The following is a 111,008-nucleotide window of genomic DNA, read 5'->3' as shown; positions in this document are numbered from 1 at the left end:
GATTCATCATTGCGCTCCTGGGTCGCTCGATCAATTGGGCTTGGAGGCCGCTGCTGCCGGCTTGGCCGGGGCTGCCGCAGGCTTGGCTGCCGGCTTGGCAGCAGCGGGCTTGGCGGCCGGCTTGACCGCAGCGGGCGCCTCAACCTTACCCGAAACCACGGCCGAGGTGGCCGCAGGCGCAGCAGCTGCCGGGGGCGGCGCCACCAGGCGGCCGAACTTGGCCACGTCGTGCGCCACCCACTGGCCTTCGAAGAGGCGCAGGTTGAGCACGGCGTACTGACCATCGATCTTGATGGGCTCGCCCACGGGCTGGCCATTGAAGACCAGGCGGTGCTCGCCGGGCTCCAGATAGCCACGCGCCAGGTAGACGCGGCCGGGCAGCATGCGCCACATGCGGTCGTCGGCCTGCTCGGTGACGACCGACGCGGCCAGGCCCACCACGGCGCCAAACAGGCCGGCACGCTTTTGCAGCTCGTTCTGGACCGTGCCCTTGACGATGGCGCGGGTGATGCCGCGCAGCACCATGCCGGGCATCTCGTCGCTCAAGGCGCGGCGGGCCATCAGGTCCACATCGACCACCGGCTCCAGCTTGAAGTCGGCGCCGCCCAGGGTGAGGCCCGTGAGCAGCGGCTCCTTGGAGGGCTCGATCACGGGGTAGGAGATGCTGACCGAATTGAGGCGGCCGGAAATAGGCACCGGCACCGTGAAGGCCTTGGGCTTGCGCGCTGGCGAGGTGCCAGCCTCGACGATCAGCAGCACGTCGGTCTTGGCCTGGCGGCGCTTGTGGGTGAAGGAGGTGCGCTGGTCGAGGCCACGCAGGCCTTCTTCCAGCAGCGGCACTTCGGGGCGCAGCTCGATGGCCTTGCGGTAGCCCGGGGCGGCCAGGCCGTCTTCACCGAGCACTTCGTAGACGAAGCCGCTGAGGTAGTGGCTGAGCGCGTTCTGGTAGCCGTTCTTGAGCTTGAGCACGGCCGGGTCGTTCAGGGTCTCGACCGGGTAGCCGTTGAGCTCCTTGCCCTTGGCATCAGCGCCCTTCTCCTTGGCCTCGGCCTCGGCCTTGGCGGTTTCCTTGGCGCGGAACTCGGCGATCACGGCCTCGCGCTCGTGCGTGCGCTTGATCTCGACGCGGGCGTTGTCCAGGTCACCCAGCACCAGCCGGTTCAGGGCCAGACGCGTGGTCAGGAAGACCTTTTCGTAGTCTTGCCCCTCATAGGGCTTGAGCCGCTCGCTGATGGTGGCGGCGCCGAGGGTGCCCAGCAGCTTGTCGGGGCTGGTCTTGGCGGCTTCTTCCCATTCCTTGACCTTGACGTCGGCCAGGGTCAGGGCCTCGATGCTGTCGGCGTAGCGGCGGTTCAGTGCCAGCAGCTCGCCGCGCTCCAGGTTGTAGAGCAGGGCCTTCTTCTGGTCGTCAGAGGTGGCACTGGCTTCGTGCTGGGCCAGGGCGGCGGCAAAGCCACCGCCAGAGCGCGCAGCCTGCTGCACGTTTTCGGCGTGCTTGTCGTGGCTTTGTGTCGCCGCGCAGCCCGAGAGCAAAACGACGATGACTAGCGCCCCGAGCATGCGAAGGCGCGACATTGTTGTAGGCATGGATCCCCTCCTCAGGGCCGTGGCGGCAAAGGCGGGTCAATGTATCAGCGCGTCCGCAAAAAAGCCCCGGTGAAAATCACAAGCGAATCCCTAGCCCGAAGGGCGCTTTGCGTGAGCCTTTCGGGCGAATTTCATATCGTGCGAGCCACGGCGGGCGACGCGAGCGGGCGGCGACAGCAGCGTCAGCTCAGCTCAAGCTCAACTCACTCCAGCGCTGGCGCGCCAGGCCGAGCAGCAAGGCCGCGCCCGCCAGGGCGACCACGCCGGTGGCCAGCTGCACAGGCAGCCCAGGGTCGAAGAACTTGCGGACGTAGACGGCCAACAGGGCGAGCGCGATCCAGGGGGCGGCGCGGGTGAGGGGCTGACGCGGCAGCATGGCCCAGGCGGCGGTGAGCAGCACGGCGCTCATCACGAAGATGAGGGTGAAGAACAGGTCCACCACGCCGCGCGCCTTGCCAAAAGCCTCACCCCATTGGCTGAAGGGCAGCCAGGCCAGGCACAGCAGGGCCAGCACCCAGGCGGACCCGCGGGCGCGGCGCGCGGGGGCGTCGGCCGCTTCCTCGCCTTCGCGCGGGGGGCGGATCATGGGCAGCAGCAGCAGCAGCAGCAGGCCGACGGCGGCGTCGATGCCGAGGGTGACGGGATAGCCGAAGGCCTCGATGGTGATGCCTTGCCAGGTGGCACCAACGGCGATGGCCAGGTTGGACATGGCCATGTAGGCGGTGAACTGGGTGCCGGCCACCTTGGGGTTGGTGACGTCCATCATGATGGCGGCACGGGTGCCGTACATGAGGCCGTTGAAGACGTTGTAGACGAGGCTGGCGATCCACAGCAGCAGCGCAAACTCAGGCTGGCGGGCACCGGCTGGGCGCGGCATGACGTAGCCAAGTTGCTGCAGCTTCCAGGCGAGCCAGGCGGTGGGCAGGCTCATGAGGCAGAAGTAGACGAACAGGGTGCTGCGGCGGCCGAGCTTGTCGGACAGCCAGCCGCCCAGCACCATGCCGATGGCGGTGACGATGTTGCTCCAGAGCTCGAGCTGGGCGGTTTCGTTCTCGTCGAGCCCGAACTCGACGCTGAGGTTGGAGCGCAGCGCGAGCCCCAGGGCCATGGCGCCCATGGGCAGCAGGCAAAAGCCCACGCCGGCAAAGGCGCCACGGGTGCCCATGAAGGAGCGGAAGGATGTGACGGCGAACTCGCGCATCTCGCGCCCTGCCTGGCGCAGGCCGCCGCCGGAGGGCTCGGACTCCCCGGACGCACCCGCCTCGCCTGCCTCACCCGCAGCGCCCTGGATGCGCTGCACGGCGGACTCCTTCATCGGCAGCACGATGAAGAAGGTGATGAGCAGGATGGAGCCCGCCACGAAGAAGAAGCTGGACTGGAAGCCGGTATAGGCCGTCATGAAGAGGACGCCCGATCCCCCGATGGCTTGCCCGATGGCGGCGCCGGCAAACATCAGGCCGTTGGCCAGACCGCGCTCGTCCTCGTGCAGGGTGTTGCAGGCCAGGCTGTCGATGGCCACATCCTGAATCGCCCCGAAGGTGTTGTGCACGAAGAGCACGGCCGTGAAGAGCCCGAGCTGGGCCGGCAGATCGAACACCACCAGCACCGCCAGGGTGGCCGAGAGCAGCAGCTGCATGGCAATGATCCAGGCCCGGCGGTGGCCGAAGCGCTTGGACCGGAACACGTCCACAAAGGGCCCGAACGCCCACTTGAACGCCCAGGGCACGTAGAAGGAGCCGACGAAGGCGCCAATCTCGGCCGGGCCCACGCCCTGCTTGCGCAGGTAGTAGGCGATGGCGGTGATGGCGAAGCCGAGGGGGATGCCCTCGGTCACATAGAGGGCGAAGAAGGCGCCGAGGCGCCCGCGTCGGGAGGCAAGGAGATTTGGCAGCAGCATGGGGCGCGATTGTCAGGAGCGCCGCGCTGCCAGGCAGCCGGGTTTTGCCTCTCCCTCGATAGAGCTAGATCTCTACTTTGCTGCCCAGCTCGACGATGCGGTTGGTGGGCAGATGCAGGAAGTCGGCCGCTGCGGCCGCGTTGCGGTGCATGCCGGCGAAGAGCTTCTCGCGCCACAGCGCCATGCCGGCGCCGATGGTGGGGATGACGATGTCGCGGCTGAGGAAGTAGCTGGTCTCCATCTCTTCCAGCTGCACGCCATGGCTCTTGAGCTGGGCCAGGGCTTCGGGCACGTCGGGCTCGTTCTTGAAGCCGAAGTGCAGGGTCACCTGCCAGCAGTTGTGCCCCAGGGACTCGGCCTCGCAGCGCTTGTCAAAGCCGATCCAGGGCACCTCGTGGTGGCGCACGGTGACGAAGACGTTCTGCTCGTGCAGCACCTTGTTGTGCTTGAGGTTGTGCATCAGCGCATTGGGCGTGATGCCCAGCTCGGCCGACAGGAACACCGCCGTGCCCGCCACGCGCGTGGGCGGGCTGAGGAAGACCGCGTCGAGGAAGGAGGGCAGCTCGATGGCGTCCTCACGCAGCTTGTCGGACAGCATCTTGCGCCCCTGCCGCCAGGTGAGCATCAGCGTGAACATGCAGACGCCGATGAGCAGCGGGAACCAGCCGCCTGCGGCGATCTTGAGCAGGTTGGAGGCGAGGAAGGTGACGTCGATCAGGAAGAACAGCCCTGTGGCGGCCGCGCACAGCACCAGCGGGTACTTCCAGCCAAAGCGGATGACGAAGAAGGTCATCACCGTGGTGATGGTCATGTCGATGGTGACGGCCACCCCATAGGCACCGGCCAAGCGGCTGGCCGAGCCGAAGAAGCTGACGGCCACGACGACAAGCCCAAACAGCATCCAGTTGATGAAGGGGACGTAGATCTGGCCGGTGTCGCGCACGCTGGTGTGCAGGATGCGCATGCGCGGCAGGATGCCGAGCTGGATGGCCTGCTTGGTGACCGAGAAGGCCGCGGTGATGAGGGCCTGCGAGGCCACGATGGCCGCCGCCGTGGCGAGCAGGAAGAGCGGGATCTCGGCCCAGCTGGGCGCGAGGTGGAAAAAGGGGTTCTGGATGGCCTCGGGCTCTTGCAGCAGCATGGCGCCCTGCCCGAAGTAGTTGATGACCAGGGCCGGCATCACGACGCCGTACCAGGCGATGCGGATGGGCTTTTTGCCGAAGTGGCCGAGGTCGGCGTAGAGGGCCTCACCGCCGGTGACGACCAGCACCACCGCACCGAGGCCGACGAAGGCCACCCAGCCCTGGTGCAGGCAGAACTCGATCGCATGCAGCGGGTTCATGGCGGCCAGCACGCTGGGGTTCTCCAGCACGCGCGGCAGGCCCAGCAGGGCCAGCACCAGGAACCAGGCCAGCATCACGGGCCCGAAGGCCTTGCCGATGCCGCCGGTGCCAAAGCGCTGCACGGCAAACAGGCCGGCGATGACGATCAGGGTGAGGGGGAGGATGGCGTCGTGGTACTCGGGGGCATAGACGTCGATGCCCTCGACCGCGCCGAGCACCGTCATGGCCGGGGTGATGACGGCGTCGCCAAAGAAGATGGCGGTGCCAAAAAGGCCCACGGTCATCAGCACGCGGCGCAGCGCGGGTTGGCCCTTCACAGCGGTGGTGGCCAGGGCCAGCATGGCGATGAGGCCGCCTTCGCCGTTGTTGTCGGCCCGCAGGATCAAGAGCACGTACTTGATCGAGACGACGACGGTGATGGTCCAGAAGAGCAGGGACAGCACGCCGAGGATGTTCTCGGACGTGGCGGCGATGTGGCCGCCGTGGAAGACTTCTTTGAGGGCGTACAGCGGGCTGGTGCCGATGTCGCCATAGACCACCCCCAGGGCACCGAGGGTGAGACCCGCCAGCGCCGAAGGGCTGCGAGCCGCGTGGGAAGCACTCACGTGAGAAGGGCCGCAAGCAGGAGCGGCTCAATGTTCTAAAGGCGCCATTCTGCGCCCGAACCCCTAGCTTTGTGCAGCGCAACATTCCACGCAAACGTGGCTTGACCGGGGCCCGGGACGGGCTTAAAGAACGGCGTGGCGCGTCCAGCGTTGCGGGTGGCGCCTCAGGCGGTTTCGAGCGTCTCGGCCAGCGGGTCGGTGGCTTCCAGCTCGTAGGCGGCGGCCAGCAGCGCCAGGCGCGCCACCACGCCGTACATGTAGAAGCGGTTGGGCACGCTGGCGCCGGGCCGCTCGCCCAAGCGAGGCAGCTGCTGGGCCTCGGTAAAGGCCAGGGGCACGAAGCTGGAGCCGGGCACGTTGAGGCTTTCGTCCACGCCGCGCTGGGCATGCACACGGTAGTAGCCGCCCACCACATAGCGGTCCATGGTGTAGACCACGGGCTCGGCCACGGCGTCGTGCACGCGCTCGAAGGTGGGCACGCCCTCCTGCACCAGGAAGTCCCGGAACACCTCGCCCTGCTGGCCCGAGGACAGGCAGCCGCGGCAGCGCTCGTTGAGGCCGGCGATCTCCTTGGGGTCGCGCACGGTCATCACGCCGACATTGGTACCGACATCGCTCTTGAGCACGACGAAGGGCTTGTCCTGGATGCCGTAGTCCTTGTACTTGCGGCGCACCTTGGTGAGCTGGGCGTCGGCCTCGGCCTGCAACTGCTCCAGGCCCTGCGCGGCCGACATGTCCAGGCCGGTGACCAGGCTGGTGCTGGGGTGGATCAGCCAGGGGTCCATGCCCAGCAACTTGGCAAAGCGCTTGGCCAGTTCCTCGTAGGCCTCGAAGTGGCGGCTGCGGCGCCGCACCGTCCAGCCGGCGTGCAGCGGCGGCAGCAGGTATTGCTCGTTCAGGCCGCGCAGCACCGGCGGCACGCCAGCGGCCAGGTCGGTGTTGAGCAGGATGGTGCAGGGGTCAAAACCGCTTTGCAGCACCAGGCGGCCCTTGCGGCGCACCATGGGCTCCAGGGTCATCTCGCCGCCTTCGGGCAGGGTCAGCGTGGTGGCCGCCTTGACGCTGGGGTCGAAGGTGCCCAGCCGCACGTTGAGCCCAGCCTGGGTGAACACGCGGGCCAGCGTGGCCAGGTGGGCGAGCTTCAGGTTGCACAGCGGGGCGTCAGGAACCACGACGAGGTTGCGCGCCTCGGGGCAGACCTTCTCGATGGCCGCCATCGCCGCCTGCACGGCCTGCGGCAGCATCTGCGGGGTCAGCAAGTTGAAGGCGCTGGGGAAGAGGTTGGTGTCCACCGGCGCCAGCTTGAAGCCGGCGTTGCGCACGTCCACCGAGGCATAAAAGGGCGGCGTGTGCTCCATCCACTCCAGCCGGAACCAGCGCTCGGTGGCCGGCATGGACTCCAGCACCCGGGCTTCAAGTTCGTTGATGGGGCCGGTAAGTGCAGTGACGAGATGCGGGACCATGGCGAGGCGGGCTGAGGAGCAGGGCGAAGACAGATGGGGCCTGCATCATCCAACACAAGGCCCCGGGTCGTCTTGCACCCAGCTGCAAAGCCAAAAAGCGCCGGGACAAGGAAAAAAGCCGCCCCCGAAGGGGCGGCTTGCAGGCTCGAGGTGGGTCGTGTGCGCCGACCCTTGGTTCGATTTACTTGTCTTACTTGTGATAAGCAGTCTCGCCGTGCGAGCTGATATCGAGGCCCTCACGCTCCTCTTCCTCGGTGACACGCAGGCCGATGGTCATGTCCACCAGCTTGTAGGCGATGACCGAGACAATGCCCGACCACAAGATGGTGATACCGACGGCCTTGGCCTGGGTCAGGAACTGGGTGCCGATGGAGTAGGCGTCCGGGGCGATGGCGGCGGCGGTGACCCAGTCACCGACGGCGCTCGGGCCACCCAGGGCCGGGCTGTTGAACACGCCGGTCAGCAGGGCACCGATGATGCCGCCGATGCCGTGCACGCCGAACACGTCGAGCGAGTCGTCCGCGCCGAGCATCTTCTTCAGGCCCGACACACCCCACAGGCAGGCGAAGCCAGCCACGAAGCCGATCACCAGGCCACCGCCGATACCGACGTTGCCGGCAGCCGGCGTGATGGCCACCAAGCCAGCGACAGCACCCGAAGCAGCACCCAGCATCGAAGCCTTGCCCTTGAGCAGGGCTTCACCCACGCACCAGGCCAGCACGGCAGCGGCCGTGGCAGCGAAGGTGTTGATGAAGGCCAGGGCAGCGAAGCCGTTGGCTTCCAGCGCGGAGCCGGCGTTGAAGCCGAACCAGCCCACCCACAGCAGCGAGGCACCGACCATGGTCAGCGTCAGGCTGTGCGGGGTGAAGGCTTCACGGCCGTAGCCGATGCGCTTGCCCACCATGTAGGCACCCACCAGGCCAGCAACGGCGGCGTTGATGTGCACGACGGTACCGCCGGCAAAGTCCAGCGCACCCATCTGCCAGATGTAGCCAGCGGTGCTGTTGACCTTGTCCACCACGTCAGCCGAGGTGTAGGCATCCGGGCCGGCCCAGAACCAGACCATGTGCGCGATGGGCAGGTAGCTGAAGGTGAACCACAGGGCCAGGAAGGCGAGCACGGCCGAGAACTTCACGCGCTCGGCGAAGGCGCCGATGATCAGGCAGGCCGTGATGCCAGCGAAGGTGGCCTGGAAGGCAGCAAACACCATTTCAGGAATGACCACACCCTTGCTGAAGGTGGCGGCGTTCGAGAAGGTGCCAGCGACGTTGTCCCAGATGCCCTTCATGAAGAGGCGGTCCGTGCCACCGATGAAGGCATTGCCCTCGGTGAACGCGAGGCTGTAGCCGTACAGCACCCACAGCACCACGATCAGCGAGAAGCCGACCATCACCTGCATCAGCACCGACAGCATGTTCTTGCTGCGCACGAGGCCACCGTAGAAGAGAGCCAGGCCGGGGACGGTCATCAGGATGACGAGCAGGGTCGACAGCATCATCCAGGCGGTGTCGCCCTTGTTGGGCACCGGCGCGGGGGCCGAGGCGGCCTCAGCGGCAGGCGCTGCGACTGCAGCCACGGCCGAAGCCGCATCCGCCACGGCCGAGGCAGCGGCGCTGGCGGCATCCTGAGCCCACGCGGACGGTGCGAACACCGCCGCCGCCAGGGCAAGGCATGCGAGTAGTTTTTTCATCTTGGTTTCTCCAGCGGGTGCGTTGCTCAGAGGGCTTCGTTGCCGGTTTCGCCGGTGCGGATCCGGACGACCTGATCCAGCGGCGACACGAAAATCTTCCCGTCGCCGATCTTGCCGGTGCGAGCCGAGGACTCGATGGCCTCGATGACGCGGTCGACGACGTCGTCCGCCACAGCGGCTTCGATCTTGACCTTGGGCAGGAAGTCAACAACGTATTCGGCCCCCCGGTACAGCTCGGTGTGGCCCTTTTGGCGGCCGAAGCCCTTGACCTCGGTCACGGTCAGCCCCTGCACGCCGATGGCGCTGAGGGCCTCACGCACCTCGTCGAGCTTGAACGGCTTGATGACGGCGGTAATGAGTTTCATGTCACTGTTCCTCTGGCGATCAGAAGGTCTTCTTGAGGCCAACGACGAAGGTGGTCTTGGCCAGGTCCTTGCCAGCGCCGACGTAGGCGCCCTTCTTGGCATCGGTGCCGACGAGGGCACCACTCAGCACCAGGCCGGAGAAGTCCTTGGCCAGGGTGATCGAGTAGTCGGTGTAGGACACCGCGCTGTTGTGCTTGACGGTCTGGTGGCCGATGTGCGGGGCCAGGCTCAGGCCGTTGCCGAGGTCGAAGGTGGCCGTCACGTCCAGGTAGCCGCTGCCCTTGCTGTCGGCAAAGCCGAACAGGTTGGAGGTGCTGTGCGAGTACTTGGCGGTCACGACGCCGAAGGTCACGGCGCCATAGACCTCCAGCGTGTTGGCGCTGGGGTTGAGCTTGTTGCTGGGGTAGAGGTATTGCAGCAGGCCGACGTCCACCGTCACGCCCGGGGCGACTTCGGTCTTGTAGCCGCCGTAGACGTCGACTTCGAGGTTGCCGTCACCGCCGCCGTCCTTGACCCACTTGATCGTCGAGGCCCAGGTGCCGATGTAGAAGCCATTGGCTGCTGCGTAGTCGGCGCCACCTTGCAGGGCGGGCTTCAGGCGGCTCTGGGCAATGCCGCGGTAGCGGTACTCGGTCACGGCACCCAGGTTGAACGACAAAGGATCCGGGGCCTCGTCAGCCAGGGCAGGCAGCGCGGTGAAAGCGGCAGAGGCAGCCAGGAGGGCCAGCAGGGTCTTCTTCATCTAAATCTCCGATGACTAAAGGAAAGAGTGCGGAAAGGGGAAAGCGATGGACGAGGGTTTGCAGCTTCCATGCCAGCCCTGCGCACACCCCCAGCCCCTGGCAGCAGCCCCGGTAAGAATGCCCCGCCACGCACCAGTTCAGCCCATGCTGCAGCTTGGTGCGCACACTACTTTGGTGCATTTGCACCGGGATCGTCCAGTCCGGTGCCCTAGGAGTCTGCGCGGCAGAGATCCAGGCCCGCGCCAGGGCGAGTTGCGGGGCCAATCTAGGCGCCGGCGAGGCGTTGGATCGGCGCCAACAACGAGCCGGCAACGACGAGTGGCCCCGCAAATCGCCCCGGCCCGAAGGGTTGGACCCGGAAGGGGGGCGATTCGGCGTTGCACCGCTTGTCCGGGGGGCTACCCCGGACGGCGCGCTGCGCCTTGCCTCGCCCCCCTTCCGGGGCCAACGCGGACCTGGATCTCTGCCGCGCAGACTCCTAGCTTGCCCGGCTGTCGCGTCCGAGACGGGCTGGCTAGACTCGGCCCCCATGGGAGACACCGCTACTCCGCCGCCACCCGCCGCTGCCCCGGCACCCGCAGCGCACCCACGGCTCGATGTGCTGGCCGGCGCCGCCCTGGGCACCCTGCTCGGGCTGCTGGTGGGGCTGTCGGCCTCGCCGGTGGTCGGCTCGGTGGTGGGGGCGCTCACGGCCCTGCTGGCCGGGCTGTTCGGCCTGTCCGAGAAGCTGCCGCTGGGCCTGGGCGCCGGGGGCGCGCGGCGCATGGCGGGCTTTGGCATCGCCGCCACGCTGAGCCTGCTGGCCGGCCTGCACCTGCGCTCGCACCAGTGGCTGGCGCCCGACGTGAACGAGCTCAAACGCCAGATTGCCGAGGTCGGCGTCACCGACCCCGCCGAGCAGCGCCAGTTGCTCAAGTTCCTGCGCTTTGGCCTGCTGCCGGAGGGCGCCAAGGCCACGGCCGAGGCCGGCAAGGCCAGCGGCCCCGGCGCCTCGCTGCTCTATGCCGCCGAGGCGCCGGGCTTCTGCACCGAGCTGCGCCGCCTGCAAGCCGAGCGTGCGAGCGCCGCCGACCTGCTGGTCCATCTCGGTACCGGCAGCGACGCCGCCAAGCGTGCAGCAGCAAACATCCAGGCGCTGCCCGCGCCCGAGCGCGAGGCTGCGCTGCGCGTGGCACCGCTCTACCTCTGCGCCGCATGAAGCGCATCGGCGCTGCACTCGGCCTTGCCGCCGTGCTGCTGGGCGCCCAGGCCGCTGCGCCCAGCTATGAGCTGCGCCGCCAGGCCCTGGCCAGCCTCGTCAAGGTGCGCGCCACCGACTGCCCCGACGGCGACCGCGCCGCCAGCGGCTTTGTGCTGGAGCGCGGCGAGCGCATCGTCACCGCACACCACGCCGTTGGTGGCTGCCGCCAGGTGGTGGTGAGCTTTGAAGGGGCCGAGAAGGACAAGCTGCGCCCGGCGCGCATCGTGCGCGTGCACGCCGCCGGCGACCTGGCCTTGCTGGAAGTGGCGACAGCGCCCGCCGCCGCCCGCCCGCTGCGCATGGCCGCCACGGCGCCTGACCCTGACAGCGTCTTTGCCGGCCTGGGCTACGCGCTGAACATGCCCACCGCCAGCGACATCGAGGTGCGCTTTGCCGTGGGCGCCCGGCGCCTGCGCGACATCCTGCCGCCCGAGGCGGCCACCGAGCTCGTGCGCAACCGCAGCCGCATCGCCACCGACCGCGAGGTGCTGCGCTTCAACGTCGCGCTGCAGCCGGGCATGTCGGGCGGCCCCATCATCGACGCCAGTGGTGCCGTGATCGGCGTGGTGGCTGGGGGCCTCAAGGCGGGCGCCGCACCGGCCAGCTGGGGCTGGCCCAGCGAGAACGTGCGCCTGCTGCTGGCCTCCACCGAGCCGGTGGACCAGGTCGTCACCCCCGCCCGGACGCACTACACGCTGCAGGACTTCAACGCCGTCTCGGCCGCGCTGGCGGCCAACCGCAGCCTGCGCTGTGGCGACCTCGACTTTGTCGACACCGGCACCCGCAGCCTGGCCGAGCTGATGCGCGGCGCCGACGACTGGCCGCGCGTGCAGCACCTGATCAACATCTCGCGCGAGGACCCGGCCGTGCTGGCCAACGAGCGCTTCCAGGTCTGGCTGCACCGGGCCAGCGGGGCCACCGCCATCGTGCCGGCCGGCTACGCGCTGCGCGCCGAGGGGCGCGTCTGCGTCGCACGCTCGTCGCAAGGGCCGTTTGAGCAAGTAGTGTTTGGCACGCCCGCGCCGGGCCAGGTCTCGGTCTTTGCCGCCTCCAAGCAGTACGAAGAGCAGCTCGCGCTGGCGCGCCTGATGCCGTGGCAGTTCCTGCAGTTCGACGTGCAGCTCACCACCGCCGCCCTCAACCCCATCACCGGCCAGATGGAGCCGACCACACTGGGCCAGCCCACCGGCCTGATGTTTGCGCGCAAGGGCGTGATCATGCGGCGGCCCGAGGGCCTGGGGCATGCCTTCAGCACCCTCGTGGCGCGCAGCGACACCTTCCTCGGCGTCAGCACGCTCAACCGCGTGCAGCACCCGGGCCTCGCCAACTGCCCACTACCCGCCACGCCCAACGCCTATTGCGTGGCCGCCATGGCCCACCTGCGCGAGTGGACGCGCTTCGTGCTGGCCACCCAGCTCTCGACCTACCCGACCTACTGATGTCCCTCGCCATCGTCCACAGCCGCGCGCTGGACGGCCTTGCCGCCGCGCCCGTCACCGTCGAGGTCCACCTGGCCAATGGCCTGCCCAGCTTCACCGTTGTGGGCCTGGCCGACACCGAAGTGAAAGAGGCCCGCGAGCGCGTACGTGCCGCGCTGCAGAACAGCGGCCTCGGCTTCCCCCACAACCAGCGCATCACCGTCAATCTGGCACCGGCCGACCTGCCCAAAGAGGGTGGCCGGTTTGACTTGCCCATTGCGCTGGGCGTGCTGGCCGCCAATGGCCAGCTCGATGCGGCCGCACTCGCGCGCTTCGAGTGCGCGGGCGAGCTCTCGCTGGCGGGTGAGCTGCGCCCCGTGCGCGGCGCCCTGGCGATGGCGCTGGCCGTGCGGCGCGAGGCCGAGCCCCGCCCGCTGCTGTTGCCCGAAGCCAGTGCACTGGAGGCCGCCTTGGTGGACGGCCTCGACGTGCGCGCGGCCCGGCATCTGCTCGACGTCGTCGCTGCCCTGCAGCCGAACAGCGAGCAAGGCCTCACCCGCGCCGCCAGCCCGCCGCGCAGCACGCCGCCGCGCGGGCCTGACCTGGCCGACATCAAGGGCCAGCAAGCCCCCAAGCGCGCGCTCGAAATTGCCGCCGCCGGGGGCCACTCGCTCTTGATGGTGGGCCCGCCCGGCACCGGCAAGTCCATGCTCGCGCAGCGCCTGCCGGGCCTGCTGCCGCCGCTGGAGGACGACGAAGCCATCGCCGCCGCAGCGGTGCAAAGCCTGATCGGTGCCTTCTCGCCCGAGCGCTGGGGCGAGCGCCCGTACCGCGCGCCCCACCACACGGCCAGCAGCATCGCCCTCGTCGGCGGCGGCTCACCCCCGCGCCCGGGTGAGATCTCGCTGGCCCAGCATGGCGTGCTCTTCCTTGATGAACTCCCAGAGTTCCCGCGCACCGCCCTTGAGGCCTTGCGTGAGCCGCTAGAGACCGGCCGCATCCTCATCAGCCGCGCCGCGCGGCAGGCCGAGTTCCCGGCGCGCTTCCAGCTCGTGGCGGCCATGAACCCCTGCCCCTGCGGCCACTTGGGCAACCCGCTCAAGGCCTGCCGCTGCACGCCCGACCAAGTCAGCCGCTACCAAGGCAAGCTCAGTGGCCCCTTCCTGGACCGGCTCGACCTGTTGATCGAGGTGCCGGTGATCCCGCCCGCCGAGCTGCAAGCCCTGGCCCCCGGCGAGACCTCGGCCCAGGTGGCCGAGCGCGTGGCCGCCGCGCAGGTCCGCGCCCGCGCGCGGCAAGGCAAGCCCAATGCGCAGCTGGCCGCCCAGGAGCTGGCCGAGCACGCCACGCTCGACCCAGCCGCCCAGGCCCTGCTCACCCGCACGGCCGAAAAGCTCGGCTGGTCGGCGCGCAGTTTTCATCGCGTGCTGCGCGTGGCCCGCACGGTGGCGGACCTCGCCGGCATCGACGCCATCGGCCCGGCCCAGGTGGCCGAGGCCATCCAACTGCGGCGCGGCTTGCCCTCTGCCCATCAACACTGAGCCTCATGCACTTCGACCCTGCCCACACCATTGCCGACGAGGCTGCTTTGCGCGCCCTCTTCGAGCCCACGCACGACCTGGCGGTGAAGAAGTGCCAGGACCAGCTCAGCCCGCATGCACGCGAGTTCATTGCGCGTTCGCCCTTTCTGTGCATCGGCACCCAGAGCCGCGACGGCCGCGCCGATGTGAGCCCGCGTGGTGACTCGGTGGGCTTCGTCAAGGTGCTGGACGAGCGCACGCTCGCCATCCCCGACCGGCCGGGCAACAACCGGCTGGATACCCAGGTCAACATCCTGAGCAACCCGAACGTCGGCCTGCTCTTCATCGTGCCGGGCTTTGAGGACACGCTGCGCGTCAACGGCCAGGCCCGCCTCGTCACCGACCCGGCCTTGCTGCAAACCATGGCCGTGCAGGACCGAGTGCCCAAGCTCGCCATCGTGGTCACGGTGCAGGAAGTCTTCATGCACTGCGCCAAGGCCTTCAGGCGCTCGCGCCTGTGGGATGTGGCCAGCCAGCAGAACCGACGCGAGATGCCCTCGCTCGTCAAGATCATCCTCGACGAGACCACCGGCGCCCCGGCCGAGGACGAGATGCGCAAGCTGGACGAGGGCCTGGAAGAGGCCTACCGCAAGACCCTGTACTGAGCCCCTGGTGAGGGCTACATCACCGCGCCCAGCTGCCAGGGCACGAACTCGTTATGCCCCAGGTCGTTCTCCTCGCTGAGCGTGGCGCGGCCTGAGGCGGTGGCGAGCATCAGCTCGAAGAGCGCGCGGCCGGCCTCGGCCACGCTGCAGTCGCCATCATTGACGCCGCCGGCATTGAAGTCCATGTCGAGCGCCATGCGCTGGAAGATGGCCGTGTGGGTGGCGATCTTGAGCGAGGGCGTGGGCTTGCAGCCGTAGGTGGAGCCGCGGCCGGTGGTGAAGCAGATGAGGTTGGCGCCGCCCGCCACTTGGCCGGTGGCAGAGACGGGGTCGTAGCCCGGCGTGTCCATGAAGACGAGGCCCGGCGTGCTGGGTCGCTCGGCGTAGGCCAGCACCTCCATCAGCCCGGTCTGGCCGCCCTTGGCGACGGCGCCGAGCGACTTCTCCAAGATGGTGGTGATGCCGCCGGCCTTGTTGCCGGGCGAGGGGTTGTTGTTCATGTCGCCGCCGTGCTGGGCGGTGTAGGCCTCCCACCAGCGGATGCGCTCGCGCAGGCGCTCGGCCACGTCGGGGCGCGCGGCGCGGGCGGTGAGCAGGTGCTCGGCGCCGTAGATCTCGGGCGTCTCAGACAGGATGGCCGTGCCGCCTTGTTGCACCAGCAGGTCCACCGCTGCGCCGAGCGCGGGGTTGGCGCTGATGCCGGAGTAGCCGTCAGAGCCACCGCATTGCAGGCCGACGACGAGATGCCGCGCCGATACCGTCGAGCGCACATCACGCGCCGCCACGGCCAGCAGCTCGGCCACCTGCTCAATGCCTTGCTGGATGGCCTCGCGGGTGCCGCCAGCGTCCTGGATGCCGAGCACGCGCAGGCGTTCCGCCGGCAGGGGCAGGTCCTGCGCCAGGCCTTGCACCTGGTTGACCTCGCAGCCCAGGCCGATGACGAGCACGCCGCCCACATTGGGGTGGACGGCATAGCCGCGCAGCGTGCGCCGCAGCAGCTCAAAGCCCTCGCCACTGCTGGCCATGCCGCAGCCCGTGCCGTGGGTGACGGCGACCACGCCGTCCACACCCGGCCAGGCGGCCAATGCCGATCCGCCGTAGTGGCGCTCGATGGCCTTGCAGACCGTGGCCGAGCAGTTGACGCTGGAGAGCACGAGCACGTAGTTGCGCGTGCCCACCCGGCCATCGGCGCGCACATAGCCCTGGAACTGCGCCTGATGCTCAGCTGCTGCGGCTGGGCGGTAGTCGCGGCCATCGGTGTGGGCCAGCGCGAGCGGGCCGATGTCGAGGTTGTGCACGTGGACGTGCTCACCGGCCGCAATGTCGCGCGTGGCCTGGCCGATCACCTGGCCGTACTTGCGCACGTCTTGGCCGGCGGCGATGGCGCGCAGCGCGAGCTTGTGGCCGGCGGGCACGGCGTCGCGCGCCGTCAAGCCAGCCTCGCCCAGCTGGGCCCCGGCCGCCAGCGCCACACGCGCCACGGCCACGTCGTCATCGGGGTGCAGGCGCAACAGCAGGGCTTCAGTCGACATGGAACACCTCTTCCATCATGGCCCAGTGCTCACCCGGCGCACGGCTCTCCAAGGGCCGCTGGCAGGGGCTGCAAAAGGTCCACCAGCGGCGGGTTTCGGGGTCGGCGGCGATGGCGGCCATGTCGGCCTCGAAGTCGCTGCCGTGGTACTCCCAGCAGCCGAACAGCAAGCACTCGGGCTCACGCAGATAGATGCTGTAGTTGCGGATGTTGGAGGCCGCGAGCCGTGCCAGCACGCTGGGCCAAACGGCGGCGTGCAGTTGCTTGTACTCATTGATGCGGTCCGGCTCGATGCCGATGACCATGCCCATGCGTTTCATGTGGGGGCCTATTGGGTAGGGGGGTGCAGCGCCGCGCGCAACCAGGGTTGGGCCAAGCCAGGCAGACGGGCTTGCGCCTCGGCCACCACGGGCGCGAGGCGGCGCTGCTTCTTGACCGCGTGGTTCTGGGCGATGTCAGCCAGCCGGTGGGCGACGAAGGGGTTGAGCAAACGGCTGCGCAGCTCCACCAGGTAGTCGCGCGCAGCGGGGCCCTCGCCCAGAGCGTCGAAGACGGGCAGCACCTCGTCCTGCCAGACGCCTTGCAGCACGCGGTGCCAGGCCAGGTCGCGCATCGCGTCCAGCACGGTCATGCCCGGCGGCTGGCCGGCGCGCAGCCACAGCTCGGCAAGCAGGGTGTGGCCGAGGTTGAGCAGCCAGAGCTTGAGGCGCTCGAACTCCTGCAGCGCGTCGGTCACCACGATGGCCGGGTGGGTGCAGGGCAGCACCAGCCTGGGCTGGCGCTCGATGGCCCAGAGCGCATAGGGCTCGGCCACGGCGCCGGCGGGTGAGAGGGCCTCGGGCACGATGCGGTCCACCAGCGAGTTGGCCCACACGGGGTGGGCCAGCAGCCAGGCTTGGAACTCGGTGGGTAACTGCCACTGCTGGGCCAGTTGGCTGACGATGTCGCGCAGCGTGTCGCCATTGCGCGAGATCAGCTCGCAGGGCAGCAGGCTGAGCGGGGCCTCGGGCACGCGCTGCCAGCGCTCGTGTAGCAGCACCAGCAGCTTGGCCGGGAAGCCGCGTGGCGCAGCGGCCGCCGCCCCGAGCTGCGCGGCTGAGTCATCGTCAAAGCCCTGGTAGCCCGCGTCACCGGTGTTGGACAGCACCACTTGCACCGTGCCGCTGGCAAAGCCGGCGCGCAGCTGCGGCCAGTCGCGCGCGGTGCTCAGCGCCGCCTGCACGCTGGTCACACGCTGGCGCTCCTCCACCGGCTCGCCACCCCGCAAGCCGCGCACGATGACCTCATAGCCTTCGGCCAGCGCAGCGAGGCGCGCCGTGCTCGCGGGGCTGTCCGTCGTCTGCACGACGGTGATGCGCCCCAGGGCTTCGCCACGCGACAGCGCCTCGGACACGAACAGGTCGGCATGCGCCTGCAGGAAGCGGCTGGTGCCGAACTGCAGGATGGGCGTGTTCAGCATTCGATGAGCGCTTTGACGACGCCGCGTGCAGGGTCGAGCAGCTCGGCAAAGCGCGTGGGCACTTCGGCCAGGCTGAGCCGGTGCGTGGCCAGCGCGGCCACGGGCACCTGGCCGGCCTTCATCGCGGCGATGACGGTCTCGAAGTCTTCCGTGGTGGCATTGCGGCTGCCCAGCAGCGTGGTCTCGCGCTTGTGGAACTCGGGGTCGGCAAAGCTCATCTGCCCCTGCACCACCGACACCAGCACATAGCGCCCGCCATGGGCCACAAAACGCAGGCCGCGCTCCATGGCCTTGAGGTTGCCGGTGGCGTCGAACACGGCGTCAAAGAACTCGCCGTCGGTGAAGGCCGAGAGCTGGGCTTCGTCCGTCTCGCCGAGCTGAACCCCGAGCTCGGCGCCCAAGTGCTCGGTCGCCACCGCGAGCCGGTCGGCCCGGCCATCGAGGCCCACGACGCGCGCGCCGCGCAGGCGGGCAAACAGCATCACTGCGAGGCCAATGGGGCCCGCGCCGGTGACCAACACGCGCTCGCCGGCTGCGAGGCCCGCGCGCCGCACAGCATGGGCGCCGATGGCGAGGAATTCAAGCATCGCGGCCTGGTCGAGGCTGATGCCTTCGACCTTGTGCACAAAGCCTTCGGGCACGGCCAGGTACTCGGCAAAGCCGCCGTCGCGGTGCACGCCCAGCACCTGGATCTGGGTGCAGCAATTGGGCTTGCCCTTGCGGCAGGCGATGCAGCGGCCACAGGACAGGTAGGGCATCACATAGACCGTGTCGCCAGCCTTCAGGCCGCTCTCGGGCGCGGCTTCTTCGACGACGCCGGCCAGCTCGTGGCCCATCACGCGCGGGTAGCTGAGGAAGGGCTGGTTGCCGGTGAAGATGTGCAGGTCGGTGCCGCAGACGCCGACGCGGCGAATGCGCAGCAGCACCTCGCCGGCCTGGCGCTCGGGGCGGGGGCGTTCAAGCGCGACCAGGGCGCCGGGGGAGTCGCAGGAAACAGTCAGCATCAGAGGAGTCCGTAGGCCTGAGCGGCGTTGCCGCCGAAGACGGCCTCGACATCGGCCGCCGTGGGGGCGGGGTCGAGGCTTTCCAAAATGTCGTGGGCCAGTTGCCACCAGCCGGCGTAGTCGCCCGCGAGGCGCAGCACGGGCCAGTCGCTGCCCCAGAGCAGGCGCTGGGGGCCAAAGAACTGCCACAGCAACTGCACATAGGGGCGCAAGCTTGCGGCGTCGCAGCGCTCGCCGGCCTCGGTCAAGAGCCCCGAGAGCTTGCACTGCACCTGCGGCAGTGCGGCCAGCTGCGCCATGTCTTGCTGCCAGGGCTCGATCTCGCCACGCGCGATCAAGGGCTTGGCCGCGTGGTCGATGACGAGGCGAAGCATCGGGTGGCGGCGCGCAAAGCTCAGCAAGCCCGGCAGCTGGCGCGGCAGCACCAGGGCATCAAACACCAGGCCGTGGCGCACCATGGCCTCGGCGGCGGGCGCGGTGGCGGGGTCGGCAATCCAGTCGTCGTCGGGCAGGTCCTGCAGCATGGGGCGCAGGCCTTTGAGCTTGGGGTGCCGGGCCAGCTGCTCGATCTGCGCGGGCGCATCGGGCGCCTTGAAGTCCACCCAGCCCACCACGCCGCGCACCCAGGGCGTGGCGTCGGCCACGGCGAGCATCCAGTCGGTGTCGGCGCGCGTGGGCATGGACTGCACCAGCACGGTGGCGTCGATGCCAGCGGTGCGGCGCGCATCGTCCAGGTCTGCCGGGCCGAAGTCGCGGTAGATGGCGGCCAGCTCGGGCGGCGGCCAGGCGCCTTGGCGGTCAGCCAGGCGCCAGAAGTGCTGGTGGGCGTCGACCTTCATGCTCAGTAGAGAACCTGGCGCGCCTCAGGCGACTGCAGATTGGCCTTGTTGACCATCATCACGCCGGTGTCGCGGAACTTCGGGACCGGCTTGCGCTGCAGCACCTCGTTCACGGTCTGCACGCCGAGCTGGCCCATCTGGAAGGAGGACTGCACGGCGATGGCGTCGAGCGTGCCGTCCTTGACGAAGCGCTGCAGGTCTTCATTGCCATCAAAGCCGATGGCCACGACCTTGCCGGCGCGGCCGCTTTGCACCAGGGCGCGGCCCATGCCTACGGCGGTGGGCTCGTTGGCCCCGAAGATGCCTTTGAGGTCGCGGTGCGAGGCCAGCACGTCGGTGGTCTGGTTGAGCGCCGTGGCCATTTGCGACTGCGAGTAGAACGGCCCAACGATTTGCAGCTTGGAGTTGGCCTGCAGATAGGCCTTGAAGCCGCCCACGCGCCCGACCTCGGAGCCGGCGCCGGCCACGTAGGACATGATGGCCACCTTGCCCTCGCGGCCGATGCGCTCGATCAAGAGCTTGGCGCAGGCCTCGCCCGCCGCCTTGTTGTCGGTGGCGAGGAAGGACTGGTAGTAGGCCTTGCCGCTGTCGGCCACCTGCGAGTCGATCAGCACGACGGGGATGCGCGCCTCCCAGGCCTTCTTGATGGCGGGCACCAGGGCATCGGGGTCGGACGGCGCGAGCACGATGCCGGCCACCTTGCGGTTGACGGCGTTCTCGACGAGGTTGACCTGGTCGGCAATGGCCGACTCTGTCGCCGGGCCCGAGAAGGTCAGCGTGTGGCCCTTGATCTGCTTGATCGCTGCGTCGGCGCCCTTGTGGACGTTTTGCCAGAAGGTGGAGTTGGTGGTCTTGACGATGACGGCGATCTCGCCGGCCTGGGCGGCCATCGGCAACACGGCGATGGAGACAAGGGCCAAAGCCTGGCGCAGGAGAGCTTGCATGCGAGGTGCCTCTTTCGTGTTCAGCGGCGGTTGCGCAGTTGGTCGATCCAGACGGTGACGAGGATCACCAGCCCGATGATGATTTGCTGGGTGAAGGCGGAGACGCCGTTCATGTTCAGGCCGTTGCGCAGGATGCCGATCACGAAGGACCCGATCAGGGTGCCCGAGACCGAGCCCACGCCGCCACTGAGCGAGGTGCCCCCGATGACGGCAGCGGCGATGGCGTCCAGCTCGTACATCACGCCTTCGTTGGGCTGGGCGGTGACGAGGCGCGACATCAGCACGCAGCCCGTGAGGCCCGCCAGCGCGCCGGAAGCGATGTAGGCAAACATCACCACGCGCTTCACGTTCACACCCGAGAGCCGCGCGGCCTCCTGGTTGGAGCCCACGGCGGTCAGGTGCCGGCCCAGGGTCGTGCGGCGCAGCAGCACGCCGGCCACGATGGCCAGCAGCAGCATCAGGATCACCGGGTAGGGGATGCCGGGGAAGACCACGTCCGGGAAGCCCTGCTCGTCAATGCGCTCGATGCGCCACAGCGCGCCATTGCCCAGCACGCCAAAGGCTTCTCCGAGGCCCGAGATGGCGCGCGCATCGGTCAGCTGCAGCGCCACGCCGCGCGCCACGAGCATCATCCCCAGCGTGGCGATGAAGGGCGGCAGCTTGAGCCAGGTCACGCACAGGCCATTGACCGCGCCGCACAGCCCGCCCACCACGATGCCGATCAACATGGCCGGCGCCACCGGCACGCCGGCCTTGACCGACATGGCCGCCGCCACGCCCGACAGCGCCAGCACCGAGCCGACGGAGAGGTCGATGCCGCCGGTCAGGATCACCAACGTGGCGCCGATGCCGAGGTAGACGATGGACGTGACCTGGAGCGACACCGTCATCGCGTTGCCGACGGAGAAGAAGGCCTCGCTGGTCATCGAGAAGGCGACGACGAGCACGAGCAGCCCGGCGAGGGCGGCGAACTTCTGGATCAGGTCTTTTTGGCGGTCGGTCATGAAGCGTCTGCGGTTTCGGAGGCGGGCCGGGCCTGGGTCTGCCGGACCGAGGCGTGGCGCATGATTTCTTCCTGCGAGGTGGCGCGCGTGTCCAGCACGGCGGCAATCAGGCCCTCGCGGAACACGGCCACGCGGTCGGTGAGGCCGAGGATCTCGGGCAGGTCGGAGCTGATCAGGATCACGCCGCGCCCTTCGGCGGCGAGCTGGTCCATCAGCTCATAGATGGCGTGCTTGGCGCCCACGTCGATGCCGCGCGTCGGCTCGTCAAAGATGATGACGCGCGCCTCGCGCAGCAGCCATTTGGCAATCACCACCTTCTGCTGGTTGCCGCCCGAGAGCAGGCGCACCGTTTGCGCGGTGGACGGGGTGCGGATGCCCAGGCGCTGCACATAGTCCTGCGCGGCGGCTTCCTCGCGCTGGAAGTCGATGAAGCCGAGCGCGTTCGACATCCGGCCCATGCTGGCCAGGCTGATGTTGTGGGCCACGCTCATGCTCACGGCCAGGCCCTGGCCCTTGCGGTCCTCGGACACATAGGCCAGGCCCTCGCGGATGGCGTCGATGGGCGAGCCGATGCGCAAAGCGCGGCCTTGCAGCTCGATCTGGCCGGCCTCCATCGGGTCGGCCCCAAACAGCGCGCGGGCCAGCTCGGTGCGGCCGGCGCCGATCAGGCCCGCAAAGCCGAGGATCTCGCCGCGCCGCAGCTCGAAGTCCACCGGCCCCGTGCCGCCGCGCCGCACCAGGCCCTGCACGCGCAGCAGCAGCTCGGGGGTGGGCTGGCGGGTGGCGGCGGGGTAGTGCTCATCCAGCGCGCGGCCCACCATGGCGCTGACGATGTCGTCGATCGAGGTTTCGGCAAAAGGCTTGGACCAGATCCACTGCCCGTCGCGCAGCACGGTGACGCGGTCGGCGATCTGCGCCAGCTCGTCGAGCCGGTGCGAGATGTAGACGATGCCCACGCCGCTGCGCTTGAGGTCCTGGATCACGGCCAGCAGGCGCGCGGCGTCGGCCTCGCCGAGCGAGGAGGTCGGCTCGTCCATGATCAGCAGCTGGGCGTTCATGGACAGCGCCTTGGCGATCTCGACCAGCTGCTGCTGGGCGATGGGCAGACTGCCCAGCGGCGCGTCGGGGTCGATGGCCACGCCCAGCCGGCTCAGGCTGGCGGCGGCACCGGCGCGCTGCTGCGCGCGGTCGATGAAGAAGCCGCGCCGGGGCTCGCGGCCCAGAAAGATGTTCTCGGCCACCGTCAAATGGGGCACCAGGTTCAGCTCCTGGTGAATCATCACGATGCCCAGGGCCTGGGCCTGCGCCAGGCCCGCCGGGCCTCCGAGCTGCACCGGCTGGCCCTCGAAGCGGATCTCGCCCTCGTCCGGCGTGTAGACCCCGCTCAGGATCTTCATCAGCGTGGACTTGCCGGCGCCGTTCTCGCCGCACAGCGCATGCACCTCGCCGGCCGCCAGGCTGAGGTTGACGCCCGAGAGCGCCACCACGTTGGCAAAGCGCTTGGTCAGCCCTGCCACGCTCAGCAAGGGCGGCGCATCGGGGGGGGCGGAGGAATGCACGGACAGCCGATTGGTCAAACCACTTTGGTCATGCCACTGTGCCAGTTTTGCCATTTGGTCCGACCAGTGCTTACCCCTATCGCTCAATCACCCCTAAATCACCGCGTGACTGCCAGAATTTTTAGGCCCACCGCTCCGGTCAGGCCAAATTGGTCTGGCCAATTCACCACTTGCGCATGTCCCAACCCGCTCGCTCCCACGATCACCGGCGCCCCTACCAGCAGGTTGCCGACCGCATCCGCACGCTGATCGAGGCGGCCGCCTTCACCGCCGGCACGCGGCTGCCGCCCGAGCGCGAGCTGGCGCAGCAGCTGGGCGTGTCGCGGCCCTCGCTGCGCGAGGCGCTGATTGCGCTGGAGATTGACCGCCGCATCGAGATCCGCGGCGGCTCGGGCGTCTATGTGTGCGAGCCTGCAGCCGCCAGCAGCGACCGCTCGACCCCCGCGCTGGGCGAGAGCCCGGCCGAGCTGATGCAGGCCCGCGCCGCGCTGGAAGGCGCCGTCATCACCCTGGCGGCGGCGCGCGTCACCAAGGCGGGCCTGCAGCGCATCGAGGATGCCCTGCAAGCCATGCGCGCCGACGTGCAGCAAGGCCGCGCCCCGGTGCAGGCCGACCGGCGCTTCCACCTCGCCATTGCTGAGATGAGCGGCAATATGGTGCTGGTGGACCTGGTGGGCGCGCTGTTTGACGGCCGGCACAGCCCGCTGTCCAGCCTGATGAGCGACCGCGCCGAATCGCCCTATAGCTGGGGCGCCGCCGTGGCCGAGCACGAAGCCGTGCTGCGCGCGCTGGAGGCCCGCGACCCGCTGGCCGCCGCCGCCGCGATGAGCAGCCACCTGCATGCCTCGCACGGCCGCTGGTTGGCCGAGCCCCTGCCTGGAAGTGAAGCCCCATGACCCGATTCATTGCCTGCCTGGCCCTGCTCGCCTCGCTCGTCTCACTCAGCGCACAGGCCGCCGACATCCCCTACGCCACGCTGCAGCGCATCGAGCCCGGCGACACGCCCGAGCTCATCGCCGAGAAAGCCGCCAAGGTGCTGCCGCGTCCGCACCAGGTGGACTGGATGCGGCTGGAGCGCACCTTCTTCCTGCACTTCGGCGTGAACACCTTCAACGAGGTGGAGTGGGGCAGCGGGCGCGAGGAGCCGGCGCTCTTCAACCCGAGCAGCCTCGATGCCCGGCAGTGGCTGCGCGCCGTCAAGCTGCTGGACGGCAAGATGCTGGTGCTGGTGGCCAAGCACCACGACGGCTTCTCGATGTGGCCCACGCGGTACACCGGCCACTCCAGCGCGGCCAGCCCGTGGCGCGGTGGCAAGGGTGACCTGGTGCGCGAGGTGTCCACGGCCGCGCGCGAGGCGGGCGTCAAGTTCGCGGTCTACCTGTCACCGGCTGACCTGTACCAGCTCAAGACCAACCCCAAGAACCCCACGCCCTACTACGGCAACGGCAGCCCCAAGCGGCCCACCACCATCCCCACCGACCCGGCGCACTTCAGCACCGACCCGAGCCGCAGCCGCGCGCCCACGCCGGGCTTTGGCAGCTACCGCTACGAGGTGGACGACTACAACCGCTACTTCCTCAACCAGCTCTACGAGCTGCTGACCGAGTACGGCCCCATCCATGAGGTCTGGTTCGACGGCGCCAACCCCGACCCCAGCGTCGAGCAAACCTACGACTACGCCGCCTGGTACGACCTGATCCGCCACCTGCAACCGCAGGCCGTCATCATGGGCAAGGGCCCCGACGTGCGCTGGGTGGGCACCGAGAGCGGCTATGGCCGCACCACGGAGTGGAGCGTGATCCCGCTGCCCACGCCGCCCGAACAGTTCAACTGGCCCGACTGGCAGGGCGCCGACCTCGGCTCGCGCGCGCAGCTCAAGGCCGGCTCCTACCTCTGGTGGTACCCGGCTGAGACCAATGTGACCATGCTCGGCAACGGCCAGTGGTTCTGGGCCCGCACCAAGCGGCCGCGCCCGGTGCCGCAGTTGGTGGACATCTTTTTCTCCAGCATCGGTCGCAACGGCAATCTGATCCTCAACCTCTCGCCCGACCAGCGCGGCCTGGTGCCCGACGACCAGATGGCCGCCCTGGCGCAGATGGGCGAGATCATCCGCAAGACCTTCAAGACCAACCTCGCGGCGGGCGCCCGCGTCAGCAGCGATCACGCAGCGGCAGGCCATGCGGCGGCAGCGGCAGTGGACGGCAAGCTGGCCACCTGGTGGGAGGCCGCGCCCGGCAAAGCTGGCGGCACGCTGACCCTGCAGCTGCGCGGCACGCAGACCTTCGACGTCATCTCCCTGCAAGAGGCCGTGGCCCAGCGCGGCCAGCGCATCGAGCGCTTTGCGCTGGAAGCCTGGGGCCCGGGTGGCTGGGCGCCGGTGCCCAAGCTCCTGCTTGATGAGACCACCACCGTGGGCCAGCGCCGCCTGATCCGGCTGAGCCACCCCCTCACCACCGACCGCCTGCGCGTGCGCATCGAGGCCGCGCGCTTGGCGCCCACGCTGGCCGAGGTCGCGCTCTACCGCCAGTCGCTGGACCTGATGCCGCCGGTGATTGCCGACCGCGACACCGAGGGCCGTGTGGCGATCACCCACTCGGCTGGCGGGGCCCTGGTCTACACGCTCGACGGCAGCACGCCCACGCTGCAATCCACCCGCTACAGCAGCCCCTTGAGCCTGCCCACCAGCGGCATCGTCAAAGCCGCGCGGGTGCAGGCTGATGGTCGGCTCGGCGAGGTCGGCACGCGCAACTTCATCGGCCTCTCGCCCCGCGGCTGGAAGGTCGTCGAGGTGGACAGCGAGGAGGTCACCCAAGGCGACAACGCCGCCCGCCTCGCCATCGACGGCGACCCCAATACGCACTGGCACACGCGCTGGAGTGCCGACCTCAAGCCGCCCCACCACGTCACCATCGACATGGGTCAGCTGCACCGCATCGCCGGCTTCGTCTTCCTGCCGCGCCAGGACGGCTTGCTCAACGGCACCGCCGACCGCTACCGCTTCGAAACTAGCGAGGACGGCAAAGCTTGGGCTGTGCAGGTGGACGGCGGCACTTTTGCCAATGTGCGCAACAACCCCGACCAACAGGAAGTGCGCTTCGCCCCGATCACAGCGCGCTACTTCCGCTACACCGTACTCACTGAGGTCTGGGGCAATGGCTGGGCCAGTGCGGCCGAGCTCTCCGTCATCCCCGCTGCTCCATGAAAACACACGCCCTGCTTGCCCAGCTGCTGCTGGCCGTCACGTGTCTGCAAAGCGCCCAGGCCGAGCCTGCCGACAACCGCCCTGACTGGCCCGGCGCCGGCCAGCTCTTCGTGGGCACCAACTACCAGCCCTACGACCGCACGCGCGAGCAGATTGAGCGCGACATCGCCCGCATGAAGGACGCAGGCATGAAGGTCGTGCGCTTTGGCGACCTGGCCTGGGATGCCTTCGAGCCGCAGGAGGGCCGCTTCGACTTCGCGCTGACCGACTGGCTCATGGACCGCATGCAGGCCGCCGGCCTCAAGGTGCTGCTCGACATTCCCGGCCAGCCGGCTCCGGTGTGGATGCACCACCGCTACCCCGGCGTGAGCATCGTCACCCAGCAAGGCACCCGGCTCGACCCGGCCGAGCGCTACATGGACAACGTGGCCGACCCCGACTACCGGCGCCTGGTGCACCGCCTGGCCGAGCGCATGCTGCAGCGCTATGCCAAGCACCCGGCCCTGTTTGCCGTGGGCTACAACAACGAGGCCGGCAATGGCATGGTGTCCTACTCAGAGGCCGACCGGCTGCGCTTCATCGCCTGGCTCAAGCGCAAGTACGGCAGCCTCGACGCGCTCAACACCGCCTGGGCCACTCAGCGCTGGTCACGCCGCATCAATGCCTGGGACGAGGTGCGCCTGCCCTACATCGACGGCCCCGGCCCCTACGAGCGCTACCTGGACATGCGGCGCTTCTGGTCCGACGCCACCATCGCCGTGCTGCGCGACCTGGACGCCGTGCGCCGCCGCTTCGCGCCCGACAAGCCCGCCATCTCCAACCTCTGGGACAGCGCCTGGCGCAAGGGCTTTGACATGCTCGCCACCTACCGCGATTACGTGAGCTACGGCGCGATGGGCTTCTACCCGGGCGAGCCGCTCGGGGCGGCGTTTGAGGCCACCATGATGCGGGCCGGCATGACGGCGCCGATCTGGTTCAACGAGTTCACCGCCGGCGGCCCCGGCTACTACGGCACGCGCGGCCGCTCGCGCATGTGGGCGCACTTCGGCCTGCTGCTGGGTGCGCAAGCCGTGCTGCCCTGGACCTGGCACAGCCACCACGGCGGTGAGGAGCAAGCCCTCTTCGGCCTCATCGACCACGACGACCGCCCGTCCTGGAAGCTGGCCGAGTTCGCCACCATCGCACGCGATTTCGCGCAGCTAGAGAAGCTCGGCTTCCCGCGCCTGCAGCAGCCCCAAGTGGCCATCGCCTACGCGTTTGACAACATCATCGCCACCAACCTGCCCAAGGAGGGCATGTCCAACACCGTGCGGCCCTATGTGAACCCCGGCTACATGAAGCAGGCGCATGCGGCCTACGAGCCGCTGTTCAAGGGCAATGTCGATGTGGCGGTGATCCACCTCGGGGCCGAGGACCTGTCGCGCTACAAGCTCGTCATCGTGCCCGGCATGTACCTGCTCGACGAGACCAGCCGCAAGCGGCTGCGCGCCTTTGTCGAAGCCGGCGGTACTGTTGTGATGACCGCCCAATCCGCCAAGGTGGACGACCACAACCAGTGGTTCCACACTCCACTGCCAGGTGGGCTGACCGATGTGTTTGGTCTGCGCACCAATGAGTTCTTTGGCGCGGGCGACTTGCAGATGCGCCTGGAGAACGGCGAGGTCGCCAAGGCTGCTGGCGCCGCCAGCGTCGAGGTGCTGGAGCCGGCCACGGCCGAGGTGCTGGCGCGCTTTGTCAACGTCGAGGGCCAGCCGCCGGCGCTGACGGTCAACCGCTTCGGCAAGGGCCGCGCGATCTACCTCGCCACCGTGGCCCAGGCCCCGCTGCTGGCGCCGCTTTACGAGCGCCTGATCAGCGAGCTGAACATCGAGACCGGGCCGCGCACGCCCGAGGGCGTCTCAGCCCGCACCGTGCAACGCCGCCGCTACTACGTCAACACCACGGCCGAGCCCAAGGACGTGCCCATCGATGGCACCCAGCGCGGGCTGCTGAGTGGCCAGACCTGGACCGGCACGCTCAAGCTGCCGGGCTTTGGGGCGGAGCTGCTGCAAAGTCAATGACGCACTGACTCACATCAACCTGAGTTCACCGTCACGCACCACCACGTGGTCACCCGCGCGCAGGCCCGGGTTGGTGGTGCGCTCGAAGCGGCGCTGGCGGCCCGTGGCGTCGGCCACGCGGACGACCCAGACCGTGGTGGCGCGCTCGCGCTTCTCGATCTCGTGGCCGGCATAGCCACCGGCCACGGCACCGCCCACGGTGGCCAGCTTCTTGCCGTCGCCCTTGCCGACGGCGCTGCCGAGCAAGCCGCCCACCACCGCACCACCCACGGCGCCCAGGCCACTGGCCTGGCCGGCCTGGCGCTCGGCGTGCACGTCCAGCACCACCGCACAGCCCTCGCACTGCAAGGCCTCGATGCGTGAGCCTGCAGCGGGCTGGGCGCTGGCCTGCACGCCGCTGGCACGGGCGTCGTGCGGCGGGGGCTCGGCATTGGTCTGCGAGTGACCCAGCGCATAGGCCCCGCCCAGCAAGGCAATGACCACGGCCGCCGCCGCGACAGATTGGGTGGAACGTTGAAGCAGGAAGCGGGGCACAGACATGAGCAAACTCCGAGAGCGAATGGACACGCACTCAGAATGCCCCAGCCCTTCACGCCGCCGACCGCCGCGAGGTAAACCTGCCACCCCGATTGGTGAGCAACTGCAAGCGCAAGCCGCCAGACGTAAGCGCGCCGGCCGCGTGCGCAGCAGGCGTGTCGATGTGCAAACGTGGGGGGCTGGGTTGACGTTCTCGCGACTTGCGCGTCGTCAGATCTGGCTCAAGCATCCGATGCTGCTCGCGGGGCGCGGCGATGGCGGAATAAGCCGAAGTGGCAAGGTGTTGCAGTTCAGTGTCAAGGTCGCCCAGTTCTACCTCATTTAACCTTCGGGGGCGGCGTGTAAATCAAACTACTCCAATCCTGCCGAGATATTTGCGCTGAAATTTGATTTGCTATGGGTGTCGCAGCGACTATCTCAGCCGATTCGGGAGGAAGCCCCTCGATACAAACATGCTGAACGACACACTGGCGCATTTTGTAAAAATCAAGCACTCCGGGATCATTGACAAACTGCCTTACTACAAGAGCCTCGACAATACCTGCCTGTGCATCTTTCAATCCATGACTTGACGTTAGCAGTTTGTGTAGATCTGCGGATGCCCACAGCGTAAATTCCAGAGGGTTTTCTGTCGGCATAGACAGGGCACCGACTATGGCTGGAAATCGCTCAGCGACTGGAGCATTGACGCTGATGTGATTGAGAAAAGGACGCATCTTTTCCCTGCCTCCTGCTTCTCTTTGACGACTCAGAAAATCAGCCCCCTGATAGGATGTACAGTAATTTGATAAGGCTTCCAGAGATCTATTTGCTTCTTGTCTAGCGGCTGCTCGGGGCAAATAGACCTCCAACCCTCCACCATCAAATCCCGTCGGACCTAGCCCCTTTGAAAGCTGTGCCACCTCTGAGCAACCAAAGTATGCTCGATAGGCCCGCACATTTTCACGAACGCCCCCCTGCTTCAAAGCGCGCTCGTAAATGTCAGCTATTGATCCCAGCAGAATTCTCGGTTTTGGAGGCACGACCTGTGCTGCACCAATGGCTCCCAAGGACGCCACGGACACCGAACTGGCGGCTGATGGGGTTTGATCTGCCACACTCGGAGCCGGCTTTCCAACGGGATCGATTGTTTTGTTGCCAGATATCTCAGGAGTTTGCACCTGGGTATCCGACTGAAAGTATCTGCCGCCAGACAATAGCAGTACCAGTACTACTCCGAGGCCAATCACCACATGGATGGAATATTTGGTCACCCGCATTTTTCAATTCCCGCCAGCACACCACCTGCCTTTTCCTGTATTCCCGCCAACTGACATGCCGAAGGAGGAATTTTTGGGAAAATTCTTGTCATTATGGGAAATGACTCTTTGACTGTTGATTCACAGTATTGAAAGGCTCTCGCGATGTAGATTTCGTCCGGCTCGCCCGACTTTGGACATGGCAGGACAAGTCCCTCGGCAATTTTCTTCGCCGCGTCAGCAGTGGCCAGCATCTCGCTTGCGTCGCCAGTGACCGGGGCACCACCAGGCGGTGAAGCAATAGTTGTCCCACCCCCGTAATTCCAGCGCCCCCGAATGAATTCGTCAATAGCCGCAGCGCACGACGCGCAAGACCCTTCGATGACGACATCATCAATTTTTTCAAGTGCGCTGACTGAACCAATTGTCAAGACACAAAGCCCCGCAACCAGCAACTTTCTGCCAAACCTACTTGAAACCAATTCCATTTGTAAACCCCTCACCTTAGTCGACAGTAAATACCAGACGCCAGCGCGCTAGCTGAATGCTCTGGCCGGACCTATGGCATTTGAAATGGCGGGAGGGGGGGGGTGTCAATCAGGGTTCTTGCCGCCCCTATTCTGAATATCGCAGGGTCGCGGGCTTCTAACCCAGCAATGGCGCCAACGCCCGCTTGGCGTCGTCTTCAGTCAAGCCACAGCGCTGCGCCCAGTCGGCCAGCTGATCCAAACCGATGCGCCCGACGTTGAAGTACGCCGCATCGGGGTGCGCCAGATAGAAGCCGCTGACGCTGGCGGCCGGGGTCATGGCCATGGAGTCGGTCAGGCCCATGCCGATCTCGGCGGGTTGCAGCAGGCCGAAGAGGTCGCGCTTGACGAGGTGGTCGGGGCAGGCCGGATAGCCGGGGGCGGGGCGGATTCCGCTGTAGCGCTCTGCGACCAGGTCCTCATTGCTCAGCTGCTCAGCCGGCGCATAGGCCCAGAACTCGCGGCGCACGCGCTCGTGCAGCCACTCGGCGGCGGCCTCGGCCAGGCGATCGGCCAGGGCCTTGAGCATGATGGCGCTGTAGTCGTCGTGCTGGAGCAGGAACTCGGCTTCCTTCTTGTCCACACCAAGGCCGGCCGTGACGGCGAAGGCGCCGATGTGGTCACCGGCCGGGTCGATGAAGTCCGAGAGGCAGCGGTTGGGTCGTTTGACCCCGTCGACCACCGGCCGCTCGGTCTGCATGCGCAGGCCGTGCCAGGTCATGGCGGGGCCGTCGCCGATGCGGATGTCGTCGCCCTCGCGCGTGGCCGGGTAGAGGCCGAAGACGGCATGCGCCTGCAGCCAGCGGCCGTCGATGATCTTCTTGAGCATGGCTTGCGCGTCGGCAAACACCTTGCGCGCCTGCTCGCCCACCACGGCGTCGTCGAGGATGGCGGGGTAGGGGCCGGCGAGGTCCCAGGTCTGGAAGAAGGGGCCCCAGTCGATGTAGCGGGCCAGCTCGGCGAGGTCGAGGTTCTTGAGCACGCGGCGGCCGGTGAACTTCGGGGCCGGCGCCTTGCGGCTGAAATCAAGCTTCGCGCCATTGGCCCGCGCCTCGGCCAGAGAGACCAGCGGCGTCTGCTTCTTGGCGGCGTGCAGCGCGCGCACGGTGTCGAAGTCGGCGCGCAGCTCGGCGATGTAGGCGGCCGAGCGCTCCTCGCTCAGCAGCTCGGTGCACACGCCCACGGCGCGCGAGGCATCGGGCACATAGACCACGGGGCCGTTGTAGTGCGGCGCGATCTTGACGGCGGTGTGCACGCGGCTGGTGGTGGCGCCGCCGATGAGCAGCGGCGTTTGCTGGCCGACGAAGTACGGGTCGCGCTGCATCTCGGCGGCCACGTGCTGCATCTCTTCGAGGCTGGGGGTGATGAGGCCGCTGAGGCCGATGATGTCGGCGCCCTCTTCCTTGGCCTTCTTGAGGATGTCCTGGGCCGGCACCATCACGCCCATGTTGACGACCTCGTAGTTGTTGCACTGCAGGACGACGGTGACGATGTTCTTGCCGATGTCGTGCACGTCGCCCTTGACGGTGGCGATGACGATCTTGCCCTTCGGCTTCGCGTCGCCACCGGCGGCCACGAGCTGGCGCTTTTCTTCCTCGATGTAGGGCACGAGGTGGGCCACGGCGCTCTTCATCACGCGAGCGCTCTTGACCACCTGGGGCAGGAACATCTTGCCCTGGCCGAAGAGGTCGCCCACCACGTTCATGCCGGCCATCAAGGGGCCTTCGATGACGTGCAGCGGCCGGCCTCCGCTGGCCTTGATGGCCTGCCAGGCCTCTTCGGTGTCTTCGGTGATGAAGTCGGTGATGCCGTGCACCAGCGCGTGGCTGAGGCGGGCGTTGACATCGCCCGCACGCCAGGCCAGGCGAGCCGAGTCGTCCTTGCCGGCGCTCTTGGCGCGGTCGGCGATTTCGACGAGGCGCTCGCCGGCGTCCTTGCGACGATTGAGCACCACGTCTTCGACGCGCTCACGCAGCTCGGGGTCGAGGTCGTCGTAGACGCCGATCATCCCGGCGTTGACGATGCCCATGTCCATGCCCGCCTGGATGGCGTGGTACAGGAACACGGTGTGGATGGCCTCGCGCACCGGCTCGTTGCCGCGGAAGCTGAAGCTCACGTTGGACACACCGCCCGAGACCTTGGCGCCGGGCAGGTGCTGCTTGATCCAGCGCGTGGCGTTGATGAAGTCCACCGCGTAGTTGTCGTGCTCCTCGATGCCCGTCGCGATGGCGAATATGTTGGGGTCGAAGATGATGTCCTCGGGCGGGAAATCGACCTCGTCCACGAGGATGCGGTAGGCCCGCGCGCAGATCTCAGTCTTGCGGGCAAAGGTGTCGGCCTGGCCTTGTTCGTCAAAGGCCATCACCACGGCGGCGGCGCCGTAGCGGCGCACGAGCTTGGCTTGGCGCTTGAACTCGGCCTCGCCTTCCTTGAGCGAGATGGAGTTGACGATGCCCTTGCCCTGGATGCAGCGCAGGCCGGCCTCGATCACGCTCCACTTGGACGAGTCGATCATCACCGGCACGCGGGCGATCTCGGGCTCGCCGGCCATCAGGTTCAGGAAGCGCACCATGGCGGCCTGGCTGTCCAGCATGGCCTCGTCCATGTTGACGTCGATCACCTGCGCGCCGTTCTCCACCTGCTGGCGCGCCACGGCCAGCGCTTCTTCAAACTGCCCGGCCAGGATCAGGCGCGCAAAGGCCTTGGAGCCGGTGACATTGGTGCGTTCGCCGATGTTGACGAAGAGCGTGCCGGCGCCAATGGCGACGGGCTCCAGGCCGGAGAGCTTGAGGGGGGGCGGGGGCAGAACAGACATGGCGACACCGAGGCTAGATTCGGTGAGCGCGGTTGAAGTCATCCGAGCCTGGCGGGGCGGGTCCCGTCGCAGCGCTCCTCGGAGAACTGCGCATTTTATTGGCTCGATCCAGGAAATCGGGCACAACAGACCGGGTTCACCGGCCTTTCATCGCCTTGACCCCTGGCCAGAATCCTCACCATGGCTGACGAACTCGTCCAGCTGCCGGCGGGCATGCTCCGCCCGGGGCAGACCTTGAGCTTTGCGCTTTACGACGCGCAAGGCCATTTGCTGTTCGCGCGCGGCCAGGTGCTGACCAACACGCCGCAGGCGCGCGCCCTCATCAATGGCGGCGCCTGGGTGATGCCGCAGGACACCCAGGACTACCGCAACCAGCTCGCCCACAAGATGGACACCCTGATGCTGCAGGGCGCCAGCTTGAGCGAGATCGCCAAGGCGGAGCAGGACTTCCGCTACGCCGGCAAGGCAGCGCCCCCGAAGCCCACTCTCACCCCCCGCGAGATCTGGACCGACCTGATCGCCCAGACCCACCAGCTGCTGCGCCAGGCCGACCCGCCCGACTTTGCGGCCCGCGTGAGCGGCTTGCGCGACGCGGTGCTGCGCCGCCTGCACGCCGCGCCCGATGGCACGCTGCTCTACCTGGTGTTCGAGAACAGCCTGTCCTTCACCGAATACTCGGCCCGCCATGCGCTCTTGAGCCTGGTGCTGGCCGACCTGGCCGCCGAGAAGCTGGCCATGCCCGCCCCCATGCGCGAGGCCCTGCAAGGCGCGGCGCTGACCATGAATGTGGGCGCCTCCAGCGCGCACGACCGCCTGGCCGCCCGCGCCGAGGTGGCCAACGAGGCCGAGCGCCTGGCCCTGGCCAACCATGCGCGCGAAGCCGTGGCAATGCTGGAGCGCCAGGGCATCAAAGACCGGCTGTGGCTGGACGCCGTGCGCGGCCACCACGATGCCGGCCCCGGCCCGCTGGCTGGCCGCACGCCCGGCGAGGCGCTGGCCCGCGTGCTGCGGCGGGTGGACCAGCTCGGTGCCCGGCTTTCGCCCCGGCGCTCACGCGGCGCGCTCAGCGGCGGCGCGGCGGCACGCGGCGTCTACTTTGACGAGACCGGCCAGCCCGACGAGGCCGGCGCCGCGCTGATCAAGGCCGTGGGGCTCTATCCGCCCGGCAGCATCGTGCGCCTGGCCAACGGCGAGGTGGGCGTGGTGGCCAAGCGTGGCTTCTCGGCCAATGAGCCGCAGGTGGCCGTGCTGGTGGGCAAGAGCGGCACGCCGCTGACCGACCCGGTGCTGCGCGACACCCGCCTGGCGGCCCAGGCCGTGAGCGCCAGCCTGGCGCCCACCGAGCTGAAGCTACACGTCAACCTCGACGCGCTGCTCAAGCTCTGAAGCTTCCTTTGGCGCGCAAACCTTCAGCGCCCCCCAGACGATGCGGACGATCAGCGCCTCGGCGCGCGCAAAGTCCGCGTCGTCGAGCACCGGCTTGTCCATGAAGAGCGCGAACTGCGGCCCCAGGTCGGCATAGGCCTGGGTGCTGCCCCAGAGCACGAAGATCAGGTGGGTGAAGTCCAGGCGCTCGATGCGGCCCTCTGAGGCCCAGCGCTCAAAGCGCTCCACATCGGCCTGCAGCAGCGGCTGCACGCGCGTCTTGAGCACCTCGGCATAGCGCGGCACGCCGGTCATGATCTCGCGGGTGAACACCGCATTGCCAGTGGGCCGCTCGCGGCTGAACAGCAGCTTGGCGCGCACGTACTCGCGGATGGCCTGCTCGGGGTCGTCGGCGGCGGCCACCTCGCCCATGCGGGCCAGCCACTCGTTCATCACGCCGTCGAGCACGGCCAGGTAGAGCGCCTCTTTGTTGGGCCAGTGGTAGAGCAGGTTCTGGCGAGACAGGTCCAGCGCGGCGGCGATGCTGTCCAGGCTGACGCCCTCGAAACCGGCGCGCGCGAACTGGCGCTCGGCCTCGGCCATGATGGCCTCCTGCCGGCGCAGGGTGGTCGCACGGGGCGTGCGGGGGGGCGTACTCATGGCTTCATTTTCCCGGCAAAGACGGGCTGCACACCCTGGAACAAGCACGGCTCTGATTTACCCTCGCTTCGCGGCACACAGCAGGAAGTCACCCATGAGCTACGACATCGGGCACTGGATTCAGGGCAGCGCTACCCGGGCCCAAGACGCGCGCTTTCAGCCGCTCTACAACCCCGCCACCGGCGCCGTGCAAGGGCGCGTGGCGCTGGCAACAAGGACCGATCTGGACGCCGCCGTTGCGTCCGCGAGCAGCGCCCAGCGCGTCTGGGGCGAGACGCCGCCGCTGGCCCGCGCGCGGGTGCTGTTCAAGTTCCTGCAGCTGATGCAGGAGCGCAAGGACCAACTGGCCGAGCTGATCGTGCGCGAGCACGGCAAGACCCTGCCCGATGCGCTGGGCGAGGTGGCCCGGGGCATTGAGAACATTGAGTTCGCCACCGCCATGCCGCAGCTGCTCAAGGGCGAGTACACCGAGCAGGTGGCGCGCGGGCTGGATGCCTGGAGCCTGCGCCAACCGCTCGGGGTGGTGGCGGGCATCACGCCCTTCAACTTCCCGGCCATGGTGCCGCTGTGGATGTTCCCGCTGGCCATTGGCTGCGGCAATGCCTTCATCTTGAAGCCCAGCGAGCGCGACCCTTCAGCCAGCCTGCTGCTGGCGCAGTGGCTGCAGGACGCCGGGCTGCCGGACGGCGTCTTCAGCGTGCTGCAGGGCGACAAGGACCTGGTGGACGCCATCCTGGCCCACCCTGGCATCGCGGCGGTCAGCTTTGTGGGCTCAACGCCCGTGGCCCAGCACATCTACCAGGTGGGCACCGCGCATGGCAAACGCGTCCAGGCCCTGGGCGGCGCCAAGAACCACCTGGTGGTGATGCCCGATGCCGAGCTGGACGGCGTGGTCGATGCGCTGCTGGGCGCCGCCTATGGCTCGGCCGGCGAGCGCTGCATGGCGATCTCGGTGGCCGTGGCGGTGGGCGAGGTGGGCGACCGGCTCATTGAGCGGCTGGCGCCCAAGGTGGCGGCGCTGCGCGTGGGCGAGGGGCATGGCGCGGGCGTCGAGATGGGCCCGCTCATCACCCAGGCCGCGCAGCAGCGCGTGGAGCGGCTGATTGCCGAGGGCGTGGCCGACGGCGCGCGCGCGGTGGTGGACGGGCGCGGCTGCCGCGTGCCGGGCTTTGAGGGCGGCTTCTTCGTAGGGCCCACCTTGCTGGACGGCGTGAGCGCCGCGATGAGCTGCTACCAGGAAGAGATCTTCGGCCCCGTGCTGGCGGTGGTGCGCGTGCCCGACCTGGCCGCCGCCGTGGCCTTGATCGAGGCCAACCCCTATGCCAACGGCGTGGCCCTGTTCACGCGCGACGGGCAGGTGGCGCGCGAGTTTGTGCACCGCATCCCCGTGGGCATGGTGGGCGTGAACGTGCCGCTGCCGGTGCCCATGGCCTTCAACAGCTTTGGCGGCTGGAAGCGCAGCCTCTTTGGCGACCACCACGCCTATGGGCCCGAGGGCGTGCGCTTCTATACGCGGCACAAGGCCGTGATGCAGCGCTGGCCCGAGGCGGCGGGCAGCAAGGGGCCGGAGTTCGCGTTTACTCAGAACCTCTGATCAATCGGCGCCTGGGTTCCAAGCCTCGATCACAAAGCGCAGCGTGCCGCGCACGCCGGGGCGCGTGGGCTGGAGCTTGCCGTTGGCGTCGGCGCTGACGCTGTCGAAGGGCACGCGCACCTCGACGGCGCCATTGGCCAGTTGCGTGGGCGTGAGTTCGGTGTCGGCCAGCGAGAAGCCGGCGTCCTGCCAGCTGAACTTGACCTTCCAGGGCTTGTCGTCACTGGCCGGGGGCACCATTTCCAGCACCAGGCCGTTGCGGAACAGATAGCCGCCCTCAAAGTGCTCGTTGAGCCAGAGCTTGCGGTCCACCTCGTAGTCGGGCACGCGCACGCCCAGCGTCATGCCATAGGCCAGCGAGCGGCGCTTGGGGTTGACCTTGGCGCGGTTGGCCAGGAAGACGCTGGACAGGTAGATGCGGCCGGCACCCTTCGGGTCCTTCTGGTCGTTCATCCAGTCCTCGTGCGAGAGGCAGGCCACCGAGTCCTCCTCGGCCACGCGGCGCGTCAGGTACCAGAGCTTGCCGCGCGGCGAGGCCAGCATCTCGACCTGGTAGAGCGCATTGATCTTGCGGCCGGCGTCCACCTCCTTCTGCACCGCCTCCGGCAGGCGGATCTCCTCGACCTCCAGCCACAGGTCCACCCGCACGTCGCCAAACAAAAAGCGCGAGAGGTTCTGGAAAGCCTCCTCGCTGTTGACGATGCCGAAGGGCCCCGAGTGGCTGCGGTAGACGAAAGCCTTGGCCGTGGGCGCGCCCACGCTGCCGTCGGCATTCAAGCCGCGCAGCGTGGCGTTGTCGATCTTGACCAGGCCGTCACTGCCGTGGCCGACGAAGGCGCGCGACAGGCCGGCGGCGGCCTCGTAGTCGTTCCGATTGGTGCCGACCAACGTGAAGATGCGGCGCGACGAGAAGCGGCTCTCGGGCACCAGGTCCACGCGCTTGTGCTGCTTGAAGGCGGCCTCCAGGTCGAGGTAGCTCTTCATGCGCTTGTCGCGGTCGAAGTTGTTGATGTCCGCCAGGCCCAGCCAGCTCGGCACATTCATGCCCAGCACATCGATGCCGTTGTGCGGCGTGGCGTAGGTGAAGAGCTTGTCCACGCAGGGCTGCACGCCTTCGGGGTCGAGCGCCGGGTTTTGCAAGAAGGCGCGGCAGACCAGGCCGCCCATCGAGTGCGCCACCAGGTAGCAGCGGAAGTCGGCCGGCGCGGTCTCGTTGCGCGGGTTGACGCAGTACAGCTCGCGCACACGCTTGACCAGGCGGGAGAGGCCCTTGGCGAACTCTTCGATCGACGGCGTCTCGCCCGTGCCGAGGTAGCGCGAGGCCTCGTCGTAGTAGCGGTAAATGATGATGGGCCGGCGGCTCATCTCGCCATCCCAGTCGGCGTCGAGGATGTCGTAGCCGTCTTCGTAGACGTCCTCGTAGCCGTACTCAGACGCCAGGCGCACCACGGGCGACTCGAACACGTATTTGCGCGGCCGGCTGGCCCGGTCGGGCACGGCGCGGTACATGGTGGAGCCGAGGTTGAAGCCGCAAAACGGGTCGGCCGTGGTCTCGTCAATCTCGCCACGCGACATGGCAAAACCGCGCACGTAGATGATGGGCAGGAAGGCGTTGGGCATGGGTCGCTCTCTGTCGGATCAGGAGGCCGGACCATAGCCCTGGCGCTGCGCGGCGCCCATCCCGAACGTGGAGCACCGTTGAAGGTGCGCTGTCACGGACGGCTGGCAAAGCGGGACCCGGCCGATGAGTGCGTGAAAGTTGCTGCGCGCTGGCTCGCAGCTGCGCGCGGCGTTCTGCTACCGCGTCCAGCCGGGGCCGGAATCACTGCGTAGCCTGATGCGCCGCAAAAAACCTGACGTTCAACGTTGAAGCTGAGCCGCGAGCGGCGGCTTGCCGAAGCGAGTCGGCTCGAGCGACTGGTTAGGCATTTTTCGCACGCTCTAGGCTCCGTGCAACCAGCTCGGCCGGCCACAAACTCATGTGACCGCATCCTCCAAACTTCGGATCTGGTTTGCACAAAGTACCCTCGACTACTACGACCTTGCCGTGTAACCTTTCGCACACTCTCGCATCAAACGAAAGGCTACCGGAGCCGACGGACAGCCAAATTGAAGATGCGTAGCCTGGCAAAAGCTCCGCAAGCGTTACGTGGCTGAGAGAAACATTCTCGAATTCGAACGAAAGCAGACCGCGGATGCAGATGTCTTTCCCTGCGAGCCCATCCAGCATCTCGATTGCTTCATTGACGGAATACGTAATCATGATGTGCAGCGCTCGTATGGAAATGCCTAACGTGTTCTCGGGAGACAACCGGCGCCTCTTATGCAGGCTGTCTGCTGCATAAGCTGGGCCCAAACTTGTGCACTAAGTCTTTGAGGCATTTCCGTTTCTCTCCCCGCCTGTCGCCCCGAATCGGTCATTAAATTTCCGACAAAAGCGGCACGTTGTTACAAGTTCTCCGGCGCCAATCCAGCGCACGCATCGCCGGGAATGATGCCAGCCTCACGCCGTCTTGGCAGCCGTGAAAACTGCCCCGCCCATCACCCTCCGCACACACCCACCGCCGCCCCAAAGGCCCGCCCGGGCTGGCTGGGGCGCGGACTTTTGGGGCGCCGAGGAGCGGAGGTTTGCGGGGCGTGCGCGCAGCGCACTTCGACCTCTGACTTCGCGCCGCCTGTTTGACCGGAGCGCCAGCGAAGGGAGTTCGGCGCGAGCCCCGCAAACCGAGCACCGGAGGGAAGTCGCGCAGCGACCGCCCCAACTGGAGCGCCTCAGCCAGCCCGGGCGGGCCTTTGCCAACCCGATGACGGCATCAGCGCCTTCATCCCGAAGCCGGACCAAACTTTCGGCACCCTCACAAACCCTTGCTCCATAACGGCGCGGAATCGTTAGCTGGCTAAGGCTTCATGGCTTCTCATGGGGCGGGGGTGTGATTTCGCCTTAGCCTTCCGGCTCCCCCCAACCACCCGATTGCTGGCCATGCTTCCTGCCTTCTCACGCCGTGCCCTGATGGGCCTCTTCGGCCTTGCCGCCGCCACGCCCGCCGCCGTGCAGGCCGGCCCGAACGACGCACCGCCCAAGCAGACCTTCGTGGTGGTACACGGCGCCACCGCCGGTGGCTGGGAGTGGAAGCGCACCGGCCAGTTCCTGCAGGAGGACGGCCACACCGTCTACCGCGCCACACTGACGGGCCTGGGCGAGCGCATGCACCTCAACAGCCCCGATGTAGACCTGCAGACCCACATCAACGACGTCGTCAACCTCATCCTCTTCGAGGACCTGACCGACGTGGTTCTCACTGGCCACAGCTATGGCGGCATGGTCATCACCGGCGTGATGGACCGTATCCCCGAGCGCATCAAGCACGTGGTCTTCCTGGACGCTGCGGTGCCGGAAGACGGCCAGTCCATCTGGGACATCTTCGGCAGCGCCCCGCCGCTCAACTCCGACCGCTTCAAGGACGGCTTCATGCAGGTGCCTTGGGTCAAGCCGGGCGACAAGCCGCCGCACAGCGTCAAGCACAGCATCAAGTGCTTCAACCAGCCGGTGTCGTTCAAGAACCCCGCGGCCAAGGCGCTGCAGGTCACCTACGTGGCCTTCGTGCCCAAGGACAAATCGGCCGAAGAGCGCGCCAAGACCGACAAGAGCTGGCAGCGCGCCGATTCGCGCGGCTGGACCATCCGCACCTTCCCCGGCGGCCACGTGGCCCAGCAGGAAGACCCGCGCGGCGTGGCCACGCTGATCGAGCAAAGCATCGCCGACCGGAACCGCAAGTGATGTTCGCTCGCGCGGCAGCGCTGCTGTGCGCTGGCCTTCTGAGCCTGCCCGTGCTGGCTCAAGCCCCCCGGCCGGCGCTCGACTCGCCCGAGATCGCGGCGGACCGGCGTGTCACCTTCCGCCTGCGCGCGCCGCAGGCGCAAAAGGTCGAGCTGAGCGCCCAGTTCCTCAAGGCCAACCAGGCCCTGGAGAAGGACGCCAGCGGCGACTGGTCGGTCACCGTCGGCCCCGTCGAGCCCAACCTCTACCCGTATCACTTCGTGGTGGACGGGCTCAACGTGGCCGACCCCGGCAACCCTGCGCTCTTCCCCAACGAGCGCTTCAAGAGCAGCCTGATCGACATCCCCGGCGAGGTGCTGGGCCAGAACCCGCCGCTGCACGCGGTGCAGGACGTGCCGCACGGCGAACTGCACTACGGCTACTTCCCATCGAAAGTGCTGGGCACGACGCGGCCCTATGTGGTCTACACGCCGCCGGGCTATGACAAGAGCAAGGCCAAGTACCCGGTGCTCTACCTCGTCAGCGGCACCACCGACACCGAGGAGACCTGGTACCGCGCCGGGCGCGCCAACTTCATCCTGGACAACCTGATTGCCCAGAAGAAGGCCGTGCCCATGATCGTGGTCATGCCCTATGGCTACATGATGCGCGGCACCTTCCCGCGCAACTCGGCCCAGGCCGGCGAGCTGCTGCCGCTGTTTGCCGACGAGCTGGTGCACAGCCTGCGCCCGCACATCGAGGCCCACTACCGCACGCTGCCGGGGCGCGAGCACCGCGCCATTGCCGGCTTCTCGCGCGGCGGCACGCAGTCGATGTTCACGGCCTTCAAGCACGCGGACCACTTCGCCTGGGTGGCCTCGTTCTCGTCCTACATCCCGCCCGTGGTGCTGGAGACGCAACTGGCCGAGGTCTTCAGCAAGCCTGAGCAGATCAATGCCCGCTACCGGCTCTTCTGGCTGGGCGTGGGGCGCAGCGATTTCCTCTACCCCGAGGCGGAGGCTTTCAACCGCTATCTCACCGACAAGCAGATCCGCCACACCGAGCTGATCACCGAAGGCGGGCACACCTGGATGAACGCCCGCCACTACCTCATCGAGACCTTGCAGCGCTTCTTCAAGTGAACGCGCCCACCACCATGACCCAAGCCTCCCGCCGCACCCTCCTGGCCGCCAGCCTGGCGCTCGCGCTCTCGCCCCTGGCCCACGCCCAAGAGCGCCCCGCCGACGCCTCGCCCGACCGCGCCCGCGCCAACTTCGCGCGGACCATCACCCTGGCACCCGACGATGTGCGCCTCTACCCGGAGCCGCCCGCCGGCTACCGCGACCTCGGGCCCCAAGGCCTGAAGGGCAAGCTCGAAGGCTTCGAGTACGACTCCGCCGTCACCGGCAAGCGCCGCAAGGCCCAGGTCTATTTGCCGCCCGGCTACAGCGCCGACAAGAAGTACCCGGTGCTTTACCTGCTGCACGGCATCGGCGGCAACGAGCATGAGTGGACGAGCTACGTCAAAGCCCACGTCATCCTCGACAACCTCATCGCCGGCGGCCAGGCCCTGCCCTTCATCACCGTGCTGCCCAATGGCCGCGCCCTGCCCGACGACAGCGTGCCAGCCAACCCCTTCACGCCCGAGGCCGTGAAAGGCTTCGAGAACTTTGAGCAAGACCTGCTGCAGAACCTGATCCCCGCCATCCAGGCCCGCTACAGCACCGCCACCGGCCGCGAGCAGCGCGCCATTGCGGGCCTCTCCATGGGCGGTGGCCAGACCTTCAACTTCGGCCTCACCCACCTCGACACCTTTGCCTGGATCGGCGCCTTCTCGTCCGCGCCCAACACCCGCCCGCCCGAGCAGCTGGTGCCGGACCCCGCCGCTGCCAAGGCCCAGCTCAAGCTGCTCTACATCTCGTGTGGCAACAAGGACGGCCTCATCAACTTCTCGCAGGGCGTGCACCGCTACCTGGCCAAGCACCAGGTGCCCCACCTCTGGAACGTCGACGACCACGGCCACGACGGCGAGACCTGGGGCAGCAACCTGTACCGTTTCGCGCAGCTGCTGTTCCGCTGACACGGCGCCGCGCTACCCTGCAAGCCTCGTGACTCGACAGGGGCCCGCATGGGTGCCAAGACCTGGATGATCGTGCAGGCGGACGGGCCGGTTCGCGCCATTCGGCCCGTGCTGGAAGCGGGCGAGGAGCCCGACCCGGCCACCACCGCCGCCTTCGTCACGCAGTGCTTCCCCAAGGCCGACTACCGGCCCAGCGGCAGCGGCCCGCTGTACGACACCAGCCCCCGGCAGGGCCGCGTGGTGGCCGGCTGCTGGCCGGGCTTGCGCTTGATCGCGCACGAGTCCTTCGCCATCGACCACCCGTCCCGCACCGCGCCGGCCTTGATCGCCCCGCGCGGCACCACCGTCCTGCACCTGATGCACAGCGTCGTGGACTGGTTTGCCTACGCCGTCTGGCAGGACGGCCAGCTGCAACGCGCCCTGAGCCTCAACCCCGACCGGGGCGTGATCGAGGACATCGGCGCGCGCCTGCCCTTCGAGCAGCCGTTCTGGGACGGCCCGCGCACCGAGGACGAGGACTACCCCCTGTCCTTCCACCCGCTGGACCTCGGCGAGGCCGCGCTGGTGGCGCTGTTTGGCTACCAGCTGGAGGGGGAGCTGATTCCCGACCTGCTCGACCCCGCCGGCCTCACGCTGCTGCACTACCAGCGCCAGCGGCCGTGGTGGAAGCTGTGGTGAAGCGCGCCGTGGCTACCGCTGACTAGCGAAACCGGCGTGAGAAGCCGATGGCCAGCGCGCGGTCGGGCGTCTGGCGGTTGGTGCCCAGGTTGACCGAGAAGTCGAGCTGGGTGTCGAGGTCGATCGCATAGGTCAGCCCCGCATCAAAGGTGACCACGTTGCCGCCGTTGCGCTTGCTGCGCAGCGCCTGGCCGGCCAGCTCCACAAAGCCACGCAGCGCGCCCACCAGGGGCCGGCTGTAAGTGGCGGCCAGGATGCCGCTCCAGTAGCGCTGGCCCGTCGTGTCGTTCACCGCATAGGCCATGCCGGGCATCACGCCAAAGGAGGCATCGCCGGGCAGCTCCCACTCGGCCACCAGACGCAGCGAGGGCACCTTGCCCGGGGCCCTGAACGCCGCCGAGCCCGAGTCCAGGTCCAGGTGCGCCAGCAAGGCCAGCGCCGGCTTGCGGCTGCCCTCGTCGCCATCGCGCACATGCCACTTCAAGCCCAGTGAGGCATCGGCCGTGCCGCGCGCGCGGGCCACGCCGCTTGAATCGGTGACCGACTGCCGCAACAGCCCGTCTGACTCCAGGCGCAGCTCCAGCGCCTCACTGAGGCCATAGCGCAGCAGAGTCGGCGTGCTGCGCACACTGGTCTTCACACCGCCGCTGCGGTCACGCTCGTGCGCCAAGCTGGTCTCGATCTGGAACACGCCCTTGCCTACGACGTTGCTCGACTCGACGAAGTCGGGCCGGTCGGTGGACAGGCCCTCGTCGTCAGCCCAGGCGGGCTGCAGCACCAGGCTGGCCACCGCCATGGCCGCAGCGCCGCACAGCCGCGCGGCGCGGGTTTTCAATCGGGGGGCGAAGGGTCTCATCACGACCATGGCTGATTTCCCTTTGCATGGATGGGCGCAGTCGGCCCGACATCGGCAGGGTTGCCTGCCACATCAGCAACAGGGAAGGATTCGACACCAATCCCCGCAGCTGCCTGCGCGGCAAAGCATTCGGCCGGCAAAAGCCGGCCGAACTAGTTCACGCAAGCGCCCGAAAGCGCGCAGGGGTCAGCGGTCGCCGTCTGCGCCGCCCAGCGCGCGGCGGCGCAGCGCCAGCAGCAAACCACCAGCCAGCATCAGCGCCCAGGTGCCGGGCTCAGGCACGGGCACGGGCGCACCCACCGGAGGAAGGCCCCCTGTGCTGGGCAAAGCCGCCGGCTCACCAAGCAGGTTGCCAGCGCCAAAGTTGATCAGGCTGGTCGTGATGGGCTGGGATTTGGTGTCCACCTTGCCACCCGGGATGTCCCAGTTGAAGCTGCTCAGCACCGCGCCACGCTTGCCTTGCTCATTGATGTCCCAAGTCGTCTCGGTGACCGTCTTGAACACCACCGAGTTCGTCACCGTGGTGTCGTTGAGAGCGATGGAGGTGAAGTAGACGTCGCTGAACACGTCCTGCATAAAGGTGACGGGCCCATGGTCGCCATTGCGCACGTATTCGATCACCAGCTTCGGGACCGACTTGCCGCTCACGATATTGGTCAGCGCGTACAGGAACGAGCCATCCAGCTCCTGCGACCAGCTCAAGCTGCCGGGGTTGGGCTTGCCAACGCTGGCGCCGCCGCCCTTGAGCCAGCTGGAGAGGGCCGAGACGTCCCATTCCAAGGTGGCAACGTCGGTCCAGTTCTCGTAGCCAATGGCGGTGCTCCGCCCGGCGCTCTCACCCAGGCGCAGATAGGCCGTGACGCCATCACCACCCGCACTGTGGTTGCCCAACACCTGCTCGGCCCTGGCTGCTACTGGAGCATCTATCGTGTTGGCTGTGATGTTCCAGTTCACCTTCGATGACTTGCCCTTGCCGCCCCAGGCCGCCGGGTTGTAGGTGAACTCCATGTTCTTGGCGACGGCCGACACGTCATAACCCTGGGCCAGCGTCTTGTGCACATCGGTGAAGAAGACCTCACCCACCTTGGTGCTGAAGCCCACAACAGGCTTGAGGCCACCCAGGTCACGCACCGCCTCAAACGTGGCGCTGGTCACGGCCTTGCCGGTAAAGAGGTCGGTCTGGATGGTCGAAATGCTCGGGTCCCAGCCCTGGTTCCAGCTGAACGCACTCGGGGTCGCCTTGCCCACACTGGCACCACCACCCTTGAGCCAACTGGTTTCAGCGGTGACCGACCACTGGAAACCATTGACGTCGACCTGGCCCTTGCGGTCCTTGACCACCGAGGCGCCCTTGAGTTGGTCTGACTTCAGGAACCAGTCGGCCTCAGAAGCCAGCGCGGCGCTGGACAGGACGCCGAGCGCCAAGGCGGCGGCAAGGGGGCGAAGGGTGAAGGACGTGGGCATGGCTGTCTCTCTTCGATAGAAATGGTGGTGTGTGAGTGAGTGCGCCTGACGGAAGGCCACCCAACTCTGCCGAACGGAGAATCCTCGCTGACGCGAGCTGCGCGGGCCATCCCACATCTGCGCCGTCAAAGCAGGCCCGGAAGGTGTCGCAGCCAGCATTCAAAAACCGTCCGGCGCTTACCCCCCAACAACTCGATTGCCCCCAGCGCGCCGATCGGGCGTGTCACGCTCGGCCGGCCAGAATGCACGCGCCCGTCGCGTCGTCGCTTGCCCATGCTCCGCTCACTCCCATTTCGTTTGACGATCAGGCGCTGCAGTCCCCTTGCCGGGCTGGCGTTGGCACTGGCCTGGGCGGGCGCTTGCTACGCCGGGCATCCGCTGGTGACGGAGGACGCGGGCGTGATCGCCGAAGGCCAGTGCGAGCTGGAGCTCGTGCCCTCGCGGCTCAGCCTCGCCGACGCGGCCCCGGCACGCAGCATCGAGCACGGCCTCAGCCTGCAGGTCGGCTGCGCGGTGGGTGAGACCGCCCAGCTCGCGCTGCGCGCCGGGCGCGTGCATGGGCCGGATGCACACCTGCACTCGGTCGAGCTGAACGGCAAATGGCGGCTGGCCAGCTGGGGCGAGGCCGAGCGCCCGGCCCAGTTCACCCTGGCCTGGGGCCTGACCGGCGAGCGCGCCACCTCGGGCGGCGCCTGGCGCCACACAGGCGACGCCCTCAACGCCGTGCTCAGCCAGCCGCTGCAGGGCGTGCTCGGCAGCTTCACCCTGCACGCCAACCTCGGCCACGCCCACGAAGCTGTGGGCCGCCGCCGCACCACCACCGTGGCCCTGGCGCTGGAGCACGAGGGCCTGGGCCCCGACCAGCGCCTGCAGCCCATGGCCGAGATCTTCCTCGACGACCGGGACCACAACGCCTACCTCAACGCCGGCCTGCGCTACGCCGTGGTGCCGGAGCGCTGCTACGTCGCGGCCTCCTGGGGCGGCCAGCTCAGCGGGCCGCGCGGGCGGCTGGCCACGGTGGGCCTGAAGTGGGTGTTCTGACACCCCGCACCCACGCTTGCGAAGAGCGCGGGGGAAACGGCTGCGCAAGCCTCACCCCAAAGCCAGCAGGCTCCTAGACTGCACCGCCACCGCCAAGCAAGCGACCCACTGCCCCACCCATGAGATACCTCGCCCGAATGGTTGCCCTTCTCGCCGCCCTGTTGCCCCTCGCGCCCATCACTGCAGGGGCCGAGACTCTGGCCTACATCGGCACCGAAACCAGCGGCACCAGCCAAGGCATCTACGTCGCCAGCGTGGATGAGGCCACCGGCGCGCTGTCTCCGCCTCGCTTGGCCGCGGCCATCGGCAACCCCAACTTCCTGGCCCTGCACCCGAAGCAGCGCTGGCTCTACGCCGTGACGTCCAGGCAGTTGCCCGGCGGCAGTTGGAAAGAGGAGGTGGCCGCCTTTGCCGTGCAGCCAGACGGCGGCCTCGCCTTGCTCAACACCCAGCCCTCGGGCGGCAGCGGCCCTTGTCATATTTCGGTCGACGCCAGCGGGCGCGTGCTGCTGCTGGCCAACTACAACGGCGGCAACGTCGTGGCCTACCCGCTCGGGCCCGACGGCCGCATCGGCCCCGCCAGCGCGGCCGTGCAACACCAGGGCGGCAGCGTCCACCCGCAGCGCCAGGCGGCGCCCCACCCCCACGGCATCTACCCCGACCCCAGCCAGACCCGCGCCTATGTGCCCGACCTCGGGCTGGACAAGGTGCTGATCTACCAGCTCGACCCCGCCACCGGCCGCCTCACGCCCAACGAGCCCCCGTACGCCACCACCGAGCCCGGCGGCGGCCCGCGCCACATGGCCTTTCACCCGAGCGCCCGCTATGCCTACGTGAACCTGGAGCTGAGCAGCCGCGTGGCCGCCTACCGGCTGGACGCCGCCACCGGCGCGCTGGAGGCGATACAGGTGCTGTCCACGCTGCCGCCGGGCGGCACGGCACCCGGCAACAGCACCGCCGAGACCCTGGTGCACCCGAGTGGCCGGTTTCTCTACGTCTCCAACCGCGGCCACGACAGCATTGCCGTCTTCGCCATCAACCCGCTGGACGGCGGCTTGCGCTTCATCGAGGCCACACCCACCGGCGGGCGCACGCCGCGCAGCATGGGCTTCGTGCCTGGCGGCCGCTTCCTGGTGGCAGCCAACCAGAACGGCGGCACCGTGACCGTGTTCAGCGTTGACCCTGAGCACGGCACCCTGACGCCGACCGGCAGCACGCTGCCGATCGACCGGCCCAACCACATCAGGTTCCTGCAGCGCTAGCCGAATTCAAGCGCGCGATGCGCTCCTCGATCGGCGGGTGGCTGCTGAACAGCGCCATCACGCCCGACGGCCGGCTGCTGATGCCCAGGGCCGCCAAGCTCTTGGGCATCTCGCCAGGGTCCAGGCCCCCGAGGCGCGCCAACGCGCTCATCATCGGCTGCTTGCGCCCCATCAGCTGCGCGGCACCCGCGTCCGCGCGGAACTCACGCTGACGCGAGAACCAGGCCACGATGAGCGCGGCCAGAACGCCGAGCAACAGGTCCAGCACCACCGTCGTCGCGTAGTAGCCCATGCCCGGCCGGTCGCTGGTATTGCGCAGCACCACCTTGTCGACAAAGTAGCCGATCACGCGGCTGAGGAAGACGACAAAGGTGTTCATCACGCCCTGGATGAGCGTCATGGTCACCATGTCGCCATTGGCCACGTGCGCCACCTCGTGCCCGATCACCGCCTCCACCTCCTCGCGCGTCATGCTCTGCAGCAGACCCGTCGAGACCGCCACCAGGGCCGAGTTCTTGAATGCCCCGGTGGCAAAGGCATTGGGCGGGCCTTCGTAGATGCCCACCTCGGGCGTCTGGATGCCCGCCGCGCGCGAGAAGCGCTCCACCGCGCTCACGATCCAGGCGTGCGTCGGGTGGCTGGAGCCATTGATGATCTCCAGACGCGTCGTCCACTTCGCCATCGGCTTGCTCATCAAGAGCGAGATGACGGCGCCGCCAAAACCCATCACTGCCGCAAAGCCGAGCAGCCCGACCAGGTCGAGCCCATTGGCCGTGAGGAACTGGTTCAGGCCCAGCACGTTCACCGCGACGCCAAGCACCAGCATCACGGCCAGGTTGGTGAGCAGGAACAAGGCCATGCGTTTCATGATGCGCGCCCCTTTCAAAGACGAGATGACGCGCGAGCATGCGGGCCACCGCAGCGGTTTTCAAGCGAGCGGAGGCTGAGGGGGGCTCAGGGTTTTACGAACTATCGGGGCGGCTCACCGCAACCGGCGACGCACCACGCCGGCAGTGGCGGCCAAACCGACCAGCCACAAAGCGATGGTGGCCGGCTCCGGCACCGGCTGGGCCGCAAAGGTGTGGACGGCGCCTGCGCCGTCCCGGTAGTCCGTCACCTTGAGCGAATGCATGAAGTCGGCAGCGCCGCCGTTCTCGGCACCGGTCACCAGCGTGACCGCCAGGAAATAGAACGAGGTACCGCACAGCTCAGGGGCGTACGCCGAGCATTCCTGCGGCGTCCCGAGTGCCGTCACTTCAAAGTTCTGGTCCACCAGCACCGATCGATTCACGGTCGTGGCCTGCTGCCCAAAAGTGATCATCTGCGCCTGCGTCGTCGTGGGCAGGGCCAACATCCGGCGCAGCAGCGCTTCCCCCTCGAGGCTGGGGTCAACCCCCGCAACAGACGCCAGCGCGGCGTAGGCGGCCGTATCGGCACCGGGCCCCAACGAGCCCATCGCCATCAGCCCCACGCTCGCCCCCGACGGGTCGCTGCTGACCGGGCTGCGGTCGCCCGAGCTGAGCAGGCTGCCATCCAGATGGAGCGTGAAGGTGAGAGGGCCTGAGCCCTTCATGAAGCCCATGAACCAGACTTGGCTCCAACTCGAAGCAACGGTCAGCGTCGACGTCGAGTCCAGCGCGTCCCTCGCGGCCGACGCGCCACCGAGCGACGCCCCATCCACACGCGCAGCGGCCGACGCCGACCGAGCCCCGTTCACCTGTGCGTTGGAAACCGCAAGGTTCACGTCACTCGAGGCGATCCCGCCCATGCTCTGAAAGTCCGCGACGCCCGCCACCAAGGTAGAGGCGGTGGCCAAGTGGCTGGCCACGTACCAGTGGTCTGCGCTCACCGCGCCACCGGGGGGAAAGCTGACGGGCAGCCAGCCCGGTCCCGCAGGGGCCGAGGCCGCGTGCGCCAAGTGGCCGCACGAAACGCTCAGCGCCAGAGCGCAAGACAACAAGGAGAAGCGGCCAAGCATCGAAGACATCGCAGCAAGCAAGAGAGGAACGGGGCGCGCAGTCTAGGGGTCGATCGCGCCCGACTTGGCACCTGCAGCACGCCAGAGCTAGGGGGAAAGACTCGCTCAAACAGGTGACAACCGAGCGGCACTGTTCTGCACTGTTTGCAGCCGCACCCGCCTCAGGCGCAAGGGCCGTGGAGCCTAGGCAAGCGCCGCCACACTCGCATCCACACACGCCACCAGCAGGGGCGACGCGCGGGTCGGGTCGTCGGCGTCGCACACCATGGCCAACTCCAGCAGCCCGCCGGGCAAAGCGCGGGCATCAATGCCCTCGACCTTGTAGTCGCCCCCCACGCGCCAGCGCCGCAGCACCTGCCCTGCCGCTGTGGCCAGGCCGATCACCGAGCCCGCGCAGCGCCCGTCCGCCACCGCATCGTCTGTGTCCTCCGCCGCCGCGCTGAAGAGCCAGTGGCCCGCAGGCAGCGCGCAGGCGTCCGTGAAGCCCAGCGGCACGCCGTCCAGCTCGCCCAACGCCATCGGCTCAACGTGCAGCGCCAAGCCTGCGTCAATGCCCGCACCCACCAGCAAGCCCTCCAGCACGCTCGCATGCAAGCGGATGCGCGCATTGCCGAGCAGGCCGCCCGCATTGCCCCGTTGCAGCAGCCACAGCTCGTCCCCCTGCAACAGCGCGCCCTCCAGGTTCAGCGGGCCCAGCTCGGCACGCAGGCGCTCGTACAGCAGCGTCAGCGCAAAGGCGAGCGGCGCGGCCTGCAAGCTAGGCAGATGCACCGCCCGGTCCCGCGTGGGGCGCGAGCTGGACCCAGACCCCAGCGCCAGCAAACCGCCCCGCCACTCCAGCAAGATCTCAAAGTCCGGCTTCACGCGCTTGCGCGCCTTCGGGCCCTTGGGCAGCCCGCCCGGCAGCAAGCGCAAACGCTGACCCGGCCGCGCGTGGCTGTCGAAAACCCCCAAGTGTTTCAGGTCGTCCCCCACCACGCAGACGCGGCTTGAGAGGCACACCAGGCCACTCGCCGCCGCCAAGGGCTTGCCGCTTTCAAAGTACAGCTCGCAGAGGCTGGTGGTGTGGAGAAGGGGGAGTGCGGCGGGGCTCATGGGCCAGAGTGTGGCGCGGGCTTGAAAACTAATCCGCAAAGAAAAACGCCACCCGAGGGTGGCGTTCTTGCATGACGGCGAAACCTGCCGATCAAGCAGCGCGACGGCGCGCCCGCAAACCCAGCAAGGCAATGCCACCAATCATGAAAGCATAGGTCGAGGGTTCAGGCACGGCGTTGATCTGCAGCGTGGCCGGATGGTCCTGACCCACACCGCCTTGGAAGTAGAGGAACGGGTTCGGCGCGTCCGTACGTGCGAAGGTGAAGCCATAGTTGGCATAGCTGCCATTGACCCAACCTGCCACCGCAGACGTCACGTCCAGCGAATAGGTTTCGTTCTGGCCATACTCACCCGCCACCAGATTGAGCACCGCAACAGGCGTTGCGTCGACCGAGGGCAGGGTCGACCAGTCATAGGTCGCGCCATTGATCCAGGCGCTGGTGTTGCGGTAGACGGCAAACGAGGCCGTCTCATACGAATTCCACTGATGGAACAGGTTCAAGGTGGCGGACGTGACGCTGGTCACACCCGTGAGGTCGAACTGGAGCAAACCGACGTTCGGTGCTGCGTCATCCCAGTTGACGGTGAGATACCAGTCGCTGCTGATGCCTTGGCCCGCGCGGTCGACGACATGCGCGGTTTGCGTGGGCGTCAGCGTTTGTGCAGACACGGCCGAGCTCAACAGCAGGGCAGCAAGGGCGACGGGTAACAGCTTCATAGATTCGATCCCTGTGGAGTCAAGTGAATTTGTCTCGAATGTTCACACGGCGCGGGCTGAAGACCCCACCCCTGAACCGGGGGGCAAGAGACATCGGGACGGGCCCGCTTCGCGATGGGGCACCAAGGAATCCGGGCCAGAACGTCGACGAGACCACTGAGATTGCTGCCACGCTCGCACCACTGGGCCGGGCGCCTGGAGATGGGCTCAGGCGCGCCCTCTGCGCCATCTGAGCCATCGCACATAGGGAGGGCGCGCCAGGGTGCGCCTGCCTAGACTGGCTGGCCATTCTTAGAGGTCCCCCATGAAGATTGCCCGTATCGCTAGCGCCGCCTGTCTCGCCCTGTCCCTGGCGCCTGCCGCCTTTGCCGCTGGCCCCAACCTGGTCGTCAATGGCAGCTTCGAGGCCGACGTCATCCCCACGGGCACCTGGGTGATCAAGCCCACCATCACCGGCTGGACTGGCGACCCCGACATCGAGCTGCAGCGGCAGCTGGAAGGCAACCTCGCGCAGGACGGCCAGCAACTCGTCGAGCTGGACACCTTCTACAACAGCGCCATGAGCCAGACCCTCCACGCCACCGGCTGGGTGACCCTGAGCTTCTGGTACACGCCCCGCATCGGCTGGGGCGCCGGCACGCAAGGCGTGCAGGTCAGCCTGGGCAGCTTCTCCAGCACCGTCATGGAGACGGCCGCTGGCGGTTCGGTGCCCAACTGGCAGCACTTCAGCGCCCTGGTGGACCTGGGCAGCAGCGGCAGCGCGGTGCTGCGCTTCGCCGCCATCGGCACCTCGGACCAAGCCGGCGGCCTGATCGACAACGTCTCCGTCACCGCCGTGCCCGAACCCGCGAGTGCCTGGCTGGCCTTGGCCGGCGGTGCGTTGCTGGTGGCGCGGCGGCGCCGCGTGGGGCGCTGAGGGTCAGGCTCGGCCCGACCTCTCTTCTTGCGGTGTTGGGGCGTGTGTACGCCACCTAAACTCGCCGTGTCATAGCCAACTAGGGTTTCCGTGCGACAGGGAGAACGTATGAAGTCCACCGCCCGCTGGGCCGGTGTGGCACTGGCCATCGTGCTCAGCGCCTGCGGGGGCGGCGGGGGCGGAAGCGATCCCGTCGCGAGCCCTCCCGTTGCGCAGTCCCAGACAACCGTCAGCGGCAGCATCGCGCCCGGACCGGTTGCCGGCGCCACGGTCCAGATGCTCCGCGTCGACGCCCAGGGACGTACGACGCTGTTGCAAGAGGTGCGCACCGGCAGCGATGGTGAATACGCGTTCAATGCAACTGTGCCGGCCGACTCCGTGGTGATGTTGGCCGCAAGCGGCGGGAGTTGGACAGATCCGATACGCAAGACCACGGCCACGCTGGACCCCAAACTACGGGCCGTGGACACGTGGACCGGCCCGGCCCGACGCATCAACGTCACGCCGTACACCGAGATGGTTGTGCGCGGTATCGAGAGTGCGAAGACGCCTGACTGGTCTGCAACGGGCGTCCGTGCGGCCAACACTTCCGCCGCCCAGACGCTGGGCGTCGCCAGCACGACCGACTTCGTTCGGTTAGATCTCACCCAGCCACCCGGGGCGAACGCCCCGAAGGTCGACGATGTCACCCACGCTTTGGTGAACGGCTCCTTCGTCGGCCTTTGGCATCGACTGTCGACGGCCACCGGCCAGGCGGGCATGTCTACGGCGCTGGACGGGCTGCACCACCTCGTCAACATCGATCCTGAGGACGACCGCATAGGGCCAGCGCTCGCTGCAGGCACCGTGGATTTCCTCGAAGCCACGGCGCTGCCCGTTGCCGAAAAGTTGCGCACGCAAGGCTTGGTACTGTTCGGCAGCGACTTGCTTCCCACTGCGGCCACACTTGCCGAAGCGATGCCCAAGGGCATCTCCAGCGGCACGGCCCTCGCCGCTATGCCGGATGACCAGTTCCGGCTCTTGGGAGAAGTTCAGGGCCGCACGCATTTCAACCTGCGGGGCGCGCTGGTGTCCTATGGCCCGGGCGATGCCAAAACCAGCCGCAATGAGCTTTACACCGGCAGCGTCGCCGAAGTCTTCGCGGACGGAGACGTCGGTATCGGCCGCTGGAACGGCGGCGTCGAGATCGTGACCTATCCCTCCGGCGGCGACCAGTTTGTCACCCGTTCCAACCTCCTGTCCACGACAGGCCGCTTCTACGCCTTGGCACGGCCAGCCACCCAAATCCCCGCATGCGGCGTTCGCCGGCTGGGCTTGGTGGCCCATACGCAGCTGAACCTCGCATCGACCACAGGGAGCGGCGCGCCTATGGCCTTGACGCCAACGGCTGATTCGGCGATCAGCGCGATGTACCTCGGCGGTGTGCAGATTGCGGTTGATGTGGGTTTGGCTAGCCCGACCGGTGAGACGGTGCGCTTTCGGTCCCGAGGCGGATTGACACACCCCGAGCTCGCCGGCTGGCAGCCCGACGCCGAGAACGACGTCTACCTCGAAGTGCCGGTCTCGCCGCTCTTCCCCCCCGGCACCACCGCGCTGCTGAAAGTTCGACCCGCTGGCGCTGGTGCCCGCAAGGCAGCTGCAATCTTGCAAATCAATGCGGTCAATGCAGGCGCCTATGCCGCTTTAGCCTTTGTTGGCCAGGACACGCCGCCCGACGCACAAGGCTGTGCCCAATCCGGCGCGCCTGGCACTGGGATCGATCCCAAGCCGGCCGCTGGTAGCCATTTCGTTTTCTTGAACCACAACAACGAGAACATGAATTTCGGTGCCCCAAATGAGGCTGTGACCTTCGGCCCCAAAGGCGAACTCGCGTCGGTGCCGTCGCCGCTCAGCTTCACGCCGGCCACGGCGTATGACCTTGCTGGCAACGACTTCGCCAGCATCGGCCGCGTCACAGTCAGCAGCGGCAGCGCCGCCGGAGGCAACTTCGTGCAGCGGTCGCAGCCCTACGCGGTGGCCCGGCCAGATGCGGCCGTGCCCACCAGCGGCAGTGCTACCTACACGCTGCTTAGCGCGACCGCCGTGATGGCCGATCGGGGCAGCGGCGAGGCGCAGCTCCCGCCGGGGGTCATCGACAGCGCCAGCGTGACGGTGTACTTCGACCAGTACCCCATCGGCACACCGAATCCTTACTACGGCACGGTGCGTATCAACATCGCCGGGCGCTTCGCTGGCGTGGCCTTCGGCAGCGCGGTCAACGCAGCCAACGGGTATGGGCCGATGGACGTGCGAACCTCCGGACAGAACCTGGGCGGAGGCAACATCTCGGGGGCGTTCGCTGGCCCGACCGGCGAATATCTCGTCGTGCACTACATGGATGGCGTCGCGGGCATCCCCATCCGCGCCGCTCTGCTGTTCAAACGTCAAGGATCCTGAGCCGTCCTGCGTCGCCGCGCTTGCCACTTGTGCCGGCGTGCAAGGGCACGGCGGCACTACGCCAACCAGGGTTGCGGGGTCAGGTCTCAAGCGTTCCTGATTTGGCACCTATCTCCGTTGGCACCCCGTCCTCAATGAGGCCTACCGCTAGGGCGCCGACATCAAGGCGTCGCGCAGCAAGATTGCAGCCTCAAGCCTTCTTCACGAACTCCGACTTCAAGCCCATCGCACCCACGCCGTCGATCTTGCAGTCGATGTCGTGGTCGCCGTCCGTCAGGCGGATGTTCTTGACCTTGGTGCCCACCTTGACGACCAAGGACGACCCCTTGACCTTCAGGTCCTTGACCACCGTAACGGTGTCACCGTCCTGCAGCACATTGCCCACCGCATCGCGCACCACGCGCGGCGCGTCGGCCGCGTCAGGGTTGGCCTGCGGCGACCACTCGTAGCTGCACTCCGGGCAGACCAGCTGCGCGCCGTCCTCATAGGTGTAGACCGAGTGGCACTTGGGGCAAGGGGGCAGGGTGCTCATGCTGTTTGCTTCGCGCAGGGAAATAGGAAGTCGTGAATTCGCGGCCAGCTCCTGGGAGCGTGGCCAGCTACGGATTGCACCACTGCCGTCGAAGGGTGAGATGTGAGGGCTGGGAGCTTGGCTGCAACCCTCATCTAGGGACGGGACTAAATGTTCAAGAATTGACCCATTTCGGGTGCGCTGCGGCTCACCTCCACCCGATCAACCTCAACGCCTCGCCATGAACATCCGCACGCGCCTTGCCCTCCTTGCACGCCTTGCCCTCTTTGCCGTTTGCTCGTTCGCCCCCGCCCTCGCGTGGGCGCAACAAGCCAACGTCAACCTCGACCACAACCCGCAGAAGAACACCGAGAACCTCGTTCCCTTCAGCGCTCCGCTCAATTCACCCGACGTGCGCGACGACCGCACGGTCGTCTTCCGCGTCAAGGCGCCCGCCGCGAAAGAAGTGCGTCTCGCCGGCGTCGCGCTCCTCACCGCGCTCGGCAAATCCGGCCAGCCGGTGCCCTTCACCAAGGGCGACGACGGTATTTGGACGCTGACCGTCGGGCCGCTCAAGCCCGACATGTATGCCTATCACATCAACATCGACGGCGTCACCACGGCGGACCCGAGCAACACCTACGCCGCATTCACGGCGATGCCGCCCTACAGCCAACTCATCGTGCACGGTGACGGCCCCGCTTACTACGACGCCCGCAACGTTCCGCACGGCAACGTGACGCGCCACGTCTATCACTCCGAGGTCACGAAGGGCGAACGCGATCTCTACGTCTACACACCTCCTGGCTACGATCGCGCCAAGACTTACCCGGTGCTCTATCTCGTTGGCGGCAGCGGCGAGCTGCCCGCAAACTGGATCTACGACGGCCGCGCGAACTTCATCATGGACAACCTGCTTGCCGAGGGCAAAGCCGTGCCGATGGTGATCGCGATCCCCAACAACCAAGTCGTGCACCGCAACCACCCGCAGCACGCCCAGCTCACGTTCAAGATCTTCGAGGAAGAACTGCGCAAGGCGGTGATTCCGCTCGTCGAAAAGGAATACGCCGTGCGCCGCGACCCGAAAGGCCGCGCGCTCTCCGGCCTCTCGATGGGCGGCCGCCACACGATCTTCGCCGGCTTCAATTCCCTCGACCTGTTCGCCAACTTCGGGGTGCTCAGCGCTGGCGACACCGAACCCGAAAAGTCCCTCGCCAAGTTCCTCAACGACCCCGACGTGAACAAAAAGGTCGACTACCTCTTCGTCGGCCAGGGCACGCTGGAGGAGCGCGGCCCCTTCAACGCCCGCGTCTCCGCACTCGTCGCCGCGCTCAAGGCCCATGGCGTCAACCACGAGTACTACGCCGGCGGCCACGCTGCCCACGACTGGGCGACGTGGCGCCACTTGCTCTACTACCGCTTCCTACCGAGCCTCTGGCGGAAGAACTGAAAGCTGGCAGGGGTGGCTCGCCCGTGTTGCACGAACTGCCAAAGCGAATTCGGGGCTAAGGCTTGAACGTCGCCTTCCTCAGACGCGAGGCAGAGGCGCAGCGGGGTAGCCCTCCCGCCGCTAGTCGCGGCAAGCAGGGCAGGCACTCTTAGACGCAGCGCGCCTGCGAGCGGCGGCGCCGATCACACCGAGCCCGCCCAGCAGCAGAACGATGCGCTCGGGCTCAGGCACTGGGGCGTACTGGTGGCCGCTTTCGGCGACCAGGCTCACGCCTGGCGTCGATGTGCTGAAGTAGGTGTGCGCACTGTGGAGGCTGTTGACGCTGGAACTCGCTTCAGCCACGCCAGGGTTGTTGTAAAAGAAGTTCGAGATGCTGAGAAAGGTGCCAGCGGCAAGCCCGCCGGAAATCGCGATGGAGCCGCCCACGTAGGAATCCACGGAAACGCGGTACTCGAAGGTCTGCTCGCTCCCGTCAATCAAGGTCGGGGTGCAATTGGCGAAGAAATCTCCCCAGCACTTGTCGATGGCGGCACTGGTGACGCCTGTTGCGTTGAACTGCAGGGCGATGGTGGTTTGACCGTGGGCGGTAGAGGTTGGGTTGGCGGTCAGCGTCCGCCCCAAAGAGAACGTCACGACTTGGCTAAGCTCCACCGTGACTGGCGTTCCAGCAGGCAGCGTGGCGGAACTGACCAGCACAGTGTCTGAATACGTGGCGTAGGCCGTCGTGGTGCCGCCAACGTAGAAAAGTTCTGTGGCTGGGCGCGAGGCCTCGAGCAGCCCATCCACCTTGACGCCCAGGTCGCCCGGCCCGCTTCTGACGGAGGCCGAATACTGCCGGGTGAACTTTTCAGAGGCCGCGCTGGTGAAACTTGTGGAAAGCACCTGTCCGGCCGGCAAACCGAAGTCGGAGCTCTGATCGATCACGGCGCATTTGTCGCTTCCAGGCGTGTCGCCGCGACCGACCTCGCACATCGCCGAACTGCTGAAGCTCGCCGCAGCCGCACTGCCGCTGCCCAGGACCAACAAGGCAATAGCGACCGCCTGTGACCGGCGTTGGATTGCGCGCTCGTACATGAGAGAACTCCCTTCGACTCAAGTCAGATGAGAGGCCGCAATTTAACGTGCCAACTGGTGGCCGTCAGCCTCAATCTTCAATTCGGGGTCAAGTCATCAATAGTCAGTCCGCGCAAACTTGAACAGCACTTGCTTTGCGCCAGGAATGGACTCACCACTGGCCTGCAGATCTGCGACGACATCGGCCACAAGGGCGCGAATGCCTGCAAGCGCAGTCTCGGGCGTCTTGTCCAACCAAGACAGCGACGGAAACTCGCCACATCGCCCGACGTACTCGCCGTCTTCTTCCGACCAAGCGACGGCGTAGGCATAGCGGTCGGAGTCAGACGCCGGACCCATCTGCCCCACCCTCAAGCCGCCAGCAACGAACACCTCGGAATCCGCGCCAGCTCCTCCTGAAGCGCGTCCCTTGCAACCGCTGTGTCATACGCCGCCTGGCCGCGCAGCCACCAGCCGTCGCTCAGGCCAAAGTAGCGGCACAGCCGCAGGTCCGTGTCGGCCGTGATGGCGCGCCGGCCGGCGACGATTTCGCCGACGCGCTGGGCAGGCACGCCGATGTCCTTGGCCAAGCGGTACTTCGTCAGGCCCAGGGGCTTGAGGAATTCCTCTTCAAGCATCTCGCCGGGCGATGCGGGTGCAAGGGTGCGCATGGTGTTCATTCCTTCAGTGGTCGTCGACGATCTCGACATCGGTGGCGCCTTCTGCCGTCCAGACGAAGCAGACGCGCCATTGCTGTTTGAGGTCACAAGCGGTGACCTCAAGCCGCCAACGCCGCGCGCGGTCAAGTGACGATGCGGCTCCGGATGGCGCATTGGAGCGCGGCCATGCGCACACGCTGCAATGCAAGTTCCCCGGCGGCCCTGCCGGATTGAGTTTCCCGCCCCCCAACAGCGGCACGCATCGGCGAAGCTCTGCAGCGGTCTTGGGTCGGGACTAAATATTTAAGACTTGACCCCGACTTCTCATCCCGCCGCTTGTCGCGGCAAGCAGGGCAGGCACTTGCTTGCCCTTGACCCCCGGCGGCATACGCCGCCCCCAGACAACCCACGGTTCACTCCGCAATCTCATCCCCCTCACGCGGCGGCACGCCGCCCTGACGGGTGAGCAGCGCGCGCAGCGCCGCTGGATCGGCCCGCTCGCGGCGTTCGGCAAAGAAGGCGGCGGTGCGCATCACGGCCAGCTTCTCGGCCACGGCCGTGGCCACCAGTTGGTTGAGGCTGATGCCTTCGTCGCGGGCCAATTGCTCGGCGGCAGCCTTGACCGAGCGGGGCAGGCGCAAGGGGTAGGTCGAGGTATCAGTCATGACGAATCCTCCTGAGAGCGTCGCGGGGAAGTAGAAGGTCCAGCCCGAAGCGGGCAGGCGCGTCGGCAAAGTCGCGGTGGTTAAAGCTGACGATGCTGTTGGCCTGACCGTTGACTGCGGCCTCCAGCACCATTTCATCAGCCGCGTCCCTCAGCTGAGGCCGCCAGATGAAGTGCGAATGCACCGGCTCCATCAGGGCAGCCACAGCGTCCAAGAAGGCTTGCGCTTGCGCCACCGACAAGCCCGCCTCCTCAAGATGCTGCGGGCGCAAACAAACGGCCTCGTATTCAAGAACCAGCGCAACGTTGGCCACCAGTTGCACGCGCCCGTCCAGCGCAGCCAGCAAGAGCGCTGCCGAGGCACCCGCCGGACTGCGCATGGCGGCGACGATCACATCGGTATCAAGAACCCAGCGCATGGCGCAATTCTGACATCACGGGAGATGTCATTGCAACGTGAGCCACTCTCGCCTGCGGCCCTTGCCCTACGCGTCCGCATCCGTGACAAAGCCGAGCCGTCGCTTGGGCAAGGCCAACAGATCGTCCGCCAGGACAGCGCAGTGTTCGCTGAATGCGCAAGCCAGCGACTTGGAGAACCTCAGCTTGGCAAGGCGGTCGCAGTTTGCGACCACCTCCGCCACTGGATTGCGTGCGCACCGGGAAACTCAGCGCAAAAGCCAACTTGCTGGCTGTCCACGACTGACGGGAAAGGATTTGGGGGGACTTAATATTTAAGACTTGACCCCGATCTCCTCGCGGCTCTAGATGGCGCACAGGAGCGCGGCCATGCGCACTCGTTGAAATACAAGTTCTCCGGCGTTCCCGCCGGATTGAGCTTCCCGACCCCCAGCTGCGGCGCGCACCGGCGAAGCTCTGCAGCGGTCTTGCATCGGGGAAGTTATGCGGCGGTCTTGTCAAGTGATCAATGGGACGACGCGGGTCAGGCCGAATCGGGGGTGGTTCACAACCAAGAGACTTGAATGCCGGCCCGCGTCGATCCCGCCCACGTTGAAGAAGTTCGCAGCGCCCGCAGCCTGAGCCAGATGGGTTTGGAGCGTGTCGTGCCGGGTGACCACGCGTCATTGGCAGACTCGCAGCCAGAAGACTTGTGCGAGCACGCGTCATATGCCGCAGCTCGCGAGGATTGGACGGGCTGGGGAACAGAGGGTTTTCTGGGGCGGCGCAAGCCGCCAGGGGTCAAGGGCAAAGCGCATCACAACGCCGAGCCCGAGGCCTTGATCCTGATGGGTGACTGGTGCGCTGCGGCGCAACCAATATTCGAGAACCAAGTGCGCGGTGAGTCCGGCGACGGGGAATGCAGTCTTGAAGGAAGATCAGGTGCGCTCTTGCGGTGCAGGGGCGTGTGTTTGCCACTTGACGGGGGCGGCTAATGGGTGACCCCGATTTCTCACCATCTTTGCGGGCTTCAATTCCCTCGATCTCTTCGCCAACTTCGGGGTGCTCAGCGCTGGCGACACCGAACCCGAAAAGTCCCTCGCCACATTCCTCAACGACCCCGACGTGAACAAAAAGGTCGACTACCTCTTCGTCGGTCAGGGCACGCTGGAGGAGCGCGGCAACTTCAACGCCCGCGTCGCCGCACTGGTCGCCGCGCTCAAAGCCCACGGCGTCAACCACGAGTACTACGCCGGCGGCCACGCGGCCCACGATTGGGCGACGTGGCGCCACTTGCTCTACTACCGCTTCCTGCCGAGCCTCTGGCGGAAGAACTGAATGGCCTTGGTGCGCAGAAACCCCCTAATTTTCGAAATGGGGAGGCGTTGCACTTCTTGACTGCCGCTGGTAACCTGCATCTAGCCGAATGCGGCGCTATTCAAACGATGAAACCCCATGAAATATACTCGTAAATCCCTTGTGTTGAAAGCCTTTGCGTCAATACTGGCGCTCGCTGTTGGAAGTGCAAATGCAGCATTTCAGTGTAATGCCCAAACACTTTCAGTGCTCGTGTATTCCGATGGCACTGTAAATATCCTACATAGCGGTAGGGGCGACTATACCAATGTGTGCAACTTGAATATTGTGTATAAGGGTGTGCCGACCGCTACCTGCGCAATGTGGACTGCGATGCTCCTCCAAGCGAAGCGTAACAATACACTCCTTCAATTTTATTATGATGGAACGGGGGCCTGCTCAACGCTACCGACCTATTCAAGTGCTCCCGCGCCTATCTATATTGGCCCAACCAATTAAGGCAAGCTGACCAGAGACAACAATGACTCGTATTGCTTTTGTCATCGCGGCGTGTCTTTTGTGTGCCCTAAAACCATCTCCAGCTGCCGAGAATTTGATTGGTGGAGCGCTGTCAACTGAGCAGAGACGCAATTCATTTAGCGCCGAAGAACAAAAACGTGTGGAGACGATTCGCTCACAATCTCACGTCGTTTCCGCAAGCGTATCGACGCTAAACGCGCAAGCGCTGAATTATGACGAAATTTCGGTAAATCTGCCCAACGGAGAAGCAGCAACCTATCGAGCGATTTCAAAACAGCGCAGTTCTGACGAAACGCTGCTATGGAAGGGTGCGTCGACGACCGAAGTGGTTGACGGCAAGGCTCGCGACATTGCTGAATTTTTCTCGCGCCCGTCGAAACAATCACGCTCCGCCCCAGTTTTGGGTTGGTTAGTGTGGAAAGGCGTGAGGTATGAGGTTGATTTCTTGAAGGATGGAGTGGCAGTAATAGTCCAAGTCAATACTGGAACAGTCCCTCAACATCCAAAGGATTGGAAGGAAATCCAGGAACGCTCAAAGGGCAATTCAAAGAATAGGGCTGACGGCCAATCAATAAATTTAGGCCCTTCGGAACCTTCGGCAAATGTAGCTGCTGCGAATCAGTCAATATATACAGCTAATCTTCTATTCGCCGTTACCCCCCAGGCAGCCAGCTATTTTGGTGGGGCGTTACAAACGCGCATTGATCAAGTCGTATTCGACGTAAACAATATTTTTGCCAATAGCAATACTTCACTTCGCATTCAAAGGGTGGGAGGCATCTCGACTCAGGCGCTTGACTATTCATCAATTGGGTTCGCCCATAGTCGTGGATATTCGATTGATCAAATGCAAGAGCGGGATGCAGCGAATGCGGATCTGGTTGTAACAATAGGCATGTATGGTAATGATGGTTGTGGGATTGCGAGGGTGTATGCATCAGCAGAGGATAGTCATATCCTACTGAAGGCAAATTGTCTATTTTTGTCTAAGAATTTGGCTCATGAGTTGGGGCACATTTTAGGGGGTCATCATCCAATTGAATATGACTCGAGCAATGACCCCTTTTCGTGGGGGCACGGGTACTACTTTCGAGATCCGTCAACTCTTTATCCTGGGAAAGCATATTGCTCAGGGACCATTATGGCAGCCGGACTCAAATTTCCAAATTTGGCCAACTGTCTTTTGGATTCATCGGGAAAGCCTGATACGGTTGGCGATGGAAATGTAGATAAATTTTCCACTCCGATCCCCGAGGTTGGCTGGCCAATACTTGGAAATTCGACCTCTGCCAATATGGTGAGAGTAATTTCTGAGAATTCGTATCGGATCACAACATTTCGCGCGACAAAACTGGCTTCGGCGTGGCGCGTCAGGCTGCTGCAATTGATTATGCATATTCTCGACTAGCGAATACTGGGTCACACCGGGATTCGGGGACGGGAATTCGGGGTCAGGGAATTCGGGGTCAGGTCTTAAATATTAAGTGCGGCACCTCGCCGCTCGCCTGCATCTCCGCAACCACATCCGCCACAACAGCCCGTATGCCAGCCAAAGCAGCCTCCGGCGTCTGGGCGAGCCACGACAAGGACGGGAACTCGGCACATAAGCCGACATGCTCTCCGTCCTCGTCTGACCAGATGACTCGGTAGCCGAAGGTGCCGTCGTTCTGCATGGCTACTTTCTCGCTCTCAAGCCGCACGCTGGCCCTCATCCCTTGCCCTTCTCGCCCTCAGGCGTGACAAACCCGATCGGTCGCTTGGGCGGGTCCGGCGGTGCCATGAGCTGATTGACTGCCTCGATGAGTTGCTTGAGTTGGTTGCGAGTGTTGCGCCTGAAGGTGTCGTGGTCCAGTGCGAGCCCCTCAGTCCTCTCGGCCAAGCCGTCGGTCTTGCTTTCCAACTCTGCCAGCCGATTGGCCAAGTCGGCGTGGATACCAGCCAGCTCCCGCAAGCGGACGAAAGCGCGCACCACGTAGATGCCCATCTCTACCGCCTGAGGCGATGCCAGCACATTGGCCGCCTGGATGGCACCGTGCTCGCTGAAGGCGAACGGCAGCGACTTGGAGAACTTCAGTTTGGCAAGGTGGTCGCAATTTGCGACCACCTCAGCCTTCTCGGCGGCTGAGAGCTGGAACATGAAGTCAGCAGGGAAGCGGTCGCGGTTGCGCTTGACTTGCTCGTTCAGTCGGCGGGTTGGCACGCCGTATAGCGCGGCCAAGTCGGCGTCGATGATCACCTTCTGGTCGCGCAGGCGCAGGATGCGGCTCTCGATGCGCGGCAAAAGCACAGCTGCATCGGACGTGGCGTGGGGCTTCGTGCTCATCGGAGTGCTTTACTCGCGCTCAAACGTCCAAATACAAACTCACCGGCGACCCCGTCGGTTTGAGCGTCCCTGCCTCCAGCAGCGCCGCTGCCACGCCCAGCATCACGCCCATGCCCATCCCATACCCCGGGCAGGCATGCGGCGGGGCGCCTTGCGGGTCCACCCGGTCGCCGCCAAAGGCGACGTGGTGGAGGGCGGGGTTGGCCTGGGTGGCGGAGCCGAGGGCGGCGATGACGGTGTCGCCGGCCTTCACGTCCACGGTGCCGAGGCGGTGGTCGGCGCGGGCGAGGCGGTAGACCTGGAAGGGCGTGGGGCGCTGGTTGAGCGTGAGCAGCATGGCCGGGCGCAGGCGGGCCACGGCGTGGGCGTAGTGGCGGGGGGCGGGCGCCTCCAGCCACTGTTGCTGGATCTCCCAGAGCTTGTTCTTGGCGACCCAGGCGCCCAGCACGGTGAGCATGTTGGCGTGCACCGTGGGCGGGAAGCCGAGCATGATGCCGGCGTAGGTGGCGGCCACGGAGTAGGGCGTGGCGCCGGGCACGGCCGCAGCGGCGTCGACGATGGCGCGGCCCAGGGTGCCCTCGGCGGGCTTGCTGGTGGCGAGCCAGGCCTCGACGGCCTTGAGATAGGCCTGGCCGGCGCGCTGGCCGGCTTGCTCGACGCGGACGGAGGGCTTGGGGCTGAACACGTAGCGTGAGACGGGCAGCAGGTCGGCCGGGCAGCGGGGGCGCGGCGATTCAGCCGGTGGCCGGTACTCGGTGCCCCAGAGGTGCTGGCCGTCGGGCTGGCCAAACCAGGCGGTGCACAGGCCCGCCAGCACGTCGAGCGAGAGGCGCTCCAGGTCGAGCTGGGTTTGCGGGGTGCCGGTGGCGGCGGCGAGCATCTGGCCGGCGGCGCGCTGGCGGGCGAACCACGCCGTGGCGAGGGCGTAGGTCTCGGCGTAGGCCTGGTCTTCGCGGATCTGCTCGATGGCGGCGTTGACGGCGGGGGCTTGCTCGGCGTGGCCGTTGTCGTCGTCCATGCCCAGGTAGCCGGGGCCGAGGGACGCGACCATGCGGGTGCCATAGCCTTTGACGGAGTAGCGGTCGGGGCTGTTGCGCAGCACCTGGCAGACGCCCTCGGGGCTGCCCACGAGCACGCCGTACGCGGTGCGCACCACGCCGCCGGGTTGGCCGCGCACCCAGGCCCAGGCGATGTCGCGGGAGTTCTGGTCCTCCAGCCACAGCTGCCAGGCGGCGGCATCGTCCAGGGCCGGGGCGCTGGGCGGTGTGGGCGCGGGCGGCGCCACGGGCAGGGGCAGCTCGGCCAGGGCGGGCAGGTTGCGCAGCGCGGGGAGCGAGGGCACAAAGAAGTAGCCGCCCCACTCCAGGCTCACAAAGGGCGCAGGGCCCAGGTCCATGGCGTAGGCGTTGCCTTCGTGCTCGAAGGTGTAGAGCCGGTTGGGCCGGGCGTCGGGGTCGACGACGGCGAGCAGGGGGTCGGGCTGGTCAGCATAGCCGCCGCTGGCATTGGCGCCGGCCACCCAGCGCTGGATGACCTCGAACTGCTCGGCCAGGTGGGCGCTGTAGGCCATGAACATGAGGCCGCGCTCGGCGTCATCGGCCGGCACGGTGGGCGCGGCGCCGTAGCTCATGCCGCGGCGCAGGATGCGGGGCATGGTGTTGGTGAGGCCCGTGGGCCCGCTGAACTGGCGCGGGTTGCTGCGGCGGATGTGGGCGTGGATGGGGCACTGGGCGCCGTTGGCGTCCTGGCGGTAGTTGAAGTCGTTGCTGGAGTGGCCGGGCTCCACCAGGGGCTTGCCTGCGCGGTCGCGGCCCATGAGCTTGGCGTAGACGAGCTCGGGGTCCAGGCCCAGGCGGGCGGCTTCGTTCTCGACCTGGCGGGCCAGGCGGCCGGTCCACTGGCGCAGCTTGCGCACGACGAGGAAGCTGCCGTTGTCGAGCAAGGCGTCGGCCTTCTCGGGGACGGGGTATTGCTTGTCGCGCAGCGTGGGGTAGCCCAGCAGCAGCTCGCCACGCGGGACCTGGTCGGACCACGCCGATTCGCCCGGCACCGTGTGCGCGGCGGGCTGGCTGATGCCGTCGGCGTAGCCAAAGTTCTCCTTGCGGGCGGGGTTGGTGCGTAGGGGCTCAACGGCCATCAGCGCCAGGCCCGTGGCGGGGCCGCTGAGGGCGGCGATGGCGGCGTCGAGGTGGGCGGCGCCGGCGGCGTCGGCGCAGCGCAGCTGGATGAGCACATGGGCGGCGCTGGGCTCGATGGGGCCGGCCCCGTCAGCCCGGCGCGGCCAGCGCCAGTTGCGCGGGTGGTTGTGGCGCAGGTCACCAATCAGGCCGGCGCGGGCGGCCATGCCTTCTTTAAAAGCAGTGGGCAGGCGCTGCAACCGCGTCTCGGGGATGCCAAGCGCGCGCAGGCCGGAGAGGCTGAGGGCGACCTGCGTCCACAGGCCGTTCTCGGGCGTGTGGCTGCCCTCCCAGGGCAGAGGCAGGGCCGACAGGAAGGCCAGCGCGGTGCTGGGCTGGGCCACGCGCAGCAGCACCAGGGCGCCGGTGCGCGCCCGCACGGGCGAGAGGATGCCGGCCTGGATGTCGTGCCCGGCAAAGTGCAGCTCGCGCTGCGGGCTGGGGACGGGCGGGATCTCGCTCTCGAACCAAGCCAGCATCTGCGCGTACTGCGCCCGCACGGGCGAGAGCGGCTCTTGCGGGAAGAGCTGGCGCGTGTCCAGCAGCTTCATCTCAAAGAAGACGTCCTGCGTGGCGCGCAGCAGGCAGTAGCCGTCAAGCGCGCCTTGGCCAAAGTAGCGCTGCAGCGCGAAGAGGGCCGAGAGCCCGGGCAGCCCCTTGAGCGCCATGGCCATGCGGGCCCGCGGGTCGGCCGGCAAGGGCTTGGTCTCGCCCTGCAGCAGGCTGTGCACGCGCGCGGCGGTGAGGGCGTCGGGTTTGCCGCGCTGGCTTGCCTCGTAGGCCTTCAGGTATTCGGTGTCGGCCACGCTGCGGCTGGATTCCATGAAGAGGAAGTCGGCCGAGACCTCGTGCGCGCGCACCCAGGCCGAGTAGCTTTCAAAGCTGCAGCGGTTGGAGAGCTGGTAGCCCTCGACGTGGCAGAGCATCAGGTCGAGCGTGGAGCCGAGCTGGTCCCAGATGACGCGCATATAGGGCTCCCAGCCGCCGTCGAAGTTGACGGACAGCATGAGCCGCGCTTTGCTGCGTGGGTCGGTGGGGTCAGCCGGGTCGACGATGGACCAGCGGAAGGAGTGGACGATGCGCCAGCGGCTGACCACATCGGTGAAGCCCGCCGCCGTGAGGGACGACTCGCGCGAGCTGAGCCGCAGGCCGTTGAGCGTCTTGAGCACGCGGCGCAGGCGGTCCAGGTAGGTGATGGTCTCGAAGGCGTCGACGAAGCCTAGCTTCACGTCGGCGATGAGATTCAGGTCCGTGATGCCGCCGAGCTGAACGTCGGCCGTGCGTGGCGTGGTCATGCGCTGTGCTCCCTGTTGTGCGGCCGTGCAGGTGGCCGCCCATGGGGCAAGTATGCGTGGGGCCCATGACGCACGGGAGCGGGTCTTTCCGGGAGGCCGCAGCGGGTTCGCGCGCCATATCCGTCCATTCACCCCCGGGTTTTGGCGCTTCGTCGCAAGCGCCTCGCGCCGCCCGGCCCGCCACGGAACACTGGCGCCATCGACACACAGACATCACGCATCAAAAGGACCACCACCATGAACACCTCAGCCCCCAGCCCCGCCTCCTTTGCCGCTGTTGCCATGATTGCGCTGGCCGCCATCGCAGCCTCGCTCGGCCTGGCCGGATATGGCCATGAGGTGACCGCGCCCGCCAGCGAGATCGTGCAGCTGGAGCCGGTGGAGATCCTGGGCCGCCACATGCCCGACGGCCAGATCGTCAGCTACACGCGCCTGCCCACCGTCGTCGTCACCGGCAGCAGCAGCGCCGCGGCCCCGCAAGTGGCCCGCGCCAGCAGCGCCGGCGAACCGCGCAGCTGAGCGGTAAGCATCACTAGGAGTCCTCTGGTTCGAGTCCCCTCATCTCGGATCATTCACGAGCCCGGCACTGCCGGGCTCTTTTTTTTGTGCTCAGGCTTCAGCCAAGGTCCATGGAGAAGTACTTGGCCTCAAAGCGCATGCCCTTGCGCCCATAAAAACGGTGCGCCGCTTCGCGGGCCACGCCTGACACCAGGCGCAATTGCCGGCAGCCCTGGGCCCGGGCGTGCTGCACCAGCCAATCAAAAAGCTGGCCGCCATAGCCCCGCGAGCGGTCTGCCTCGGCGGTGACCAGGTCTTCGATTTCCAGGTACTTGCCGGCATACAGCCACTCGGCGGCGCGAATGCCGGCCACGGCACGCACGCGGCCATCGTCCGTCACGGACGCAAGCCGAAAGCCCGTCGTCGCCTCCAGGCGGCGGATGGTGGCGAGGAAGTCGGCCTGCGGCAGGTGCGGGCGCAGCTGCGACAGCACGGCAAAGCAGGCGGCGATGTCAGCATCGCTGACGGCGATCTTGATCTCCAAAGGGGCGACTCCGGCGTGTGGCGCTGAGATGCGCTGCACGATAGCCGACGCACGCTCCGCCAGCGGCTCAAACGCCTTCCAGCGTTTGCCGCATGGCCTGCAGGCCGGCCAGCACCATGGTCTCGATGGCAGGGGCGACGGCGTCGGGGAGCAGGTCCACACACCAGCGCACGCGGCAGGCTCCGGGCTCATCATCCGCAAGCACCTGGGCCGAGGCGTTGTGGTGGGCCAAGCGCTCGCTCAGGGCGGACCAGGACACGCGCCGATGCGCCTCGCTCACGGCCACGATGCGCTCGGCCGCGCTGAGGCCGTTGGCAAAGCGTAGGTGCCGCGTCTGGCCATCCCACTCGCAGGCCACCACAAAGCCCACCACCAGGCGGGTGTGCAGTTGGCTCACGTCGCGCAGGGCGTCCCAGGCTGCGTCGGGCGTGGTGCGGATGCGGATCTCGTGCTCGAAATAGGCCATGGGGCTGGGTCTTGCGTGGATGAATTGAGCGCCCACTATCGCCGGCCGCCGGCCGCAGCGCTGGACGGAAACGGACCTGTTCATCGCCCCGGGCTGTTGCTGCCACACTCTGGCTCCCCTTCGCTGGAGCACCTCTGCCATGCCCGTGTTGCACGCCCTTTGCCGGACCCGCACTGCCCTAGCTTGCAGCCTGCTGGCCCTGTTGCCGCTTGGCGGCGCCACGCTGGCTGCTGAGCCCGCGGCACCCGCTGGTTCAACACTGGATGCCGCCGACGCCCCCGCCCGTTGTGCCGCGCTGCGCGAGGCGCGCTATGCGGCCGCTGGCCTGCCTGGTCTGGAGGTGACCGACGCCCAGTGGCGCCCCGAGGGCACGCCGCATACCGTGCCCGGCTTTGGCGGCCCGCCGCAGACGCGCAAGCTGCCCGCGCATTGCGAAGTGCTGGCCAGCAGTGCCGAGCGCACCGGTGCTGATGGGCAGCGCTATGCCATCCACCTGCGGCTGCGCCTGCCGCTGGCCTGGAACGGGCGTTTTCTCTTCCAGGGCGGTGGGGGTTCCAACGGCGTGGTGGGCGATGCTTTGAGCGGCTCGGGCCTGGACCAAGGCTATGCCGTGCTGGCGCAGGACAGCGGCCACGACAACGCCCGCAACAACGACCCGCAGCGCAACCAGGAGCTGGTGTTTGGCTTTGACCCGCAGGCCCGCGCCGACTACGGCCACGCCTCGCTCAAGCCCACGGCGGAGGCTGGGCTGGCCTGGGTGGAGCGCTTTTACGGCCGCGCGGCCAAGCACCGCTACTTCAGCGGCTGCTCCAAGGGCGGGCAAGAGGGCATGGCCTTTGCGCAGCGCTACCCCGAGGTGTTTGACGGCATCGTGGCCGCTGCGCCGGGCTTTGCCCTGCCCAAGGCCGCGCTGGCCGAGATGTGGGACACGCAGCAGTTTGGCCGCCTGGTGGCAGACCCGGCCACCGGCCGCGTCGAGCTGGGCAAGCTGTCCACAGCCTTTACCGGCCCGCAGCTCAAGGCCGTGCGCGCCGCCATCCTGGAGGCCTGCGACGCCGACGACGGCCTGGCCGACGGCATCGTGGGCGACACACGCCGCTGCACGCCGGCCAAGGTGCGCGCGCGCCTGGTGCCGCGCACTTGCCCCAGCGGTGGGTCCGGTGCTGACTGCCTGAGCCCCGCGCAGATCCAGGCCCTGGAAGCCGTACTGCAAGGCCCGCGCAACAAGGCAGGCCAGGCGCTCTACAGCACGTGGTTCTGGCCCTCGGGCATCGACGATGGCGGCTGGCGCATCTGGAAGATCGGCGGTGAAGGCGGCATGCCGCCGGCCCTCAATGTGCTGCTGGGCAGCCGCGCGATGGCGTCCGCCTTCTCGTCGCCGCCCGTCGCCCTGCCGCCCGGGCCGCAAGCCGGGCTGGACTACGCGATGGCCTTCGACTTCGAGCGCGATGCGCCGGCCGTCCACGCGGTGGTGGCGCCCTTCACCCGCTCGGCCTGGCAGGACGTGGGCATGCGCGACCCCAACCTGAGCGCCTTCCAGCGGCGCGGCGGCAAGCTGATCGTGCCGCATGGCGAGTCGGACCCCGTGTTCTCGCTGGCCGACACCATCGCCTGGTTTGATGAAGCCAATGTGCTGGCCAAGGGCCGCGCGGCCGAGTTTGTGCGCGTCTTCCCCGTGCCGGGCATGGCCCACTGCGGCGGCGGGCCGGCTACCGACGAATACGACGCGCTGGCCGCCGTGGTGCGCTGGGTCGAGCAAGGCCAGGCGCCCGACCGCATCGAGGCCCGCGCAGGCAGCCGCAGCCCCTGGCCCGGCCGCACCCGCCCGCTCTGCCCGCACCCCCTGGTGGCGCGCTATGTGGGCAAGGGCGACCCGGAGCGCAGCGAGAGCTTTGCCTGCAAGCCTTGAGCGCCGAGTGCACACCATGAACACACCTCGCTGGATCGCCCTGCTGGCGGCACTCGCGCTCACGGCGGGGTCAGCGCTGGCCCAGCCCACGCCCCCGGGCTGGACGCCCCTGTTCAACGGCAAGGACCTCTCGGGCTGGACCGCGCACTGGTCACAAAAGCCCATCGACAAGCGCTCGCCCGCCTCGCTCTTCACGGTCGAGAACGGCGTGATCCACGTCTACGCCAAAGACAAGGCCGGCAGCCGACAGGCGCAGGCCTTCATCCAGACCGAGGCCGAGCACAGCAACTACCGGCTGAGCCTGGAATACAAATGGGGCGCCAAGAAGTTCCAGCCCCGCGTGGTCGAGGGCCGCGATGCCGGGCTGCTGTACCACGCACATGGCGGCGAGCCGCTGAGCTGGCCCTTGGGGCTTGAGTTCCAGATCGAGGACGGCGACACGGGCGACCTCTGGACCCTCTCCACCCGCGCCACCAGCAGCGTGCTGCCCGAGACCGGCCGCTACGCCCCGGCCACCGCCGGCGGCGTGCCCACAACGGTAGGCGCGCCGGGCGACTATGGCCGCGTGCGCCACGGCGCCTTGAGCGAGCTGCCCGAGGCGTGGAATACGCTGGAGCTGATCGTCAAGGGCGACCGCGCCACCCACATCGTCAACGGCTTTGTGAGCCTGCGCGCCCACGACCTGAAGCGCTGGGACGCCACCTCCAAGGCCTGGGTGCCCCTGGTGAGCGGCAAGCTGGCGCTGCTGGCGGAGTCCACAGAAATCTTCTACCGCAACATCCGCATCCGCCCGCTCACTGCGGACGAGATGCAGTAGAGCCTCAGCCCAGCAGCCTGAGCGCGAACTGCACCTGCACGCCAAAGCCCACCACAAAGGCAATGGTGCGCAGCAGCGGCACACCGGCCGTGTAGATCAAGGCATGCGCCACGCGGCTGGCGAAGAAGACCTGCGCCCCCAGCGCCGTGGCGGCATCGCCCTTGCCCAGCACGTGCACGGCCAGGGCCAGCGGCGCAAACACCACCAGGTTCTCGATCGCATTGCGGTGCGCATTGGCCAGGCGCCACGCCCAGGCGGCATGCGGGCGCACGTCGGGCTCGGGGTTCTTGAGCGCCTTCCACAGGCCCATCTCGCCCAGGCGGTTCAGGATGATGGGCACCCAGAGCACGCCGGTGAAAAGAGCGGTCAGGGTCAGGAAGCGGAGTTCTGCGGACAGGTTCATGGCAGCGCCGGGAGTGAAGGAATGGCCGCAATTCTGGGCAGCTCATGCAGTTGTTTGAATGCTTTAATATGCTGAATCATTTGCTGATTCGACTGAATTGAATCCCCCAGCCCCTGACCCCTTTGACGACGCGCTGGCCGACCTGCGCCTCAGCGGCACCGTGCTGCTGAGCTGCTGCTACCCGGCGCCCTGGGCCGTGGATGTGCCTAGCGAAGACGCACTGCGCCGCTGGCTGGGCGCCCCGGCACAGGCGCGGGTGATGGTCTTCCACTGCGCCCGGTCCGGCAGCTTTGAGCTGCAGCGCAGCACCGGCGAGGTGGTGACGGCCGCACCCGGCGAAGTGGTGGTGGTGCCCGCCGGCGAGCCGCACCGGCTGGGGCGCGATGCCAGCGGCAGCACGCCGCTTGCGCGCCTGCGCGGCGTGCCCTTGCAAGACGTACTGGCCGGCCAGGGCCCGGCCAAGGTGCCGCTCGGCACACCAGGCTCCACCGGCCTGCTGTGCGGCGCCTTCATCGCCCGCGCCACGCCGCTCAACCCCTTGCTCGGCAGCCTGCCGCCGCTGCTGCATGCGCAAGGCGCCGAGGTGCAGCAACTCAGCTACGTGCTGGCGCGCCTGGCACAGTGCCTGGACGAGGGCGAAGGCGCGCGCTTCCGCGCTACACGCTTGCTGGAGCTGCTGTGCGCCGAGCTTCTGCACCTGCAGCAACAGCGCCCCGGCGGCACGGGCTGGCTGGCCGGCCTCTCAGACACGCGGCTCGGCCCCGCGCTGCGCCTGCTGCACGCCAAGCCCCACGCCCCCTTGAGCGTGCCGCGCCTGGCCGCCGCTGCCGCGCTCTCGCCCTCACGCTTTGCGGCGCGCTTCCGCGAGCTGATGGGCTGCAGCGTGATGCAGTACGCCACCGAGTGGCGCATGAACCTCGCCTGCCGCCTGCTCGCCGACGACGGCCTCAGCCTCGGCGAAACCGCCCAGCGCGTCGGCTACGAAAACCTGCCCGCCTTCAGCCGCAGCTTCAAAGCCCGCGTGGGCGTGGCGCCGGGGGCGTGGCGGGCGCAGCAGCGGGGGGTGGTGGGGTAGGTAGCGGCGAGGCGGAAGGGCGAGCCTTGGAGGCTCCGGCTGTAGCGGACGCCGGTGATATGGTGATCGTCAGCGTACGGCCGCACGGCCATGACAGCCGGGCTCGTTCGCTAAAGGTGTAGGCATCTCGGGAGAGTAGAAGTGGAAATCAAAGACTTGGCCGGTCTTAGCCAGCCACTCACGAAGCTCGTCGAAGTCGTTTCCTCCGCCGTTGGAACCGTCTATCGCCCCAAAGCGATTCGCGATGAAGCGGATGCGCAGGCATACGCGAAGAAGGCACTAGCCAGGGCAGACACCGAGTCCGCGCTGGAATCGAAGGCGCTTGAGTTTTCGTCGGCGCTTGATCGAGTGCAGCAGGCTCTCAAGGATCACCCGCAACTAGCCGAACGTGCACGCAACAGGCTATTAGCACGGGAAGTCGAAGGCCAGCTAAACGTCGAGTCAATTGCTGACTTCGCGTCAGAGGCGCTACCACCAGCAGTGTCTTCACAGCCCGTCAACGCCGATTGGCGGCGCAAGTTCTTCCAAGAGGCCGAGAACGTCTGTGAGTCAGACATGCAACTGCTGTGGGGAAAAGTTCTGGCTGGAGAGGTGACTGCACCAGGCACCTACAGCACGCGGACTCTTGACACCCTACGACGGCTATCCAAATGGGAGGCAGAACTATTCCGTAAGGCTTGTGCGATTGCGATGTCGGACGGATGGATCGCAGTTCCGACAGGCGATCTAAACGAGTCGCTCAAGCCGTTCGGACTTACCTACACCGACATTCTTTCGCTCCGAGATGCTGGGCTTTTGATGGATGGCGACCATATCCATAAGGACTTCTCGCAGTCACCCCGAGCGCCTGACGGAAGTGCTCGACCAGTTGTGCTTTTCAACAACGGCGTCATGATCGAACTCTCCGGCGCATCAATGGCAGCTCTACGGTTGCCAGCACTGTTGTTCACGCGAGCTGGTACAGAGTTGCAACGGCTGAACGGCCAAGCTGAAACGCCCGAATACCTAGCCGCACTCGCGGCGGCACTACGGCAACGTGGTCTGAGCGTGAAGCGCGGAACGGATGTTCCACAAGGCGAGGGGCTGTCTGTCGTTGTGTTCGAGCAAGACCTGTGACGCCGATCTCGACGCCAGCTGCCCGGCATCTCCGTCGAGCCGCCCTTGCTCACAGTCACGTGGAATGACGGCGTTGCGTCAGCGATGTCGCCCATCGCGGTGCGAGCCTCAGAGCCAGCTCGCGCGAACCAAATAGCCCCACCTACGCCGCCACCAACGCCTCCCGCCTCAGCACCTCAAGGTAGGTGCCCGGCTCAGGCCGCACCCGGTAGTTGTCGGTCTCGTCAGCCCACAGGATGCGGCCACCGGGGGCGGTGATGACGACCGTGGGCATCACGGTGTCGCTGGCGTAGCCCAGGGCCTGCAGGCCGGTGGGGATGCCCCAGGCCGAGTCGATGCCGAGCTGGCGGGCGAGGGTGTTGCCCTCGTCCACCAGGAAGCGCGCCGGGATCTCGAAGCGCTGTGAGAGTGCGGCGCTTTTGGCTTGCGGCTGGGGCGAGATGAAGGCGATGCCGGCGCCGAGGGCTTCGATGTCGCGGTAGCGCTGGGCCAGCTCCTTGACCTGGGCCATGCAGAAAGGGCACCAGTTGCCGCGATAGAAGATCAGCACCAGGGGCTGCTTGAACAAATGCGCCGAGGTGACGGCTTGGCCTTGCGCGTCACGCAGCACAAAGTCGGGCAGGCGCTGGCCCGGCGCGAGGCGCGGGCTGGGCCGTGCGCCCAGGAAGCCGGCAAAGCTGTAGGCGTACCAGATGAAGCCGAGCAGGAAGGCCCCGGCCAGCGCCAACGGCAGCCAGCCCTCGGGTGACGCCAGCGCGCCGTAGGCGGCCAGCGCTACGCCCAGCACGGCCTGGGCGCCGATGAGCGGCAGGCGCTGCGAGGTGCGTGCCACGCGCAGTGTGAGCAGCGCGTAGCTGACGTAGGCCACCAGCGGCGCGGTGGTGAGCAGCACGCCCAGCCAACCGAGGACAGGTGCGCCCTGCAGCAGGCGCCAGCCGGCGACAACAGCAGCCACCGTGATGGCATTGAAGTAGGCCATGAAGACGGTGTTGCGGAGCAGGTTGCGGTAGTTCATTCCTGCGCTCCTTCAGGCTTGAGGGACGGTGCCTAGGAAGAAGTCGTAGCGCACCAGGCCGTCGTCGCGCAGCGGGGCGAGGTGGCGGTACTCGGGGTCGGCGGCGTAGGCGGGCAGGCGGGCTGCGTCGTCCAGGAAGAAGACGACCACGCGCTGCGGGGCGAGGCCCTCGGGGTTTCCCACCGGCGTCATCACCTGCACCACGTGCTGCATGGATTCGACGTGCATGCCGTGGCGCGCAAAGAGCGGCTGGGCTTGGCGGTTGAAGGCGTCGAGGCCCGCTTCGCCAGCGGGCTTGAAGCGCACCAAGCCCACGCCGTAGAGCCGCGCGGCCACCTCGCCCTGCCCGGGCGTGGCGATGGCGCTCACGTCGAGCGCGGGGCCGGCGCAGGCCGTCATGCGGCGGATGCCGGCATCGCGTGCCGGGGCCAGGGCCTGGTACTCGGGGTCGGCCACATAGGCCTTGAAGGCCTCGGCCGAGGGCAGGGAGATTTGCTGGATGAGGTCGGGCTGCTCGAAGTCATTCGAGCCCACGATCTGGCCCTTGCCGTGGATGCGGATGACGCGCTCGATGCGCACGTCGTGCCGCGCCAGCAGCGGGCCTGAGGCCTGGCGGAAGGCGGCGAGCGCTGCGCCGCCGCCGGGCTGCAGCGAGACGAGCATGGTGAGGGTGAAGCGTGAAGGGGAGAGCATGACGATTCCTGGCGTGGACAGCACCCGGGGCGAGCGCCGAATGGCCGGCATGCTAGGGAGGCATTCACCGCAGAAAAAGCGTCAATCGTGAGAGACTTTGTCGCAATTTAGGAGGCAATGACCTTGAAGCTGGACAGCCTGGATGAGCTGCGCGTCTTCGTGCAGGTGGTGCACTCGGGCGGCTTCACGGCCGCTGGCCTGGTGCTGGGGCGCGAGACCAATGTGGTGAGCCGTCTCGTAGCGCGCCTGGAGGCGCGGCTGGGGGTGCAGCTGCTGGTGCGCACCACGCGGCGCGTGGCCACCACGCACGAGGGCCGGCTCTTTCTGGCGCATGCCGAGCAGCTGCTGCGCAGCGCGGCCGAGGCCGAGCAGTCGCTGCGCCAGTCGGTCACCGTGGTCGAGGGCAGCATGCGCGTGGCGGTGCGCACCACCACCACGCAGTTCGGCTTTGTGCAGGACCTGGTCGGCCTGCTGCAGCAGCACCCGCAGCTGGCGATCCAGCTGCTGGTCAGTGACAGCGAACCCGACCTGGTGGCCGAGCGCATCGACGTGGCCGTGCGCATTGGCGACCTGCCGGATTCCTCCTGCCTGAGCCGCCCGTTAGGCTCAGTGCGCTTTGTGCCCGTGGCGGCGCCGGCCTACTTTGAGGGGCGCGAGCGCCCCGCCACCCCGGCGGACCTGGCCGGCCACGAATGCGTGCTGGCCCTGCAGGGCCGGCCGCAGACGCACTGGCCGCTGGTGGGGCCGCGTGGCCGTTTTTTGGAGGCGCCGGTGGCGGGCCGCTTTGCGTGCTCTGACGTGCGGGCCCAGGCCGACGCCGTGTATGCGGGCCTGGGCATTGGCCTGCGCCCGGCGGGCGAGGCGCGCAGGGCGGTGGCGGAAGGCAGCCTGGAGCGCGTATTGCCCGGCTGGAGCCTGGCGCCACTGGCCGTGCACGGCCTGCTGCCGCCGGGGCACACCGCGAATGCCCGCAGCGATGCGGTGCTGGACCTGCTGAAGGCGGCGGTGAAGCGCGTCGGGTGATCGATCAGCTGTTCGATCAGTTGATCGGGGCCTGCCAGTCGTCACTGGCCGTGACGCCCCCGTCCACCCAGATCCACTCGATCTTTTGGTAGGTGAAGCTGACCTCCTCGTTCTGCGCATAGCGGACGAGCTCGGGGTTCTTGTTGTTGAGCATCACCTGCCGGATGGTGGCAATGCTGGCATTGGTGAGCTTGATGGTCAGGTACTTTTCCTCCACTGCCAGACCACCGCGCGGGGTGGGGCGGTAGAAGTCGATTGTGGCGCTGGGCAGGGTCTCGTTGGTCACCAGGGCATGGCGCAGCAGCGGGGTGCTGCGGTCCAGCTCCTTGGTGATGACGAAGGGCCGGTGCTGGCGCTTGCCCGAGGGCAGGCCCGATGCCGCGTCGCGCGGCGAGTTGAGCTCGTGGCTGGCAGCGATGACGACGATGGCGTCCTCGCGGCCTTTGACCCGGGAGTCGCCTTTGATGTCGCCCTTGGAGCCCTTGAGAAACAGGTAGGCGTTGGGCTCGGCCTGCGCGGGCAGGACGAAGGCGACGCTGGCCAGAGCCAGGGCCGATACGGAGAGAAGGCGGAGGAGTCGCATGAGGGTCTCCCTAGGGCTGTTGCGGGAAGCTGCGCAGGCTAGCCGCAGCGCGGCCAGGGCGATACCCCCACGAGTCAAAGCGCAGGCGCGTTGCTAGCCCAACCACCCCTTCGCCACCGCGCGCCGCGCCAGGTCCACCAGCGCCACCGCAATCACCAACACCAAGCCCTGCAGGATGAACGCGGCCTGGGGAATTGCCGAGGTGCCGGCCTGCATGACGAGGCCGATGTCCTGCAGCACCACGCCGACGAACGACGCCACCAACACCGGCACCGCCCAGCGCTTGCGCAGCAGCAGGGCCAGACAGCCGAGCGTGCCGCCCACCACCGCCACAAAGCTTGCTGCCACCGACCAGAGCGGCCGGGCCTGTCGCAAGGTCTGCTGGTCAGCCGGCAGCGCGGCCAGTTGCTCGGGCGTGGCCAGGGCATCCATCAACACGGCCATCAGTCCAAAGGCGTTCCAGAGCAAGGCCAGAACGGCGACGACGACGAACCAGGTGGGCGGCTTTTGCATGCGGGGCTCCTCGATGGAATCTTTGATTGACGGAATCTGAGCAGAGAAGCTGCACCCCCACAATCCTGTCGATCCTGAGCCCCGTCGCACGTTGAGAGACACCACTTCGAAAGGCACTTGATGAAGATCACCGTCCAAGCCCTCGTCCGCGCCCCGCTCTCAGCCGTCTGGGCGGCCTGGAGCGACCCCGAGGCCATCAAGGTGTGGAACACCGCGTCTCCCGACTGGCACACCACCGCCGCCAGCGTGGACCTGCGCGTGGGCGGCCAGTTCTCGTCGCGCATGGAGGCCAAGGACGGCAGCTTCGGCTTCGACTTTGCGGGCACCTACTCGGCCGTGGAGCCGCACCGGCTGATCGTGTCCCAGCTCGGTGACCGCGAACTGCGCGTGGAGTTTAGCGAGGGGCCCGAGGGCGTGACGGTGCGCGAGACCTTTGACGGCGAGCCCACGCACTCCGAGGAGCAGCAGCGCGCCGGGTGGCAGGCGATTCTGGACAGCTTTGTGAGGTACGTGGAGGGGCGGGGCTGAAGCTCAGCGCTTTGGCTGAGTCCCAACCCATTCGGCAAACCGCAGTCGAAGCCAGAATTCGCCTCCATGCCTGCGGCGTCCTCCCTACTTTCCAAGTCTCTGCAAGAGAAGCTCCGCGTCGGTCGGCTGCGTACGGGCCGGGTGGTCTTCGCGCTGGTGGTGGCGGCACTCCTGGCGGTGATGTTGGCCTGGGTCTCGCTCTCGAAAGCCCATCGAGACGCTCGCGCTGCGATCAATGAGTCGCCGATCGTCGCCCGAAAACTCGGGGCCGTGCGCATGGCCATTCCGATCGGATTCCGCTACGTAAACCGGGGTTCAAGCTGTGCTGTCTGCACCTACTGGGTGTTTGGCAGTGACCACTCAGCAATCGTGAAAGTTGGACTATCGATGCCGCAGTGGCAGCCCGCATGGACGGTCGATGCCGTCATCGTCGGCTTGCACGGGGCATCGAGTCTCAAGTGCTGAGGTCTTCACGCTCAACAACACCACCGGCGCAATGAGGGCGCGTGAACGCTTCGGCGATAGGACGGGTTAGCGGGCCCCAATGCGGCCGCCGGGACGCACGGCGGCTACCTTGACCCCCTCGATGCGCTCCATATCCACCCTCACCACTTGCTGGTAGCGTGACCCAGGCGGCTGATGTAGCCGCCCGTGTCATCCACCCACCTCGTCTTGGAGACCCTATGGTGAGCCGTCGCGACCTGCTGATCGCCTTGTTGTCAGCCAGCCTGACCTGTGCCGTCGTTTCCCTCGCTCATGCGGACAAGGCGGTCCTGGGGCCCCTGGCCATCGACTGGAGCGAGATCCCGGTCCGCAAGACCGACGTGGGCGAATACCGCCAGGTCGTCAGGGCCCCCACGGCCACGCTCGAAGAGCTGGAGCTGCACATCACGACGCTGCAGCCGGGCACGACCTCGCACGCGCCGCACAAGCACGTGAACGAGGAGCTGGTGATCCTGCGCGAAGGCACGGTCGAGGTCTTGTCGGGCGGAGAGTGGAAGCGTCTCTCGCCCGGATCTGTGGTCTTCAATGCCAGCAATTCGATGCATGCGCTGCGCAATGTCGGCTCGGTGCCGGCGGTCTATCACGTGGTCAATTGGTCGTCGGCTGAAACCCGGCGGCTGGAGCAGGCCGAGAAGGCGAGCAGGGCCCCATGAACCCGTTCGACCGCAGGAGCTTCCTGCAACTTGCCGGCTTGGCCGGGGCCGCTCAGTTCGCCGGCGCGGCAGAGAACATCTCGCACCAGGTGCTGGCCCCGGATACCCCCGCCGCATCAGGGCCGCAGCCCAGCCTCCGCTTCGCGGTGATCGGGCTGGACCACTATCACATCATGAGCATGACGGCCGCGGTGCTGCGCGGTGGCGGCACGCTGGTGTCGGTGTTGTCGACCAATACCGAAGGCCTGAAGGACAAGCAGCTGGCCGACTTCCGCGCGCAGTTCGGGAACGTCCCCGAAGCCGCCAGCGAAGACGCGATCCTGCAGGACCGGAGCATTGCGCTGGTGCTGGCCGCGCCCATCCCTGACCAGCGCGCCCCGCTCGGCATTCGCGTCATGAAGGCCGACAAGGATTACCTGAGCGACAAACCGGCCATCACCACGCTGACCCAGCTGGCCGCCGTGCGCAAGGCGGTGCGCGAAACCAAGCGCAAGTTCGCGATCATGTATTCCGAACGCCTGGAGGTGCCATCGGCGGTCAAGGCGGGTGAGCTGGTGCGGGCGGGTGCCATCGGCAAGGTGGTGCAGACCGTCAATCTGGCGCCGCACCGCGTCAATGCGCCGGTACGCCCGGCCTGGTTCTTCGAGCGGCGCCGGCATGGCGGCATCTTGTGCGACATCGGCTCGCACCAGGCCGACCAGTTCCTGTTCTACACAAACTCCAGCAAGGCCAAGGTGGTCGCCTCCCAAGTGGGCAATCTGGCCCACGCGGCGCATCCCGAGTTCGAAGACTTCGGCGACATGATCCTGGCCGGCAATGGCGGCACCGGCTACGTGCGGGTCGACTGGTACACGCCAGACGGCTTAGGAACGTGGGGCGACGGGCGCCTCTTCATCCTCGGGACAGAAGGCTATATCGAGCTGCGCAAATACATCGACCCTACGGGCCGCAAGGGCGCCAATCACCTGCTGATCGTTGACCGCAAGGAAGCCCGCTACTTCGACTGCAGCCAGATCGACTTGCCCTTCGGGCGCCAGTTTGTCGCCGACATCGTCAACCGCACCGAGACGGCACAAAGCCAGGACCAGGCGCTGCTGGCGGCGGAGCTGGTCCTCAAAGCCCAGAAGAACGCCACGAGGCCCTTGCTCTGAGCACCGCCAACGGCGGTGGAGATGCACCGGTTGATCGCGGCCCAGCTTGGCGACTGCGAGTTGCGGGTCGAGTTCAGCGTAGGCTCCGAGGGCGTGACCGTGCGCGAAACCTTCGAGAGCGAGCCCACGCACTCCGAAGAGCAGCAGCGCGCGGGCTGGCCGTCCATCCTGGACAGCTTTGTGAGGTGCGTGGAAACCGCCTGCGTCCCATGCAGTCGCAATCTGGGGGTGTCATGGGCCCTAGGTCGTCAGGCGGGGGAGGCACTGCGCTGACGTTCCTTCTCAGCGCCCGGCACCCGACGCGTTGGGGTCAACCAAGTCCGTTCGAACGACCTCGCTACCAAACTCGAACGCCACGTTCACGTTCGGCTGCGGATGCTTGTTGCGCAACCGATAGACCCGGCCTTTCAGCACTCGAACGCGAAGGTCTCGAGGCCCCGTCCAGTTCATTTCAAGCTCCGAACCGCAATTCCCTTCGAGCACAACTTCGTCTTCGACATCGCTGTAGCTCAGCGCACTTGCCGACGCCTTCTTGCCTCCACGAACGATTAAATAGGTCGAGCAGTAGCCGGCCCCAAAGGCGCCACCAAAGTGCTCGAGGCGAGCCGCATACATCGCATCGTCCGGTGACGCGACCACCTCTAGGAGGCCAACATTTTCATCTTTGACCGCCCAGGTGCAGAACCGGAAGATGCAGACAACCGCTATCAAGCCAACGAGCCCACGCCAGGTAGCTAGGCCTCGGGTGTGCCTTCGGCCGTGAGCTGTCGGCGCCGAGCCTTCCACGTCAGCCGCCCAGCACCCTCAAAATCTCCCGCCCATAAGCCTCCAGCTTCTTGGCCCCCACGCCGCTGATGTCGGCGAGTTCGGCCTCGGAGGATGGGTTGACGCGCGCCATCTCGGTCAGCGTCACGTTCTGGAAGATCACGTACGCGGGCAGGCCGTGTTCGCGGGCGACTTCGGCGCGCCAGGCTTTGAGGGCTTCGAAGCGGGCTTGCGCGTCGGCGTCCAGGCCCTCCACGGGGCGGGAGGTGGCCTTGCTGGCGCGGGCCTTGCGGCTCGTCTTGGTGCGGCCTTCGGGCTGGGCCTCGCGCAGGCGCAGGCTGACCTCGCCCTTGAGCACGGCGCGGGCCGAGTCGGTCAGGGACAGGGTGTGCCACTCGCCCTCAGCCACCACGTGCCCGAGGGCGATGAGCTGGCGCAACACGGCGCGCCATTGCAGCTCGGACAGCTCGGCGCCGCAGGCCCAGGTGGAGAGGCTGTCGTGGCCGTACTGGCGGGTCTTGTCGGTGGCCTTGCCACGCAGCACGTCGATGAGGTGGCCGGCGCCAAAGCGCTCGCCGCGCTGGTGGAAGCGGTAGATGCAGGACAGCAGCTTGCGCGCGGGCTCGGTGGCGTCCCAGGTGGCGGCCGGGTGCAGGCAGTTGTCGCAGTTGCCGCAGGCTGAGCTTTCTTCGCCGAAGTAGCGCAGCAGGCGCACACGCCGGCAGTCGGTGGCCTCGGCCAGGGCGAGCAGCGCATCGAGCTTGCCGCGCTGGCCTTGCTTGAAGGTCTCGTCGGCGGGGCTCTCGTCGATCATGCGGCGCTGGTTGACGACGTCGGCCAGGCCATAGGTCATCCAGGCGTCGGCGGGGGCGCCGTCGCGGCCGGCGCGGCCGGTCTCCTGGTAGTAGGCCTCGATGTTCTTGGGCAGGTCGAGGTGGGCGACGAAGCGCACGTCGGGCTTGTCGATGCCCATGCCGAAGGCGATGGTGGCCACCATGACGAGACCTTCCTCGCGCAGAAAGCGGTCCTGGTGGACGCGGCGCGTGTCGGCATCGAGGCCCGCGTGATAAGGCAACGCCTTGAGCCCCTGGCTGCTGAGCCACTCGGCGGTCTCGTCGACCTTGCGGCGGCTCTGGCAGTAGACGATGCCGGCCTCGTCTTCGTGCTCGTCGCGCAGCCAGCGCAGCAGCTGGTCGCGCGGGGAGCCGGCCTTCTCGACGATGCTGTAGCGGATGTTGGGCCGGTCGAAGCTGCTGATGAAGACGCGCGCTTCGTGCAGGCTGAGCCGCTCGATGATGTCCTGACGTGTCAGCTCATCGGCAGTGGCCGTGAGGGCGATGCGCGGCACGTCGGGGAAGCGCTCGTGCAGCAGCGAGAGCTGCAGGTATTCGGCGCGGAAGTCGTGCCCCCACTGGCTGACGCAGTGCGCCTCGTCGATGGCGAAGAGGCTGAGCAGGCCGCGCTCGTGCAGCGAGGTGAGCTGGGCCAGGAAGCGCGGCGTGGTGATGCGCTCGGGCGCGGCATAGAGCAGCACCAGGCGGCCGCTCATCAGCTCGCGCTCCACGTGGGCGGCCTCGTCGCTGCTGTGGCTGGAGTTGAGGAAGGCGGCGTGCACGCCGGCCTCCTCCAGCGCGCCAACCTGGTCGTGCATCAGCGCGATCAAGGGGCTGACGACCACAGCCACACCCTGGCGACGGCGGTGGCGCAGGATGGCGGGCACCTGGTAGCAGAGGCTCTTGCCCCCGCCGGTGGGCATCAAGACCAGGGCATCGCCCCCGCCGGCCACATGCTCGACGATGGCGCCCTGCTGGCCGCGGAAGGCGCCGTAACCGAAGACATTGGCAAGGACGCCCAGCGGGGTGTCGGAATCAGGAGAATGGGCAGGCGGCGTCATGGGCCGCGCGATTGTCGATGCACGATGACCTCTGACGAACTCCGCCAACGTTTGATCCGCAACTTCCACGAGCAGCCGCGCGAACGCTTCGTGCGGCCGCCGCTGTACGACAGCGAGTCAACCTCGATGACGAAAGGCACGGCCGCCCAGCAGCTGGGCGCCGCCTTCGACATCGTCGCCCCCGGCCAGCAGAGCTGCCCCTACCACTACCACTTCGCCGAAGAGGAGATGTTCATCGTCCTCCAGGGCGAAGGCACGCTGCGTGTGGCCGGCGAGCTGCTGCCCATCCGGGCCGGTGATGTCATCACCATCCCGGCGGGGCCCGAGTACCCGCACCACATCCTCAACACCTCGGGCGCACCGCTGCACTACCTCAGCATCAGCACGCAGAAGGAGCCGGAGATCTGCGTCTACCCGGACTCGGGCAAGGTCGGCAGCTTCGCGCCGGGGCTGCGGCTGCTGCAGCGGCACGATGCGGGGCTGGACTATTGGGACGGCGAGCCCTGAGGCTTGGGGCGACGTTGAATAAGTCCCCGCAGATGCGCGCGCCTCGATTCGGGATGGGCAGCTAGGCGCAAAGCACAGCGATACCCGTAGGTATCGCGAGCATTTGCAACGACGCAGACCGCCCGAAGTCGAGGGTGCGCGCGCTGCGAGGGACTTGTTCAGCGTTGCCTTAGTAATGCGGCGGCAGCTCGTCGCGCAAGGTGCGAGGCGCATTGGGGTCAGCCAGCCGGTCCACCTGGCCGCGCAGCTCGCCCAGGTGGCGCAGCAGCGCGTCGATCTGCTGCTGCTGGCGCACGATGACCTGGTTGAGCTGCTCGACGGTGTCTTCGGTGAAGCTGGCCTTGACTTCCAGGTCGGTCAGGCGAGCGTCAATGCGCGGGTCGATGTCGGGCTGCGGCGTGTCCATGCCTGAATTGGGCCACAACAGCCTTCAGCGCTTTTCACCCTTGGACGAGATGGAGCCCATGCCCGAGACATGGCGCTGCACTTCCTTGGGTTGGCCGTAGTAGTCCACGCCGCCAATGCCGCTGATGGTGGCGGCGAGCTTGTCGGTGACCCAGAGCGAGGCGTTGCCGATGCCGCTGATGTTGATGCGCGCGTTCTCAGCCTTGAGCCGGTCGGCCGTGACGCGGCCCTTGCCGGACACGCGCACGTTCAGCTCGCCCACCTGGCCGGCCAGGTGGCCGTCGCCGGCGCCGGAGACGTCGAACTGCAGCTGCTGGGCCTGCAGTTGGTCAAAGCGCACGCTGCCCGCGCCGGAGATGCTGAGCTTGAGTTGCTCGGCCTGCACGGGGCCGGGGGCATGCAGGTCGGCCGCGCCCGCGAGGGTGACCTGGCGCAGCTGCCGCACCTCGACCTTGATGTTGATGCGCGGCACGTTCCAGAAGCGCCAGGTGCCGCTGGGGCGGATGGTGAGCTGCTGGTCGGCCACGTCCACGTCGAGCGCGCGCAGCATCTCGGGGCTGCCCCAGACATAGGCCTGCTCGCGCTCGCCCTGCACAAGGATGAGCTTGGCAACGCCGTCCACCAGGATGCGGTCGAAGGGCGCGAGCTGGAACAGCTTGCCCACCTCGCCCGGCGGCAGCGGGGGTTGCGGCGGCTGTGGAAGCGGGGCCGGCGCCGCTGGGGCGGCCGGCTGTGCGGTGGGCGCGGGCGGGGAGACAGGCCCGCCAGACGATGACGGGGGCGCGGGCTGGGCCTGCACGAGGGCAGCCAGCAGCGCACCGGTTGCCACCAGGCCACGGGCGGTGAGTGCAGAGAAGGATGTCATAGCGATTGCTCCCGCAACATCTTGGAGACCTCGCGGTTGGCGGTGATGCGCGTGCCGTCGCGCAACTGCACGACGAGCTGCGAGTTCTCGTCAGGGGTCATGCTGTCCACGTAGTCCAGGTTGACGATGCAGCCGCGCTGCACGCGCAGGAAGCGCGCGGGGTCGAGCCGCGACTCGAAGCCGGCGATAGGCACGCGCACCAGGTAGCTGCGGCCCTTGCTGGTGATGGCGGTGTATTTGTTGTCGGAGCGCAGGCACTCGATGGCGTCCACCTGCAGCGGAAAAATCTTGCCCTGGTCGCGCACCAGGATGCGGGTCAGCGGCGCGTCGGGCGCGCTGCCCAACGCCTGGGCCACCTCGGCCGCGCTCGGGGCGGCGTCTTTGAGCGCATGCCGGATGGCCTCGTCAAAGCGCTCGCGTGCAAAGGGCTTGAGCAAGTAGTCCACCGCATGCAGCTCAAAGGCCGTGATGGCGTGCTCGTTGAAGGCCGTGGTGAAGATGAAGCGCGTGCTGGCGAGCTCGGCGTCATCCTGCACGGCGCGCAGCACATCCAGGCCCGTCATGCCGGGCATCTGGATGTCCGACAGCACCAGCGCCGGCTTGAGCGCCCGGATCTGCGCCAGCGCCTCGTCGCCATCACCGCAGCGCGCCACCAGGCGCAGGCCCGGGGTGTCTTCCACCCAGGCCGCCAGGCCAGCCAGGGCCAGGGGTTCGTCTTCGGCGATCAGAACAGAAGTGCTCGTCATGCGCGCTACCTATCGCGTGAATTCAGTCAGGCCACGGCCAAAGCCGATCGGAAAACCCAGCGGCACCCGTGGAACCGGCTTTGCCGGGCCACTGAGTGCGCCCCCTTGAGGGGCCGAGGCCGGACACGCAACTGCCCTGTGGGCAGTTCGAGCCTGCCGAGGGGCTGCGCCACTGGCGCAGCGCGGCCTGCAAGGCCGGCGAAGCCGGTACGGGGTGGGCGTCATTGGGGTATCCAGAGATCGACGCGAAAGCCGGCGCCGGGGGCGGTATGAATTTGCAGCCGCGCCCGCCCGTCGTAGTCGAGCGAGAAGCGCTTGCGCAGCGCGGCGAGGCCGATGCCGTGGCGGCCACTGGCATCGGGCGCATCGAGCTTGGCGGGATCGCAGCCCGGGCCGTCGTCCGCCACACCGAGGCGCAGGCCGGCAGAGAGCGCGTCCCGCGCGGCGCGGATGGTGATGCAGCCGCCACCCTTGCGCGGCGCAATGCCGTGCTGCACGGCGTTCTCCACCAGGGGCTGCAGGGTCAGCGGCGGCAGCTCGTCGGCCAGCACGGCCTCGTCGATCTGCCAGTCCACCCGCAAGCGCTCGCCCAGGCGCAGGGCCTCCAGGGCCAGATAGTCGCGCAGGAAGGCCACCTCGTCGGCCAGCGGCACGCGGGGCTCGTGGCCCGTGGCCGCCACATCGCTGCGCTTCGTATCGAGCACGTAGCGCAGCATGCTGGCAAAGCGCAGCAGGGCCTGCTCGGCCTGGGCGGCGTCGGTGCGGGCCAGGGCGATCAAGGAGTTGAGGGTGTTGAAGAGGAAGTGCGGGTTCAGCTTGCCGCTGATGGCCGCCAGCTCGGCCTTGGCCAGCGCGGCCTCGGCCTGCGCCGCCGCCACCGCCGCCGAGCGCGCCGCCCGGCCCTGCAGCACGGCGTTGAAGGCAATCGCCATGGCGGCATACACCGCCACGCCCACGATGCCGCGCCACAGCAGCACCGCCTGCAGCACGGCGCCGGCATGCACGGGGCCGAAGAGCAGGCTGTTCAGCAAGTACTCGCCCACCAGCCAGGCCAGGCCAAAGCTCAGCGCCCCCACCAGGTGGCCCAGCGCAAAGGGCACCAAGGGCCGCCGGTACAAGCGGCGCGTCCACGGCCAGACGGCCACGCCCAGCAGCGCCGGCGCCCACAGCGTGGTGGTGGCCTGGTAGACCGCCAGCCAGAACGGGTCCAGCCCCCGGTCGAACTCGCTCCCGGCCAGCACATAGAGCGCCCAGGCCAGCAGGCAGCTGGCGGCGTAGGCCAGCCACAGACGACCATTGCTGCGGCCATTGCTGCGGGGACTGGACGGAGTGGCAGGGGACGACATGCAGGGCAGTTTAGGGAGCCACGCCGCCGCCGGGCGGGCGCTGCGACGGGATGCGGGCGTCAGTCCCTGAAATGCGGCTGTTGGCGGCACCTGCGGGCTTCCCATCGGACGGCCAGCGGGGCGGGCTGGGCATAATCCGCGACCTCAGATTCCCCCTAGGGCAGGACCGCCATGGCCAGCGTCAACAAAGTCATCCTCATCGGCAACCTGGGCCGCGACCCAGAGGTCCGCTACAACCCCAACGGCGGCGCCTGGTGCACGATTTCCATCGCCACCACCCGCAACTGGAAGAACCGCGAGACCGGCGAGCGCCAGGAAGAAACCGAATGGCACCGCGTGGTCTTCAATGACCGCCTGGCCGAGATTGCCGGCGAGTACCTGCGCAAGGGCCGCCCGGTCTACGTGGAAGGCCGCCTCAAGACCCGCAAGTGGCAGGACAAAGAAGGCCGCGACACCTACACCACCGAAATCATTGCCGACCAGATGCAACTGCTCGGCGGCCGTGACGGTGGCGACGAAGGCGGCGGCGGTGGTGGCGGCTACGGCCGTGGCGCCGGCATGGACGACGACGGTGGCGGCGCCCCGCGCGCAGCCGCCCGCCCAGCAGCCCCCCGCGCTGCCCCGGCCCCACGTGCTCCGGCCCCGGCGCCCAAAGCCTCGACGGGCTTTGACGACATGGACGACGACATCCCGTTCTGAGCGTCTGACATGACACCCGCACAGCCCGGCTCCGCAAGGAGGCCGGGCTTTGTTTTGACAGCCTTGCCGTGACGCCCCCCGCCCAGCCCCTGCGCGTGCTCTCGGTCATCCCCCCGATGACCCAGCTCAACACGCCCTACCCGTCCACCGCCTATCTCACGGGCTTTTTGCGCTCGCGCGGGGTGGATGCGCGGCAGGTGGATTTGGCGCTGGCACTGGTGCTGCGCCTGCTGGCGCCCGAGGGGCTGCGCGAGCTGCACGCGGCGGCAAGCCGGGTGAGCACGCCGCAAGCGCAGTGGTTCTGCGCCGAGTTCGACCGCATCCTGGCCGTCACGCCACGCGTGATCGCCTTTTTGCAGGGGCGGGACGCCACCTTGGCCCACCGCATCAACACGCGCGGCTTCCTGCCCGAGGGCGCGCGCTTTGCGGCGCTGGACCACTACGTGCACGCCGAGGACGAGGGCGGTGACCCGCTGGCCTGGGCCTTTGGCGCCCTCGGGTTGCAAGACCGCGCGCGGCACTACGCGACGCTCTTCCTCAACGACCTGGCCGACGTGCTGCGCGAGGCGGTGGATGAACGCTTCGAGTTCGTCCGCTACGCCGAGAAGCTGGCCGCCGCGCAAGCCCACTTCGACCCACTGGCCGAGGCCCTGGCGCGCGAGCCGCACCTCATCGACCGCACACTCGCGAAGCTCACCGACGAAGCCCTCGCCCAGCACCAGCCCCATGTGGTGCTGCTCTCGGTGCCCTTCCCCGGCTCGGTCTACGCGGCGTTGCGCATTGCCAAGCAGGTCAAGGCCCGCGCGCCGCAGACCACCATCGTGCTGGGCGGCGGCTACGTCAACACCGAGCTGCGCGAGCTGCGCGAGCCCAGGCTCTTCGACTTTGTGGACTACGTGACCCTCGACGGCGGCGAGCGGCCATTGCTCGCGCTGCTGGAGCACCTGCAAGGCCAGCGCTCACGCGCGCGGCTGGTGCGCACGTTCATGCGCGATGAAGGCCAGGTCCGCTACGTCAACTTCGTCGAACCCGACATCCCTTTCGACGAGGTCGGCACGCCCACCTGGGACGGGCTGCCGCTGGGTGACTACCTGAGCCTGCTCGACATGCTCAACCCCATGAACCGGCTGTGGAGCGACGGGCGCTGGAACAAGCTCACCGTGGCCCACGGCTGCTACTGGAAGAAGTGCAGCTTCTGCGATGTCAGCCTCGACTACATCTCCCGCTACGAGGCCGCCTCGGCCAGCGTGCTGGTGGACCGCATCGAGGCCATCGTCGCCGAGACCGGCCAGACGGGCTTCCACTTCGTCGACGAAGCCGCCCCGCCCAAGGCCCTCAAGGCCCTCGCGCAAGAGCTGCTGCGCCGGGGCGTCGCCATCTCGTGGTGGGGCAATGTGCGCTTTGAAAAAACCTTCACGCCCGAGCTGGCCGCGCTGCTGGCCGAGAGCGGCTGCATCGCCATCTCGGGCGGCCTGGAGGTGGCCTCCGACCGCCTGCTGCAGCTGATGAAAAAGGGCGTCAGCGTCGAGCAGGTGGCGCGCGTCACCAAGGCCTTTGCCGACGCCGGCATCCTCGTCCACGCCTACCTGATGTACGGCTTCCCCACCCAGACCGTGCAAGACACCGTGGACGCGCTGGAGTACGTGCGCCAGCTCTTTGAAAACGGCTGCCTGCACAGCGGCTTCTTCCACCGCTTTGCCTGCACCGTCCACAGCCCCGTCGGCCGCGACCCCGACGCGTATGGCGTGCGCCTGCAGCCGCTACCGGAAGGCCACTTCGCCAAGAACGACGTCGCCTTCATCGACCCCACCGGCACCGACCACGACGCCCTCGGCCAAGGCCTCAAGAAGGGCCTCTACAACTTCATGCACGGCATTGGGCTGGAGCAGGACGTGCGCCGTTGGTTCCCGGTCAAGGTGCCGAGGCCGACGGTGGCGAGGGATTGCATTGAGAGGGCGTTGACGAAATGAACAAGCTCATCACCTGGGCGCTTGCTGCAGCGGGCGCGCTTGCCACGGCGCAAAGCAACGCCAGCGACCTCCTCCCCGACTCCCTCCACTCCACCGCCCTCGGCGCCGAGCTGAAGTTCAACATTTACCTGCCCGACGCCTACAAGGACGCGCCGCCCACCGCGCGATTTCCGGTGGTCTACCTGCTGCACGGCGCGGGGGGCAACGAGACGGACTGGGCGCAGCAGGGCGGGGCGGTGCAGACGCTGGACGGACTCATCAAGCGCGGGTTGATCCGGCCGGTGATTGCGGTGATGCCGACGACGGGGCCGCACACCTGGTGGGTGGATTCGGGCGCAGCCAAGGCGCGCACGGCGCTGATGAACGAGCTGCTGCCCTATGTGGACGGCAAGTACCGCACGGTGGCCGAGCGCAACGGCCGCGCGGTGGCTGGGCTGTCGATGGGCGGCTATGGGGCCTTGAACCTGGCGCTGCGCCACCCGGACAAGTTCTGTGCGGCGGGCCTGCTCAGCGCGGCGGTGTACGAGCCGCTGCCGCCCGAGACCTCGGCCGCGCGGCGCTCGCCAGCCTTCCAGCGCGAGGGGCGTTTTGACCCCGAGGCCTGGCGGGCGCAAAACCACCCGGCCTTGCTGGCGCGCTACAGCAGCGGCCCGCAACGGGTGCCAATGTGGATCACCTCGGGCGACCACGATGCGCTGGGCATCGCGCTGGCCTCGGCGCAGCTGTATTGGCGTTTGCTCAAGATCCAGCCCCAGCTGGCCGAGCTGCGCATCGTCGATGGCGATCATGAATGGCTGACCTTCCGGGACGCGCTGCCGGAGGCGCTGCAGTACATGGACCGGGCTTGCGCGAAGGCGCCTTGAGGCTCAGCGAGGCCCAAACACCTTGGCGGGGTCCTGCACGCTGTACTGCAGGCCGTGCTTCATGCAGGTGCCGCAAAAAGGGTGGCGGTATTTGGCGCGCTCCAGCTCGGCGTGCGGGGTGCTGACGAAGTCCAGGCCCAGCATATTGGGCTTGTCGTAGACGCTGCAGCACAAGGCGACGCTGCCGTCGTGGTTGATGACGGTCTGGTTGAAACGCAGCTCGCAGTCGTGCTGGGTGCTGCGACTGGCCTTGATGCGGGGCAGGTAGACGGCCGGGGGCTCAATGAGCAGGTCGTGCACGGGGTCGGGCGGAGCGCGGCCTTCGAGGTGGTCGATGAGGCGTTCGAGGGGCTGGTAGAAGGCGGCGATGGGGTGGTGCTCGAAGCGGAGCTCGTCGCACAGCGCGCGGACGGCGGGGACCTGGTCCTGCGTGTCCTTGTAGAGGTGGTGGCCGACCCAGACGCGCGTGCTGGCCTGGGTCTTGTCGAGCCAGTGGCGCAGCAGGTAGAGGTTGGCGCGCACGAGGTGCAGGTCGCCACGCACGTGGGTGCGCTGGTAGGTGGCCTGGGTGAAGCCCGAGAGCGAGACCTTGAGCTCGTCGGGGTTGGCGCGGGCCAGCTCGGGGATGCCGCGTTCGATGTTGAGGTTGCTGGACAGGTGCACGGTGAGCCCGCGCACGTGGACGGCGCGCACCAAGGCCGGCAGCTCGGGGTGGAGCAGGGGCTCGCCCCAGTTGTAGAGCCAGATCTGCGGCCGTTCAGCGACGCGCTCAGCCACGATCTTGTCGAGGATGCGCTCGAACAGCTCGGGCTCCATGAAGCCCTTGGGCCGCTCGGCCGCCGCGAAGTTGCCGACCGGGCAGGTGGGGCAGCGCAGATTGCAGGTGCCGACGACGTCGATGGCGTAGACGTAGCTGGCGCTCTCGCGCGGGGTGTAGCGCAGCAGGCTGCGCTGCTGGAGTTCGTCCCAGACCTCGGGCGCCAGGTGCGGGCGCGGACGCAGGCGCGCGAGGGCTTGCGCCACGGCCGCATCGGGCGGGGTGAGGGCGACGCTTCGCTCCAGCCAGATCAGAGCGGACTCCCACAAACCATGTTCGTAGAGGCGCATGCCGATGACGGGCAGGCTTTGCGCCCACTGCGGGTGGCGGCCGTCTTCGCTGTGGGCGCGCTCCAGCAGGGGCAGCGCCTCGCTGATGCGGCCCTGCTGCAGGCGCAGCAGCCCGAGGTTGTGGCGCAGCGCGGGCTGGAAGCTTGGACCTTGTAGCAGACGCTCGTAGAGGGCGGCGGCTTCGTCAAGCCGGCCCTGGCGCTGCAGCTCGGTGGCGCGGTCTGCGTCGGTCGTCATGGCGTGGTGGTGGCGCGCAGCCGCAGATAGAGCGCTTCCAGCTGGCGCGCAAGGTCGGCGCCGTCCATGAGCGGAGAGGCACTCATGGCCGCGCGGGCGCCGTGCAGCCAGGCACTGCGGGCTGCGGTGTCGTCGGCCAGCCGCAGGCAGGTTTGCAGCCAGGCCTCAGGGGTGGTGGCAATCCAGCGCTCCTGCCCCAGGGCACGCAGCACCATCTCGGTCTGACGCGAGACGGGGCGCAAGCCACTGAGTGTCACCACAGGCAGGCCCATCCATAGCGCCTCTAGCGAGGTGATGAGGCCAGAGAAGGGCGCGGGATCGAGTGCGATGTCGAGCTCGGCGTAGGCGGCCAGCATCTGGTCGTGCGGCAGCGCAGGCGCGGTGACGATGCGCTCCGGCGCCACGCCGTGGCTGGCAAAGCGGCGACGCGTGTGCTCGGCAAAGGCGGGGTCACCAAAGCAGCTGCGGCGCAGCAGCAGACGGCTGTCGGGCCGCACGAGCAGCAGCCGGGCCCACAGCGCCACCGTGGCATCGCTCAGCTTGGCAGCCGTGTTGAAGCTGCCGAACGTGATGCCGCCTTGCCGGCTGCTGGCCACGCTGACGGCTGGCGCGGGCGCATAGCTGGGCGCTCGCCACGCGATGTGCGGGCGGCCGAGGTGCAGCAGAGGCTCGGTGTACCAAGCGGCGGCGGGCGCATCGCCCACCACGCTACCGGTGACGACACCATCCACCGCCGGCACGCCGGTGCTTGCGAAGTAACCGAGCCACGACAGCTGCACCGGTGCGGGCCGGTGTGCCAACACGCCGAGCCGCCCGCCGTCGGTGTGGCCGGCCAGCTCGACGAGCACGTCAATGCCGGCCGCCCGCACGCGCGCAGCCAGGGCGCCGTCGTCCAAGCCGCCGACTTCGTGCCAGTGCGCCACGTGGCAACGCAACTCGGCTTTGAGCGGGTCCCCCGCATGGCGGCCGTTGTCGGTGTCAAAGGCATGCAGCTCGACGGTCGCCGCGTCGTGGCCGGCCAGCACGGGGCCAAGCAGCCAGCCGATGGGGTGCTGACGGAAGTCGCTGCTGAGGTAGCCGACACGCAATGGACGGCCGCCCGTGAAGGGCTCAAAGGCGGGCGCTTCGGCCTGCGGCTGCTGCCATAGCTGACCCCAGCGCATTGCACTCTCGCGCAGGGTTTCGGCGGTGTGGCACGGGTTGTACTGCTGGGCCATCAAAAGATTGGTGGCTGCGCGGCGGTCTTGCGGGCGCATCGCCAGGGCGGCGAGGGCGGCGTCTTCGGCGGCTTGGGCATCGCCGGCTTCGAGCAGCACATTGCCAAGGTTGACCCAAGCCTCCGGGCTCGCGCCATCGAGCGTCATCGCGTAGCGAAAGGCGCCTTGGGCTTCAAGCAGCCGACCCTGCTCCTTCAATTCCAGTCCGGCGTGCTGGTGATGCATGCCAGACTGCGGCGACAAGGCCTGCGCTTGGGCATGGGCCTGTGCCGCGCCAGCACCGTCGTGCAGGGCAGCCCTGATCAAGCCGAGGTTGAACCAGGCTGCAGCCAGGCCCGGTACGGCAGCCACGGCCCGCTCGGCCTGAGCCAAGGCTTCGACGTGGCGGCCCAGCTCGTGCAAGGCCAGTGCGTGGTTGGCGCGGGCCTGGCCCGAGTCCGGCGCACGTTGCACAGCCAGGGCCAGCACAGCCTCCGCCAAACCCAGCAGCCCGTGGGCCCGGTGCTGGCCCGCGAGCGTGGTGAAGCGGTCGTGTTCAGAAAACGGGCCCGGAGAGAGGCCAAAGAAGCCGGCGGCCTCTTCCCGCTGGACGGGCGGCCCTCCAGCAGCCTGATGCGCGTCACGCGCCAGCTCGGCGAGCTGAGCCAATCCACCCGCCTCGCGCGCGGCCCCTGAGGCCAGCGCTTGCAGATAGCGCGCGCTGGCCGAGTCGGTCACTGTGCGGCGTTGGCCTCGGCAGCGCCTTGGCGGCGCCCACGGCGCACCCAGGCCCAGGCCGCAGCAGCGGCCAGCAGCAGGCCGGGCACGCTGGGTTCAGGCACGCTGCCACCGCCGCGTTGCCCAAAGAGGCCCGTGAACGAGAAGCTGAAGCTGTGCCCCGCCTGACCCAGGCCGGCGCCCTCATCGGTCAGGAAGTTGAGCTGGAATGAGAAGGGGCCGAAGCCCGGCGCGCCCAGCTTGGCGCGCACTTCCAAATGGTCCCAAAGGTCGCCGATCTGGAAGGTGTCGCCGGCGTTGAAGCCGATCAGCTCGAACATGCCGGCATCGGTGCCCGACAGCGAGGCGTCTAGCAGGGTCAGCAGGGTCTGGTTGCCGTCGGCCGCATCGGGGCTGGCATTGCCCACATCCAGGCTCCAGGCGCTGCCGGGGCTGAAGCTGCTGCCCAGGTCCACGGCGCCGCCGCGGCCCGCGCTGGTCTGGAAGTAGGGGCCGGCCAGCGCGGAGTCCGGCACAGCCGCGTCGGTGGCCCGGCAGCTGGCGGCGCCGCCGTAGGAGAGGCTCCCTGCGGGGCAACTCGCCGCAGACGTGGAGCCCGCGTATTTGACGTAAGTGCCCGGGGGGGCCGACATCGGCGCCGAAGCACCGGGGGTGGCCACAAATGTGCCCTTGGGCGCCAACAGCGCTGACGTGGCACCGGTGGTGGGCACATACATGCCCGCAGGGGCTTGAGTCGGCGCCGACGCACCCGCGACGGCAACGAAGGTGCCCACCGGCGCTGCCAGCGCCGCAGTAGCACCGGTGGTTGGCACATAGCTGCCCGCGGGTGCCAAAAGGGCAGCAGAGGCGCCGGCGCTCGGCACGTAGCTGCCGACGGGCGCCGAGCTCGGTGCGGTCGCACCAATGCCGGCTACATAAGTTCCTGGCGGCGCCAGGCTGGGTGCGGTAGCGCCCGGGCCGCTGACGTAGGTGCCGGGTTGCGCAGCAATAGGAGCGACAGCGCCGGGCGATGGCACGAAGGTGCCGGGAGGCGCTTGGGTCGGCGCCGAAGCACCCGCCGTGAAAACAAAGCTGCCCGGTGGCGCCAAAGTTGGGGCGCTAGCCCCTGTGGTGCCGACATAGCTGCCTGGGGCCGCCTGAACCGGTGCCGAAGCTCCGATGGTGGGCACGTAGGTACCAACAGGGGCGGCCAACGCGGCCGAATAGCCGGTGCCAGGCACATAGCGGCCCAGGGGTGCCGGCAGTGAAGTCGTTGCCCCAGTGAAGGGCACATACCTGCCGACCGGCGCCGGCACGGGCGCCGAAGCGCCAGCCGTGGGGACATAGGAACCAACGGGTGCCACCGCAGGCGCCGTGGCGCCCGCGATGCTGACGTAGGTTCCAGGCGGGGCCAGAGTCGGTGCCACGGCTGCGATGCCGTTCACGTAGCTACCGACAGGTGCCTGCGTAGCCGCCGAGGCGCCAATCGCCGACACATAGGTGCCGGGCATCGCCGGGGTGGCCGCAGTCGCACCGGGGAACGCCACGTAATAGCCTGGCGACGCAAGCGTGCACGGCGAGGAGCCGGTTGCGCTGTAGGACCCAGGAGCACAAAGCGCTGCTTGCGCCTCGCTCAGCGGAAGGAAGGACAGCACCGCCGCCGCCACAGCGGTGTACGCGGCCCGCCCGGCACGGGAAGCCCCGAAAGACCGTCGCGCCAGCGGGCTGGTGGCAAGAGCAATGGAGTGCTTCAAGGCGGATTCCCTGGGGCATGCAAACGTAAGGTCTGCGCGGACGCCATACCCAGCGCCCTGGCAGCAAGATGTTGGATCGATTCTAGGGAGACGTCCTCAAGCGAGTCGCTGCATTTGTCCGCCCGACCCCCCCGCTTTGCGGGGAGTACGTGCATGCTCAACACGAGCCCTTAGCATGTGTCGCCTCTCCCTCCGTCACTAGCGCCTCATGCCCACCACCCTCCAAGCCCCCAACACCATCGCCGACTGCGAGGCCGAAGCCGCCGAGCTGGTGCTCGACCGCCTGACCGCCCCCGACGCCATGGGCATTGGCCAGGCCATCCTGGCGCTGGCGCTGCAGCACTTTCCCGGCCGGGCGGTGGCCATCCAGGTGGAGCTGGATGCGCACCCGCTGTTCGTCTACTTCATGGACGGCACCAATGCCGGCAATGCCGACTGGATCAACAAGAAGAAGAACGTGGTGCGCCGCTTTGGCAAAAGCTCCTGGCAGGTGCGGCTGGAGTTCCTCGGCCGCAAGGCCGACTTCCAGGCCGAGACGGGCCTCGACCCGGTGAACTACCGCGCCGAAGGCGGCGCCGTACCCCTGAACGTGCGCGGCCAGGGCCGGGTGGGCTGCCTGATCGTCTCCGGCCTCGATGGCTGGGAGGACCATGCGCTGGCGGTGGCGGGGATGCGTCAGTGGCTCAAAGGCCGCTCTGGCGCCGCAGGCTGAACGCGACGAACCAGACGATGACGGCCATCTCGCCCATGACCATGAGCTGCACCCAGCCGCGCAGCTGCGGCTCGAACTGCGGCAGCGCCAGCGCCGCCGTGGCGCCCACCACATAGCCCACGCCGGCGGTGGCCACGAGCGCGGCCACCAGCTTGCGTGCGCGGCCCAGGCGCCACAGCAGCATCGCGAGCGGGAACAGCCACAGCCCCCAGAACACGGCGGCCACCTGCAGCCCGTCGGCGTGCAGGCGCATACAGAGCAGCGCGGCCGCATCGAGTTGCGGCTTGCTGAACGCGGCCAGGAAGTCTGCCCCGCTCACCAGCGTCAAGGCAGCCACTTCGTTCAGCACGTTGAGAAAGGTGATGGGGATGGAGACCAGCCCCAGCACGGTCATCTGGCGCGCCAGGGGTGCACTGACGGGCTTGAAGAAGTCGTAGAGCACCAGCATCAGGTAGGCCTGCACGGCCTGGTGGAAGAGTTCGCTGGCAACGCCCAGGCGCAGCAGCCAGCTGCGGTCCGCGATGCGGCTGGCGGTGAGGGCAGCGTCGGCGGCGTCGTAGAGCTGCGCGGGCACCACCATCAGGCCGATGGGGGCCGAGATGGCGAGCAAGGCGTAGAGCAGGCTGGCCTGGCGGCCGGTGCGGAGGTCGAGGGTGGTCATGAAGGGTCCCGGTAGATCAAGGCTGCAGGGCCTTGAGCCGCTCACGGGCCTTCTCGGCCGTGGCGTGGCTGGAGGGGCTGGCCAGCTCGGCGCGGTAGGCGGCGATGGCACCGGCGCGGTCGCCCACCGCCTCGCGGGCCCCGGCCAGCAGGTGGTGGATGCGTTGGCTGGCATCGAGCTGCAAGGCTTGCTCAAAGGCGCTCGCGGCAGCGGCCGGCTGGTTCAGCACCAGCAGGGCCTGGCCCAACTCGACACGGATCTCGGGGCTGCGCGCGTCCTGCTGTGCCAGGCGCTCAGCCCAAGCGCAAGCCCGCTCGGGGGCGCCGGCCTCGCGCCAGCCGCGCGCCAGGTCGACCTGCACGCCCAGCAGGTCGCGGGCGAGCTGGCGGTCGTTCCCCGGCGTCACGCCGCCGAGCAATTGCTGCGCGCTGTCAAAGGCCTTGGTGCCGATGGCGACGATGGCCTGCAGCAGCACGCCGCGCGGCGCGTCGGTACGGCCCATGCTGTCCGCCAGCTCACGCGCCTTGCGGTTGCTGCCGCCCATGAAGCCGGGCACGGCCAGGTAGTAGCCGACGAGGTCGCGGCGCATCGCGTAGTCCTGCGGCGCCAGGGCCACGGCACGCTCGAACTGGTCGCGCACTTCGCCCACGCGCCGCATGGCGGCAAAGCCGCCCATCTCCGTCAACTCGGCGCCAATCAACACCCCCAGCAGGTGCTGGCAGCGCGCGGACTCAGGTCTACTCTGCACGCACTGCCGCGCGCGGGGCATCAACTCGGCGCGCAGCTTGGCGTCACCTGCCGCCTGCCGGCCCCAGTGCCACAGCGCGGCGTCGTCCAGCGGGTCACGCGCCAGCATCTCGCGTGCCCGGGCCTCCAGCGCAGCGGGTTGGCGGGCCAGGTAAGCGCTCAGGAGGTCAGTCTCGGAGGCAGCCGCTTGGGAAGACGCCAGCGCCGTGAGCGCCAGGCACAGGAGGGAGGTGAGATGAGGTTTCATGGGTCGGCATGGTGGGCAGCCGCTGCTGGCGCCACCAGCGCTTTGCGACGGGACACGGCCCGCTGCGCCGGGGCACGGTTGACAGCGACCAAGCGTTCGCCAGGGCGCTGCACCCACCTGTCGCAGCCCATCCCCACCGGCCGTGCTTCGTCCCCCAGGCACCGCCGCCGGTCTGATGCCGCTCGCCGCGCCCGGGGCGCGTTGCCCACAATCCTCCCCCATGTCATCGATCGGGTCCGCCCTCCTCCACGTCTTTCTGCGCAAGCGCCTGCGGGTGAGCTTCATCGCCGCCACGCTGGTCTTTGTGCTGATGGCCTTTCATGCCGAGCCGGCGTGGAAGCCGATAGGCCTCGTGGCGCTGCGCGTCTACCTGCCGGCGCTGATGGGCCTGCTGGTCTACAGCGCCTTCGAGCGCTGGCCACGCCGCTTGCCCTGGCCGCTGGCGCGCTGGGCCGTGCAGGTGGTGGCGGTGTCGCTGGTGGTGCCGGGCACGGTGCTGGCGCTCTTCCTGGCCACGCTGCGCGATGGGCAGCCGCCCTTCTGGCTGGTGCCAGGCGCGCTCTGGGGCTTCATGGTGCATTTCTTTCTGGGTGCCCTGGTCAGCGCGTGGGTGGCCATGGCGGCCCTGCTGCGCCAGCGAGACGCCGACCTGCTGCGCGCCGAGCGGGCCCGCAGCGAGCTCAAGCAGCAGGCGCTGGATGCCCAGCTGCGCCTGCTGCAGGCCCAGGTCGAGCCGCACTTCCTCTTCAATACCCTGGCCAATGTCCAGGCCCTGGTCGACGCCGGCTCGCCCCGCGCGTCGCCCGTGCTGGCCAGCCTCGTCGCCTACCTGCGTGCGGCTGTGCCTCGGCTGTCGCAGCCTGACTACCGGCTCGGCCAGGAGCTGGAGATGGTGCGCGCCTATCTGGCCTTGATGCAGATGCGCCTGCCGGACCGGCTGCGCTTCACGGTCGAAGCCGAGCCAGGGCTTGAGAGCCTGCGCTGCCCGCCCATGATGCTGATGACGCCGGTCGAGAACGCGGTGCGGCATGGCATCGACCCCAGCCTGGAGGGCGGCCTCATCGAGGTCCGCATCCGCCGCTTGGAAAGTGGCCGATGTCTCGCCGAGGTGCGCGACACCGGCGTCGGCTTGCAGCCCGGTAGCCCGGGTTTGGGCACCGGCCTGCAGTCGCTGCGTGAGCGTCTGCACGCCAGCTTCGACGGCGAGGCCGAGCTGCGGCTCAGCGACGCCCAGCCGCATGGCATGCTGGCCGAGATCGAGTTCCCCGCCCGTTCATGACTGCTGTCACCGCCCTGATTGCCGACGACGAGCCCCTGCTGCGCGAGGTGCTGCGCAGCCTGCTGGCCCGGCACTGGCCCGAGCTGCAGATCGTGGCCGAGGCGCGCAACGGCGTCGAGGCGCTGGAACGCTTTGAGGCCCTGCGCCCCACGGTCTGCTTTCTGGACGTGCACATGCCCGGCCTGAGCGGCATCGAGGTCGCGCAGCGCATCGGCCACCGCGCCCACCTCGTCTTCATCACCGCCTACGACCACTACGCGCTACAGGCCTTCGAGCACGGCGTGTTCGACTACTTGGTCAAGCCCGTGCAGCTTGAGCGTCTGGCCCAGACGCTGGCACGCCTGCAGCAGCGCCTTCGGCTGGAGCAACCCGCCGTCGCCACCGAGGCCCTGCTCCAGCAACTGGCCCAGCAGCTGCAACCCGCCGCCAGCGCGCCGGCCACCCAGCCGCTGCGCTGGATCCGCGCGGCCGTTGGCGGCTCGGTGCGGCTCATCCCGGTGGACGACATCGACTACCTGAAGTCCGACGAGAAATACACCCTCGTCGCCTGGCGCGGCGATAGCGGCCGACATGCCGAGGCCCTGATCCGCACCTCGCTCAAGGCCCTGCTCGAACAGCTCGACCCCGCCCAGTTCCTGCAGGTGCACCGCGCCGTCGTCGTCAACCTCAATGCCGTCAGCCACGTGACGCCGGACGTCAACGAAAAGGCCAACCTCCACTTCAAGCACCGCCCCGAGGTGCTGCCCGTCAGCCGCACCTATCTGCATCACTTCAAGGCGGAGTGAGGGCCGGGGCTGGCTCGGAGGCTGCGTGCCTGCAGGACTCCGTGGAGACTATCTCGCTGCTACGCTTCGAAGCCCTAGCTGCACCAGCGCGAGCGTTGCGCTCATCGCGGAACCATCCTTGATGCCATCCGACAACCCAGACCCCACCAATCTCGTTGACGCCCTGCTGGATGAGGCGCAAGCGCTGGATGACCTTGAGCTTGCAATGCCGCTCTACGAACGAGCTCTGGCACTGGACCCTGATCGTGCAGCCACGCACTACAACATCGGGCTGGTCCACAAGTACCGCGGCGCATGGGCTGAGTCGCTACTGCACTGCAAGCGAGCCTCTGACCTTCGCCCAGACGACGAAGCCACCAACTGGAATATGGCCATCGCAGCCACCGCACTGCGTGACTGGGCCACGGCGCGTGAGGCTTGGCGCCGTGTTGGCATAGACATCGAGCCTGGCAATGGACCTATCGCCGACAACTTCGGAATCACACCTGTGCGACTCAATCCTGACGGCGATGCAGAAGTCGTTTGGGGTCGGCGAATCGACCCGGTGAGAGTCGTCATCGAGAACATCCCAAGCGGCGAGTCGGGATTCAGGGCGGGCGACATCGTCCTTCATGACGGAGCCCCCGTCGGTCAGCGTCAATCCAATGGCAGGATGTACTCGGTCTTCAACGTTCTCGAGCTATTTGAAGCGTCTGCAAACAGCACCTTTGAAGCCGAGGTGCATGCCTTGAATGAGGACGATCTGCAGGCGCTGACTTCTGCCCTTGAGGCGGCCGAGGTCGACCACGAAGTGTGGACGACCAACATGCGAATCCTGTGCAAGCAGTGCAGCGAGGGGACCCCTCATGAACACACCGAGGAACAGCGCAAGGCAGCGTGGCCAGACAGCCACTTGATAGGCGTCTCGGCAAGGTCGCCAGATACAGCCAGAGGGGTACTGGAGCGCTGGAGCACCGGCACCGTATCGGCGCCTGGCAAGCCCCACGAAGCTGCTTCAGCTGACCGCCTCGTGCGCTTTGAATGCGTATTGGCTGGAAGTTCCGTGCATTAGCTAGGCCTGTATCGATTCCGGGGGGCGGGAGCGCCTCCCTGCGGCACCCCGTCAACTCGCAGGGCTATCCCGCACAGCCGGCAGCCTCGCCTGGGACAATCTGGCCCCATGTCCGCCCTCCCTCAAGCACCCAAGGCCCTGACCGCCTACCGCCCCTTCTGGGCCAAGCGTTTTGGCACCGCGCCCTTCCTGCCCACCACGCGGGCCGAGATGGACCAGCTGGGCTGGGACAGCTGCGACATCGTCATCGTGACCGGGGACGCCTATGTGGACCACCCGAGCTTTGGCATGGCGGTGATCGGGCGGGTGCTGGAGGCGCAGGGCTTCCGCGTGGGCATCATTGCCCAGCCCAACTGGGACAGCGCCGAGGCCTTCAAGGCCCTGGGCAAGCCCAACCTGTTCTTTGGCGTGGCGGCCGGGAACATGGATTCGATGATCAACCACTACACGGCGGACCGGCGAATCCGCACCGACGACGCCTACACCCCCGGCGGCGCAGCGGGCAAGCGGCCGGACCGGGCGACCCTGGTCTACACGCAGCGCTGCCACGAGGCCTTCAAGGAGGTGCCGGTGATCATCGGCGGCATCGAGGCCTCCTTGCGCCGCATCGCGCACTACGACTACTGGCAGGACAAGGTGCGCCGCTCCATCCTGGTGGACAGCAAGGCGGACATGCTGCTCTATGGCAATGCCGAGCGCGCCATCGTCGAGATCGCGCACCGGCTGGCGCGGCGGCAGACGATTGACACCATCACCGACGTGCGCGGCACGGCCTTCATGCGCCGCAAGGACGACCCGACCGCCGAGGGCTGGTTCGAGCTCGACTCGACCGAGGTGGACCGCCCCGGACGCATCGATGAGCTGATCTCGCCCTACCAGATGGTGGACGAGACGGTCTGCGCCACGGCCCCGGGCGAAGACGCCGCCGCGCCCAACACCATCCAGCTCCACGTCAACAAGAAGACCGGCAAGCTGGCCCTGCCCCCGCGTGACCACACCGTCGTGCGCCTGCCGGCTTACGAGCAGGTCAAGAGCGACCCCGTGCTCTACGCCCACGCCAACCGCGTGCTGCACCTGGAGACCAACCCCGGCAATGCGCGCGCCCTGGTTCAAAGGCATGCCGACCGTGACCTCTGGATCAACCCGCCGCCCATCCCGCTGACCACAGCGGAGATGGACCACGTGTTCGACCTGCCCTATGCGCGCAGCCCGCACCCGAGCTATGCCGATTCAAACGGCGGCCACGACGGCGAGACCAAGATCCCGGCCTGGGAAATGATCCGCTTCAGCGTGAACATCATGCGCGGCTGCTTTGGCGGCTGCACCTTTTGCTCCATCACCGAGCACGAGGGCCGCATCATCCAGAGCCGCAGCGAGGACTCGATCATTCGCGAGATCGAGGACATGCGGGACAAGGTCAAGGGCTTCACCGGCATCGTGTCTGACCTCGGCGGCCCCACGGCCAATATGTACCGGCTGACCTGCAAGTCACCTGAGATCGAGGCCGCCTGCCGCAAGCCGTCTTGCGTCTACCCCGGCATCTGCGGCAACCTCAAGACCGACCACGGCCCGCTCATCCAGCTCTACCGCCGCGCGCGCGGCCTGCGGGGTGTGAAGAAGGTGCTGATCGGCTCGGGCCTGCGCTACGACCTGGCCGTGCAAAGCCCCGAGTACGTGAAGGAGCTCGTCACCCATCACGTGGGCGGCTACCTCAAGATCGCGCCCGAGCACACCGAGAACGGGCCGCTGTCCAAGATGATGAAGCCGGGCATCGGCGCCTATGACCGCTTCAAGCAGATGTTCGAGGCCGCCAGCGAGGCGGCGGGCAAGAAGCAGTACCTGATCCCTTACTTCATCGCCGCCCACCCCGGCACCAGCGACGAGGACATGATGAACCTCGCCATGTGGCTGAAGAAGAACGGCTTCCGCGCCGACCAGGTGCAGACCTTCTACCCTAGCCCCATGGCCACGGCCACGGCCATGTACCACTCGGGCCAGAACCCGCTCAAGGGCATCAGCCGGCTGGAGACCAAGGGCGAGCGCGTGGACATCGTGCGCGGCGAGCGCCGCCGCCGCCTGCACAAGGCCTTTTTGCGCTACCACGACGCCAACAACTGGCCGCTGCTGCGCGAGGCCTTGAAGGCCATGGGCCGCGCCGACCTCATCGGCAACGGCAAGCACCACCTGATCCCGACCTACCAGCCCAGCACCGACGGCAGCTACCAAAGCGCCCGGCGCACCAACAGCACCCCGGTGAAGGCTTCGGCACCGGCCAAACACGTGTCGCCCGCGCGCGGCAAGCTGCTGACCCAGCACACCGGGCTGCCACCGCGCGCCACCGGCACAGTGCGCAAGAAGCCAGGGCGTTGAGACGCTTCAGGCGTCAGGCCACCTCGGTATTGAGGCTGACCATGATGCGCAAAGCCGACTCGTTGGCCTCGTAGCCCGAGCCGTGCTTGAGCCAGGACGGGAAGAGCAGCAGGTCGCCCGGGTCGAGCTTGAAGCGGGCCATCTCCATGTTGAACTCGGTCGGCTGCTCGTGCCCGACGAAGCCGATCAAGGGGTTGGGGTTCTCGAAGAAGAGCTTGCTGCTGCGCTCGTCGCTGGCGATGCACAGCGCGGCCGAGACGTAGGACGCCGGGTGGGTGTGGTGGCGCAGCAGGCTGCCGGGGCGCTGCACGTTGAACCATGAGTTGCTGATGCGAAGCAGCGGGTGACCCAGCTCGCGGGCGTAGTCGTTCACGAGCAGGCTGAGGCGCTCGCCCAGCCCGGCCAAGGCCGGGATTTGCGCTTGCAGGGCCTCGATGAAGCGGGCCTGGGCCGCAAAGGTCGAAGCCGCATCGCCCTGCAAGGAACCGTGGGGCCGGCTCTCCTGCGTTAGGCAATGGCTGCGGATCAGCGCCAGCTCGTCAGGCGCCAGCACCCCCTGGCAGCGTTGGACCAGGGTGGGGAAGAGCTTCCAGGACTGTCGTTGCATGGCGGGGGCGGAAGTCGGGTCAGGCCGTGCATTCTGCGGTGGGGAGGGGCAGCTGGCCCAGGGCTTGCATTCAGCACCGCGCACAATCAATTCGACGCGCGGCCTGCGGCCGCCCACCCCTTGATCCAGAAATTCCGCTGATGTCGAAGCCACCGGGCAAACCGCCCACGCCCCCCAAGCCCTCGTTGCGCCGCCGCCCCTACACCCCGCAGCGGCTGCTGAGCCTGGCCGTGCACCACGAGGTGCGCCGCCGCACGCAGGCGCTGTCGGCCTTCAAGGACGCGACGCACCCGGCCGCCGAGGCCCCGGCCGAGCAGCGGCTCGCTGCGGCCGAGCCCGCCACCTGGCCCGAGGCCTACGCCCGCCGGCTGTGCGTGCCCTTTGACGACAACTACCGCGGCGCCAGCCCCTTCGAGCGCGACTACTCGCGCATCGTCCACTCCAGCGCGCTGCGGCGCCTGCAGGGCAAGACCCAGCTGATCCCGGCGGGCGAGAACGAGGTCTTCCGCACGCGGCTGACGCACTCGCTGGAGGTCTCGGACATCGCCTCGCGCATCGCGCTGGCGCTCAATCTGCGGCATGGTGCGCAGCTCGGGGGCTACCGGGTCAACGGCCACATCGTGGCCTGCGCCAGCCTGCTGCACGACCTGGGCCACCCGCCCTTCGGGCACTCGGGCGAGGAGGTGCTGAACGAGCGCATGCTGGCCTACGGCGGCTTCGAGGGCAATGCCCAGACCCTGCGCATCGTGGCGCGGCTAGAGAACCGGCTGGGCCTGATCGGTGACCGTGAGGCGGCCGAGTACGCCATCGCCGGCACCGAGGCCTCGCCCCGGGGCATGAACCTCACCGCCGGCACCCTGGCCGCCGTGGTCAAGTACCCCTATCTGCTGCAGCCCCGGCCTGGGCGCGGCGCCAAGGGCGTGTATGCCGAAGACCTGCCCGTGATCCAGCGCCTGCAGGCGCTGGGCCTGAGCTCGGGTGTGCGCGTGGGCACCGCGCAGCGCACCGTCGAGTGCCAGATCATGGACATCGCCGACGACATCGCCTACTCGGCCTATGACCTGGAAGACACGCTGGAGGCCGGCATCGTCACGCCGCTGGACCTGGTGGCGCCGGATGACGAGCTGCTGGCCAGCATCCGCTCCGAGGAGGGCGTGCGCGCCTGCCTGGGCCTGCTCGCCGACGACGACGTCGAAGCCGCCAACTCGCGCATCCTCGAGGCGCTGACCCAGGTGTTCGCCAGCCTCTTCGACCTGGGCGACGCCTACCCGCACATCCAGGCGGACAGCGTGGAGGGCAACCGCGCGCGGCACATCTTTGTGGCGCGCACCTACCTGGAGTCGGTCATGCACGCCCGCCACCCCATGGTGCGGCGGCAGTTCCTGGAGGCGCTGATCGAGCGGCACATCGGCGCCGTGGACATCGAGGTGGACCGGGGCACGGCGCATTTCTCGCGCGTCGTGGTGGAGCCCGAGAGCAAGCTGCGCATCGAGTGCCTGAAGGCCTTCAACTTCCACCGCGTCATCAACTCGCGAAGGCTCAAGATGGTCCACTACCGCAGCCGCAAGATCGTGGGTGAGCTGTTCGACACCCTGTTCGAGAACGCGGTCGAGAACGACCCCAAGCTGCGCGGACTGCTGCTGCCCGACTCCATGCAGGAGCAACTGCGCAGCCAGGGCGCGCTTCGCGGCACCGCCGCCGAAGCCCAGGCCGCCCGCCTGGTGGCCGACCACGTCTCATCGCTGACCGATACCGAAGCCTTGCGCCTGCACGCCCAGCTGACCTCCGACCAGACCGGCAGTTTCAACGCCTACTGGCGCTGACAATCCCCACATGGCCAAAGCAGCGCCCAAACTGAGCCCCGAAGAAATCCAGCGCGTGATTGCGACCGCCTGGGACGACACCCCGCCCTACAACAAGGTGCTGATGGAGCACGGCATCGGCCACGGGGCGCTGGTGGCCCTGCTCAAGCGCGAGCTGACGCCAGCGGCCTACCGGCTCTGGGCCAACAAGGGCAAGGCTGCCAAGAGCCCCACCAAGCGCGCGGTCTGGCCCCACGGGCGCTGAAAGCGCCCTTAGGCATTGGAGGCGCTAAGCGCGCCCCCTGACTGGGCGTGCCCGGGCGGCCACAGACCCCAAGATTCACCTCCAGGCTAGGGGGCCACAAGGCCGAGGGTTTCCCGCAGTATTTGGGCCATGCAAGTCGCATCGCCCCTCGTCAAGGTTGCCGCCACCATGGCGGTGGCCCTGCTGGGCTTTGTCATGAGCCTGCTGCCCTCGCCCGTGGACGCGACGGACACCCACGACACCGTGGACCACTGCCGCCCCGCCGAGCGTGCCTGAAGCTCACTGACAACAGCGCCCGCGCAAACTGCCCGCCTGTTTTGGGTGCAGTGGCAGGGGGAGGCGCACGCCGCCTACTTCTTGACGCCCGAGGCCGCCTGCGGCTGGCGCAGCGCCTTGAGCTCAGCCAGGAACCAGGGCCCGGTCTCCTGCACCGGCTTGCCCGCGCAGCGCACCAGATAGGGCTTGCCGCTCATGCTGCTGGATGACGCGCCTTGGGCGATGAACTGCTCGGTGGTCGTGATCAGGCCCTTGCCCTCCAGGTAGTCGAGCTTCTTGAGCAGGTGGCCGCGCGCCTCAGCGCCGCTGTACCAGCTGCCATTGCGCTGGAACTCGCAGCCTGAGGCTTGCATGCGCAGCAGCAGGGCCTCGGCCTCGGCGCGGGCGGCGGGGGGTAGCGGGGCAGCATGGGCGGCGTGGGCCGCCGCGACAAGAACGAACAGGAGGCTGGCAAGAGGGGCGCGCATGGCCCGGATGCTATCGGGGCCTGTTGGGGTCCCCTGGGGTCTAGCGGGCCGCCACCGCAGCCAGGCGCCGGGCCTCGGCTTCGTCGTCACGGTAGAGCGCCGGGGCGCCGCCGGGTTGCCAAAGCGCGATGGCCTGTGACGCGCGCTCGCGGGCGGCAGCATCTTGGCCCTGGCGCTGCAGCGCCGTGGCCTGCAGGCTCAGCGCGCGGGCCAGCATCCAGCGGCGGCTGGCGTTGGCGGGCTGGTCGGCGGTGGCGCGCATCAGGCTTTCAGCCTCCTGGGCGAGGCGCAGCTGCTCGGCCGCATCGGGCGCAGCGCGGCCGGCGGCGTAGGCGGCTTCGGCGCGCCAGCGCGAGAGGTAGAAGTCGCCGGCCAGCTGGTCGGCGGGCGGGAAGTTGTCGAGCATGCGGCGCAGCGCAGCGGCGTTGGCGGGCGTGGGCTCAGCCTGCCAGCGCATGCGGGCGCGGGCGGTGGTGAGCAGCACGATGTCGCGCCGCGCGGCTTGGTTGGCGGGGTCGGCCTTGAGCTCGGCGTCCAGGCCAGCGAGCGCTTCGTCCAGCAGGCGCGCGCCTTCCACGGGGTTGCCGGTGTCGGCATGGATGCGCGCGGCCGACGAGCGCACCAGCGCATGCTGGTAGCGAAACTGTGGGTTGCCGGGCTCGGCGCGCAGCACCGCGTCGCGCAGGCGCAGGGCCTCGTTGGCGGCGCGCAGCGCGGTCTCGCGCTCGCCGGCCAGCCAGCCCCAGGAGGCCAGCAGTTGCTGGGCCCAGGCGTGCTGGTGGGTCCATTCGACATTGCCGGGCTCACGCGCGCACAGCTGGCCATAGAGCGCCACGGCCTGCCGGAGGGCTTGGCCTGCCGATTTCAGGTCACCGAGCTGGGCCTGCAGCGGGTTGCCGCCCAGCAGCAGCCCCAACCGCCCGAGCACGGAGGCGAGCTGGGCCTGGGTGCGGCTGTCCTGCGGGGCGAGGCGCAGGGCCTCTTCATCGAGCCGGCGGGCGTCGTCCAGCGCGGCCTTGGTCTCGGTGAGCTGGCCGGCGCGCATGGCCAAGATGGCGCGGCCCTCGTGCATCTCGGCGGCCACGCGCCAGGCGGCGGGGTCGCGGCGCTCGGCCGAGGCGGTGTTGTCGAGGTAGTAGGGCAGCAGGGCCAGGGCCTTGCCGAGGTTGCCGCGCGAGGCCTGCAGGTTCTCGGCGCTGGGGGCAAAGCCATCGCCCTGCAGCGCGGCGATGCGCGAGTAGCTCTCGGCCAGCTCGCGCGCCAGTTGCGGCTGGCGGGCCAGCTCGGGGCCCAGCTCGGTGGCCAGGCCGTCCATGTACTTGAGCGCGTCCTTGAGCAGGGCCTCGCGCGTGGCCAGGCTGCCGGGCAGGTTGGCGATCTGGTCGTGGTAGCCGAACACCATCTGGCGCGACAGCTCGCGCAGCTGGGTGAAGCGGTGCTCGGCGCGGGCCTGGGCCTCGCGGGCGAGCTGCATCTGCCACAGCGTGCCCCCGAGGCCCAGCACCAGGGCCAGCATGGCCGTGGCGGCCAGGCCGACGGCCAGACGGTGGCGGCCGACAAAGCGCCACGCCAGGTAGGGCCAGGTGGCCGCGCGGGCGCTCACCGGGCGGCCGGCGAGGTAGGCGCGCAGGTCGGCGGCAAAGTCCTGCACCGAGGCATAGCGGTGCTCGGGCTGCTTCTCCAGCGCCTTGAGCAGGATGTTGTCGAGGTCGCCTTCCAGCTGTGCCCGCAGGCGCGGCCAGTGCGGTGCATCGCCGTCGGGCGCGTCCAGGGTGGAGGGGCGCGACGGCGCCTCGTGCAGCGCGGCCTGGATCAGCGAGGGCGCGTCGGTGGCGTCGCGCCCGTAGGGGCGACGGCCGGTGAGCACCAGATAGAGCAGCACGCCGAGCGAGTAGATGTCGGTGGCCGTGGTGACGGGCTCACCACGCAGCTGCTCGGGGCTGGCGTAGCTGGGGGTCAGGGGGCGCTCGCCGAGGCGCGTCTCGTCGGGGTCGGTGGACTCCAGCGGGTCCAGCGCCTTGGCGATGCCGAAGTCCAGCAGCTTGACCTGGCCCTCGGGCGTGACGAGCACATTGCCGGGCTTGAGGTCGCGGTGCACCAGCAGGTGCCGGTGCGCGTGGGAGACGGCATCGGCCAGCTGCAGGAAGACGGCAAGACGCTCGGCCAGCGGCAGGCTCGCGCAGGCCCGGTGGATGGGCTGGCCCTGCACGTGCTCCATCACCACATAGGGCCGGCCGTCAGGCCCAAGCCCGGCATCGAGCAGCCGGGCGATGTGCGGGTGGCTCAGGCGCGCCAGCGCCTGGCGCTCGGTGGCGAAGCGCGCGTACACGCTGGCCGAGTCCATGCCCGGTTTGAGCAGCTTGATGGCCGCTTCGCCCTCGAAGGAGCCATCGCTGCGCTGCGCGAGCCACACCTCGCCCATGCCGCCGCTGCCCAGCAGGCGGTCCAGCGTCCAGGCCCCGAAGCGCTGGCCCGGCCGGGCGCTGCGCGCCGCAGCCGAAGCCTCGGCAGCCGCCGCCGCCACGGGCGAGGCCAGAAAGCCTGCGTCGTCGAGCGCTTCCGAGTGCGCCAGCAGGGACAGCACCTCTCGCTGCACGGCCTCGGGCTGGCCGCTGGCGGCGACGAAGGCGGCGCGGTCGGCAGGCGGCAGGGCGAGGGCGCGGTCAAAAAGGTCGCGGACTTGGTCCCAGGAGGCGGCGGGGGGCATGGTTTCAGTATCGGGTCGCTGGCGCGGCCAGACTCGTCAGAGACATGCAGGTTTACGCAGCTTGCGAAGCCTGGATGGCTCATGGCGGCTGCGCCTGCCCTAGCATCCCCCCATGGACAAGGAGCTCCCCGACGACGACGCGCTGGATGCCGATGTGACGGCCTGGCTCAGCCAGCTGGCACCCGACGCAGCCGGCGTGGGTGACCAGCTCTTCACGACGCTCTACCAGGAGCTGCGTGGCATCGCCCGCAACCACCTGCGCCGCGAGTCCGAGGGGCACACGCTGTCGCCCACGGCGCTGTCGCACGAGGCCTGGTTCCGGCTGGCCTCGCAGTCACGCACGCAGTGGCGCAGCCGCGCGCACTTCCTGGCGGTGGCCTCGATGATGATGCGGCGCATCCTCGTCAACCACGAGCTGGCCCGCCGGGCCGACAAGCGCAGCGCCGAGCTGGAGTCGCTGACGATCTCGGGCCTGGACCAGCTGGCCCTGCCGCCCGACCGTGACGTGATCAGCGTGCACGAGGCGCTGCTGGCGCTGCATGCCGTGGACCCGCGCGCCGCGCGGGGCGTGGAGCTGCGTTTCTTCGGTGGGCTGGAGAACGAGGAGATTGCCGAGGTGCTGGGCGTGTCGCTCGCCACCGTCAAGCGCGACTGGGTGCTGGCGCGCGCCTGGCTGCACCGTGAATTGCTTGGCACCGACGCCGTGGCGGACGCTCAGGAAAGTCGCTAGCCTGTCGGACGCGGGTGGCGCCTGCTGCCACCGGAGTCGTTCGGCATGCACAAGATCCTGGTCGTTGATGACAGTGAAGACATCCGTGAACTGCTGCGCCTGACGATGGAGCTGGCCAGCGGTTTCGAGGTGCACGAAGCGGTGGACGGCGCCTCTGCGGTGGCCGCCGTCGGGGCGCTTCGGCCCGACCTGGTCTTGATCGACATCATGATGCCGGGCGA

The 111,008-nt window shown here is 67.9% G+C and carries 104 protein-coding genes, 1 pseudogene and 1 riboswitch (2 of these 106 only partly in view); of the genes and pseudogenes, 46 read left to right on the top strand and 59 right to left on the bottom strand.

Going from position 1 to position 111,008, the window contains the following annotated elements; translation table 11 throughout:
• The 8 genes from ABDJ85_RS03915 to ABDJ85_RS03880 form a co-directional block, all read right to left on the bottom strand.
• On the bottom strand, window positions 1–7 hold the 5' end (the start) of the coding sequence (locus ABDJ85_RS03915) for a YcfL family putative periplasmic lipoprotein (protein ID WP_347703424.1). 389 nt of this gene lie to the left of the window's left edge; only the first 7 of its 396 coding nucleotides appear in the window; it begins with the start codon at window positions 5–7; the stop codon falls past the left edge of the window.
• A gap of 23 nt (window positions 8–30) precedes the next feature.
• Window positions 31–1,575, bottom strand: coding sequence for a COG3014 family protein (locus ABDJ85_RS03910; RefSeq protein WP_347703423.1), 1,545 nt, complete (start codon window positions 1,573–1,575; stop codon window positions 31–33).
• A 199-nt stretch (window positions 1,576–1,774) separates the two neighbouring features.
• Entirely contained in the window at window positions 1,775–3,484 is a 1,710-nt protein-coding gene (locus ABDJ85_RS03905; RefSeq protein WP_347703422.1) for an MFS transporter, read from the bottom strand.
• A gap of 64 nt (window positions 3,485–3,548) precedes the next feature.
• Entirely contained in the window at window positions 3,549–5,432 is a 1,884-nt protein-coding gene (locus ABDJ85_RS03900) for a potassium transporter Kup (protein WP_347703421.1), read from the bottom strand.
• A gap of 164 nt (window positions 5,433–5,596) precedes the next feature.
• The gene (gshA, locus tag ABDJ85_RS03895; protein WP_347703420.1) at window positions 5,597–6,895 is read right to left on the bottom strand and encodes a glutamate--cysteine ligase; all 1,299 of its coding nucleotides are present in this window, start codon (window positions 6,893–6,895) and stop codon (window positions 5,597–5,599) included.
• Window positions 6,896–7,085: 190 nt separating this feature from the next.
• On the bottom strand, window positions 7,086–8,585 hold the full coding sequence (locus tag ABDJ85_RS03890) for an ammonium transporter (protein WP_347703419.1): 1,500 nt from the start codon (window positions 8,583–8,585) through the stop codon (window positions 7,086–7,088).
• Between the two features lie 26 nt (window positions 8,586–8,611).
• A complete protein-coding gene (gene glnK, locus ABDJ85_RS03885; protein WP_347703418.1) occupies window positions 8,612–8,950 on the bottom strand; it encodes a P-II family nitrogen regulator in 339 nt (112 codons plus the stop codon).
• Window positions 8,951–8,969: 19 nt separating this feature from the next.
• On the bottom strand, window positions 8,970–9,692 hold the full coding sequence (locus ABDJ85_RS03880; protein WP_347703417.1) for a TorF family putative porin: 723 nt from the start codon (window positions 9,690–9,692) through the stop codon (window positions 8,970–8,972).
• 530 nt (window positions 9,693–10,222) lie between these two features.
• Between ABDJ85_RS03880 and ABDJ85_RS03875 the strand changes: the two genes are divergently transcribed.
• The 4 genes from ABDJ85_RS03875 to ABDJ85_RS03860 are packed head-to-tail and all read left to right on the top strand — an operon-like array spanning window position 10,223 to window position 14,536.
• The gene (locus ABDJ85_RS03875) at window positions 10,223–10,891 is read left to right on the top strand and encodes a hypothetical protein (RefSeq protein ID WP_347703416.1); all 669 of its coding nucleotides are present in this window, start codon (window positions 10,223–10,225) and stop codon (window positions 10,889–10,891) included.
• Complete coding sequence (locus ABDJ85_RS03870) at window positions 10,888–12,372, top strand: trypsin-like peptidase domain-containing protein (protein WP_347703415.1); 1,485 nt, start codon at window positions 10,888–10,890, stop codon at window positions 12,370–12,372. Before ABDJ85_RS03875 ends, ABDJ85_RS03870 begins: the two co-directional genes overlap by 4 nt.
• A complete protein-coding gene (locus ABDJ85_RS03865) occupies window positions 12,372–13,892 on the top strand; it encodes a YifB family Mg chelatase-like AAA ATPase (RefSeq protein WP_347703414.1) in 1,521 nt (506 codons plus the stop codon). Before ABDJ85_RS03870 ends, ABDJ85_RS03865 begins: the two co-directional genes overlap by 1 nt.
• A 5-nt stretch (window positions 13,893–13,897) precedes the next feature.
• A complete protein-coding gene (locus ABDJ85_RS03860) occupies window positions 13,898–14,536 on the top strand; it encodes a pyridoxamine 5'-phosphate oxidase family protein (protein WP_347703413.1) in 639 nt (212 codons plus the stop codon).
• Window positions 14,537–14,550: 14 nt separating this feature from the next.
• On the opposite strand, the gene ABDJ85_RS03855 is transcribed toward ABDJ85_RS03860, so the two are convergent.
• From ABDJ85_RS03855 to ABDJ85_RS03820, 8 genes are read right to left on the bottom strand one after another with little or no spacing between them, the layout of a single operon-like run.
• Window positions 14,551–16,068, bottom strand: coding sequence for a UxaA family hydrolase (locus tag ABDJ85_RS03855; protein WP_347703412.1), 1,518 nt, complete (start codon window positions 16,066–16,068; stop codon window positions 14,551–14,553).
• Window positions 16,058–16,387 carry an L-rhamnose mutarotase gene (locus ABDJ85_RS03850; protein WP_347703411.1) on the bottom strand — a complete coding sequence of 110 codons (330 nt, stop codon included), beginning with the start codon at window positions 16,385–16,387 and terminating at the stop codon, window positions 16,058–16,060. The genes ABDJ85_RS03855 and ABDJ85_RS03850 overlap by 11 nt, the downstream gene beginning before the upstream one ends.
• Before the next feature lie 8 nt (window positions 16,388–16,395).
• Window positions 16,396–17,523 carry a mannitol dehydrogenase family protein gene (locus tag ABDJ85_RS03845; RefSeq protein WP_347703824.1) on the bottom strand — a complete coding sequence of 376 codons (1,128 nt, stop codon included), beginning with the start codon at window positions 17,521–17,523 and terminating at the stop codon, window positions 16,396–16,398.
• Window positions 17,520–18,530 carry a zinc-binding alcohol dehydrogenase family protein gene (locus ABDJ85_RS03840; RefSeq protein WP_347703410.1) on the bottom strand — a complete coding sequence of 337 codons (1,011 nt, stop codon included), beginning with the start codon at window positions 18,528–18,530 and terminating at the stop codon, window positions 17,520–17,522. Before ABDJ85_RS03840 ends, ABDJ85_RS03845 begins: the two co-directional genes overlap by 4 nt.
• Window positions 18,530–19,375, bottom strand: coding sequence for an amidohydrolase family protein (locus ABDJ85_RS03835; protein WP_347703823.1), 846 nt, complete (start codon window positions 19,373–19,375; stop codon window positions 18,530–18,532). Before ABDJ85_RS03835 ends, ABDJ85_RS03840 begins: the two co-directional genes overlap by 1 nt.
• Entirely contained in the window at window positions 19,372–20,313 is a 942-nt protein-coding gene (locus ABDJ85_RS03830) for an ABC transporter substrate-binding protein (RefSeq protein ID WP_347703409.1), read from the bottom strand. Before ABDJ85_RS03830 ends, ABDJ85_RS03835 begins: the two co-directional genes overlap by 4 nt.
• Window positions 20,314–20,333: 20 nt before the next feature.
• On the bottom strand, window positions 20,334–21,317 hold the full coding sequence (locus ABDJ85_RS03825; protein WP_347703408.1) for an ABC transporter permease: 984 nt from the start codon (window positions 21,315–21,317) through the stop codon (window positions 20,334–20,336).
• Window positions 21,314–22,930 (bottom strand): sugar ABC transporter ATP-binding protein, encoded by a 1,617-nt coding sequence (locus ABDJ85_RS03820; protein ID WP_347703407.1) that lies wholly within the window; start codon window positions 22,928–22,930, stop codon window positions 21,314–21,316. The genes ABDJ85_RS03825 and ABDJ85_RS03820 overlap by 4 nt, the downstream gene beginning before the upstream one ends.
• A 122-nt stretch (window positions 22,931–23,052) precedes the next feature.
• Here ABDJ85_RS03820 and ABDJ85_RS03815 point away from each other — a divergent pair, with 122 nt between their 5' ends.
• Genes ABDJ85_RS03815 through ABDJ85_RS03805 form a run of 3 tightly spaced genes read left to right on the top strand, consistent with a single transcriptional unit; the run spans window position 23,053 to window position 28,138 of the window.
• Window positions 23,053–23,772, top strand: coding sequence for a FadR/GntR family transcriptional regulator (locus ABDJ85_RS03815; protein ID WP_347703406.1), 720 nt, complete (start codon window positions 23,053–23,055; stop codon window positions 23,770–23,772).
• Window positions 23,769–26,078 carry a discoidin domain-containing protein gene (locus tag ABDJ85_RS03810; protein ID WP_347703405.1) on the top strand — a complete coding sequence of 770 codons (2,310 nt, stop codon included), beginning with the start codon at window positions 23,769–23,771 and terminating at the stop codon, window positions 26,076–26,078. Before ABDJ85_RS03815 ends, ABDJ85_RS03810 begins: the two co-directional genes overlap by 4 nt.
• Complete coding sequence (locus ABDJ85_RS03805; protein ID WP_347703404.1) at window positions 26,075–28,138, top strand: beta-galactosidase; 2,064 nt, start codon at window positions 26,075–26,077, stop codon at window positions 28,136–28,138. Before ABDJ85_RS03810 ends, ABDJ85_RS03805 begins: the two co-directional genes overlap by 4 nt.
• Before the next feature lie 9 nt (window positions 28,139–28,147).
• Here ABDJ85_RS03805 and ABDJ85_RS03800 read toward each other — a convergent pair whose 3' ends face one another.
• The 4 genes from ABDJ85_RS03800 to metH form a co-directional block, all read right to left on the bottom strand.
• Window positions 28,148–28,678: a glycine zipper 2TM domain-containing protein gene (locus ABDJ85_RS03800; protein WP_347703403.1), complete on the bottom strand. Its 531-nt coding sequence runs from the start codon at window positions 28,676–28,678 to the stop codon at window positions 28,148–28,150.
• Between the two features lie 314 nt (window positions 28,679–28,992).
• A complete protein-coding gene (locus tag ABDJ85_RS03795) occupies window positions 28,993–29,934 on the bottom strand; it encodes a hypothetical protein (protein ID WP_347703402.1) in 942 nt (313 codons plus the stop codon).
• Window positions 29,925–30,401: a hypothetical protein gene (locus ABDJ85_RS03790; protein WP_347703401.1), complete on the bottom strand. Its 477-nt coding sequence runs from the start codon at window positions 30,399–30,401 to the stop codon at window positions 29,925–29,927. Before ABDJ85_RS03790 ends, ABDJ85_RS03795 begins: the two co-directional genes overlap by 10 nt.
• 157 nt (window positions 30,402–30,558) lie before the next feature.
• Window positions 30,559–33,255 (bottom strand): methionine synthase, encoded by a 2,697-nt coding sequence (metH, locus tag ABDJ85_RS03785; RefSeq protein WP_347703400.1) that lies wholly within the window; start codon window positions 33,253–33,255, stop codon window positions 30,559–30,561.
• 17 nt (window positions 33,256–33,272) lie between these two features.
• Window positions 33,273–33,341, bottom strand: a riboswitch (S-adenosyl-L-homocysteine riboswitch).
• A gap of 94 nt (window positions 33,342–33,435) precedes the next feature.
• Here metH and ABDJ85_RS03780 point away from each other — a divergent pair.
• The gene (locus tag ABDJ85_RS03780) at window positions 33,436–34,641 is read left to right on the top strand and encodes an HD-GYP domain-containing protein (RefSeq protein ID WP_347703399.1); all 1,206 of its coding nucleotides are present in this window, start codon (window positions 33,436–33,438) and stop codon (window positions 34,639–34,641) included.
• On the opposite strand, the gene ABDJ85_RS03775 is transcribed toward ABDJ85_RS03780, so the two are convergent.
• Complete coding sequence (locus tag ABDJ85_RS03775) at window positions 34,606–35,280, bottom strand: TetR/AcrR family transcriptional regulator (RefSeq protein ID WP_347703398.1); 675 nt, start codon at window positions 35,278–35,280, stop codon at window positions 34,606–34,608. The two genes, ABDJ85_RS03780 and ABDJ85_RS03775, sit on opposite strands and share 36 nt — an antisense overlap.
• A gap of 94 nt (window positions 35,281–35,374) precedes the next feature.
• On the opposite strand from ABDJ85_RS03775, the gene ABDJ85_RS03770 reads away from it, so the two are divergent.
• On the top strand, window positions 35,375–36,874 hold the full coding sequence (locus ABDJ85_RS03770) for a CoA-acylating methylmalonate-semialdehyde dehydrogenase (protein WP_347703397.1): 1,500 nt from the start codon (window positions 35,375–35,377) through the stop codon (window positions 36,872–36,874).
• Here the strand turns inward: ABDJ85_RS03770 and ABDJ85_RS03765 are convergent, their stop codons facing one another.
• Together ABDJ85_RS03765 and ABDJ85_RS03760 are read right to left on the bottom strand one after the other, a co-directional pair.
• Window positions 36,875–38,494, bottom strand: a complete 1,620-nt coding sequence (locus ABDJ85_RS03765; protein ID WP_347703396.1) for an esterase/lipase family protein — start codon at window positions 38,492–38,494, stop codon at window positions 36,875–36,877.
• A 301-nt stretch (window positions 38,495–38,795) separates the two neighbouring features.
• Window positions 38,796–39,137, bottom strand: coding sequence for a hypothetical protein (locus ABDJ85_RS03760; protein ID WP_347703395.1), 342 nt, complete (start codon window positions 39,135–39,137; stop codon window positions 38,796–38,798).
• Between the two features lie 717 nt (window positions 39,138–39,854).
• Between ABDJ85_RS03760 and ABDJ85_RS03755 the strand changes: the two genes are divergently transcribed.
• From ABDJ85_RS03755 to ABDJ85_RS03740, 4 genes are read left to right on the top strand one after another with little or no spacing between them, the layout of a single operon-like run.
• Complete coding sequence (locus tag ABDJ85_RS03755; RefSeq protein WP_347703394.1) at window positions 39,855–40,652, top strand: alpha/beta fold hydrolase; 798 nt, start codon at window positions 39,855–39,857, stop codon at window positions 40,650–40,652.
• The gene (locus ABDJ85_RS03750) at window positions 40,652–41,773 is read left to right on the top strand and encodes an alpha/beta hydrolase (protein ID WP_347703393.1); all 1,122 of its coding nucleotides are present in this window, start codon (window positions 40,652–40,654) and stop codon (window positions 41,771–41,773) included. The genes ABDJ85_RS03755 and ABDJ85_RS03750 overlap by 1 nt, the downstream gene beginning before the upstream one ends.
• A 14-nt stretch (window positions 41,774–41,787) precedes the next feature.
• Window positions 41,788–42,711: an alpha/beta hydrolase gene (locus ABDJ85_RS03745; protein ID WP_347703392.1), complete on the top strand. Its 924-nt coding sequence runs from the start codon at window positions 41,788–41,790 to the stop codon at window positions 42,709–42,711.
• A 48-nt stretch (window positions 42,712–42,759) separates the two neighbouring features.
• The gene (locus ABDJ85_RS03740; protein WP_347703391.1) at window positions 42,760–43,389 is read left to right on the top strand and encodes a DUF6928 family protein; all 630 of its coding nucleotides are present in this window, start codon (window positions 42,760–42,762) and stop codon (window positions 43,387–43,389) included.
• Between the two features lie 22 nt (window positions 43,390–43,411).
• Here the strand turns inward: ABDJ85_RS03740 and ABDJ85_RS03735 are convergent, their stop codons facing one another.
• Together ABDJ85_RS03735 and ABDJ85_RS03730 are read right to left on the bottom strand one after the other, a co-directional pair.
• Window positions 43,412–44,224, bottom strand: a complete 813-nt coding sequence (locus tag ABDJ85_RS03735; protein ID WP_347703390.1) for a transporter — start codon at window positions 44,222–44,224, stop codon at window positions 43,412–43,414.
• Between the two features lie 207 nt (window positions 44,225–44,431).
• Entirely contained in the window at window positions 44,432–45,709 is a 1,278-nt protein-coding gene (locus ABDJ85_RS03730; RefSeq protein WP_347703389.1) for a type VI secretion system tube protein Hcp, read from the bottom strand.
• Between the two features lie 336 nt (window positions 45,710–46,045).
• Between ABDJ85_RS03730 and ABDJ85_RS03725 the strand changes: the two genes are divergently transcribed.
• On the top strand, window positions 46,046–46,750 hold the full coding sequence (locus tag ABDJ85_RS03725) for a hypothetical protein (RefSeq protein ID WP_347703388.1): 705 nt from the start codon (window positions 46,046–46,048) through the stop codon (window positions 46,748–46,750).
• Window positions 46,751–46,887: 137 nt separating this feature from the next.
• Entirely contained in the window at window positions 46,888–48,012 is a 1,125-nt protein-coding gene (locus ABDJ85_RS03720; protein WP_347703387.1) for a lactonase family protein, read from the top strand.
• Here the strand turns inward: ABDJ85_RS03720 and htpX are convergent.
• From htpX to ABDJ85_RS03700, 4 genes are all read right to left on the bottom strand, one after another.
• Window positions 47,993–48,880, bottom strand: a complete 888-nt coding sequence (gene htpX, locus ABDJ85_RS03715) for a protease HtpX (protein ID WP_347703386.1) — start codon at window positions 48,878–48,880, stop codon at window positions 47,993–47,995. The two genes, ABDJ85_RS03720 and htpX, sit on opposite strands and share 20 nt — an antisense overlap.
• Before the next feature lie 114 nt (window positions 48,881–48,994).
• The gene (locus ABDJ85_RS03710) at window positions 48,995–49,861 is read right to left on the bottom strand and encodes a PEP-CTERM sorting domain-containing protein (RefSeq protein WP_347703385.1); all 867 of its coding nucleotides are present in this window, start codon (window positions 49,859–49,861) and stop codon (window positions 48,995–48,997) included.
• Window positions 49,862–50,173: 312 nt separating this feature from the next.
• Window positions 50,174–51,085 (bottom strand): DUF6929 family protein, encoded by a 912-nt coding sequence (locus ABDJ85_RS03705; protein WP_347703384.1) that lies wholly within the window; start codon window positions 51,083–51,085, stop codon window positions 50,174–50,176.
• Between the two features lie 91 nt (window positions 51,086–51,176).
• Window positions 51,177–51,803 carry a DNRLRE domain-containing protein gene (locus ABDJ85_RS03700; protein ID WP_347703383.1) on the bottom strand — a complete coding sequence of 209 codons (627 nt, stop codon included), beginning with the start codon at window positions 51,801–51,803 and terminating at the stop codon, window positions 51,177–51,179.
• Between the two features lie 304 nt (window positions 51,804–52,107).
• Between ABDJ85_RS03700 and ABDJ85_RS03695 the strand changes: the two genes are divergently transcribed.
• The gene (locus ABDJ85_RS03695) at window positions 52,108–52,719 is read left to right on the top strand and encodes a PEP-CTERM sorting domain-containing protein (protein ID WP_347703382.1); all 612 of its coding nucleotides are present in this window, start codon (window positions 52,108–52,110) and stop codon (window positions 52,717–52,719) included.
• A 108-nt stretch (window positions 52,720–52,827) separates the two neighbouring features.
• Window positions 52,828–55,155, top strand: a complete 2,328-nt coding sequence (locus tag ABDJ85_RS03690; RefSeq protein WP_347703381.1) for a hypothetical protein — start codon at window positions 52,828–52,830, stop codon at window positions 55,153–55,155.
• A gap of 190 nt (window positions 55,156–55,345) precedes the next feature.
• On the opposite strand, the gene ABDJ85_RS03685 is transcribed toward ABDJ85_RS03690, so the two are convergent.
• The gene (locus ABDJ85_RS03685) at window positions 55,346–55,687 is read right to left on the bottom strand and encodes a zinc ribbon domain-containing protein YjdM (RefSeq protein WP_347703380.1); all 342 of its coding nucleotides are present in this window, start codon (window positions 55,685–55,687) and stop codon (window positions 55,346–55,348) included.
• A 220-nt stretch (window positions 55,688–55,907) separates the two neighbouring features.
• Between ABDJ85_RS03685 and ABDJ85_RS03680 the strand changes: the two genes are divergently transcribed.
• Complete coding sequence (locus tag ABDJ85_RS03680) at window positions 55,908–57,116, top strand: esterase (RefSeq protein WP_347703379.1); 1,209 nt, start codon at window positions 55,908–55,910, stop codon at window positions 57,114–57,116.
• A 120-nt stretch (window positions 57,117–57,236) separates the two neighbouring features.
• Here ABDJ85_RS03680 and ABDJ85_RS03675 read toward each other — a convergent pair whose 3' ends face one another.
• From ABDJ85_RS03675 to ABDJ85_RS03665, 3 genes are all read right to left on the bottom strand, one after another.
• The gene (locus ABDJ85_RS03675) at window positions 57,237–58,190 is read right to left on the bottom strand and encodes a PEP-CTERM sorting domain-containing protein (protein ID WP_347703378.1); all 954 of its coding nucleotides are present in this window, start codon (window positions 58,188–58,190) and stop codon (window positions 57,237–57,239) included.
• A gap of 96 nt (window positions 58,191–58,286) precedes the next feature.
• Window positions 58,287–58,562 (bottom strand): hypothetical protein, encoded by a 276-nt coding sequence (locus tag ABDJ85_RS03670; RefSeq protein WP_347703377.1) that lies wholly within the window; start codon window positions 58,560–58,562, stop codon window positions 58,287–58,289.
• Window positions 58,541–58,840 (bottom strand): HigA family addiction module antitoxin, encoded by a 300-nt coding sequence (locus tag ABDJ85_RS03665; protein WP_347703376.1) that lies wholly within the window; start codon window positions 58,838–58,840, stop codon window positions 58,541–58,543. Before ABDJ85_RS03665 ends, ABDJ85_RS03670 begins: the two co-directional genes overlap by 22 nt.
• Between ABDJ85_RS03665 and ABDJ85_RS03660 the strand changes: the two genes are divergently transcribed.
• Window positions 58,839–58,979: a hypothetical protein gene (locus tag ABDJ85_RS03660; RefSeq protein WP_347703375.1), complete on the top strand. Its 141-nt coding sequence runs from the start codon at window positions 58,839–58,841 to the stop codon at window positions 58,977–58,979. The genes ABDJ85_RS03665 and ABDJ85_RS03660 overlap by 2 nt on opposite strands.
• Before the next feature lie 262 nt (window positions 58,980–59,241).
• Here ABDJ85_RS03660 and ABDJ85_RS03655 read toward each other — a convergent pair whose 3' ends face one another.
• Window positions 59,242–59,493, bottom strand: a complete 252-nt coding sequence (locus tag ABDJ85_RS03655; RefSeq protein WP_347703374.1) for a pilus assembly protein HicB — start codon at window positions 59,491–59,493, stop codon at window positions 59,242–59,244.
• Entirely contained in the window at window positions 59,486–59,911 is a 426-nt protein-coding gene (locus ABDJ85_RS03650) for a putative toxin-antitoxin system toxin component, PIN family (RefSeq protein WP_347703373.1), read from the bottom strand. The genes ABDJ85_RS03655 and ABDJ85_RS03650 overlap by 8 nt, the downstream gene beginning before the upstream one ends.
• 1,102 nt (window positions 59,912–61,013) lie before the next feature.
• Here ABDJ85_RS03650 and ABDJ85_RS03645 point away from each other — a divergent pair.
• Both ABDJ85_RS03645 and ABDJ85_RS03640 read left to right on the top strand, forming a co-directional pair.
• Window positions 61,014–61,226 carry a hypothetical protein gene (locus tag ABDJ85_RS03645; RefSeq protein ID WP_347703372.1) on the top strand — a complete coding sequence of 71 codons (213 nt, stop codon included), beginning with the start codon at window positions 61,014–61,016 and terminating at the stop codon, window positions 61,224–61,226.
• 499 nt (window positions 61,227–61,725) lie between these two features.
• Window positions 61,726–63,132 (top strand): M12 family metallo-peptidase, encoded by a 1,407-nt coding sequence (locus ABDJ85_RS03640; RefSeq protein ID WP_347703371.1) that lies wholly within the window; start codon window positions 61,726–61,728, stop codon window positions 63,130–63,132.
• A gap of 85 nt (window positions 63,133–63,217) precedes the next feature.
• Here ABDJ85_RS03640 and ABDJ85_RS03635 read toward each other — a convergent pair.
• From ABDJ85_RS03635 to ABDJ85_RS03625, 3 genes and pseudogenes are all read right to left on the bottom strand, one after another.
• Window positions 63,218–63,397, bottom strand: a pseudogene (locus tag ABDJ85_RS03635) (toxin-antitoxin system HicB family antitoxin); the annotation flags it as partial.
• A gap of 35 nt (window positions 63,398–63,432) precedes the next feature.
• Window positions 63,433–64,011 (bottom strand): ORF6N domain-containing protein, encoded by a 579-nt coding sequence (locus tag ABDJ85_RS03630; protein WP_347703822.1) that lies wholly within the window; start codon window positions 64,009–64,011, stop codon window positions 63,433–63,435.
• Window positions 64,012–64,066: 55 nt separating this feature from the next.
• Entirely contained in the window at window positions 64,067–67,519 is a 3,453-nt protein-coding gene (locus tag ABDJ85_RS03625; RefSeq protein ID WP_347703370.1) for a hypothetical protein, read from the bottom strand.
• Window positions 67,520–67,756: 237 nt separating this feature from the next.
• Here ABDJ85_RS03625 and ABDJ85_RS03620 point away from each other — a divergent pair, with 237 nt between their 5' ends.
• A complete protein-coding gene (locus tag ABDJ85_RS03620; RefSeq protein ID WP_347703369.1) occupies window positions 67,757–68,038 on the top strand; it encodes a hypothetical protein in 282 nt (93 codons plus the stop codon).
• Window positions 68,039–68,135: 97 nt separating this feature from the next.
• Here the strand turns inward: ABDJ85_RS03620 and ABDJ85_RS03615 are convergent, their stop codons facing one another.
• Window positions 68,136–68,561 carry a GNAT family N-acetyltransferase gene (locus ABDJ85_RS03615; protein WP_347703368.1) on the bottom strand — a complete coding sequence of 142 codons (426 nt, stop codon included), beginning with the start codon at window positions 68,559–68,561 and terminating at the stop codon, window positions 68,136–68,138.
• 67 nt (window positions 68,562–68,628) lie between these two features.
• Entirely contained in the window at window positions 68,629–69,027 is a 399-nt protein-coding gene (locus ABDJ85_RS03610) for an SRPBCC family protein (RefSeq protein WP_347703367.1), read from the bottom strand.
• Between the two features lie 139 nt (window positions 69,028–69,166).
• Here ABDJ85_RS03610 and ABDJ85_RS03605 point away from each other — a divergent pair, with 139 nt between their 5' ends.
• Together ABDJ85_RS03605 and ABDJ85_RS03600 are read left to right on the top strand one after the other, a co-directional pair.
• Entirely contained in the window at window positions 69,167–70,936 is a 1,770-nt protein-coding gene (locus tag ABDJ85_RS03605) for a tannase/feruloyl esterase family alpha/beta hydrolase (RefSeq protein ID WP_347703366.1), read from the top strand.
• A 16-nt stretch (window positions 70,937–70,952) separates the two neighbouring features.
• Window positions 70,953–71,753: a 3-keto-disaccharide hydrolase gene (locus ABDJ85_RS03600; RefSeq protein WP_347703365.1), complete on the top strand. Its 801-nt coding sequence runs from the start codon at window positions 70,953–70,955 to the stop codon at window positions 71,751–71,753.
• A 4-nt stretch (window positions 71,754–71,757) separates the two neighbouring features.
• Here ABDJ85_RS03600 and ABDJ85_RS03595 read toward each other — a convergent pair whose 3' ends face one another.
• A complete protein-coding gene (locus tag ABDJ85_RS03595; RefSeq protein ID WP_347703364.1) occupies window positions 71,758–72,156 on the bottom strand; it encodes an MAPEG family protein in 399 nt (132 codons plus the stop codon).
• A 97-nt stretch (window positions 72,157–72,253) separates the two neighbouring features.
• Here ABDJ85_RS03595 and ABDJ85_RS03590 point away from each other — a divergent pair, with 97 nt between their 5' ends.
• Window positions 72,254–73,231: an AraC family transcriptional regulator gene (locus ABDJ85_RS03590; RefSeq protein ID WP_347703363.1), complete on the top strand. Its 978-nt coding sequence runs from the start codon at window positions 72,254–72,256 to the stop codon at window positions 73,229–73,231.
• A 141-nt stretch (window positions 73,232–73,372) separates the two neighbouring features.
• Window positions 73,373–74,347, top strand: coding sequence for a DUF2806 domain-containing protein (locus ABDJ85_RS03585; protein WP_347703362.1), 975 nt, complete (start codon window positions 73,373–73,375; stop codon window positions 74,345–74,347).
• 142 nt (window positions 74,348–74,489) lie between these two features.
• Here the strand turns inward: ABDJ85_RS03585 and ABDJ85_RS03580 are convergent, their stop codons facing one another.
• The gene (locus tag ABDJ85_RS03580) at window positions 74,490–75,362 is read right to left on the bottom strand and encodes a peroxiredoxin family protein (protein ID WP_347703361.1); all 873 of its coding nucleotides are present in this window, start codon (window positions 75,360–75,362) and stop codon (window positions 74,490–74,492) included.
• 12 nt (window positions 75,363–75,374) lie between these two features.
• A complete protein-coding gene (locus ABDJ85_RS03575) occupies window positions 75,375–76,055 on the bottom strand; it encodes a DUF1330 domain-containing protein (protein WP_347703360.1) in 681 nt (226 codons plus the stop codon).
• A 123-nt stretch (window positions 76,056–76,178) separates the two neighbouring features.
• Between ABDJ85_RS03575 and ABDJ85_RS03570 the strand changes: the two genes are divergently transcribed.
• On the top strand, window positions 76,179–77,078 hold the full coding sequence (locus tag ABDJ85_RS03570) for a LysR family transcriptional regulator (RefSeq protein WP_347703359.1): 900 nt from the start codon (window positions 76,179–76,181) through the stop codon (window positions 77,076–77,078).
• Between the two features lie 16 nt (window positions 77,079–77,094).
• On the opposite strand, the gene tssD is transcribed toward ABDJ85_RS03570, so the two are convergent.
• Window positions 77,095–77,661, bottom strand: coding sequence for a type VI secretion system tube protein TssD (tssD, locus tag ABDJ85_RS03565; protein ID WP_347703358.1), 567 nt, complete (start codon window positions 77,659–77,661; stop codon window positions 77,095–77,097).
• 93 nt (window positions 77,662–77,754) lie between these two features.
• Window positions 77,755–78,174, bottom strand: coding sequence for a hypothetical protein (locus ABDJ85_RS03560; protein WP_347703357.1), 420 nt, complete (start codon window positions 78,172–78,174; stop codon window positions 77,755–77,757).
• Window positions 78,175–78,294: 120 nt separating this feature from the next.
• Between ABDJ85_RS03560 and ABDJ85_RS03555 the strand changes: the two genes are divergently transcribed.
• The 5 genes from ABDJ85_RS03555 (at window position 78,295) to ABDJ85_RS03535 (ending at window position 81,283) form a co-directional block, all read left to right on the top strand.
• Window positions 78,295–78,702, top strand: a complete 408-nt coding sequence (locus tag ABDJ85_RS03555) for an SRPBCC domain-containing protein (protein ID WP_347703356.1) — start codon at window positions 78,295–78,297, stop codon at window positions 78,700–78,702.
• A gap of 66 nt (window positions 78,703–78,768) precedes the next feature.
• The gene (locus tag ABDJ85_RS03550) at window positions 78,769–79,167 is read left to right on the top strand and encodes a hypothetical protein (RefSeq protein WP_347703355.1); all 399 of its coding nucleotides are present in this window, start codon (window positions 78,769–78,771) and stop codon (window positions 79,165–79,167) included.
• Between the two features lie 218 nt (window positions 79,168–79,385).
• Complete coding sequence (locus tag ABDJ85_RS03545; RefSeq protein WP_347703354.1) at window positions 79,386–79,859, top strand: cupin domain-containing protein; 474 nt, start codon at window positions 79,386–79,388, stop codon at window positions 79,857–79,859.
• The gene (locus tag ABDJ85_RS03540) at window positions 79,856–81,010 is read left to right on the top strand and encodes a Gfo/Idh/MocA family protein (RefSeq protein WP_347703353.1); all 1,155 of its coding nucleotides are present in this window, start codon (window positions 79,856–79,858) and stop codon (window positions 81,008–81,010) included. The genes ABDJ85_RS03545 and ABDJ85_RS03540 overlap by 4 nt, the downstream gene beginning before the upstream one ends.
• Window positions 81,011–81,031: 21 nt before the next feature.
• Window positions 81,032–81,283: an SRPBCC family protein gene (locus tag ABDJ85_RS03535; RefSeq protein WP_347703352.1), complete on the top strand. Its 252-nt coding sequence runs from the start codon at window positions 81,032–81,034 to the stop codon at window positions 81,281–81,283.
• 9 nt (window positions 81,284–81,292) lie between these two features.
• Here the strand turns inward: ABDJ85_RS03535 and ABDJ85_RS03530 are convergent, their stop codons facing one another.
• Entirely contained in the window at window positions 81,293–81,721 is a 429-nt protein-coding gene (locus tag ABDJ85_RS03530) for a hypothetical protein (protein ID WP_347703351.1), read from the bottom strand.
• 76 nt (window positions 81,722–81,797) lie between these two features.
• On the bottom strand, window positions 81,798–83,669 hold the full coding sequence (gene recQ, locus ABDJ85_RS03525) for a DNA helicase RecQ (RefSeq protein ID WP_347703350.1): 1,872 nt from the start codon (window positions 83,667–83,669) through the stop codon (window positions 81,798–81,800).
• A gap of 24 nt (window positions 83,670–83,693) precedes the next feature.
• Between recQ and ABDJ85_RS03520 the strand changes: the two genes are divergently transcribed.
• Entirely contained in the window at window positions 83,694–84,176 is a 483-nt protein-coding gene (locus ABDJ85_RS03520) for a cupin domain-containing protein (RefSeq protein ID WP_347703349.1), read from the top strand.
• A 169-nt stretch (window positions 84,177–84,345) separates the two neighbouring features.
• Here ABDJ85_RS03520 and ABDJ85_RS03515 read toward each other — a convergent pair whose 3' ends face one another.
• From ABDJ85_RS03515 to ABDJ85_RS03500, 4 genes are all read right to left on the bottom strand, one after another.
• Complete coding sequence (locus tag ABDJ85_RS03515; protein ID WP_347703348.1) at window positions 84,346–84,582, bottom strand: SlyX family protein; 237 nt, start codon at window positions 84,580–84,582, stop codon at window positions 84,346–84,348.
• Window positions 84,583–84,606: 24 nt separating this feature from the next.
• Window positions 84,607–85,446, bottom strand: coding sequence for a head GIN domain-containing protein (locus tag ABDJ85_RS03510; protein ID WP_347703347.1), 840 nt, complete (start codon window positions 85,444–85,446; stop codon window positions 84,607–84,609).
• Window positions 85,443–86,192 carry a LytR/AlgR family response regulator transcription factor gene (locus tag ABDJ85_RS03505; RefSeq protein WP_347703346.1) on the bottom strand — a complete coding sequence of 250 codons (750 nt, stop codon included), beginning with the start codon at window positions 86,190–86,192 and terminating at the stop codon, window positions 85,443–85,445. The genes ABDJ85_RS03510 and ABDJ85_RS03505 overlap by 4 nt, the downstream gene beginning before the upstream one ends.
• Before the next feature lie 221 nt (window positions 86,193–86,413).
• The gene (locus ABDJ85_RS03500) at window positions 86,414–87,538 is read right to left on the bottom strand and encodes a sensor histidine kinase (protein WP_347703345.1); all 1,125 of its coding nucleotides are present in this window, start codon (window positions 87,536–87,538) and stop codon (window positions 86,414–86,416) included.
• 171 nt (window positions 87,539–87,709) lie between these two features.
• On the opposite strand from ABDJ85_RS03500, the gene ssb reads away from it, so the two are divergent.
• The 3 genes from ssb (at window position 87,710) to ABDJ85_RS03485 (ending at window position 91,070) form a co-directional block, all read left to right on the top strand.
• On the top strand, window positions 87,710–88,237 hold the full coding sequence (gene ssb, locus ABDJ85_RS03495; RefSeq protein ID WP_347703344.1) for a single-stranded DNA-binding protein: 528 nt from the start codon (window positions 87,710–87,712) through the stop codon (window positions 88,235–88,237).
• A gap of 116 nt (window positions 88,238–88,353) precedes the next feature.
• Window positions 88,354–90,207 carry a B12-binding domain-containing radical SAM protein gene (locus ABDJ85_RS03490; RefSeq protein ID WP_347703821.1) on the top strand — a complete coding sequence of 618 codons (1,854 nt, stop codon included), beginning with the start codon at window positions 88,354–88,356 and terminating at the stop codon, window positions 90,205–90,207.
• Window positions 90,204–91,070: an alpha/beta hydrolase gene (locus tag ABDJ85_RS03485; RefSeq protein WP_347703343.1), complete on the top strand. Its 867-nt coding sequence runs from the start codon at window positions 90,204–90,206 to the stop codon at window positions 91,068–91,070. Before ABDJ85_RS03490 ends, ABDJ85_RS03485 begins: the two co-directional genes overlap by 4 nt.
• 3 nt (window positions 91,071–91,073) lie before the next feature.
• Here ABDJ85_RS03485 and ABDJ85_RS03480 read toward each other — a convergent pair whose 3' ends face one another.
• Genes ABDJ85_RS03480 through ABDJ85_RS03470 form a run of 3 tightly spaced genes read right to left on the bottom strand, consistent with a single transcriptional unit; the run spans window position 91,074 to window position 94,980 of the window.
• Window positions 91,074–92,414, bottom strand: a complete 1,341-nt coding sequence (locus tag ABDJ85_RS03480) for a radical SAM protein (RefSeq protein ID WP_347703342.1) — start codon at window positions 92,412–92,414, stop codon at window positions 91,074–91,076.
• Complete coding sequence (locus ABDJ85_RS03475) at window positions 92,411–94,348, bottom strand: O-linked N-acetylglucosamine transferase, SPINDLY family protein (protein WP_347703341.1); 1,938 nt, start codon at window positions 94,346–94,348, stop codon at window positions 92,411–92,413. Before ABDJ85_RS03475 ends, ABDJ85_RS03480 begins: the two co-directional genes overlap by 4 nt.
• Entirely contained in the window at window positions 94,345–94,980 is a 636-nt protein-coding gene (locus tag ABDJ85_RS03470; RefSeq protein ID WP_347703340.1) for a PEP-CTERM sorting domain-containing protein, read from the bottom strand. The genes ABDJ85_RS03475 and ABDJ85_RS03470 overlap by 4 nt, the downstream gene beginning before the upstream one ends.
• Before the next feature lie 1,309 nt (window positions 94,981–96,289).
• On the opposite strand from ABDJ85_RS03470, the gene ABDJ85_RS03465 reads away from it, so the two are divergent.
• Complete coding sequence (locus ABDJ85_RS03465) at window positions 96,290–96,793, top strand: heme-degrading domain-containing protein (protein WP_347703339.1); 504 nt, start codon at window positions 96,290–96,292, stop codon at window positions 96,791–96,793.
• Here the strand turns inward: ABDJ85_RS03465 and ABDJ85_RS03460 are convergent.
• Both ABDJ85_RS03460 and ABDJ85_RS03455 read right to left on the bottom strand, forming a co-directional pair.
• Window positions 96,765–97,454, bottom strand: a complete 690-nt coding sequence (locus tag ABDJ85_RS03460; RefSeq protein ID WP_347703338.1) for a DUF4386 domain-containing protein — start codon at window positions 97,452–97,454, stop codon at window positions 96,765–96,767. The two genes, ABDJ85_RS03465 and ABDJ85_RS03460, sit on opposite strands and share 29 nt — an antisense overlap.
• Window positions 97,455–97,470: 16 nt before the next feature.
• Window positions 97,471–98,448 (bottom strand): tetratricopeptide repeat protein, encoded by a 978-nt coding sequence (locus ABDJ85_RS03455; RefSeq protein ID WP_347703337.1) that lies wholly within the window; start codon window positions 98,446–98,448, stop codon window positions 97,471–97,473.
• Window positions 98,449–98,668: 220 nt separating this feature from the next.
• Here ABDJ85_RS03455 and ABDJ85_RS03450 point away from each other — a divergent pair, with 220 nt between their 5' ends.
• From ABDJ85_RS03450 to ABDJ85_RS03435, 4 genes are all read left to right on the top strand, one after another.
• Window positions 98,669–99,727 (top strand): sensor histidine kinase, encoded by a 1,059-nt coding sequence (locus ABDJ85_RS03450; protein ID WP_347703336.1) that lies wholly within the window; start codon window positions 98,669–98,671, stop codon window positions 99,725–99,727.
• Window positions 99,724–100,512 (top strand): LytR/AlgR family response regulator transcription factor, encoded by a 789-nt coding sequence (locus ABDJ85_RS03445; protein WP_347703335.1) that lies wholly within the window; start codon window positions 99,724–99,726, stop codon window positions 100,510–100,512. The genes ABDJ85_RS03450 and ABDJ85_RS03445 overlap by 4 nt, the downstream gene beginning before the upstream one ends.
• A 121-nt stretch (window positions 100,513–100,633) precedes the next feature.
• Window positions 100,634–101,563: a tetratricopeptide repeat protein gene (locus ABDJ85_RS03440; protein ID WP_347703334.1), complete on the top strand. Its 930-nt coding sequence runs from the start codon at window positions 100,634–100,636 to the stop codon at window positions 101,561–101,563.
• Window positions 101,564–101,671: 108 nt separating this feature from the next.
• Window positions 101,672–103,933 (top strand): YgiQ family radical SAM protein, encoded by a 2,262-nt coding sequence (locus ABDJ85_RS03435; RefSeq protein ID WP_347703333.1) that lies wholly within the window; start codon window positions 101,672–101,674, stop codon window positions 103,931–103,933.
• A gap of 13 nt (window positions 103,934–103,946) precedes the next feature.
• Here the strand turns inward: ABDJ85_RS03435 and ABDJ85_RS03430 are convergent, their stop codons facing one another.
• A complete protein-coding gene (locus ABDJ85_RS03430) occupies window positions 103,947–104,540 on the bottom strand; it encodes a putative 2OG-Fe(II) oxygenase (protein WP_347703332.1) in 594 nt (197 codons plus the stop codon).
• Between the two features lie 140 nt (window positions 104,541–104,680).
• On the opposite strand from ABDJ85_RS03430, the gene ABDJ85_RS03425 reads away from it, so the two are divergent.
• The 3 genes from ABDJ85_RS03425 to ABDJ85_RS03415 all read left to right on the top strand — a co-directional run bounded on the left by ABDJ85_RS03425 (window position 104,681) and on the right by ABDJ85_RS03415 (window position 106,883).
• On the top strand, window positions 104,681–106,363 hold the full coding sequence (locus tag ABDJ85_RS03425) for a deoxyguanosinetriphosphate triphosphohydrolase family protein (protein ID WP_347703331.1): 1,683 nt from the start codon (window positions 104,681–104,683) through the stop codon (window positions 106,361–106,363).
• Between the two features lie 10 nt (window positions 106,364–106,373).
• On the top strand, window positions 106,374–106,607 hold the full coding sequence (locus tag ABDJ85_RS03420; protein WP_347703330.1) for a DUF2805 domain-containing protein: 234 nt from the start codon (window positions 106,374–106,376) through the stop codon (window positions 106,605–106,607).
• 129 nt (window positions 106,608–106,736) lie between these two features.
• On the top strand, window positions 106,737–106,883 hold the full coding sequence (locus ABDJ85_RS03415; protein ID WP_347703329.1) for a hypothetical protein: 147 nt from the start codon (window positions 106,737–106,739) through the stop codon (window positions 106,881–106,883).
• Window positions 106,884–106,957: 74 nt separating this feature from the next.
• Here ABDJ85_RS03415 and ABDJ85_RS03410 read toward each other — a convergent pair whose 3' ends face one another.
• Together ABDJ85_RS03410 and ABDJ85_RS03405 are read right to left on the bottom strand one after the other, a co-directional pair.
• Window positions 106,958–107,350 carry a YfeK family protein gene (locus ABDJ85_RS03410; RefSeq protein ID WP_347703328.1) on the bottom strand — a complete coding sequence of 131 codons (393 nt, stop codon included), beginning with the start codon at window positions 107,348–107,350 and terminating at the stop codon, window positions 106,958–106,960.
• Window positions 107,351–107,390: 40 nt separating this feature from the next.
• Window positions 107,391–110,057 carry a serine/threonine-protein kinase gene (locus ABDJ85_RS03405; protein WP_347703327.1) on the bottom strand — a complete coding sequence of 889 codons (2,667 nt, stop codon included), beginning with the start codon at window positions 110,055–110,057 and terminating at the stop codon, window positions 107,391–107,393.
• Window positions 110,058–110,169: 112 nt separating this feature from the next.
• Here ABDJ85_RS03405 and ABDJ85_RS03400 point away from each other — a divergent pair, with 112 nt between their 5' ends.
• Both ABDJ85_RS03400 and ABDJ85_RS03395 read left to right on the top strand, forming a co-directional pair.
• A complete protein-coding gene (locus tag ABDJ85_RS03400; RefSeq protein WP_347703326.1) occupies window positions 110,170–110,787 on the top strand; it encodes an ECF-type sigma factor in 618 nt (205 codons plus the stop codon).
• Window positions 110,788–110,832: 45 nt separating this feature from the next.
• A protein-coding gene (locus ABDJ85_RS03395) for a response regulator transcription factor (RefSeq protein WP_347703325.1) crosses the window boundary here: on the top strand, window positions 110,833–111,008 show its 5' portion. Its footprint extends 211 nt past the window's final position; 176 of the gene's 387 nt are visible here — the first part of the coding sequence; its start codon is at window positions 110,833–110,835; its stop codon lies beyond the right edge, outside the window.

Origin of the sequence: Roseateles paludis, from assembly GCF_039872745.1 — a bacterium.
GTDB classification, from domain to species: domain Bacteria; phylum Pseudomonadota; class Gammaproteobacteria; order Burkholderiales; family Burkholderiaceae_C; genus Pelomonas; species Pelomonas paludis.
The sequence above is the reverse complement of the archived record's forward strand: the minus strand, read 5'-3'. Positions and strand labels throughout refer to the sequence as shown.

Coding starts and splice junctions, on each gene's coding strand:
- ABDJ85_RS03910 (WP_347703423.1), bottom strand. CDS start 1,575: ATGTCGCGCCTTCGCATGCTCGGGGCGCTAGTCATCGTCGTTTTGCTC.
- ABDJ85_RS03905 (WP_347703422.1), bottom strand. CDS start 3,484: ATGCTGCTGCCAAATCTCCTTGCCTCCCGACGCGGGCGCCTCGGCGCC.
- gshA (WP_347703420.1), bottom strand. CDS start 6,895: ATGGTCCCGCATCTCGTCACTGCACTTACCGGCCCCATCAACGAACTT.
- ABDJ85_RS03890 (WP_347703419.1), bottom strand. CDS start 8,585: ATGAAAAAACTACTCGCATGCCTTGCCCTGGCGGCGGCGGTGTTCGCA.
- glnK (WP_347703418.1), bottom strand. CDS start 8,950: ATGAAACTCATTACCGCCGTCATCAAGCCGTTCAAGCTCGACGAGGTG.
- ABDJ85_RS03880 (WP_347703417.1), bottom strand. CDS start 9,692: ATGAAGAAGACCCTGCTGGCCCTCCTGGCTGCCTCTGCCGCTTTCACC.
- ABDJ85_RS03875 (WP_347703416.1), top strand. CDS start 10,223: ATGGGAGACACCGCTACTCCGCCGCCACCCGCCGCTGCCCCGGCACCC.
- ABDJ85_RS03870 (WP_347703415.1), top strand. CDS start 10,888: ATGAAGCGCATCGGCGCTGCACTCGGCCTTGCCGCCGTGCTGCTGGGC.
- ABDJ85_RS03865 (WP_347703414.1), top strand. CDS start 12,372: ATGTCCCTCGCCATCGTCCACAGCCGCGCGCTGGACGGCCTTGCCGCC.
- ABDJ85_RS03860 (WP_347703413.1), top strand. CDS start 13,898: ATGCACTTCGACCCTGCCCACACCATTGCCGACGAGGCTGCTTTGCGC.
- ABDJ85_RS03855 (WP_347703412.1), bottom strand. CDS start 16,068: ATGTCGACTGAAGCCCTGCTGTTGCGCCTGCACCCCGATGACGACGTG.
- ABDJ85_RS03850 (WP_347703411.1), bottom strand. CDS start 16,387: ATGAAACGCATGGGCATGGTCATCGGCATCGAGCCGGACCGCATCAAT.
- ABDJ85_RS03840 (WP_347703410.1), bottom strand. CDS start 18,530: ATGCTGACTGTTTCCTGCGACTCCCCCGGCGCCCTGGTCGCGCTTGAA.
- ABDJ85_RS03830 (WP_347703409.1), bottom strand. CDS start 20,313: ATGCAAGCTCTCCTGCGCCAGGCTTTGGCCCTTGTCTCCATCGCCGTG.
- ABDJ85_RS03825 (WP_347703408.1), bottom strand. CDS start 21,317: ATGACCGACCGCCAAAAAGACCTGATCCAGAAGTTCGCCGCCCTCGCC.
- ABDJ85_RS03820 (WP_347703407.1), bottom strand. CDS start 22,930: ATGGCAAAACTGGCACAGTGGCATGACCAAAGTGGTTTGACCAATCGG.
- ABDJ85_RS03815 (WP_347703406.1), top strand. CDS start 23,053: ATGTCCCAACCCGCTCGCTCCCACGATCACCGGCGCCCCTACCAGCAG.
- ABDJ85_RS03810 (WP_347703405.1), top strand. CDS start 23,769: ATGACCCGATTCATTGCCTGCCTGGCCCTGCTCGCCTCGCTCGTCTCA.
- ABDJ85_RS03805 (WP_347703404.1), top strand. CDS start 26,075: ATGAAAACACACGCCCTGCTTGCCCAGCTGCTGCTGGCCGTCACGTGT.
- ABDJ85_RS03800 (WP_347703403.1), bottom strand. CDS start 28,678: ATGTCTGTGCCCCGCTTCCTGCTTCAACGTTCCACCCAATCTGTCGCG.
- ABDJ85_RS03795 (WP_347703402.1), bottom strand. CDS start 29,934: ATGCGGGTGACCAAATATTCCATCCATGTGGTGATTGGCCTCGGAGTA.
- ABDJ85_RS03790 (WP_347703401.1), bottom strand. CDS start 30,401: ATGGAATTGGTTTCAAGTAGGTTTGGCAGAAAGTTGCTGGTTGCGGGG.
- metH (WP_347703400.1), bottom strand. CDS start 33,255: ATGTCTGTTCTGCCCCCGCCCCCCCTCAAGCTCTCCGGCCTGGAGCCC.
- ABDJ85_RS03780 (WP_347703399.1), top strand. CDS start 33,436: ATGGCTGACGAACTCGTCCAGCTGCCGGCGGGCATGCTCCGCCCGGGG.
- ABDJ85_RS03775 (WP_347703398.1), bottom strand. CDS start 35,280: ATGAGTACGCCCCCCCGCACGCCCCGTGCGACCACCCTGCGCCGGCAG.
- ABDJ85_RS03770 (WP_347703397.1), top strand. CDS start 35,375: ATGAGCTACGACATCGGGCACTGGATTCAGGGCAGCGCTACCCGGGCC.
- ABDJ85_RS03765 (WP_347703396.1), bottom strand. CDS start 38,494: ATGCCCAACGCCTTCCTGCCCATCATCTACGTGCGCGGTTTTGCCATG.
- ABDJ85_RS03760 (WP_347703395.1), bottom strand. CDS start 39,137: ATGATTACGTATTCCGTCAATGAAGCAATCGAGATGCTGGATGGGCTC.
- ABDJ85_RS03755 (WP_347703394.1), top strand. CDS start 39,855: ATGCTTCCTGCCTTCTCACGCCGTGCCCTGATGGGCCTCTTCGGCCTT.
- ABDJ85_RS03750 (WP_347703393.1), top strand. CDS start 40,652: ATGTTCGCTCGCGCGGCAGCGCTGCTGTGCGCTGGCCTTCTGAGCCTG.
- ABDJ85_RS03745 (WP_347703392.1), top strand. CDS start 41,788: ATGACCCAAGCCTCCCGCCGCACCCTCCTGGCCGCCAGCCTGGCGCTC.
- ABDJ85_RS03740 (WP_347703391.1), top strand. CDS start 42,760: ATGGGTGCCAAGACCTGGATGATCGTGCAGGCGGACGGGCCGGTTCGC.
- ABDJ85_RS03730 (WP_347703389.1), bottom strand. CDS start 45,709: ATGCCCACGTCCTTCACCCTTCGCCCCCTTGCCGCCGCCTTGGCGCTC.
- ABDJ85_RS03720 (WP_347703387.1), top strand. CDS start 46,888: ATGGTTGCCCTTCTCGCCGCCCTGTTGCCCCTCGCGCCCATCACTGCA.
- htpX (WP_347703386.1), bottom strand. CDS start 48,880: ATGAAACGCATGGCCTTGTTCCTGCTCACCAACCTGGCCGTGATGCTG.
- ABDJ85_RS03705 (WP_347703384.1), bottom strand. CDS start 51,085: ATGAGCCCCGCCGCACTCCCCCTTCTCCACACCACCAGCCTCTGCGAG.
- ABDJ85_RS03700 (WP_347703383.1), bottom strand. CDS start 51,803: ATGAAGCTGTTACCCGTCGCCCTTGCTGCCCTGCTGTTGAGCTCGGCC.
- ABDJ85_RS03695 (WP_347703382.1), top strand. CDS start 52,108: ATGAAGATTGCCCGTATCGCTAGCGCCGCCTGTCTCGCCCTGTCCCTG.
- ABDJ85_RS03690 (WP_347703381.1), top strand. CDS start 52,828: ATGAAGTCCACCGCCCGCTGGGCCGGTGTGGCACTGGCCATCGTGCTC.
- ABDJ85_RS03685 (WP_347703380.1), bottom strand. CDS start 55,687: ATGAGCACCCTGCCCCCTTGCCCCAAGTGCCACTCGGTCTACACCTAT.
- ABDJ85_RS03680 (WP_347703379.1), top strand. CDS start 55,908: ATGAACATCCGCACGCGCCTTGCCCTCCTTGCACGCCTTGCCCTCTTT.
- ABDJ85_RS03675 (WP_347703378.1), bottom strand. CDS start 58,190: ATGTACGAGCGCGCAATCCAACGCCGGTCACAGGCGGTCGCTATTGCC.
- ABDJ85_RS03660 (WP_347703375.1), top strand. CDS start 58,839: ATGGTGTTCATTCCTTCAGTGGTCGTCGACGATCTCGACATCGGTGGC.
- ABDJ85_RS03665 (WP_347703376.1), bottom strand. CDS start 58,840: ATGCGCACCCTTGCACCCGCATCGCCCGGCGAGATGCTTGAAGAGGAA.
- ABDJ85_RS03655 (WP_347703374.1), bottom strand. CDS start 59,493: ATGACTGATACCTCGACCTACCCCTTGCGCCTGCCCCGCTCGGTCAAG.
- ABDJ85_RS03650 (WP_347703373.1), bottom strand. CDS start 59,911: ATGCGCTGGGTTCTTGATACCGATGTGATCGTCGCCGCCATGCGCAGT.
- ABDJ85_RS03640 (WP_347703371.1), top strand. CDS start 61,726: ATGACTCGTATTGCTTTTGTCATCGCGGCGTGTCTTTTGTGTGCCCTA.
- ABDJ85_RS03625 (WP_347703370.1), bottom strand. CDS start 67,519: ATGACCACGCCACGCACGGCCGACGTTCAGCTCGGCGGCATCACGGAC.
- ABDJ85_RS03620 (WP_347703369.1), top strand. CDS start 67,757: ATGAACACCTCAGCCCCCAGCCCCGCCTCCTTTGCCGCTGTTGCCATG.
- ABDJ85_RS03610 (WP_347703367.1), bottom strand. CDS start 69,027: ATGGCCTATTTCGAGCACGAGATCCGCATCCGCACCACGCCCGACGCA.
- ABDJ85_RS03605 (WP_347703366.1), top strand. CDS start 69,167: ATGCCCGTGTTGCACGCCCTTTGCCGGACCCGCACTGCCCTAGCTTGC.
- ABDJ85_RS03600 (WP_347703365.1), top strand. CDS start 70,953: ATGAACACACCTCGCTGGATCGCCCTGCTGGCGGCACTCGCGCTCACG.
- ABDJ85_RS03595 (WP_347703364.1), bottom strand. CDS start 72,156: ATGAACCTGTCCGCAGAACTCCGCTTCCTGACCCTGACCGCTCTTTTC.
- ABDJ85_RS03580 (WP_347703361.1), bottom strand. CDS start 75,362: ATGAACTACCGCAACCTGCTCCGCAACACCGTCTTCATGGCCTACTTC.
- ABDJ85_RS03575 (WP_347703360.1), bottom strand. CDS start 76,055: ATGCTCTCCCCTTCACGCTTCACCCTCACCATGCTCGTCTCGCTGCAG.
- tssD (WP_347703358.1), bottom strand. CDS start 77,661: ATGCGACTCCTCCGCCTTCTCTCCGTATCGGCCCTGGCTCTGGCCAGC.
- ABDJ85_RS03560 (WP_347703357.1), bottom strand. CDS start 78,174: ATGCAAAAGCCGCCCACCTGGTTCGTCGTCGTCGCCGTTCTGGCCTTG.
- ABDJ85_RS03555 (WP_347703356.1), top strand. CDS start 78,295: ATGAAGATCACCGTCCAAGCCCTCGTCCGCGCCCCGCTCTCAGCCGTC.
- ABDJ85_RS03550 (WP_347703355.1), top strand. CDS start 78,769: ATGCCTGCGGCGTCCTCCCTACTTTCCAAGTCTCTGCAAGAGAAGCTC.
- ABDJ85_RS03545 (WP_347703354.1), top strand. CDS start 79,386: ATGGTGAGCCGTCGCGACCTGCTGATCGCCTTGTTGTCAGCCAGCCTG.
- ABDJ85_RS03540 (WP_347703353.1), top strand. CDS start 79,856: ATGAACCCGTTCGACCGCAGGAGCTTCCTGCAACTTGCCGGCTTGGCC.
- ABDJ85_RS03535 (WP_347703352.1), top strand. CDS start 81,032: ATGCACCGGTTGATCGCGGCCCAGCTTGGCGACTGCGAGTTGCGGGTC.
- recQ (WP_347703350.1), bottom strand. CDS start 83,669: ATGACGCCGCCTGCCCATTCTCCTGATTCCGACACCCCGCTGGGCGTC.
- ABDJ85_RS03520 (WP_347703349.1), top strand. CDS start 83,694: ATGACCTCTGACGAACTCCGCCAACGTTTGATCCGCAACTTCCACGAG.
- ABDJ85_RS03515 (WP_347703348.1), bottom strand. CDS start 84,582: ATGGACACGCCGCAGCCCGACATCGACCCGCGCATTGACGCTCGCCTG.
- ABDJ85_RS03510 (WP_347703347.1), bottom strand. CDS start 85,446: ATGACATCCTTCTCTGCACTCACCGCCCGTGGCCTGGTGGCAACCGGT.
- ABDJ85_RS03505 (WP_347703346.1), bottom strand. CDS start 86,192: ATGACGAGCACTTCTGTTCTGATCGCCGAAGACGAACCCCTGGCCCTG.
- ABDJ85_RS03500 (WP_347703345.1), bottom strand. CDS start 87,538: ATGTCGTCCCCTGCCACTCCGTCCAGTCCCCGCAGCAATGGCCGCAGC.
- ssb (WP_347703344.1), top strand. CDS start 87,710: ATGGCCAGCGTCAACAAAGTCATCCTCATCGGCAACCTGGGCCGCGAC.
- ABDJ85_RS03490 (WP_347703821.1), top strand. CDS start 88,354: ATGACCCAGCTCAACACGCCCTACCCGTCCACCGCCTATCTCACGGGC.
- ABDJ85_RS03485 (WP_347703343.1), top strand. CDS start 90,204: ATGAACAAGCTCATCACCTGGGCGCTTGCTGCAGCGGGCGCGCTTGCC.
- ABDJ85_RS03480 (WP_347703342.1), bottom strand. CDS start 92,414: ATGACGACCGACGCAGACCGCGCCACCGAGCTGCAGCGCCAGGGCCGG.
- ABDJ85_RS03470 (WP_347703340.1), bottom strand. CDS start 94,980: ATGTCGGCCCCCCCGGGCACTTACGTCAAATACGCGGGCTCCACGTCT.
- ABDJ85_RS03465 (WP_347703339.1), top strand. CDS start 96,290: ATGCCCACCACCCTCCAAGCCCCCAACACCATCGCCGACTGCGAGGCC.
- ABDJ85_RS03460 (WP_347703338.1), bottom strand. CDS start 97,454: ATGACCACCCTCGACCTCCGCACCGGCCGCCAGGCCAGCCTGCTCTAC.
- ABDJ85_RS03455 (WP_347703337.1), bottom strand. CDS start 98,448: ATGAAACCTCATCTCACCTCCCTCCTGTGCCTGGCGCTCACGGCGCTG.
- ABDJ85_RS03450 (WP_347703336.1), top strand. CDS start 98,669: ATGTCATCGATCGGGTCCGCCCTCCTCCACGTCTTTCTGCGCAAGCGC.
- ABDJ85_RS03445 (WP_347703335.1), top strand. CDS start 99,724: ATGACTGCTGTCACCGCCCTGATTGCCGACGACGAGCCCCTGCTGCGC.
- ABDJ85_RS03440 (WP_347703334.1), top strand. CDS start 100,634: ATGCCATCCGACAACCCAGACCCCACCAATCTCGTTGACGCCCTGCTG.
- ABDJ85_RS03435 (WP_347703333.1), top strand. CDS start 101,672: ATGTCCGCCCTCCCTCAAGCACCCAAGGCCCTGACCGCCTACCGCCCC.
- ABDJ85_RS03430 (WP_347703332.1), bottom strand. CDS start 104,540: ATGCAACGACAGTCCTGGAAGCTCTTCCCCACCCTGGTCCAACGCTGC.
- ABDJ85_RS03425 (WP_347703331.1), top strand. CDS start 104,681: ATGTCGAAGCCACCGGGCAAACCGCCCACGCCCCCCAAGCCCTCGTTG.
- ABDJ85_RS03420 (WP_347703330.1), top strand. CDS start 106,374: ATGGCCAAAGCAGCGCCCAAACTGAGCCCCGAAGAAATCCAGCGCGTG.
- ABDJ85_RS03415 (WP_347703329.1), top strand. CDS start 106,737: ATGCAAGTCGCATCGCCCCTCGTCAAGGTTGCCGCCACCATGGCGGTG.
- ABDJ85_RS03410 (WP_347703328.1), bottom strand. CDS start 107,350: ATGCGCGCCCCTCTTGCCAGCCTCCTGTTCGTTCTTGTCGCGGCGGCC.
- ABDJ85_RS03405 (WP_347703327.1), bottom strand. CDS start 110,057: ATGCCCCCCGCCGCCTCCTGGGACCAAGTCCGCGACCTTTTTGACCGC.
- ABDJ85_RS03400 (WP_347703326.1), top strand. CDS start 110,170: ATGGACAAGGAGCTCCCCGACGACGACGCGCTGGATGCCGATGTGACG.